Source organism: Microbacterium sp. GXF0217, assembly GCF_054798195.1.
On the sequence record NZ_JBSJZG010000002.1, the window covers coordinates 112031 to 222509 of the forward strand.

113 protein-coding genes (2 of these 113 cut by a window edge) are annotated in these 110479 nt (G+C 69.4%); 60 read left to right on the top strand and 53 right to left on the bottom strand.

Annotated elements, in window-relative coordinates; all coding sequences use genetic code 11:
* The 5 genes in view from dnaK to ACWAT3_RS03915 are tightly spaced (at most 58 nt apart) and all read left to right on the top strand, a layout consistent with a single transcriptional unit that may run on beyond the window.
* Positions 1-1434: the 3' portion of a molecular chaperone DnaK gene (dnaK, locus tag ACWAT3_RS03895; protein WP_460796035.1), read on the top strand. It extends 429 nt beyond the left edge of the window; 1434 of the gene's 1863 nt are visible here — the last part of the coding sequence; the start codon falls outside the window, past its left edge; it ends in the stop codon at positions 1432-1434.
* 2 nt (positions 1435-1436) lie between these two features.
* Positions 1437-2084: a nucleotide exchange factor GrpE gene (locus ACWAT3_RS03900; protein ID WP_460796037.1), complete on the top strand. Its 648-nt coding sequence runs from the start codon at positions 1437-1439 to the stop codon at positions 2082-2084.
* A 7-nt stretch (positions 2085-2091) separates the two neighbouring features.
* Positions 2092-3072, top strand: a complete 981-nt coding sequence (locus ACWAT3_RS03905) for a DnaJ C-terminal domain-containing protein (protein WP_460796039.1) — start codon at positions 2092-2094, stop codon at positions 3070-3072.
* A gap of 58 nt (positions 3073-3130) precedes the next feature.
* On the top strand, positions 3131-3565 hold the full coding sequence (locus ACWAT3_RS03910) for a heat shock protein transcriptional repressor HspR (protein WP_460796040.1): 435 nt from the start codon (positions 3131-3133) through the stop codon (positions 3563-3565).
* 55 nt (positions 3566-3620) lie between these two features.
* Positions 3621-4988, top strand: a complete 1368-nt coding sequence (locus tag ACWAT3_RS03915) for a flavin monoamine oxidase family protein (RefSeq protein ID WP_460796042.1) — start codon at positions 3621-3623, stop codon at positions 4986-4988.
* Here ACWAT3_RS03915 and ACWAT3_RS03920 read toward each other — a convergent pair.
* The 3 genes from ACWAT3_RS03920 to ACWAT3_RS03930 all read right to left on the bottom strand — a co-directional run bounded on the left by ACWAT3_RS03920 (position 4928) and on the right by ACWAT3_RS03930 (position 7433).
* On the bottom strand, positions 4928-5647 hold the full coding sequence (locus ACWAT3_RS03920) for a Pr6Pr family membrane protein (RefSeq protein WP_460796043.1): 720 nt from the start codon (positions 5645-5647) through the stop codon (positions 4928-4930). The two genes, ACWAT3_RS03915 and ACWAT3_RS03920, sit on opposite strands and share 61 nt — an antisense overlap.
* A 135-nt stretch (positions 5648-5782) precedes the next feature.
* The gene (locus tag ACWAT3_RS03925) at positions 5783-6811 is read right to left on the bottom strand and encodes a lactonase family protein (RefSeq protein WP_460796045.1); all 1029 of its coding nucleotides are present in this window, start codon (positions 6809-6811) and stop codon (positions 5783-5785) included.
* Between the two features lie 46 nt (positions 6812-6857).
* A complete protein-coding gene (locus ACWAT3_RS03930) occupies positions 6858-7433 on the bottom strand; it encodes a TetR/AcrR family transcriptional regulator (RefSeq protein ID WP_460796046.1) in 576 nt (191 codons plus the stop codon).
* 72 nt (positions 7434-7505) lie between these two features.
* On the opposite strand from ACWAT3_RS03930, the gene ACWAT3_RS03935 reads away from it, so the two are divergent.
* Positions 7506-8075 (top strand): dihydrofolate reductase family protein, encoded by a 570-nt coding sequence (locus ACWAT3_RS03935; protein ID WP_460796048.1) that lies wholly within the window; start codon positions 7506-7508, stop codon positions 8073-8075.
* Positions 8076-8132: 57 nt separating this feature from the next.
* On the opposite strand, the gene ACWAT3_RS03940 is transcribed toward ACWAT3_RS03935, so the two are convergent.
* The gene (locus tag ACWAT3_RS03940) at positions 8133-10457 is read right to left on the bottom strand and encodes an arylsulfatase (protein ID WP_460796050.1); all 2325 of its coding nucleotides are present in this window, start codon (positions 10455-10457) and stop codon (positions 8133-8135) included.
* A 144-nt stretch (positions 10458-10601) separates the two neighbouring features.
* On the opposite strand from ACWAT3_RS03940, the gene ACWAT3_RS03945 reads away from it, so the two are divergent.
* The gene (locus ACWAT3_RS03945) at positions 10602-11510 is read left to right on the top strand and encodes a formylglycine-generating enzyme family protein (RefSeq protein WP_460796051.1); all 909 of its coding nucleotides are present in this window, start codon (positions 10602-10604) and stop codon (positions 11508-11510) included.
* 9 nt (positions 11511-11519) lie between these two features.
* Here ACWAT3_RS03945 and ACWAT3_RS03950 read toward each other — a convergent pair whose 3' ends face one another.
* Positions 11520-12446, bottom strand: a complete 927-nt coding sequence (locus ACWAT3_RS03950; RefSeq protein WP_460796053.1) for an HAD family hydrolase — start codon at positions 12444-12446, stop codon at positions 11520-11522.
* Between the two features lie 121 nt (positions 12447-12567).
* On the opposite strand from ACWAT3_RS03950, the gene ACWAT3_RS03955 reads away from it, so the two are divergent.
* Entirely contained in the window at positions 12568-14913 is a 2346-nt protein-coding gene (locus tag ACWAT3_RS03955) for an arylsulfatase (RefSeq protein ID WP_460796054.1), read from the top strand.
* A gap of 46 nt (positions 14914-14959) precedes the next feature.
* Here ACWAT3_RS03955 and ACWAT3_RS03960 read toward each other — a convergent pair whose 3' ends face one another.
* Positions 14960-16603 carry a SulP family inorganic anion transporter gene (locus tag ACWAT3_RS03960; RefSeq protein WP_460796055.1) on the bottom strand — a complete coding sequence of 548 codons (1644 nt, stop codon included), beginning with the start codon at positions 16601-16603 and terminating at the stop codon, positions 14960-14962.
* Between the two features lie 28 nt (positions 16604-16631).
* Here ACWAT3_RS03960 and cls point away from each other — a divergent pair, with 28 nt between their 5' ends.
* Complete coding sequence (gene cls / locus ACWAT3_RS03965; protein ID WP_460796057.1) at positions 16632-18119, top strand: cardiolipin synthase; 1488 nt, start codon at positions 16632-16634, stop codon at positions 18117-18119.
* Positions 18120-18145: 26 nt separating this feature from the next.
* Here the strand turns inward: cls and ACWAT3_RS03970 are convergent, their stop codons facing one another.
* From ACWAT3_RS03970 to ACWAT3_RS03980, 3 genes are read right to left on the bottom strand one after another with little or no spacing between them, the layout of a single operon-like run.
* Positions 18146-18733: a hypothetical protein gene (locus ACWAT3_RS03970; protein ID WP_460796058.1), complete on the bottom strand. Its 588-nt coding sequence runs from the start codon at positions 18731-18733 to the stop codon at positions 18146-18148.
* 56 nt (positions 18734-18789) lie between these two features.
* Entirely contained in the window at positions 18790-19437 is a 648-nt protein-coding gene (locus ACWAT3_RS03975; protein ID WP_460796060.1) for a hypothetical protein, read from the bottom strand.
* A complete protein-coding gene (locus tag ACWAT3_RS03980; RefSeq protein ID WP_460796061.1) occupies positions 19434-19904 on the bottom strand; it encodes a MarR family winged helix-turn-helix transcriptional regulator in 471 nt (156 codons plus the stop codon). The genes ACWAT3_RS03975 and ACWAT3_RS03980 overlap by 4 nt, the downstream gene beginning before the upstream one ends.
* 138 nt (positions 19905-20042) lie before the next feature.
* Between ACWAT3_RS03980 and ACWAT3_RS03985 the strand changes: the two genes are divergently transcribed.
* Genes ACWAT3_RS03985 through ACWAT3_RS03995 form a run of 3 tightly spaced genes read left to right on the top strand, consistent with a single transcriptional unit; the run spans position 20043 to position 23643 of the window.
* Positions 20043-21263: a glycosyltransferase gene (locus ACWAT3_RS03985; protein WP_460796787.1), complete on the top strand. Its 1221-nt coding sequence runs from the start codon at positions 20043-20045 to the stop codon at positions 21261-21263.
* Positions 21264-21267: 4 nt separating this feature from the next.
* Entirely contained in the window at positions 21268-22485 is a 1218-nt protein-coding gene (locus ACWAT3_RS03990; RefSeq protein WP_460796063.1) for a glycosyltransferase family 4 protein, read from the top strand.
* 27 nt (positions 22486-22512) lie between these two features.
* The gene (locus ACWAT3_RS03995) at positions 22513-23643 is read left to right on the top strand and encodes an AI-2E family transporter (RefSeq protein WP_460796064.1); all 1131 of its coding nucleotides are present in this window, start codon (positions 22513-22515) and stop codon (positions 23641-23643) included.
* 9 nt (positions 23644-23652) lie between these two features.
* On the opposite strand, the gene ACWAT3_RS04000 is transcribed toward ACWAT3_RS03995, so the two are convergent.
* Both ACWAT3_RS04000 and ACWAT3_RS04005 read right to left on the bottom strand, forming a co-directional pair.
* A complete protein-coding gene (locus tag ACWAT3_RS04000) occupies positions 23653-24165 on the bottom strand; it encodes a hypothetical protein (protein ID WP_460796066.1) in 513 nt (170 codons plus the stop codon).
* A gap of 29 nt (positions 24166-24194) precedes the next feature.
* A complete protein-coding gene (locus tag ACWAT3_RS04005; RefSeq protein WP_460796067.1) occupies positions 24195-24362 on the bottom strand; it encodes a hypothetical protein in 168 nt (55 codons plus the stop codon).
* A 99-nt stretch (positions 24363-24461) separates the two neighbouring features.
* Between ACWAT3_RS04005 and ACWAT3_RS04010 the strand changes: the two genes are divergently transcribed.
* Entirely contained in the window at positions 24462-25430 is a 969-nt protein-coding gene (locus tag ACWAT3_RS04010; RefSeq protein WP_460796069.1) for a GlxA family transcriptional regulator, read from the top strand.
* A 7-nt stretch (positions 25431-25437) separates the two neighbouring features.
* On the opposite strand, the gene ACWAT3_RS04015 is transcribed toward ACWAT3_RS04010, so the two are convergent.
* Positions 25438-26112 carry an NRDE family protein gene (locus ACWAT3_RS04015; RefSeq protein WP_460796071.1) on the bottom strand — a complete coding sequence of 225 codons (675 nt, stop codon included), beginning with the start codon at positions 26110-26112 and terminating at the stop codon, positions 25438-25440.
* Between the two features lie 78 nt (positions 26113-26190).
* Here ACWAT3_RS04015 and coaBC point away from each other — a divergent pair, with 78 nt between their 5' ends.
* The 3 genes from coaBC to ACWAT3_RS04030 all read left to right on the top strand — a co-directional run bounded on the left by coaBC (position 26191) and on the right by ACWAT3_RS04030 (position 30271).
* Complete coding sequence (gene coaBC / locus ACWAT3_RS04020) at positions 26191-27381, top strand: bifunctional phosphopantothenoylcysteine decarboxylase/phosphopantothenate--cysteine ligase CoaBC (protein WP_460796073.1); 1191 nt, start codon at positions 26191-26193, stop codon at positions 27379-27381.
* Between the two features lie 42 nt (positions 27382-27423).
* Entirely contained in the window at positions 27424-28041 is a 618-nt protein-coding gene (locus ACWAT3_RS04025) for a hypothetical protein (protein ID WP_460796074.1), read from the top strand.
* An 85-nt stretch (positions 28042-28126) separates the two neighbouring features.
* Positions 28127-30271, top strand: a complete 2145-nt coding sequence (locus tag ACWAT3_RS04030) for an ATP-dependent Clp protease ATP-binding subunit (protein WP_460796076.1) — start codon at positions 28127-28129, stop codon at positions 30269-30271.
* Positions 30272-30281: 10 nt separating this feature from the next.
* Here the strand turns inward: ACWAT3_RS04030 and ACWAT3_RS04035 are convergent, their stop codons facing one another.
* The 7 genes from ACWAT3_RS04035 to ACWAT3_RS04065 form a co-directional block, all read right to left on the bottom strand.
* Positions 30282-31052: an enoyl-CoA hydratase/isomerase family protein gene (locus tag ACWAT3_RS04035; RefSeq protein ID WP_460796077.1), complete on the bottom strand. Its 771-nt coding sequence runs from the start codon at positions 31050-31052 to the stop codon at positions 30282-30284.
* 10 nt (positions 31053-31062) lie between these two features.
* Positions 31063-32193, bottom strand: a complete 1131-nt coding sequence (gene paaE, locus ACWAT3_RS04040) for a 1,2-phenylacetyl-CoA epoxidase subunit PaaE (protein ID WP_460796078.1) — start codon at positions 32191-32193, stop codon at positions 31063-31065.
* The gene (paaD, locus tag ACWAT3_RS04045) at positions 32190-32696 is read right to left on the bottom strand and encodes a 1,2-phenylacetyl-CoA epoxidase subunit PaaD (protein WP_460796080.1); all 507 of its coding nucleotides are present in this window, start codon (positions 32694-32696) and stop codon (positions 32190-32192) included. Before paaD ends, paaE begins: the two co-directional genes overlap by 4 nt.
* Positions 32690-33607 (bottom strand): 1,2-phenylacetyl-CoA epoxidase subunit PaaC, encoded by a 918-nt coding sequence (paaC, locus tag ACWAT3_RS04050; protein WP_460796082.1) that lies wholly within the window; start codon positions 33605-33607, stop codon positions 32690-32692. The genes paaD and paaC overlap by 7 nt, the downstream gene beginning before the upstream one ends.
* Positions 33604-33891, bottom strand: coding sequence for a 1,2-phenylacetyl-CoA epoxidase subunit PaaB (gene paaB / locus ACWAT3_RS04055; protein WP_460796084.1), 288 nt, complete (start codon positions 33889-33891; stop codon positions 33604-33606). Before paaB ends, paaC begins: the two co-directional genes overlap by 4 nt.
* Positions 33888-34868: a 1,2-phenylacetyl-CoA epoxidase subunit PaaA gene (gene paaA, locus ACWAT3_RS04060; protein WP_460796086.1), complete on the bottom strand. Its 981-nt coding sequence runs from the start codon at positions 34866-34868 to the stop codon at positions 33888-33890. Before paaA ends, paaB begins: the two co-directional genes overlap by 4 nt.
* A 102-nt stretch (positions 34869-34970) precedes the next feature.
* Positions 34971-35390, bottom strand: coding sequence for a pilus assembly protein CpaE (locus tag ACWAT3_RS04065; RefSeq protein WP_460796087.1), 420 nt, complete (start codon positions 35388-35390; stop codon positions 34971-34973).
* 64 nt (positions 35391-35454) lie between these two features.
* Between ACWAT3_RS04065 and ACWAT3_RS04070 the strand changes: the two genes are divergently transcribed.
* Entirely contained in the window at positions 35455-37581 is a 2127-nt protein-coding gene (locus tag ACWAT3_RS04070) for a DEAD/DEAH box helicase (RefSeq protein ID WP_460796089.1), read from the top strand.
* A gap of 10 nt (positions 37582-37591) precedes the next feature.
* Here the strand turns inward: ACWAT3_RS04070 and paaZ are convergent, their stop codons facing one another.
* From paaZ to ACWAT3_RS04090, 4 genes are read right to left on the bottom strand one after another with little or no spacing between them, the layout of a single operon-like run.
* Entirely contained in the window at positions 37592-39652 is a 2061-nt protein-coding gene (gene paaZ, locus ACWAT3_RS04075; protein WP_460796788.1) for a phenylacetic acid degradation bifunctional protein PaaZ, read from the bottom strand.
* Positions 39649-40485 carry a 3-hydroxyacyl-CoA dehydrogenase family protein gene (locus ACWAT3_RS04080; RefSeq protein WP_460796091.1) on the bottom strand — a complete coding sequence of 279 codons (837 nt, stop codon included), beginning with the start codon at positions 40483-40485 and terminating at the stop codon, positions 39649-39651. Before ACWAT3_RS04080 ends, paaZ begins: the two co-directional genes overlap by 4 nt.
* Positions 40482-41222, bottom strand: a complete 741-nt coding sequence (locus tag ACWAT3_RS04085; protein ID WP_460796092.1) for an enoyl-CoA hydratase/isomerase family protein — start codon at positions 41220-41222, stop codon at positions 40482-40484. The genes ACWAT3_RS04080 and ACWAT3_RS04085 overlap by 4 nt, the downstream gene beginning before the upstream one ends.
* Entirely contained in the window at positions 41222-42406 is a 1185-nt protein-coding gene (locus ACWAT3_RS04090) for a thiolase family protein (RefSeq protein ID WP_460796093.1), read from the bottom strand. The genes ACWAT3_RS04085 and ACWAT3_RS04090 overlap by 1 nt, the downstream gene beginning before the upstream one ends.
* A gap of 60 nt (positions 42407-42466) precedes the next feature.
* Between ACWAT3_RS04090 and ACWAT3_RS04095 the strand changes: the two genes are divergently transcribed.
* Positions 42467-43099, top strand: a complete 633-nt coding sequence (locus ACWAT3_RS04095; protein ID WP_460796095.1) for a TetR/AcrR family transcriptional regulator — start codon at positions 42467-42469, stop codon at positions 43097-43099.
* On the opposite strand, the gene ACWAT3_RS04100 is transcribed toward ACWAT3_RS04095, so the two are convergent.
* From ACWAT3_RS04100 to ACWAT3_RS04140, 9 genes are all read right to left on the bottom strand, one after another.
* Positions 43089-43676: a nitroreductase family protein gene (locus tag ACWAT3_RS04100; protein WP_460796097.1), complete on the bottom strand. Its 588-nt coding sequence runs from the start codon at positions 43674-43676 to the stop codon at positions 43089-43091. The genes ACWAT3_RS04095 and ACWAT3_RS04100 overlap by 11 nt on opposite strands.
* A 117-nt stretch (positions 43677-43793) precedes the next feature.
* A complete protein-coding gene (locus ACWAT3_RS04105) occupies positions 43794-44201 on the bottom strand; it encodes a Pr6Pr family membrane protein (protein ID WP_460796099.1) in 408 nt (135 codons plus the stop codon).
* Between the two features lie 70 nt (positions 44202-44271).
* A complete protein-coding gene (locus ACWAT3_RS04110; RefSeq protein ID WP_460796100.1) occupies positions 44272-45369 on the bottom strand; it encodes an ABC transporter permease in 1098 nt (365 codons plus the stop codon).
* On the bottom strand, positions 45369-46298 hold the full coding sequence (locus tag ACWAT3_RS04115) for an ABC transporter ATP-binding protein (RefSeq protein ID WP_460796102.1): 930 nt from the start codon (positions 46296-46298) through the stop codon (positions 45369-45371). The genes ACWAT3_RS04110 and ACWAT3_RS04115 overlap by 1 nt, the downstream gene beginning before the upstream one ends.
* A gap of 75 nt (positions 46299-46373) precedes the next feature.
* Positions 46374-47546, bottom strand: a complete 1173-nt coding sequence (locus tag ACWAT3_RS04120; protein ID WP_460796103.1) for a benzoate/H(+) symporter BenE family transporter — start codon at positions 47544-47546, stop codon at positions 46374-46376.
* Between the two features lie 27 nt (positions 47547-47573).
* Positions 47574-47987, bottom strand: coding sequence for a PIN domain-containing protein (locus tag ACWAT3_RS04125; protein ID WP_460796104.1), 414 nt, complete (start codon positions 47985-47987; stop codon positions 47574-47576).
* Positions 47984-48262, bottom strand: coding sequence for an AbrB/MazE/SpoVT family DNA-binding domain-containing protein (locus ACWAT3_RS04130; RefSeq protein ID WP_460796105.1), 279 nt, complete (start codon positions 48260-48262; stop codon positions 47984-47986). The genes ACWAT3_RS04125 and ACWAT3_RS04130 overlap by 4 nt, the downstream gene beginning before the upstream one ends.
* A gap of 72 nt (positions 48263-48334) precedes the next feature.
* On the bottom strand, positions 48335-48988 hold the full coding sequence (locus tag ACWAT3_RS04135) for a response regulator (protein WP_460796106.1): 654 nt from the start codon (positions 48986-48988) through the stop codon (positions 48335-48337).
* On the bottom strand, positions 48985-50241 hold the full coding sequence (locus ACWAT3_RS04140; protein WP_460796108.1) for a sensor histidine kinase: 1257 nt from the start codon (positions 50239-50241) through the stop codon (positions 48985-48987). Before ACWAT3_RS04140 ends, ACWAT3_RS04135 begins: the two co-directional genes overlap by 4 nt.
* A 158-nt stretch (positions 50242-50399) precedes the next feature.
* Here ACWAT3_RS04140 and ACWAT3_RS04145 point away from each other — a divergent pair, with 158 nt between their 5' ends.
* Genes ACWAT3_RS04145 through ACWAT3_RS04155 form a run of 3 tightly spaced genes read left to right on the top strand, consistent with a single transcriptional unit; the run spans position 50400 to position 52167 of the window.
* Entirely contained in the window at positions 50400-50846 is a 447-nt protein-coding gene (locus ACWAT3_RS04145) for a VOC family protein (protein WP_460796109.1), read from the top strand.
* The gene (locus ACWAT3_RS04150; RefSeq protein ID WP_460796110.1) at positions 50846-51541 is read left to right on the top strand and encodes a winged helix-turn-helix transcriptional regulator; all 696 of its coding nucleotides are present in this window, start codon (positions 50846-50848) and stop codon (positions 51539-51541) included. Before ACWAT3_RS04145 ends, ACWAT3_RS04150 begins: the two co-directional genes overlap by 1 nt.
* Positions 51538-52167 (top strand): dihydrofolate reductase family protein, encoded by a 630-nt coding sequence (locus tag ACWAT3_RS04155; protein WP_460796112.1) that lies wholly within the window; start codon positions 51538-51540, stop codon positions 52165-52167. The genes ACWAT3_RS04150 and ACWAT3_RS04155 overlap by 4 nt, the downstream gene beginning before the upstream one ends.
* Positions 52168-52177: 10 nt before the next feature.
* Here ACWAT3_RS04155 and ACWAT3_RS04160 read toward each other — a convergent pair whose 3' ends face one another.
* From ACWAT3_RS04160 to ACWAT3_RS04170, 3 genes are all read right to left on the bottom strand, one after another.
* The gene (locus ACWAT3_RS04160; RefSeq protein ID WP_460796114.1) at positions 52178-52987 is read right to left on the bottom strand and encodes a Cof-type HAD-IIB family hydrolase; all 810 of its coding nucleotides are present in this window, start codon (positions 52985-52987) and stop codon (positions 52178-52180) included.
* Entirely contained in the window at positions 52984-53829 is an 846-nt protein-coding gene (locus tag ACWAT3_RS04165; protein WP_460796116.1) for an exodeoxyribonuclease III, read from the bottom strand. Before ACWAT3_RS04165 ends, ACWAT3_RS04160 begins: the two co-directional genes overlap by 4 nt.
* Before the next feature lie 307 nt (positions 53830-54136).
* On the bottom strand, positions 54137-54769 hold the full coding sequence (locus ACWAT3_RS04170) for an amino acid deaminase (RefSeq protein WP_460796117.1): 633 nt from the start codon (positions 54767-54769) through the stop codon (positions 54137-54139).
* Between the two features lie 130 nt (positions 54770-54899).
* On the opposite strand from ACWAT3_RS04170, the gene ACWAT3_RS04175 reads away from it, so the two are divergent.
* The 6 genes from ACWAT3_RS04175 to ACWAT3_RS04200 are packed head-to-tail and all read left to right on the top strand — an operon-like array spanning position 54900 to position 59966.
* On the top strand, positions 54900-55610 hold the full coding sequence (locus ACWAT3_RS04175) for an HAD family hydrolase (RefSeq protein ID WP_460796119.1): 711 nt from the start codon (positions 54900-54902) through the stop codon (positions 55608-55610).
* Positions 55603-56613, top strand: a complete 1011-nt coding sequence (gene phnD / locus ACWAT3_RS04180; protein ID WP_460796120.1) for a phosphate/phosphite/phosphonate ABC transporter substrate-binding protein — start codon at positions 55603-55605, stop codon at positions 56611-56613. Before ACWAT3_RS04175 ends, phnD begins: the two co-directional genes overlap by 8 nt.
* Positions 56614-56628: 15 nt before the next feature.
* Positions 56629-57453: a phosphonate ABC transporter ATP-binding protein gene (gene phnC / locus ACWAT3_RS04185; protein WP_460796121.1), complete on the top strand. Its 825-nt coding sequence runs from the start codon at positions 56629-56631 to the stop codon at positions 57451-57453.
* Positions 57450-58259, top strand: coding sequence for a phosphonate ABC transporter, permease protein PhnE (phnE, locus tag ACWAT3_RS04190; protein ID WP_460796123.1), 810 nt, complete (start codon positions 57450-57452; stop codon positions 58257-58259). The genes phnC and phnE (ACWAT3_RS04190) overlap by 4 nt, the downstream gene beginning before the upstream one ends.
* Positions 58256-59128, top strand: a complete 873-nt coding sequence (gene phnE / locus ACWAT3_RS04195; RefSeq protein ID WP_460796124.1) for a phosphonate ABC transporter, permease protein PhnE — start codon at positions 58256-58258, stop codon at positions 59126-59128. Before phnE (ACWAT3_RS04190) ends, phnE (ACWAT3_RS04195) begins: the two co-directional genes overlap by 4 nt.
* Positions 59109-59966, top strand: coding sequence for a MurR/RpiR family transcriptional regulator (locus ACWAT3_RS04200; protein ID WP_460796126.1), 858 nt, complete (start codon positions 59109-59111; stop codon positions 59964-59966). The genes phnE (ACWAT3_RS04195) and ACWAT3_RS04200 overlap by 20 nt, the downstream gene beginning before the upstream one ends.
* A 15-nt stretch (positions 59967-59981) precedes the next feature.
* Here ACWAT3_RS04200 and ACWAT3_RS04205 read toward each other — a convergent pair whose 3' ends face one another.
* Positions 59982-60551, bottom strand: coding sequence for a YbhB/YbcL family Raf kinase inhibitor-like protein (locus tag ACWAT3_RS04205; RefSeq protein ID WP_460796128.1), 570 nt, complete (start codon positions 60549-60551; stop codon positions 59982-59984).
* Between the two features lie 52 nt (positions 60552-60603).
* On the opposite strand from ACWAT3_RS04205, the gene pyrE reads away from it, so the two are divergent.
* Together pyrE and ACWAT3_RS04215 are read left to right on the top strand one after the other, a co-directional pair.
* Positions 60604-61161, top strand: coding sequence for an orotate phosphoribosyltransferase (pyrE, locus tag ACWAT3_RS04210; RefSeq protein WP_460796130.1), 558 nt, complete (start codon positions 60604-60606; stop codon positions 61159-61161).
* A 109-nt stretch (positions 61162-61270) separates the two neighbouring features.
* Entirely contained in the window at positions 61271-62173 is a 903-nt protein-coding gene (locus tag ACWAT3_RS04215) for an ROK family protein (protein ID WP_460796131.1), read from the top strand.
* A gap of 29 nt (positions 62174-62202) precedes the next feature.
* Here ACWAT3_RS04215 and ACWAT3_RS04220 read toward each other — a convergent pair whose 3' ends face one another.
* On the bottom strand, positions 62203-63348 hold the full coding sequence (locus ACWAT3_RS04220; protein WP_460796790.1) for a Gfo/Idh/MocA family protein: 1146 nt from the start codon (positions 63346-63348) through the stop codon (positions 62203-62205).
* A gap of 80 nt (positions 63349-63428) precedes the next feature.
* Here ACWAT3_RS04220 and ACWAT3_RS04225 point away from each other — a divergent pair, with 80 nt between their 5' ends.
* Positions 63429-64163: a ThuA domain-containing protein gene (locus ACWAT3_RS04225; protein WP_460796133.1), complete on the top strand. Its 735-nt coding sequence runs from the start codon at positions 63429-63431 to the stop codon at positions 64161-64163.
* Complete coding sequence (locus tag ACWAT3_RS04230; protein WP_460796135.1) at positions 64148-65239, top strand: Gfo/Idh/MocA family protein; 1092 nt, start codon at positions 64148-64150, stop codon at positions 65237-65239. The genes ACWAT3_RS04225 and ACWAT3_RS04230 overlap by 16 nt, the downstream gene beginning before the upstream one ends.
* Before the next feature lie 7 nt (positions 65240-65246).
* Here the strand turns inward: ACWAT3_RS04230 and ACWAT3_RS04235 are convergent, their stop codons facing one another.
* Complete coding sequence (locus tag ACWAT3_RS04235) at positions 65247-66263, bottom strand: LacI family DNA-binding transcriptional regulator (RefSeq protein WP_460796137.1); 1017 nt, start codon at positions 66261-66263, stop codon at positions 65247-65249.
* A 171-nt stretch (positions 66264-66434) separates the two neighbouring features.
* Here ACWAT3_RS04235 and ACWAT3_RS04240 point away from each other — a divergent pair, with 171 nt between their 5' ends.
* The 6 genes from ACWAT3_RS04240 to ACWAT3_RS04265 all read left to right on the top strand — a co-directional run bounded on the left by ACWAT3_RS04240 (position 66435) and on the right by ACWAT3_RS04265 (position 72724).
* Positions 66435-67652 carry a sugar ABC transporter substrate-binding protein gene (locus ACWAT3_RS04240; RefSeq protein WP_460796138.1) on the top strand — a complete coding sequence of 406 codons (1218 nt, stop codon included), beginning with the start codon at positions 66435-66437 and terminating at the stop codon, positions 67650-67652.
* A gap of 65 nt (positions 67653-67717) precedes the next feature.
* Complete coding sequence (locus tag ACWAT3_RS04245) at positions 67718-68665, top strand: carbohydrate ABC transporter permease (protein ID WP_460796139.1); 948 nt, start codon at positions 67718-67720, stop codon at positions 68663-68665.
* Between the two features lie 12 nt (positions 68666-68677).
* Positions 68678-69541, top strand: a complete 864-nt coding sequence (locus ACWAT3_RS04250) for a carbohydrate ABC transporter permease (RefSeq protein ID WP_460796141.1) — start codon at positions 68678-68680, stop codon at positions 69539-69541.
* 27 nt (positions 69542-69568) lie between these two features.
* Entirely contained in the window at positions 69569-70348 is a 780-nt protein-coding gene (locus ACWAT3_RS04255) for a ThuA domain-containing protein (protein WP_460796143.1), read from the top strand.
* On the top strand, positions 70345-71439 hold the full coding sequence (locus tag ACWAT3_RS04260; RefSeq protein ID WP_460796144.1) for a Gfo/Idh/MocA family protein: 1095 nt from the start codon (positions 70345-70347) through the stop codon (positions 71437-71439). Before ACWAT3_RS04255 ends, ACWAT3_RS04260 begins: the two co-directional genes overlap by 4 nt.
* A 127-nt stretch (positions 71440-71566) precedes the next feature.
* Positions 71567-72724, top strand: coding sequence for an anhydro-N-acetylmuramic acid kinase (locus tag ACWAT3_RS04265; RefSeq protein ID WP_460796146.1), 1158 nt, complete (start codon positions 71567-71569; stop codon positions 72722-72724).
* 52 nt (positions 72725-72776) lie between these two features.
* Here ACWAT3_RS04265 and ACWAT3_RS04270 read toward each other — a convergent pair whose 3' ends face one another.
* From ACWAT3_RS04270 to ACWAT3_RS04285, 4 genes are read right to left on the bottom strand one after another with little or no spacing between them, the layout of a single operon-like run.
* Positions 72777-72932, bottom strand: a complete 156-nt coding sequence (locus ACWAT3_RS04270) for a hypothetical protein (RefSeq protein ID WP_460796148.1) — start codon at positions 72930-72932, stop codon at positions 72777-72779.
* Positions 72929-73498, bottom strand: a complete 570-nt coding sequence (locus tag ACWAT3_RS04275) for a YdeI/OmpD-associated family protein (RefSeq protein WP_460796149.1) — start codon at positions 73496-73498, stop codon at positions 72929-72931. Before ACWAT3_RS04275 ends, ACWAT3_RS04270 begins: the two co-directional genes overlap by 4 nt.
* A gap of 1 nt (position 73499) precedes the next feature.
* Positions 73500-74279: an HAD-IIA family hydrolase gene (locus ACWAT3_RS04280; protein ID WP_460796151.1), complete on the bottom strand. Its 780-nt coding sequence runs from the start codon at positions 74277-74279 to the stop codon at positions 73500-73502.
* A 30-nt stretch (positions 74280-74309) separates the two neighbouring features.
* Positions 74310-74942 carry a metal-dependent transcriptional regulator gene (locus tag ACWAT3_RS04285; protein ID WP_460796153.1) on the bottom strand — a complete coding sequence of 211 codons (633 nt, stop codon included), beginning with the start codon at positions 74940-74942 and terminating at the stop codon, positions 74310-74312.
* Between the two features lie 22 nt (positions 74943-74964).
* Here ACWAT3_RS04285 and ACWAT3_RS04290 point away from each other — a divergent pair, with 22 nt between their 5' ends.
* On the top strand, positions 74965-75582 hold the full coding sequence (locus tag ACWAT3_RS04290; RefSeq protein ID WP_460796154.1) for a TrmH family RNA methyltransferase: 618 nt from the start codon (positions 74965-74967) through the stop codon (positions 75580-75582).
* A 31-nt stretch (positions 75583-75613) separates the two neighbouring features.
* Here the strand turns inward: ACWAT3_RS04290 and ACWAT3_RS04295 are convergent, their stop codons facing one another.
* Positions 75614-76939 carry an MATE family efflux transporter gene (locus ACWAT3_RS04295; protein WP_460796156.1) on the bottom strand — a complete coding sequence of 442 codons (1326 nt, stop codon included), beginning with the start codon at positions 76937-76939 and terminating at the stop codon, positions 75614-75616.
* 70 nt (positions 76940-77009) lie between these two features.
* On the opposite strand from ACWAT3_RS04295, the gene ACWAT3_RS04300 reads away from it, so the two are divergent.
* On the top strand, positions 77010-77573 hold the full coding sequence (locus ACWAT3_RS04300) for a DnaJ family domain-containing protein (RefSeq protein ID WP_460796157.1): 564 nt from the start codon (positions 77010-77012) through the stop codon (positions 77571-77573).
* A 10-nt stretch (positions 77574-77583) separates the two neighbouring features.
* On the opposite strand, the gene ACWAT3_RS04305 is transcribed toward ACWAT3_RS04300, so the two are convergent.
* Both ACWAT3_RS04305 and ACWAT3_RS04310 read right to left on the bottom strand, forming a co-directional pair.
* A complete protein-coding gene (locus ACWAT3_RS04305; protein WP_460796159.1) occupies positions 77584-79287 on the bottom strand; it encodes an amidase in 1704 nt (567 codons plus the stop codon).
* Positions 79284-80327 carry an agmatine deiminase family protein gene (locus tag ACWAT3_RS04310; RefSeq protein WP_460796160.1) on the bottom strand — a complete coding sequence of 348 codons (1044 nt, stop codon included), beginning with the start codon at positions 80325-80327 and terminating at the stop codon, positions 79284-79286. Before ACWAT3_RS04310 ends, ACWAT3_RS04305 begins: the two co-directional genes overlap by 4 nt.
* An 85-nt stretch (positions 80328-80412) precedes the next feature.
* Between ACWAT3_RS04310 and ACWAT3_RS04315 the strand changes: the two genes are divergently transcribed.
* From ACWAT3_RS04315 to ACWAT3_RS04325, 3 genes are all read left to right on the top strand, one after another.
* Positions 80413-81051: a TetR/AcrR family transcriptional regulator gene (locus tag ACWAT3_RS04315; RefSeq protein WP_460796162.1), complete on the top strand. Its 639-nt coding sequence runs from the start codon at positions 80413-80415 to the stop codon at positions 81049-81051.
* Positions 81052-81108: 57 nt separating this feature from the next.
* Positions 81109-83073 (top strand): M13 family metallopeptidase, encoded by a 1965-nt coding sequence (locus ACWAT3_RS04320; RefSeq protein ID WP_460796164.1) that lies wholly within the window; start codon positions 81109-81111, stop codon positions 83071-83073.
* Between the two features lie 85 nt (positions 83074-83158).
* Positions 83159-84097 carry a serine hydrolase gene (locus ACWAT3_RS04325; RefSeq protein ID WP_460796165.1) on the top strand — a complete coding sequence of 313 codons (939 nt, stop codon included), beginning with the start codon at positions 83159-83161 and terminating at the stop codon, positions 84095-84097.
* Here ACWAT3_RS04325 and ACWAT3_RS04330 read toward each other — a convergent pair.
* The 3 genes from ACWAT3_RS04330 to ACWAT3_RS04340 all read right to left on the bottom strand — a co-directional run bounded on the left by ACWAT3_RS04330 (position 84094) and on the right by ACWAT3_RS04340 (position 86550).
* Positions 84094-84894 (bottom strand): TspO/MBR family protein, encoded by an 801-nt coding sequence (locus tag ACWAT3_RS04330; protein WP_460796166.1) that lies wholly within the window; start codon positions 84892-84894, stop codon positions 84094-84096. The genes ACWAT3_RS04325 and ACWAT3_RS04330 overlap by 4 nt on opposite strands.
* A gap of 71 nt (positions 84895-84965) precedes the next feature.
* On the bottom strand, positions 84966-86162 hold the full coding sequence (locus tag ACWAT3_RS04335) for a cobalamin-independent methionine synthase II family protein (RefSeq protein ID WP_460796168.1): 1197 nt from the start codon (positions 86160-86162) through the stop codon (positions 84966-84968).
* 58 nt (positions 86163-86220) lie between these two features.
* Positions 86221-86550: a MarR family winged helix-turn-helix transcriptional regulator gene (locus ACWAT3_RS04340; protein WP_460796170.1), complete on the bottom strand. Its 330-nt coding sequence runs from the start codon at positions 86548-86550 to the stop codon at positions 86221-86223.
* Between ACWAT3_RS04340 and ACWAT3_RS04345 the strand changes: the two genes are divergently transcribed.
* Positions 86549-86944: a hypothetical protein gene (locus ACWAT3_RS04345; protein WP_460796172.1), complete on the top strand. Its 396-nt coding sequence runs from the start codon at positions 86549-86551 to the stop codon at positions 86942-86944. The genes ACWAT3_RS04340 and ACWAT3_RS04345 overlap by 2 nt on opposite strands.
* 13 nt (positions 86945-86957) lie before the next feature.
* Here the strand turns inward: ACWAT3_RS04345 and ACWAT3_RS04350 are convergent, their stop codons facing one another.
* A complete protein-coding gene (locus ACWAT3_RS04350; RefSeq protein WP_460796173.1) occupies positions 86958-88397 on the bottom strand; it encodes an MFS transporter in 1440 nt (479 codons plus the stop codon).
* 173 nt (positions 88398-88570) lie between these two features.
* On the opposite strand from ACWAT3_RS04350, the gene ACWAT3_RS04355 reads away from it, so the two are divergent.
* The 3 genes from ACWAT3_RS04355 to ACWAT3_RS04365 all read left to right on the top strand — a co-directional run bounded on the left by ACWAT3_RS04355 (position 88571) and on the right by ACWAT3_RS04365 (position 92764).
* Positions 88571-89956 carry a glycine--tRNA ligase gene (locus tag ACWAT3_RS04355; RefSeq protein WP_460796175.1) on the top strand — a complete coding sequence of 462 codons (1386 nt, stop codon included), beginning with the start codon at positions 88571-88573 and terminating at the stop codon, positions 89954-89956.
* A gap of 269 nt (positions 89957-90225) precedes the next feature.
* Positions 90226-91905, top strand: coding sequence for an ABC-F family ATP-binding cassette domain-containing protein (locus ACWAT3_RS04360; RefSeq protein WP_460796176.1), 1680 nt, complete (start codon positions 90226-90228; stop codon positions 91903-91905).
* Between the two features lie 40 nt (positions 91906-91945).
* Complete coding sequence (locus tag ACWAT3_RS04365) at positions 91946-92764, top strand: serine hydrolase domain-containing protein (RefSeq protein ID WP_460796177.1); 819 nt, start codon at positions 91946-91948, stop codon at positions 92762-92764.
* 3 nt (positions 92765-92767) lie between these two features.
* Here ACWAT3_RS04365 and ACWAT3_RS04370 read toward each other — a convergent pair whose 3' ends face one another.
* Genes ACWAT3_RS04370 through ACWAT3_RS04380 form a run of 3 tightly spaced genes read right to left on the bottom strand, consistent with a single transcriptional unit; the run spans position 92768 to position 95092 of the window.
* Positions 92768-93193 (bottom strand): DUF1801 domain-containing protein, encoded by a 426-nt coding sequence (locus ACWAT3_RS04370; RefSeq protein ID WP_460796179.1) that lies wholly within the window; start codon positions 93191-93193, stop codon positions 92768-92770.
* Complete coding sequence (locus ACWAT3_RS04375; RefSeq protein ID WP_460796181.1) at positions 93193-93765, bottom strand: HhH-GPD-type base excision DNA repair protein; 573 nt, start codon at positions 93763-93765, stop codon at positions 93193-93195. The genes ACWAT3_RS04370 and ACWAT3_RS04375 overlap by 1 nt, the downstream gene beginning before the upstream one ends.
* 31 nt (positions 93766-93796) lie before the next feature.
* A complete protein-coding gene (locus tag ACWAT3_RS04380; protein WP_460796183.1) occupies positions 93797-95092 on the bottom strand; it encodes a glutamyl-tRNA reductase in 1296 nt (431 codons plus the stop codon).
* Positions 95093-95167: 75 nt separating this feature from the next.
* Here ACWAT3_RS04380 and hemE point away from each other — a divergent pair, with 75 nt between their 5' ends.
* From hemE to ACWAT3_RS04435, 11 genes are all read left to right on the top strand, one after another.
* Positions 95168-96190: a uroporphyrinogen decarboxylase gene (hemE, locus tag ACWAT3_RS04385; RefSeq protein ID WP_460796184.1), complete on the top strand. Its 1023-nt coding sequence runs from the start codon at positions 95168-95170 to the stop codon at positions 96188-96190.
* Entirely contained in the window at positions 96187-97686 is a 1500-nt protein-coding gene (locus ACWAT3_RS04390; RefSeq protein WP_460796185.1) for a protoporphyrinogen/coproporphyrinogen oxidase, read from the top strand. Before hemE ends, ACWAT3_RS04390 begins: the two co-directional genes overlap by 4 nt.
* Positions 97687-97822: 136 nt before the next feature.
* On the top strand, positions 97823-98206 hold the full coding sequence (locus ACWAT3_RS04395) for a hypothetical protein (RefSeq protein ID WP_460796187.1): 384 nt from the start codon (positions 97823-97825) through the stop codon (positions 98204-98206).
* Between the two features lies 1 nt (position 98207).
* On the top strand, positions 98208-98615 hold the full coding sequence (locus ACWAT3_RS04400; protein WP_460796188.1) for a phage holin family protein: 408 nt from the start codon (positions 98208-98210) through the stop codon (positions 98613-98615).
* The gene (locus ACWAT3_RS04405) at positions 98602-98895 is read left to right on the top strand and encodes a hypothetical protein (RefSeq protein WP_460796189.1); all 294 of its coding nucleotides are present in this window, start codon (positions 98602-98604) and stop codon (positions 98893-98895) included. The genes ACWAT3_RS04400 and ACWAT3_RS04405 overlap by 14 nt, the downstream gene beginning before the upstream one ends.
* Positions 98896-98965: 70 nt before the next feature.
* Positions 98966-99643: a hydrogen peroxide-dependent heme synthase gene (gene hemQ / locus ACWAT3_RS04410; protein WP_460796190.1), complete on the top strand. Its 678-nt coding sequence runs from the start codon at positions 98966-98968 to the stop codon at positions 99641-99643.
* Between the two features lie 7 nt (positions 99644-99650).
* Positions 99651-100643 carry a hydroxymethylbilane synthase gene (gene hemC / locus ACWAT3_RS04415; RefSeq protein WP_460796192.1) on the top strand — a complete coding sequence of 331 codons (993 nt, stop codon included), beginning with the start codon at positions 99651-99653 and terminating at the stop codon, positions 100641-100643.
* A complete protein-coding gene (locus ACWAT3_RS04420; protein WP_460796194.1) occupies positions 100643-101440 on the top strand; it encodes a uroporphyrinogen-III synthase in 798 nt (265 codons plus the stop codon). The genes hemC and ACWAT3_RS04420 overlap by 1 nt, the downstream gene beginning before the upstream one ends.
* Positions 101437-102423 carry a porphobilinogen synthase gene (gene hemB, locus ACWAT3_RS04425; RefSeq protein ID WP_460796195.1) on the top strand — a complete coding sequence of 329 codons (987 nt, stop codon included), beginning with the start codon at positions 101437-101439 and terminating at the stop codon, positions 102421-102423. Before ACWAT3_RS04420 ends, hemB begins: the two co-directional genes overlap by 4 nt.
* A gap of 20 nt (positions 102424-102443) precedes the next feature.
* Entirely contained in the window at positions 102444-103760 is a 1317-nt protein-coding gene (gene hemL / locus ACWAT3_RS04430) for a glutamate-1-semialdehyde 2,1-aminomutase (protein WP_460796196.1), read from the top strand.
* 84 nt (positions 103761-103844) lie between these two features.
* On the top strand, positions 103845-104294 hold the full coding sequence (locus ACWAT3_RS04435) for a hypothetical protein (RefSeq protein WP_460796198.1): 450 nt from the start codon (positions 103845-103847) through the stop codon (positions 104292-104294).
* On the opposite strand, the gene ACWAT3_RS04440 is transcribed toward ACWAT3_RS04435, so the two are convergent.
* Entirely contained in the window at positions 104295-105971 is a 1677-nt protein-coding gene (locus ACWAT3_RS04440) for an ABC transporter ATP-binding protein (protein ID WP_460796199.1), read from the bottom strand.
* A gap of 100 nt (positions 105972-106071) precedes the next feature.
* On the opposite strand from ACWAT3_RS04440, the gene ACWAT3_RS04445 reads away from it, so the two are divergent.
* The 3 genes from ACWAT3_RS04445 to ACWAT3_RS04455 all read left to right on the top strand — a co-directional run.
* Positions 106072-107130 carry an enoyl-CoA hydratase/isomerase family protein gene (locus ACWAT3_RS04445; protein ID WP_460796200.1) on the top strand — a complete coding sequence of 353 codons (1059 nt, stop codon included), beginning with the start codon at positions 106072-106074 and terminating at the stop codon, positions 107128-107130.
* A gap of 154 nt (positions 107131-107284) precedes the next feature.
* Positions 107285-109012, top strand: a complete 1728-nt coding sequence (locus ACWAT3_RS04450) for an ABC transporter ATP-binding protein (protein ID WP_460796201.1) — start codon at positions 107285-107287, stop codon at positions 109010-109012.
* Positions 109009-110479 carry the 5' portion of an ABC transporter ATP-binding protein gene (locus ACWAT3_RS04455; RefSeq protein WP_460796203.1) on the top strand. 653 nt of this gene lie beyond the right edge of the window, so only the first 1471 of its 2124 coding nucleotides appear in the window; it begins with the start codon at positions 109009-109011; its stop codon lies beyond the right edge, outside the window. The genes ACWAT3_RS04450 and ACWAT3_RS04455 overlap by 4 nt, the downstream gene beginning before the upstream one ends.

Sequence of the window (110479 nt, forward strand, 5' to 3'; positions counted from 1 at the left end):
ATCATCAACGAGCCCACCGCTGCGGCTCTCGCCTACGGTCTCGACAAGGGCAAGGAGGACGAGCTCATCCTCGTCTTCGACCTCGGTGGCGGAACGTTCGACGTCTCCCTGCTCGAGGTGGGCAAGGATGACGACTTCTCCACGATCCAGGTGCGCTCGACCGCCGGCGACAACCGCCTCGGCGGCGACGACTGGGACCAGCGTCTCGTCGACCACCTGATCAAGCAGTTCAAGGAGACCTCCGGTGTCGACGTCTCGGGCGACAAGATCGCCCTCCAGCGTCTCAAGGAGGCCGCTGAGCAGGCGAAGAAGGAGCTCTCCAGCTCGTCGAGCACCAGCATCAACCTGCCCTACCTGTCGCTGACCGAATCCGGCCCGGTGTCGCTGTCCGAGACCATCACCCGCGCGAAGTTCGAAGACCTCACGAAGGACCTCCTGGACCGCACCAAGAAGCCGTTCGAAGACGTCATCCGCGAGGCAGGCATCAAGGTCGCCGACATCGACCACATCGTGCTGGTCGGTGGCTCCACCCGCATGCCCGCCGTCGCCGAGCTCGTCAAGCGCGAGACCGGCAAGGACGCCAACAAGGGCGTGAACCCGGATGAGGTCGTCGCCGTCGGCGCCGCCCTGCAGGCCGGCGTCCTGCGCGGTGAGCGCAAGGACGTGCTGCTCATCGACGTCACCCCGCTGTCGCTCGGCATCGAGACCAAGGGCGGCCGCATGACGAAGCTCATCGACCGCAACACGGCGATTCCGACCAAGCGCAGCGAGACCTTCACCACGGCAGACGACAACCAGCCGTCCGTCGCGATCCAGGTCTTCCAGGGCGAGCGCGAGTTCACCCGCGACAACAAGCCGCTCGGCACCTTCGAGCTCACCGGCATCGCCCCGGCTCCCCGTGGCATCCCGCAGATCGAGGTCACGTTCGACATCGACGCGAACGGCATCGTGCACGTGTCCGCGAAGGACAAGGGCACCGGCAAGGAGCAGTCGATGACCATCACGGGCGGCTCGTCGCTGTCGAAGGATGACATCGAGCGCATGGTCCGCGAAGCCGAGGAGAACGCGGCAGAGGACAAGAAGCGCGCCGAGGCCCTCGAGCAGCGCAACCAGGCCGAGACCCTCGCGTACTCGATCGAGAAGCTCATCAAGGAGAACGAGGACAAGCTCCCCTCCGACGTGAAGGACTCGGTCCAGGCCGACGTCGACGCTCTGAAGACGGCTCTGGCCGGCGAGGACGACGACGCCGTCAAGGCCGCGTTCGACAAGCTGAACGAGTCGCAGGGCAAGCTCGGCGAGGCGATCTACGCGCAGAGCCAGGCGGATGCCGCGGCTGGAGCCGCACCCGAGGGCGACGCCCCCGCCGGTGACGCCTCCGCCGAGGAGGATGTCATCGACGCCGAGGTCATCGACGAGGACGAAGAGAAGAAGTAACCATGACGGACAAGAACTTCGACAACGAGGTTCCCGGCGGCGAGGGGTCGGATGCTGCGGCATCCGGCCCCGCGCCGCAGGACCGCTTCGACAACGCTCCGCAACCGGATTCCTCCGAGGCCGCAGCTGCTGAGGGCTCGGATGAGTCCCCCGCGGACGACCTGACGGTCGACGACATCCTCGGAACCGCGCAGACCGGTGAGGCCGCGGCGGAGGACGCCGTACTGGCCGATCTCGAATCCGCGCTGCTGGACGACCTCAAGCGTCTGCAGGCCGAGTACGCCAACTACCGTCGGCGCACCGAGGAGCAGCGTCAGGTCGAGATCGATCGCGCCAAGGGCGAAGCCGTCAAGGGCCTCATCCCCGTGCTGGACGATCTCGATCGCGCCGCGCAGCACGGCGATCTCGTGGAGGGCACGCCCTTCGCCGTGATCGCCGAGAAGGTGCGGGCCGTCGTGGAGCGCCTCGGCGTCGTCTCGTACGGCGAGAAGGGCGAGGAGTTCGACCCGCAGCACCACGAGGCGATCTTCCAGCAGCCGACCCCTGGCGCCACGACCACCACGGTGCTCGAGGTCGTCGAGGTGGGTTACCGCCTGGGCGATGTCGAGCTGCGCCCGGCCAAGGTCGTCGTCGCCGTCCCGGCGGAGTAGGGGTCAGATGGCAAGCCAGGACTGGTTCGACAAGGACTTCTACAAGACGCTCGGCGTCTCGAAGGACGTCGGCGATGCGGATCTGAAGAAGACCTATCGCAAGCTCGCCCGCAAGTACCACCCCGATTCCAACCCGGGGGATGCCGCGGCCGAGGCGACGTTCAAAGAGATCAGCGAGGCGTACTCGGTGCTCTCCGACGCGGAGCAGCGCAAGGAGTACGACGAGATCCGTGCGATGGGCTCCGGTGCGCGCTTCACCGCGAGCGGTGCGGGTGCGGGCGGCTTCGAGGACGTCTTCAGCCGGTTCGGGCAGCGCGGTCAGTCGTCCGCCGACTTCGAGGACATCTTCGCGATGTTCAACCAGGGGCAGGGCGGATCGTTCGGCTCCGGTCGGTTCGGTCAGACATCCGGCGGCTACCGCGGCTTCGGCGGACCGCAGCGCGGTGCCGACGTCACCGCGCGGACGACGCTCGACTTCGTCACGGCGGCGCAGGGCGAGACCATCACGCTGCAGGGCGAGGACGGCAAGCCGTTCAAGGTGAAGATCCCGGCCGGGGTGGCGGACGGTCAGAAGATCCGTCTGCGCGGACGTGGCCGGCCGTCGCCGGACGGCGGGGAGAGCGGCGACATCGTGGTGAGCATCGCGGTGCGTCCGCATCCCGTGTTCACGCGGGACGGGCTGAATCTCCGCATCACGGTGCCGGTGACCTTCACCGAGGCTGCGCTGGGCGCGACGATCGAGGTGCCGACGCTCGGCGGCGACACCGTGAAGCTCCGGGTGGCGCCCGGCACGCCGTCGGGGCGCGTCCTGCGCGTCAAGGGACGGGGCATCACGAGCAGCAAGGGCACGGGCGACCTGCTCGCCGAGCTGCAGGTCGCTGTGCCGTCGCACCTCGACGACGACGCCCGCGCGGCACTCGAGGCCTTCGCGGCTGCCGAGCCGAAGGAGAACCCGCGCGGCGACCTGATGGCCAAGGCGCGCGGCTGATCCACCCCGTGCTCGTCGAGCGCGGCACGATTCGATAGAGCCTCAGGAGGCGACGGCGATGGGCCCCGAAGATGATGACGCTCCGGTGCTGACCATCGCCGTCGCCGCCGAACTCGCGGGCATGCACCCGCAGACGCTGCGCCAGTACGACCGCATCGGGCTCGTGATCCCCGGTCGCACGCGTGGCGGCTCGCGCCGGTACTCGGCGCGGAACGTGCAGCAGCTGCGCGAGGTCGCGCGCCTGTCCGGCGAGGGCATGAGTCTGCCGGCGATCTCACGCCTGCTGCATCTGGAGGACGAGGTGCGGATGCTGCGCCGTCGCGTCCTCGACCTCGAGGGCGCGCTGCGCGCGGAACGCGAGAACCGCCCTGGCGTGCGCGTCTTCGCCGCCGGAGCGAGCGGTGTCATCCCCATGGCATCCGGCCGCCGCATCCGCCGATCCACAGAGGTCGTGCTGTGGCGACCGGGTGATCGTCGCGACGATCAGGATTGACGATGCCGGCGGGCGCAGGCCCGCGGACAGGTCGCCGCGGTAAGGTGGCGGCACCATGAGGATGACGCGTCGCACACTGCTGATCGGCGCCGGAGTCGGCGCGATGAGTGTGCTTCTCGCGTCCTGCACGCCGGAGCCGACGCCGACGCCCACGCCGACTCGCACCCCGACGGATCCGCCGCCGACGTTCGCCGGCCCGGCGCCCACGCATTCGATGCGCAGCACGTGGTCGACGGATCCGTTCTCGCGCGGCGGCGTGAGCTTCACGCCGGTCGGTGCGCAGCCGAGCCTGCGTCAGGCGCTCGCCGACCCGATCGAGCAGCGGCTCTTCTTCGCCGGTGAGGCGACCGACGCCCATGCGCCCGGAACCATGCGCGGCGCGATCCGATCGGGCGAACGCGCCGCGATCGAGCTGCGCACCCGTGCGGCTGCGGGCGAACGCATCGCCGTTGTCGGCGCCGGTCTCGCCGGTGCCGTGGCGGCCGGGCGCCTGGCCGCGGACGGCGCCGCCGTGACGGTCTTCGAAGCGCGTGATCGGCTCGGCGGGCGCATCGACTCGCGCGTCGACGACGCCTGGCCGCTTCCGGTGCAGCTCGGCGGCTGGATGCTGAGCGGCGACGACACCGATCTGCGCGAGCGGTTCGCCACGATCGACACGCGGCTGCTCGATCTGGTCGACACCGATTGGCGCTCGTCCGACGGCCCCGTCGACCCGTTCGACGCCGCGGTCGTCTCCCGTGCACTCGAAGCCGCTCAGGCGCAGCCGGCCGACATCGCGGTCGCCAACGCGCTCACCGCAGCAGGCGTGGATACCGAGGACCCCGCATTGGCCGCGCTGCTCGCGACCGTCACGGCGGCATCCGGCGCCGATGCGGACGTGCAGTCGTCCTGGTTCCCTCCCGCGCTCCCGCCGGAGAGCTACGCGGCGCCGTCAGCCGACCTGACCGCGTTCGTCGAATCTCTGCTCGAGGGGCTCGAAGTGAGCCTGTCGTCGCCGGTCACACGCGTCGCGTATGACGACACCGGAGTCAGCCTCCGACTCGGAACCGGGGAATCGCTCTCGTTTGATCGTGTCGTGCTGACGGTTCCGCTCGGGGTGCTGCAGCACGGCGGAATCGAGTTCTCACCCGCGCTTCCGTTCACGCACCGCGGAGCGATCGCCGAGCTCGGCGTCGGTGCGATCGAGACGATCTGGCTGCGGTTCGACGAGGCCTTCTGGGACACCGAGGCGGCCCTGTGGCACGTGGTCGACGGGGATGCCCTGATCCGCACGTGGTTCAATCTCGCGCCCGGCACGGGCGAGCCGGTGCTCGTCGGCCTGGTCGGCGGTGAGGCGGCCGAGGAGTTCGCCGAGCTGGGCGATCAGGATGCCGTCGTCGCCGCCCTCGCGTCGCTCGCGCCCTTCATCCCCGCCGAGTCGTAGTTCCGCTTCGCCGCGCGTCGTCTGGCGAGGGGCGCCCAGGGGCTCGGCATCCGGCTCACGCCGACGACCGCGGTCGCGACCAGCGCGAACATCGCCAGCGCGAGGCCGCACGTGACGACGAACTCCGGTGGCCCTGACACCTGCCGCGGGTCGAGGAAGTAGTACGGGTACCAGCCGATCGACGGCCCGCGCCACAGCGTCACCAGACCCCACACGATCGGGAACGCGAGGGATGCCGGCACCACGCGCCACGTCACCCGGCGATGCCCGGGGGTTAGCCCCCAGGCGAGCGCCGTGCAGGCGGGCAGCCAGAAGTGCAGCAGCTGATCGGACCAGGGCACGTCGATGCGGATGCCGCGCAGGCCCGCCTGCCAGACGATCAGGGAGAAGGCGAGCCCGGCGGTGATCGTCCAGGTGAGGGCGAGCGCGAGGGCGATCGTGAACCATCGAGGGTCGTCGGGGCGTCGGAACGCGAGGAAACCGCCGATCGTGAGCAGGATCACGAGGGCGCAGTTCGACTGCACGGTCAGATACGCGAAGAAGTTGTCACCGGCGACCGTGTTCGAGCTGAGCCCCCAGAAGAGGCGGTGGGTCAGAGCGGCCAGGCACACGGCGGCGGTGAGCAGGCGCAGCACGCCGAAGATCGTCCGCCAACGCACGTTCGATCCGCCTCCTCTCCTGCGCGGCCTCATCCGGCGAGTCTACGGAGCGCGCGTGTGAGTCCGGTGGGGCGAGGGTGCTTCGGTGGGCGAGCCGGTTCCTGCGGTGTCCGCGTGTCCGCATCGTCCCCGACGTCAGACGAAGCGCACCCAGTTCGCACCGCGGCCGGTCTCGGCCTGCTGGAGCAGCTCGAGGTCGTCGTCGTGAATCGCGTACAGCGAGACGGTGGTCGACGCCTCTCCGGCGGCGACGAGGTACGCGCCGTCCGCACTGACCGCGAACCCTCTGGGCTGCGTCTCGGTGACCGTGAATCGCGTGGGAGGGGTGACGGATCCGTCGTCGTCGATCCGCACAGCGCCCAGGGTGCTCTCGGTGCGCTCCGAGCACCACAGGTGCTGCCCTGATGCGTCCAGATGCAGATCGGCGCCCCAGATGTAGTGGTGCTCGCGGGGGTCAGCGCCGAACCTGCTGTGGCCGAGCCCGCGCGACATGTCGTGAGCGGTGGTCGCGCCGTGCAGGGCGAGCGTGCCCGCCGTGGTGTCCCTGCGGTAGTGCAGGACCTCGCCGGAGAACTCGGTGAGGATGTACACGGCATCCTGTGCGGCGTTCATGACGAGGTGCCGCGGCCCGCTGCCCGCGGGGGCGGCCACGGTGCCCGGATCGAGCGCCACGAGACGACCGTCGTCGTCGATCGCGTACTGCGCGACGAGGTCCGCGCCCAGCGACACGAGGTACGCGAAGCGGCTGTCGTCGCTGGCGATCACGGAGTGAAGGTTGGGGTACTCGATCGTCGACACGGGCTCGCCGACGGCGCCGTCCTCGATCGGGCAGCTGATGCCGTAGCCGCCGGCGTACGCGGCGCCCAGCAGCAGGGTTCCCCCGCGAGCGAGCGCGAGGTAGTTCATGCCGCCCGCCGGCAGATCCCGCCGGGACAGCGGAGTGAGGCGACCGCTCGCGCGATCCAGCGACAGTGTCAGGATTCCGGCCGGCTCGCCTTTCACCGCGGCGAAAACGAGGTCGCGTTCGGTGTCGACGGCGAACGTCGAGCAACCGGTGATCCCCTCGGTTACGGACAGGCGCTCGAGGCGACCGTCCTGGAGTCGAAACGACGAGAGGGAGCCGTCGCCGGCATTGGCGACCAGGACGAGTGCGGAATCGGTCATGCTCCGATGCTAGGGGTCCCCGGAGAGCGGCGCCGTGGAGGTCCTGTCACTTCTCTCGCGGAAGCAGCCCCTCGACCAGGGCGTCGACGATGGCATCCGTCGAGGTTCCCGGATCGATCGAGGACGTGAGCCGGTCGAGCAGGAGGCCGTCGATCGCGTAGTGGAACAGGGCGATCTCCGCCGCGCCGCCGGGGAGGCCGACTGCCGCGTTGAATGCGACGTCGGCGGCGAAGCCGGTGCGCAGCCACGACGACACGGTGGCCGCGAGTTCGGGGCGTCGCGCGGATTCCAGCCGCAGCTCGAACAGCGCCAGGGTCACCTCGCGGTTCGTGGACAGGCGCCGCACGATGTCACGAAGGTACTCGGCGAACAGCTCCCGGCTGGGCTCCTGGGACGCTCGACGCTCGAGATCCTCCGGCGTCGGCGCGAGGCGGGCACCGATCCGTTCGAACAGACCGGCGATCAGCGCCTCGCGGGTGCGGAAGTAGTTCGATGCCGTGCCGGTGGGAACTCCGGCCTGCTCATCGATCGCGCGGTGCGTGAGCCCTCGGGATCCCTCCGCCGCCAGGACGGCGATGCCGGCATCCGCCAGCGCGTTGCGCCGCGCTTCGTTCTTCGCCATGACCTGAGACTAGCGCAACCACTGCACCTGTTGTAGTCTTTGACCACTTCACCTGTCGTGATTGGAGATCCTGTGCGCGAACTGACCTACTACGTCGCCGTCACCCTCGACGGCTTCATCGCTGGGCCTGCCGGGGAGTTCGATTTCTTCCTGGCGGAGGGCGATCACCGGGATGCGATCAACACCCGGTTCAACCAGACCATCCCGACGCAGATCAATGAAGCGCTCGGCATCCCCACCGATGGCGAGCTGTTCGACACCGTGCTGATGGGCTGGAACACCTACGCGGTCGGGCTGCCAGTGCTGCCGAGCCCGTATCGGCATCTTCGGCAAGTCGTCTTCACCAGCCGCGCTCCCGAACCGGTGGAGGGCGTCGAGTTCGTCTCCGGCGACCCGGTCGAGACCGTGCGCGCGCTCAAGGCGGAGGATGGCAAGGGCATCTGGCTGTGCGGCGGCGGCGCGCTCGCCGCAACTCTGGCGGATGAGATCGATCGGCTCGTGCTGAAGATCAATCCGGTGATGATCGGCGACGGCATCCCGCTGTTCGGACGCCGCGGCTACGCGCCGCAAGCGCTCTCTCGCACGGCGACGACCGCGTTCGAGTCCGGCGTCGTGCTCGCCGAGTACGAGCGCGCCGCCTGACGACACGAAGCGGGGCGGAGAGGTCGAAACCTCCCCGCCCCGCTTCGTGCGTACCGGCTATTCGCGGGCGAATGCCGCCTGCGCCTCGAGCTCGAGGTCGAGGTACTGCTCCTCGCTCACGTCGACTCCGACACCGAGCAGCGTGCCGCCGGTGAACGGGAACCCGCCGGAGTACTGTCCGCTGACCGCGTCTCCGCTGTCGTAGCCGATGCACAGACCGTCTCCGGCGAGCGTGAACTTGCCGACCTGCGCGCGCATCGGGCCCTCGGCGACGACCTGGTCGTCGATGTAGAGCTTCGCGGTGCCGACCGACTCGCCGTGCTCTCCTGCGCTCTCGCGGATGAACTCCACGCCCAGCGCGTGCGTGCCAGGGGTGAGCTGCCCTGAGACGAAGCTCTGCTCCGGCGGGATGCCGAGGAAGTTGTACACGTAGTGCAGCGTGTTGTCCTTGATGAACAGCGAGTGCCCGCCGAAGCGCGAACCGTGCGCGAACAGCACGCCCTCGGCGCCTTCCTCGAGCTCGACGTCCGCGATGATCTTGTACGACCGGCCGCGGACGTTCACGGCGACGCTCTCGGCGACGGCTGTGGTGTCAGGGTAGTAGATGTACCGGGTGCGCGGCGGTTCGGCCTGCGGTCGCTCGATCGTGATCAGGTCACGGGCGGAGCGGTCGTCCAGAGGGAGCGCATTGTTGCGCTCGGCCTCGGAGAACCACAGTTCGACGAGCTCCTTCAGTTTCTCGGGGTGTTCAGCCGCGAGGTCCTTCGACTCAGACCGGTCTGTCTCGACGTGGTAGAGCTCCCAGCGATCCTCGTCGAAGCTGCCGTGGCCGGTGAGCGGGGCGTGGATAGCCGAGGCCTTCCATCCGTCCTTCCAGATGCCGCGCGTGCCGAGCATCGTGTAGTACTGCACCTTCTTCTCGGTGGGCCCGTCCGGCGCCGCATCGAACGAGTACTTCATCGACACGCCGTCGAGCGGACGCTGCTCGATCCCGCGGAACACCGATGGCATCTCGATCCCTGCGACGTCGAGGATCGTCGCGACGATGTCGGTCGAGTGGTGGTACTGGTGGCGGATCTCGCCTTTGGCCGTGATGCCCGCCGGCCAGTGGATGATCATCGGGTCGCAGGTGCCGCCCGAGAACTGCGAGTACCGCTTGAACATCTGGAACGGAGTCGAGAACGCCGCCGCCCACCCGGTCGGGTAGTGGTTATAGGTCTCGGGGCCGCCCAGGACGCCGATCTTGTCGAGGTTCTCCTTCAGGTCGTCCGGGAACCCGTTGAAGAACTTGTTCTCGTTGACCGAGCCGTCGGGGGATCCCTCCCCAGAGGCGCCGTTGTCGGCGCAGTAGAAGATGAGGGTGTTGTCGAGTTGTCCCGAATCCTCGAGGTAGTCGATGATGCGGCCGATCTGGGCGTCGGTGTACTCGCTGAAGCCGGCGAACACCTCGGCCATGCGGGCGAACAGGCGCTTCTCGTCCGGGGAGAGGGTGTCCCACGGCTTGACATAGTCGGCGGGATTCGCCTGATCGTCCGGCATGGGGTTGAGCGGCGTCAGCGCAGTGCCCGCGGGAACGATGCCGCGTTCGATCATGCGCTCAAGCACCCAGGTGCGGTAGGCGTCGTAACCGTCGTCGAAGGCGCCCTTGTACTTGTCGATGTAGTCCTTGGGTGCGTGGTGCGGCGCGTGATTCGCGCCTGGGCAGAACCAGGTGTACCAGGGCTTCGACGGGTTCGAGGCGTTCTGGTCGCGGATCAGGCGGATGGTCTGATCGGCGAGGTCTTTGGAGAGGTGGTAGCCCTGCTCAGGGGCGTACGGGGGCTCGATGAAGTGGTTGTCCTCGACGAGGTCGGGGTACCAGTTGTTCGTCTCGCCGCCGAGGAATCCGTAGAAGCGGTCGAAGCCCTGCGCAAGCGGCCACTGCTCCTTGCTTCCGCCGGTGGAGACGTCTTCCTCTGGCACGTTGTGGTTCTTGCCGACCCAGAACGTGGAGTACCCGTTCTTCTGCAGGATCTGGCCGACCGTCGCGCAGTCTTCGGGGATGTGGCCGGAGTATCCAGGGAAACCGTTCGTGGCCTCCATGATCGAGCCCATGCCGACCGCGTTGTGGTTGCGCCCGGTGAGGAAGGTCGAGCGCGTCGGCGAGCACAGCGCCGTGGTGTGCCACTGCGTGTAGGTGAGGCCGTTCTCGGCGAGGCGATCAAGCGTGGGCATGTTGATGCGCCCGCCGTACGGCGACCACGAGGCCATCCCGGTGTCGTCATAGAGGATGACGAGGATATTGGGGACGTCCTGACTCGCCCTCGTCGGTTCGTATGGTCCCCAGTCCGCGACCGAGTCGCGGACGTCGAGTGCGATCTTGCCGGCGAATTCCTTGGCCATTGCTGCCCTCCGATCGAATGCGCGCAGACGGCGCGCGCAGGTGTCTCGACGTTATCCGGATGCGCGCGCGACGCGCCAGGCTGTCACCCGCTTCGGGCTAGGGGAAAACGCTGCCGTGCCGCGTCGGGCGAATATGGTGGGAGCGTGACGACACACGACCAGGTCCTCCTCGACGGCGGAACGTTCCTCATGGGATCCGACGAGTTCTACCCCGACGAGCGCCCGGTGCACGAGCGCGCGGTCGCGCCGTTCCGCATCGACCGGTACGAGGTGACCAACGCGCAGTACGCCGTGTTCGTCGACGACACCGGTTACGTCACGGTCGCCGAGCGTGAACTGGATCCCGCCAAGTTCGCGGGCGCGGACCCCGCTGATCTCGTTCCCGGCTCCATGGTGTTCACCCCCACGACCGGGCCCGTCGACCTGCGCGACTGGCGCAACTGGTGGCGCTGGCAGCCCGGTGCCTCCTGGCGCCGTCCGTTCGGTCCTGATTCGACCATCGACGATCGAGCGCAGCATCCGGTTGTGCACGTCGCCTTCGAAGACGCGACTGCCTACGCCGAATGGGCAGGGCTCCGCCTGCCCACCGAGGCCGAGCACGAGTACGCGGCGAGGGGCGGTCTGGAAGGCGCCCGCTTCGCGTGGGGCGACGAGCCGTATCCGGACGGCGTGCCGCAGGCGAACTCGTGGCTCGGGCGCTTCCCGTACGACAATCAGGGCGTCGGAGACGCGGCGCCGGTCGGGTCCTACCCGGCCAACGGCTACGGTCTCTTCGACCTGATCGGCAACGTGTGGGAGTGGACGAGCGACTTCTACACCCCGCGTCACTTGCGCCTGTCCGACAAGCCGGTGGATGCCGGCAAGCGCGCCAATCTACTTGCAGCCGCCAGCGCGCAGGAGGGATTCCCCGAGATCCCGCGCCGAGTCCTCAAGGGCGGCTCGCAGCTGTGCTCGCCGGACTACTGCCTGCGCTTCCGGCCGGCCGCTCGATCGCCGCAGGCCGAGGACACCGGGATGAGCCACATCGGCTTTCGCTGCGCGAGCGACGCCTGATCCGGTCGGTCAGGACGTCGTCGGGAACACCCGGGACCAGTCGTCCCGCACGCTGATGACCGTCAGGCCGTCCGCAGCGAGCGCCTCCTCTGCGCCCTTGTCGTAGGGGGCGTCGCCGCGGTCGGTGTCGTCATCGTGATGCACGAGCAGCGCGAGGCTCTGCGCGCTGCCCTGCGCGAACCGCAGCATCGGAAGGTCGCCGTTCGAGTTGCCCGCGGCGAGGATCGGTCGGCGCCCGGTGCGCATCCAGATCCGCACCGGCTTCTCTGGCCCGTCGTCGAAGTACGCGAGCTTCGGTGCGTAGCGCACCACGTTCGCCTCGGCGTCGTAGGTGAGTCCGAGCCCGGTCCCCACGACGCGCTCCGCCGGGATGCCGTAGTTCGCGACGGTCATCGGGCGCATGAAGTCGCGCTCGCCGCCGGACACGATATAGGTCGTGAAGCCGTTCGCCTCGAGGTGGCGGACCAGCTCGACCATGGGCTGGTAGACGGTCTGCGAGTACGGTGTACCGAGGGTGAGGTGCCGGGCATCGCGGTAGAACGCCTCGACCGCGGACGCGTAGTCCTCGACACTGAGTCCTGCTGAGCTTCCGGCCACGGCGGCGATGAGCACGCCGAGGTCCGAGTCGTCACCCGCGTAGTGCTTGTCGACCGCGCCGGCCAGCCAGGCCAGGTCGCCCGAGACGGCCGCGCGGTAGGGCTGCTTGTCGGCGAGCGAGGGGTCAGCCTCCGCCGCCTTCTTCCACTCCCCGAGCAGGAAGTGCAGCTGCGTCACCATCGGCTTCTCGGTCCACAGCGTCCCGTCGTTGTCGAACACGGCGACGCGCGCCTCCGGCGCGACATAGCGGGACCCTGACTCGTCGGTCACGGCGTCGACGAACTCGAGGATCGCGGCACGGGTGGCGGTGTCTCGCCACGAAGGCAGGATGTCGGTCATGGCGTCGACGATACCGGTCCGGCGATTTCGGCGGCGGCTCTTCCGTGCGGATCTCTGCACCAATATGTTCGTCCTCAGGGGAGTACAGCGCCGCCCGCGGCGCCGAACGAAGGAGAGCCGTATGCCACGCGAATTCCAGGGGAAGATCGAACTCGACGTCCGCGACTCCGTCGCCGACTGGGATGCCTTCCTGCCGACCCGCCCGCCGCAGGGCGCCCCGAACGTCCTGGTCGTGCTCTACGACGACACCGGCATGGCCGCGTGGTCGCCGTACGGCGGTCGCATCAACATGCCGACCATGGACCGCCTGGCGCAGAACGGTCTCACCTACTCGCAGTGGCACACCACCGCCCTCTGCTCCCCGACGCGCTCGACGTTCCTCACCGGACGCAACCATCACCTCAACGGGTTCGCGACGATCTCGGAGTCGTCCACGGGCTTTCCCGGGTACAACTCGCACATCCCGCCATCGAACGCGACGATGGCGAACGTGTTGCGCGACGCCGGATGGTCGACGTTCTGGGTCGGCAAGAATCACAACGTCCCGATCGACGAGTGGACGGCCGGCGCGAGCAAGAAGAACTGGCCCCTGGCGCAGGGCTACGACCGGTTCTACGGCTTCATCGGCGGTGAGACGAACAACTGGTATCCCTCGCTCGCCGAGGACAATCACTACATCGACCAGCCCTATCTGCCCGAGGACGGCTATCACCTGTCCAGGGACCTCGCCGACCAGGCGCTCAAGATGATCCGCGACGTCAAGCAGACCGAGCCCGACAAGCCCTGGTACCTGTGGTTCTGCCCCGGCGCCAACCACGCACCTCACCACGCCCCGCAGGAGTACATCGACAAGTACAAGGGCGCCTTCGACGACGGCTACGAGGCGTACCGCGACTGGGTGCTCGCGCGGATGAAGGAGCGCGGCATCGTCCCGGACGACACCGCCCTCACGCCGCTGAACCCGATGCCGGAGGGGACCTTCTCGCCGTCCGACGAGGTGCTGCCGTGGGACACGCTCTCGGACGAGCAGAAGGCCATGTTCAGTCGCATGGCCGAGGTGTTCGCCGGGTTCAGCGAGTACACCGACGCGCAGGTGGGCCGCATCGTCGACTACCTGGAGGAGTCCGGTCAGCTCGATAACACCCTGATCATCTACTGCGCCGACAACGGGGCGTCCGGTGAGGGCAGCCCGAACGGTTCCGTCAACGAGGGCAAGATCTTCGGCGGCTACCCGGACAGTCTCGAGGACAACCTCCGGCAGGTCGACCAGCTCGGCTCCCCTGACACCTACAACCACTACCCGACCGGCTGGGCCGCCGCGTTCTCGACGCCGTACAAGATGTTCAAGCGCTACACGTATCAGGGCGGTGTCGCCGACCCGCTCGTGATCCACTGGCCGGCCGGCATCCAGGCGAAGGGCGAGGTGCGCCACCAGTACCACCACTCCACCGACATCGTCCCGACGATCCTCGAGGCCTGCGGCGTCACGTTCCCCGAGACGTACAGCGGGATTCCGCAGACGCCGCTCTCGGGCGTCTCGATGGTGCCGTCCTTCGCCGCGGAGCCGGATGCGCCGACGAACAAGAAGACGCAGTACTACGAGATGTTCGGGCAGCGTGGCATCTGGCACGAGGGCTGGAAGGCTGTCACCGTGCACGGGCCGGTCAGCGGCAAGGGCGACTATGACAACGACGTGTGGGAGCTCTACCACACGGATGTCGACCGGGCCGAGGCCCATGACCTCGCGGCCGAGCATCCCGACAAACTCGAAGAGCTCAAAGCGCTCTGGCTATCGGAGGCGAAGCAGAACCTGGTGCTCCCGCTCAATGATCTGGCGATCCTGTCGAACCCGGCAGACTTCGATTTGTTCGTGAACAAGATGGAGTTCCACCAGCCGGCGCCCGCCTCCGGCCAGTTCGTCTATTACCCCGGCACCAGCGAGGTGCCGGAGCGCAGTGCGGCGAACGTGCACGGCGGCTCCTACAAGATCGCCGCCGAGGTCGAGTTCACGCCCGAGACGGAGGGCGTCATCTTCGCGCACGGTTCGCGCTTCGGCGGTCACGCACTCGTCGTCAAGGACGGTCAGGTGCACTACGTGTACAACTTCCTCGGCATCCCTCCGGAGGATCACGTGTCGGCCCCGGCGCCTACCTCCGGCCGCCACATCATCGGCGTCGAGTTCGTCAAGGAGGGGGTCGGAGATTATCGCGAGCCCAAGGGGCCGGTGAAGCTCTATGTCGACGAGCAGCAGGTCGGCGAGAAGCAGATCCGCACGGTGCTCGGGCACTTCTCGCTGTGCGGTGAGGGGCTCACGATCGGACGCGACAGCGCCGACCCGGTCTCGTCGCTGTACGGCTACGGGTTCGACTTCACCGGCGGCGAGATCGCCAAGGTCGTCTTCGACATCGCCGACGACGCCTACGTCGACCTCGAGGCGCACCTCGCAGCCGCGTTGGCCCGCGACTGATCACGCACGGGTGGCGGATGCTTCGGCATCCGCCACCCTTCGCGTGTCAGGCGGATGCCGCGGCCAGTCCCTCTTCGACCGAGGCATGCGCGCGCCCGGCCTTCTCGAGCCCGGCGTACCAGGGCAGGCGGCGGGCGATCTCGGCCGCACCGGCCGGAAGCTTCGCGAGGTGCAGGACGATGCCCAGCTGGTCGAACTCGCGGTCGAGATCCTCGAGGGCGTCGAGTACGGTGACGGAGATCTTGTCGAGCCGCTCGACGTCGAGCACGACGGCGGTGGTCGCCTCCGGCTGACCGGTCGCGAGGGCGATGATGGCCCGCTCGTTCTCGAGCGCATTCGCCGTGTACAGTCCACGGCCGAGGTGGATGCCCAGGGCGGTGCCGCGCCGCCCGACGACGTCGAGCTTCGGGATGTTGAGCTCCCGCAGCACGAGGATCAGCGTGATGACGACGCCGACCGCCACGGCGGGCAGGAGGCCGGCGGAGAGCCCGATCAGCGCCACCGAGAGCGCGATCCAGAAGTCACGGGGGCTGATGCGCGCCCACCGGACCAGTTCGGGGATGTTGATGAGCCCCGCGACCGCGACGAACACCATGGCCGCCAGGGTCGCCTGCGGAAGCAGGCTCAGCACCGGTCCGAGGAAGAGTGCGACGAGCACCGCGAGGCCGACCGTCACGACGCTGGACAGCTGCGACTTCGCGCCGGCGCTCTGATTCACGGCGCTCTGCGAGAATCCGCCTGCCGCCGGCATGGCCGTGAAGAACGAACCGACGATGTTCGCGGCTCCCGTGGCGAAGAGCTCCTGGTCGCTGTCGATCTGCGGATCCGTCGCCTTCCGGATGCCGCGGGCGACCGCCGCCGACTCGAGGAAGGCCATCACGGCGATCGCCAACGCGCCGGGGACGAGGTCCGCGATCTGGGAGAGATCGGGGAGGACGGGCACAGGGAACCCGGAGGGGACAGGGTCGATGAGGGTGACACCGGCCGCCGTGAGCCCGGTGAACGCCGCCAGGAGGATGCCGCCGATCACCACGATCAGTGTGCCTGGCACGCGCGGAGCGAACCGCTGCAGCACGACGAGCACGATGATGGATCCCGCCGAGAGCGCGATGGTCGGTCCGTTCGCGCTGTCGAGAGCGCCGCCGACCGCGAGCAGCGAGTGGATGAAGCCGTGACCGGACGCGTTCTCGGTCTCGCCGAGCAGCTTCGGCAGCTGCCCGACCGCGACCGTGGCGCCGACGCCGATCTTCAGCCCCAGAACGGTGGCGCCGCTGATGTTCTCGACGAGGGAGCCGAGCTTCAGCAGCCGGGCGATCACGAGGATGAGGCCGACGAGCAGCGTGAGCGTGACGAGCGAGCCCAGTGCAGCGTCGGGGTCGTCCGCGCTCGCCGCGACACCGGCGGTCACCAGTGTGGTCGCGGTCAGGGTCGCGATCGTCGACGTGGTCGACACGCTCATCGCTCGACTGCCGCCCAGCAGCGCGTACACGAGCATCGGGATGATGCAGGTGTACAGCCCCACCTGCACAGGCAGGTTCGCGATCGTCGCGTACGCCATCGCCTGCGGCACGACGACGGCTCCGGCAGAGAGCCCGCCGATGATGTCGGAGGCCAGCCACGAGCGCCGGTATCCGTTGAGGGTGGGCAGCAGCCAACGGGGACGGCTGGTGCCTGGCGCGGTCGTGGTCACAGCGCGAATCTACCGGCATCCGCACGGAATGCGGGAAGATGCACAGGTGAACTCCCTTCTCCTCGCGAATCTCGGCTGGGTCGCCAGCGCGATCATCGTGCTCGTCATCAACATCACGGCGCTGATCGTCATCCCGAAGGGACGCAAGCCCACCGCCGCCATGTCCTGGCTGCTGCTGATCTTCCTGGTGCCGATCGCCGGCCTCGTGATCTTCCTCCTGATCGGCAACGTCAAGCTTCCCAAGAAGCGCCGCGCCGAGCAGGCGCGGATCGACGGCATCATCCGCGACCGCGTCGCCGCCGGAGACCTTCGCGTGGACTCGTCGGACTGGCCGACGTGGTTCACACGCGTCACGACGCAGAACACGAACCTGACCAGCTTCCCGCCGGTCGGGGGCAACACCGCCGAGCTGTTCGGCGACTACGAGGCATCCATCATCGCGATGGCCGAGGCGATCGACACCGCCGAGACGTATGTGCACGTGGAGTTCTACATCGTGAGCTGGGACGAGACGACCAAGGTGTTCTTCACCGCCATGGAGAACGCTGTCGCTCGCGGCGTCACGGTGCGCCTGCTGGCCGACCACATCGCCTCGCGCAAGGTCGCCAAGGCCGATGAGACCTTCGCCGAGCTCGACCGAATCGGTGTGATCTGGAGCTGGATGCTGCCGGTGCAGCCGCTCAAGCGCAAGTACCAGCGACCCGACCTGCGCAACCACCGCAAGCTCGTCGTGGTCGACGGGCGCGTCGCCTTCGTCGGTTCGCAGAACCTCATCGACCGCACCTACAACTCCCCGAAGAACATCAGCCGTGGCCTGAAGTGGCAGGAGCTCGTGTCGCGCGTGACGGGTCCTGCCGTGACCGAGATCGACGCGGTGTTCCTCTCCGACTGGCTGATTGAGACCGGTGATCAGCTGGACGAGATCGTCCCGGCATCCGAGGTCGAGGCGTCCGCCTCGCCGGATGCGCTCGTCTGCCAGCTCGTCCCGAGCGGGCCGGGCTACGAGACCGAGAACAACCTCCGCCTGTTCCTCTCGCTCATCCACGGCGCGACCGAGCAGGTCATCATCACGAGCCCGTACTTCGTGCCGGACGAGGCGATGGTCTACGCCATCACGACGGCGCGCCAGCGCGGCCTCGAGGTGCAGCTGTTCGTCTCGGAGCTGGGAGACCAGGGCATGGTCTACCACGCGCAGCGCTCGTACTACGAGGCGCTGCTCGAGGCTGGCGTGCGGATCTTCCTGTACCCGGCCCCGTTCATCCTCCACTCCAAGCACTTCTCGATCGACGACGACATCGCCGTGATCGGGTCGAGCAACATGGACATCCGCTCGTTCACGCTGAACATGGAGATCTCCATGCTCGTGCGTGGGAAGTCCTTCGTCGCGCAGATGCGCGCGGTCGAACAGGCCTACCGGGATGCCGGTCGCGAGCTGACCCTCGAGGAGTGGCGTCAGGAGCCGGTCAAGTCCACGTTCCTCGACGGCGTCTTCCGGCTGACGTCCGCGCTGAACTGACCTGAGCTGCGGCGGCGGCCGCGTCGTCAGGCGGGCGGGAGGCGCAGGACGTCTCCCGACTCGCCGGTCGTCAGATCGTCGGTGATGCGGATGCTGCGGGCGAGGTCGTCCAGCGCGGGGAGCAGTGTGCCGAACCGTTCGCGGTCGCTGCAGATCACATTGAGCGTGACCAGGTGCGTCCCGGTGTCCCACGTGTAGGTGGCGAACGGCGGGGACTCGGGGGATGGCGGGATCGGCATCACGAGCTTCTCGCCGACGCCGAGCGGAGACGGGAACGACTCGGTGTCGTCGTACTCGATCGGCATCATCGCGCGGGCGGTGCGCACCTGCGCGGTCAGCTCCTGAGTCGTCGCGAGGGCGACGACCAGTTCGGGGTCGGCCTTCCACGTCCACGCCAGGACGCGTCCGTCCGCCTTGCGCATCGCGAGCGGCGCCGCCTGGCTCATCAGCCACGCGCCGAAGCGCGAACCGGGTCGCGCGGTCGCGCCGGCGAGCTGGTTCGCCTGCCCCAGCAGCATCCGAAGGGCGGCCTTGCGGTGGCGGCGGCCCTTCCACCCGAACGAGTCGGTGACGGGGATCCACAGTGCGGGGTCGGCGGATGCTGTCAGGCGCATGGCTCCACGCTAGGGGAACGTGCTGGGATCCGCGTGTGTGCGGACGCGGCCGAGCCTCAGCTCTCGAGCAGGAACGGCCGTGCCGCGGCGAGGAACGCCCGAGGGTCGTCCGCCCACAGCCGCACCCGCGTGACCTCGTGCGCACCGCCGCGCGGAGCGAGCCCCGGCAGCCGGATCGACGTCGGCCGCTCGAGCTCGATGAGGATGTCCGTCTCGTCCTGCATCCGCTCGGCGTACTCGCCGTCATCGGTGACGCGCGGACTCTTCGGCTCGTCGACCCGCTTCGAGATCTCGACGGATGCGACGGCGCCCCACGGGATCGCGACGTCGACCTCCAGGCCGTTTCGGACGCGGATGCCGGTGGGCCCGACCGCGTGCGGACGCTGAAGCATGGCGCACAGCAGTCCCAGCATCCAGGTCAGCCCCCAGATCCCGAGGATCAGCACGGCGATGCGCACGGCCGGCCACGGATGCACGATGAGGTCGAGGATCGGGATCTCCACCGCCGAGAGCACGATGAAGACGATGAGCACGGTGAGCACCGGCCGGTGATAGCCGATGCCGGTGCCGTCCCGCTCGATCGCCGGACGCCGTGCGATCGCGCGCCCGATGCTCGAGTACACCCGCAGCTCGGCGTGCAGGGCGCGCTTCGCGAGCGAGGCGAATCGTCGGGTGCGGGACGGGAGCGCTGCGACGTCGGTCATGATCGGCGCTCCGGCGACGCGGGCGCAGGTGCCTCGGATGCCTCGTCGACCAGCGCGGACAGCTTCGCGATCAGCGCGTTCAGCCCGCGTTCGACCGCGGCCAGGTCCGCGGGATCGATCGCCGCGATCAGCGTGTCGTTCAGCTCGACGTGCTCGCTCTGCATCCGCTTCATCAGGGCGGTCGCGGTCTCGGTGAGCTCGACGAGCACCGCGCGGCGGTCGGTCGGGTGCGCCGCGCGGCGCACATGGCCGGATGCCTCGAGCCCGTCGACGAGTCCGGTGATGTTGCGCGGACTGACGCCGCAGGCGACCGCGAGGGACTGCTGCGTCGACGGGCCGTTGTGCGAGAGCACCCACAGCAGGTGGACGCGCGCCTGCGTGAGGCCGGTGCCGTGGAAGGCGCGGGCCAGGTCGCGCTGGAACAGGTCGGCGATCTGCAGCAGGCGGTCGAGGAGGAGCGGGTCCATATCTTGATGATACTGCATAGTTACGTTACTTCACTATATTCCAGGGGTGCCGCTCCGCGGCCTGCGCAGGGCGCTCGGGTAGAGTTGCTGCGCCAGACCAGGCACCGAATCTCCGTGGCCGCCCGACCGTAAGGCAGCATCTCCGTGACTTCTTCTGACGATCCGATCGACCCGTCGAGCGCTCCCGTCTCCCGCCCGCTGAAGATCGTCATCGGATGCGACACGTTCGCGCCGGACATCAACGGAGCCGCGCGCTTCGCCGAGCGCCTCGCCGCCGGGCTCGTTCAGCGCGGCCACGAGGTCCACGTCGTGGCGCCCAACCAGGCCTATCGCCGCGCGCGGGCGCATACCGAGGTCATCGAGGGCGAGCGGATGACGCTGCACCGACTCCCGTCGGTGCGCTGGTACCCGCACGACTGGCTGCGCTTCGTCTGGCCGTGGCGCTCCAAGCACTACGCGCGCGAGGTGCTGGATGCCGTGAACCCCGACGTCGTGCACATCCAGTCGCACATCATCATCGGGCGCGGGCTGTCCCGCATCGCGAGCGAACGCGGCATCCCCGTGGTGGCGACGAACCACGTCATGGCCGAGAACATCCTCGATCATTCCGCCTTCCCCGATTTCGTCAACCGTCCGATCATCGATGCGGCCTGGAAGGATGCCGGGCGCACGCTCAACCTCGCCCGCGCCGTGACGACGCCGACGCGGCGGGCCGCGGACTTCCTCGAGCGCACGATCGACGTGCACGGCGTGATCCCGGTGAGTTGCGGCATCGACCGCACCCAGTACCTGCCGGTGATCGCTCCGCGCGACGAGAACCGCATCGTCTTCGTCGGACGCCTCACCGCCGAGAAGCAGATCGAGGTCATCCTGCAGGCGATGACCAAGCTCGACCCGGCGCTCGATGTGCACTTCGACATCGTGGGCGGCGGCGATCAGCGCAAGAACCTCGAGCACCTCGTGACCCAGCTCGGCCTGTCCGACCGGGTCGCCTTCCACGGTCGCACGAGCGATGACGAACTGCGCTCCCTGCTGTCGCGGGCGAGCCTGTTCGTGATCGCATCGATCGCCGAACTGCAGTCGATCGCCACGATGGAGGCCATGGCCTCTGCTCTGCCGATCGTCGCGGCGGATGCCGTGGCCCTCCCGCACCTCGTGCACGACGGGGAGAACGGCTACCTGTTCGCGCCGGGCGATGCCGACGATCTGGCCGCGCGTCTCACCGACGTGCTGACGGCGGAGCCGGCGGAGTACGAGCGGATGCAGCGGGCCTCGCTGGACGGCGTGCGCGTGCACGACATCAACCGCACGCTGGACACCTTCGAGGCGCTGTACCGCGGCGAAGCCCTGCCGGAGTAGCGGCATGCACATCGTCCTGTTCGGCGATCAGCACCTCGACTCGCTCGGCGGGGCTCAGGTGTCGATGCGGTTGCAGCGACGGTTCCTGGAGCGCGCCGGCCACACCGTCACGGTCGTGGCGCCGCAGATGCACATCTCCCGGCCCTCACCGTCCTGGTCGAGGGCCGAACCTGACCCGTCCTATCTCGACACCCCATCCATGCCCATCACGCTCGACCGCGAGTATTCGATGAGCTGGCCGGGGAAGCGGGTCGATCGCTTCCTCGATCGCGCGTTCGCCTCGCGGTCCCGCGTCGATCTCGTGCACGTGCAGGCCGACTTCTGGGGTGCGTTCATCGGCCACCGCTTCGCGCATCGCCACGGCATCCCCGTCGTGCACACTATGCACAACAGGGTGGATGTCGGGCTCGCAGCCGTGACGCCGCTGCATCGCCCGGTGCTCGCCGTGCTCAACGCCTGGCGTCGCGTGGCGATGCGGGGAATCGGGATCCCGATCTCCGGCAGCGACGGCTGGGCGTACCTGCGCGGCATCGCGCAGGAGTCCGGTGCGGTCACCGCGCCATCAGGTCACTTCGCGCGCCGACTCGAGCAGCACGCGGTGTTCGACGCCGTGGATGTGGTGTGGAACGGCATCGACGACGAGCTGCTCGATCGCGCCCTCGCGACGCGCGACGCGCGGGAACCGGGACGCCCGCGGTTCGTCTGGCTCGGACGCATGAGCCCGGAGAAGCGCCTGCTGCCGTTGCTGGAAGCGGTCGTCGCGTCCGGCGTCGACGCCGACATCGAGATCATCGGCGGCGGCGGACAGCTGCGCGCGGCTGAGCGGATCGCGCGCGGTCACGACGGCATCCGGTTCGCCGGACGGCTGCCGTATGCGCAGACGCTCGAGCGCATCGCCGCGGCGGATGCCGTGGTGCAGACCTCGATCGGCTTCGAGACGCAGGGTATGACCCCGTTCGAGGCGGCAGCGCTCGGCACGCCGACGATCGTGTGCGATCCGGACATCGGTGCGGAACTGCGCGGCGGACAGTGGCCGGTGCCGGCCTCCGACGCCGCGGAACCCGAGCGCATCGCAGCGTTGGCCGAGACGCTGCGGGGCGCGGCATCCGACATCGCCGGCGGTACGGCCCCGGTTCCGGATGCCGAGGTCGCCGAGGCGTTCCGGCAGTCGTCGCGCACCGCCGCGATGATCGCGGTCTACGAGCGGGTGCTCGGGTCCTGACGCGGACCGAGCGGATACGCTTGCCCCGTGACCAGCCCCGCACCGTCCACCGACCGACTGCTCTCGCCGAGCCTGCGCGTGCTGCTGTCGCTGGCCGCGGCCGTGGTCGTGATCGCCGGGCTCTCGTTCGCTCGGGAGATCGTCGGCCCGATCGCGCTCGCGATCGTCATCGTCGTCATCTGCGAGCCTCTCCGCAGCCCCCTCGAACGTCGGGGCTGGCCGAGCTGGGCCGGGTCGGCGGCTGTGATCGCGGTCGCCTATGTCGTCCTCGGCGTCATGGGGCTCCTGCTGTGGTTCGCCGGCAACCAGTTCGCGCGTCTCGTCGTCGACCTCGCAGCCGACGGCGGGCTGTCGCAGCGACTCGACGAGACGGTCGGCTGGCTCGAATCGATCGGCATCGCCGGCGAGGCGGCGGATGCCGCGGCATCCGCTCTGGATCCGGCGACGCTGCTGAGCGTGGTGTCGAGCATCGGCGGGACCGTGCTGGCGGTGGCGACCGCGCTGTTCTTCGTGTTCGCGTACATCATCTTCATGGCGATCGATGCGTCCAGGTACCGCCAGGCCGGCGTGGTCTTCCAGGCCACGCACGGCGCGGTGATCACCCGCATCACGCACCTGAACAGCGGCATCCGCCGGTACTACATCGTCAACGCATCCTTCGGCGCGATCGTCGCGGTGATCGACGGTCTGGCGCTGTGGGCGATGAACGTGCCGGGGGCGGTCGTCTGGGCGGTGCTGGCGTTCGTGACGAACTTCATCCCGAACATCGGCTTCGTCCTGGGGGTCATCCCGCCGGCGATCCTGGCGTTCTTCGTCGGCGACTGGCCGCTGCTGCTGGGCGTCCTGATCGTCTACAGCGTCGTCAACGTGGTGCTGCAGGTGCTGGTGCAGCCGAAGTTCGTCAGCGATGCCGTCGACCTCAGCCTCACGCTGAGCTTCGTCTCGGTGGTGTTCTGGACGTTCGTGATCGGCCCGCTCGGTGCGATCCTGTCGATCCCGCTGACGCTGCTCGTGCGGACGCTGGTGCTCGAGGGCAACCCGGACGCGCTGCTGATGCGCTGGGCGTCCGGCGACCGTTCCGCGGTGCCGCCGGAACCCGAACCGGAACCCGAACCCGAGCCGGTGCGCCGTCGACGGCCCTGGCCGTGGGCGCGGTGAGAGCGCGGCTCAGAAGAAGCCGATGAACGCCCGGCCGATCGCGTTGATGAGGATGCTGCCGAGCGCCCCGACGATGACGGCGATTCCGATGCCGACCGCGATGCCTGCCCGGCCGTGCGGGGCGGAGGGTCGACGAAGGCCGGCGATGCCGAAGCCGAGGGCGAGACCCGCGACGGCGAGCACGAGCAGCGTGCCGAGCCAGTTCGCGACCTCGATCATCGCGTAGCCGTTGCCGTAGTAGCTGTAGATCAGCACGGTGTTGGCCAGGGTCGAGATCAGTCCGAGGCCGACGGCGACGAGTCCGAAGATGAACCCGAGGCGCCCTGGCGGGTTGGCGTGGCCGGTTCCGGGCTGAGCGGGATACCCCGCCTGCACCGAACTCGCGTTGAGCTGGTAGCCCTGCGGCTGCGCGTGCTGGCCGGCCGGGTACGTGGGCTGCGCGGCGAACGGTCCTGATGCCGGCTGCTGCGGCTGCGCATACGGCGGGACCTGCGGCTGCTGCGGCTGGTGGGGGTCGCTCATGACGCCGAGCATAGTCGTCGGTCGGATTCTCAGCGATAGGTGGTCGATGACTCGGCACGGCGGAGCGCGTCGTTGTCGCGACCGGCGATGCGGTCCCAGTCGGTCGCGCGGCGGCGGTATCCGTCGCGGCGCACGTCGATGATCGTCCAGGCGATACCCCAGACGGAGAGGGCGATGAGGAGGAAGACGATGATCATGGCAGAAACGCTACGCTCGCGCGATTCGCGCCACGAGTGGCAGAATGGACATGACTCGCGTGAAAACTGCCATGATGGGCGGAGAAAGAAGGAGTGCGCATGAAGACCGTTGCCTGCATCGTCCAGGACGGATTCGCGCCGTTCGAGTTCGGCGTCGCGTGCGAGGCGTTCGGCCTCGATCGATCCGACGACGGCGTCCCGAACTTCGACTTCCGCGTCGTGGCGCCGCACCCCGGGGCGATCGGATCCAAGCTGGGCTTCTCGATCAATGTCGACGACGACCTCGCGTTCGCCCACGAAGCCGACCTCGTCGTGGTGTGCCCGCTGCCGCGCGAGCGCTGGGGCGACATCGACCCGCTGGTCCTCGACGCCGTGCGCGCAGCGCATGAGCGCGGCGCGTGGGTGCTGAGCGTGTGCAGCGGATCGTTCATCCTCGCGGCATCCGGGATCCTGGACGGGAAGCGGGCGACGACGCACTGGATGTACGCCGATGTCATGGCCGAGATGTATCCGCAGATCGACGTCGACCCCGACGTGCTGTTCGTGCAGGACGACAGGATCATCACCAGCGCTGGTACCGCCGCCGGACTGGACGCCTGTCTGCACCTGCTCCGCCAGGAGATCGGCGCAGAGCTCACGAACCGGGTCGCGCGGCGCATGGTCGTACCGCCGCAGCGCGACGGAGGTCAGGCGCAGTTCATCGACCGTCCGCTGCCGCTCGTGCAGAGCGACTCGCTCGCGCTCGTCACCGACTGGGCGATCGAGAACCTGCGCGAGGATCTCTCGGTCGAGCAGCTCGCGCACCGCGCGCACATGTCACCGCGGACCTTCGCGCGCCGGTTCAAGGCCGAGCACGGCGCGACGCCGGCGGCCTGGCTCGCCCGGCAGCGCATCATCCACGCGCAGCGGATGCTGGAGCGCACCGACCTCGGCCTCGACCGCATTGCGGCGGAATGCGGCTTCGGGTCCGCCGCCGTGCTGCGGCAGAACTTCGCCAGGGTGCTGGGAACCACGCCGACCGCCTACCGCGCCACGTTCTCGTGCACGCGGGACGAGTCCGCGGCCTGATCGGAGCTCAGGCGGCGGACCAGTGGCCGGGGGACGGGAGCGCCTCGTCGTGGACCTCGACCCCGGCATCCGACACGGTTGCCGTGCAGAACAGCAGGGACTGCGTCGGATAGCCGTGCGGGCGGTTGTCGCGGATGATCGCACGGTCGTCCTCCGCGGAGAGCTCGGCCGTCTCGGCGAGCAGCGCCACCCAGGCATCCGATTCCGTGGCGCGGAATCGCGGCAGCCAGGCGGCGATGCGCGCGGTCGCCGGGTCATCGAGGTCGTCGTGGGCGATCATGTGCACGCCGGGGGTGATCGGCGTCTCGCGCAGCGTGCGTCCGTCCCAGGAGATGACGCGCGCGGCATCCGGCGTCGCCTCGAGCAGATTGAAGCCGTGCATCCGCGGGATGCCGGCTGGTGAGCGCCCCATGACCGACTCGAGTGCGAGCGACCCCCGGGACGCGGCGTCCGGGAGGTCGAGGACATCGGCGCGATTGAGCAGCACGGCGAGTCGGTGCTCAGCGGGATTCGCCGCGAGCCAGGCCCCACCGGCACGGCGGTCGCGGATGCCGACGACGCCAGGGTAGTCGGACGGCCACCATGCGCCGATGTGATCCCACGCGCGCTCGGGGTCCTCGTCGCGCACGGCCAGCAGGCGTGAACTTCCGGCATCCGCCACGTCGATCACCACGGTGCACACGTTCGTCAGCCTAGCCGCGCGGACCGGCGCCGCGCCGACGCGCACCACGACCAGCCGTCCGTCGGGGAGAATCGACGCATGAACATCGTGGTCGGCGTGACGGGCGGCATCGCCGCGTACAAGGCGGTGCACCTGGTGCGCCTGCTCATCAAGGCGGGGCACGACGTGACGGTGATCCCTACCGAGGACGCGCTGCGGTTCGTCGGGCTGCCGACCTGGGAGGCCATCAGCCGCAACGAGGTCACGACCAGCGTCCACGACGACGTCGCACGGGTGCGACACGTCGCGCTCGGCCAGGCTGCTGACCTCGTGATCGTGGCGCCCGCCACCGCGAACACGATCGCGAAGATGGCCGCCGGTCTCGCCGACGACCTGCTCGGCACCACGCTTCTCGCCACCACGGCGCCGGTCGCCATCGCTCCGGCCATGCACACCGAGATGTGGCGGCATCCGGCCACGCGGGCCAATATCGCCACCCTCCGCGCGCGCGGCGTGCAGGTCGTGGGTCCCGGCGACGGCGAGCTCACCGGGGGAGACTCCGGCCCAGGTCGGATGCTGGAGCCGGAGGAGATCCTGGATGCCGTCCTCACGCCCACCCGCGATCTGACCGGGCTGCGCGTCGTGATCTCCGCCGGCGGGACGCGCGAGCCCATCGACCCGGTGCGCTTCCTCGGCAACCGCTCCAGCGGTCGACAGGGGGCAGCCCTCGCCGCCGAGGCCGTCGCGCGCGGCGCCGATGTCATCCTCGTCGCGGCCAACATTGCGTCCGACGTGCTCGCCGCAGCGCACGGCGCCACCATTCGCCGGGTCGGCACCGCCGGCGAGCTCGCGATCGCGATGAAGGATGCCGCGGCATCCGCCGATGTCGTGATCATGGCCGCCGCGGTCGCCGATTATCGGCCGGCGCAGGCGGCGGAGTACAAGCTCACCAAGGAGGATGCGATCCTCACCAGGATCGATCTCGTCGAGAACGAGGACGTCGTGGCGGCGCTCGCCGCCACGCGGCCGGTGGGGCAGAGCATCGTCGCGTTCGCCGCTGAGACGCTCACCGATCCGGAGCAGCGCCGCGCACGGGCGCGCCGCAAGCGCGAGCGCAAGGGCGTGGACATGCTCGTCGTGAACCTCGCCGATGCCGAGCACGGGTTCGAGACGGCCGAGAACAGCGTCGAGATCATCGGCGAGGGCGGTGCGGTGGTCGGCGAGGCATCCGGATCCAAGCGCGAGGTCGCCGCGGCGATCTGGGATCGGGTTCTCGCCGTTCGCGTCTGACGCCTGTTCTTGTCGGCCCCGCGGATCGGGCAGAATCACAGCATGACCCAGACCACTAGGAAGCGGAGGGACGTCTTCGACGTCATCGCCGTGTTCGTGCTGTCGATCACTGCCGTCCTGACCGCCTGGTGCGGCTTCGAGTCCTCCAAGTGGGGCGGCGACATGTCGATCGCCTTCAGTGAGGCATCCGGCGCGCGCATCAACTCCGGGGTGGCCGAGGGCGAGGCGCGGGACGCGCGCCAGTACGACCTCACCATCTGGACGGAGTGGGTGCTCGCGGATCGGGCTCAGGATGCCGAGCTCACCGCGTTCATCGAAGAGCGGTTCAGCCCGGAGTTCGCCGTCGCCTTCGATGCCTGGGAGGCGGGCGGCAGGGTCGAACGCGGCCCGTTCGTCATGAACGAATACGTGCCGCCGGGCAGCACAGAGGCGGCCGAGCTGACCGAACGCGCCGACGCCCGCTTCGCCGACGCTCTCGAGAGCAACCAGCGCGGCGACAACTACACCCTGCTGACCGTGCTGTTCGCTCTCGTGCTGTTCCTGACCGCCATGTCGCAGCGCGATCTGACGATGTGGGTGCGGTGGGTGCTTCTCGGGCTGGCCGTGGGCGTCGGCGTGACCGGCGCGGTCATCATGCTGACGTTCCCGATCCTGATCTGACGGACGCTGGCCGGTCCGGCACGATCCTGCTAAACTTGAGTCAACACCACTCAACTTTGATGAAGGAGTCTCCGCAGGAGGAAAGATGACCAACCCGGCACAGGAAGACCAGCAGTCCGCTCTCGAGCAGTTCGGGATCAACCTCACCGACCGCGCCCGTCAGGGCAAGCTCGACCCGGTGATTGGACGCGACAGCGAGATCCGCCGCGTCAGCCAGGTGCTCACCCGTCGCACCAAGAACAACCCGGTGCTCATCGGCGAACCAGGCGTCGGCAAGACGGCGGTCGTGGAAGGCCTCGCGCAGCGCATCGTCGCCGGGGACGTCGCCGAATCGCTGAAGGACAAGGAGCTGGTCACCCTCGACATCTCGGCGCTCGTGGCCGGCGCCATGTACCGCGGGCAGTTCGAGGAGCGGCTGAAGCAGGTCCTCAAGGAGATCACCGAATCCGACGGCAAGGTCATCACGTTCATCGACGAGCTGCACGTGCTCATGGGCGCCGGTGGTGGGGAGGGGTCGGTCGCGGCATCCAACATGCTCAAGCCCATGCTCGCCCGCGGCGAGCTGCGCATGATCGGCGCCACGACGTTGAACGAGTACCGCGAGTTCATCGAGAAGGATGCCGCGCTCGAACGCCGCTTCCAGCAGGTCTACGTCGGCGAGCCGACAGTCGAGGACACCATCGCGATCCTCCGCGGCCTCAAGGGCCGGTACGAGGCGCACCACGGGGTCACGATCTCGGACAGCGCGCTCGTCGCGGCATCCGCTCTCTCGAACCGGTACCTGCCCAGCCGGCAGCTGCCGGACAAGGCGATCGACCTCGTCGACGAGTCGATGTCGCGCCTCAAGATGGAGATCGACTCGTCGCCCGTCGAGATCGACCAGCTCAAGCGCCAGGTCGATCGCCTCAAGCTCGAAGAGCTCGCGCTGAAGAAGGAGAAGGATGCCGCGTCCAAGGAGCGCCTCGGCACCCTCCGCGAGCATCTGGTGGACCTCGAGCGGGAACTGGCCGTCCTTCAGGAGCGCTGGGCGCGCGAGCGGCAGAGCCTGAATCGCGTCGGCGACCTGAAGAAGAAGCTCGATGACGCGATCACGCAGCGCGACCAGGCCATGCGCAACGCCGACTACACCAAGGCGTCCAAGCTCGAGTACGAGACGATCAAGCGGCTGGAGCGCGACATCGCCGAGGCCGAGCAGGCCGAGGCCACGGCGTCGGCCGAGCCGCGCATGGTGAACGAGCAGGTCACCGAGGAGGACATCGCGGCCGTCATCGCGGCGTGGACCGGCATCCCCGTCGGCCGCCTTCTGCAGGGCGAGAGCGAGAAGCTGCTGCACCTCGAGTCCGAACTCGGCAAGCGGCTGATCGGGCAGAAGGATGCCGTGAAGGCGGTATCGGATGCCGTCCGCCGCTCGCGTGCCGGCATCAGCGACCCCGGCCGCCCGACCGGATCGTTCCTGTTCCTCGGCCCGACGGGCGTCGGCAAGACGGAGCTGGCCAAGGCGCTCGCCGAGTTCCTCTTCGACGACGAGCACGCCATGGTGCGCATCGACATGTCGGAGTACGGCGAGAAGCACTCGGTGTCGCGCCTCGTCGGCGCCCCTCCCGGCTACGTCGGCTACGAGCAAGGCGGTCAGCTCACCGAGGCCGTGCGCCGGCGCCCCTACAGCGTCGTGCTGCTGGACGAAGTCGAGAAAGCGCACCCCGAAGTGTTCGACGTGCTGCTGCAGGTGCTCGATGACGGTCGGCTCACCGACGGGCAGGGACGGACGGTCGACTTCTCGAACGTCATCCTGATCCTGACCAGCAACATCGGCTCGCCGATCCTCATCGACCCGACCATCTCGCCCGAGGTCAGACGCGAACAGGTGATGGCGCTGGTGCGGCAGGCGTTCCGGCCGGAGTTCCTCAACCGCCTCGACGACATCGTGATGTTCCAGGCGCTCACCGAGGACGACCTCGCGCAGATCGTCGAGCTCGCGGTCGACCAGCTGCAGGCGCGCCTGCACGAGCGTCGACTGAGCCTTGCGGTCACGCCTGGCGCGCGTTCCTGGTTGGCCGAGCGCGGTTATGACCCGCTGTTCGGCGCGCGGCCGCTGCGCCGTCTCATCCAGTCCGAGGTGCAGAACAAACTGGCGACGGCTCTGCTCTCCGGCGGGGTGCGCGACGGCGACACGGTGCGGGTGGATGTCGCGGCCGACGGATCGGGGCTCGTGCTGACCAGCGCGAGCTGAACGGCCGGACTCAGCGGCCGGTGAAGTCCGGCTTCCGCTTCTGCTGGAACGCCGCGAACCCCTCGCGGTAGTCGGCGGTGTCGCACAGTTCGGCCTGGGTCATGTTCTCGAGCGCGATGCTCTGCCAGAGCGACAGCCGTTCGTCCCTGATCCGGGCGATCAGGCGCTTCGACGCGAGGAAGGCCGCGGTCGCACCGGATGCGGTGCGCACCGCGGCCTCCTTCGTCGCCTGCTCCAGGTCGCCGGCGGGGAGAACCTGCGAGAACAGGCCGGACTCGACCGCCTCGGATCCCGTCATGAGGCGTCCGGTGTAGATGAGATCGAGGGTCTTGTGCGGCCCGAGCCGGTCGAGGAACAGGGCGTGCCCACCGGAATCGAGGGTGGCGCCCAGGGCGGCGAACGGCGAGCCGATCTTCGCGGTGTCGGCGACGTACACGACATCCGTCGCGATGAGCAGGCCGAGGCCGACCCCCAGGCACGCGCCGTGGGCGGCGGCGAACGTCGGCGCGGGGAAAGCAGCCATCCGCTGCAGCAGCGGGGTCACGAGGCCGCCGAGATAGCCGATCACGTCGTCGTCGCGCGGGTCGACGCCCGAGATGTCCCGGCCGGCGCAGAACCCCGGCCCCTCGCCGCGCAGCACCAGGGCGCGGACCCCGGCATCCTCGGCCCGATCGTACGCATCGTCCAGGGCGAGCAGCGCGTCGGGGTCGAGCGCGTTGCGCTTCTCCGGCGCATTCAGCACCACCTCGGCGACGCCGTCGTCGACGGTCAGTTCGATCATGGCTTGCTCCTCACACGTCGTAGTCGACGACCACGCGCGGCGTCGTCGGGTGGGACTGGCAGGTCAGCACGTAGCCGCGCTCGAGCTCGTCCGGCTCGAGGGCGAAGTTCTGCGTCATCCGGACATCGCCCTCGATCAGGCGCGCACGGCATGTTCCGCACACGCCTCCGGCGCACGCGAACGGCACGTCGCCGCGCACACGCAGCGCGGCGTCCAGCAGCGGCTCGTCGGCCGCGATCGGCGACTCGACGGTCGACGACAGTCCGTCGAGCGTGAACTCCAACCGGTACGTCTCATCGTCTGGACGGACCGCGACGGTCCGCCCGCGGTCCGCGCCCGGCTCGTCCGCGTCGGTCGTGAACAACTCGAAGCGGATCTGCTCGTCGCGGACGCCGCGGGCGGCGAGCCTCTCCCGGCACAGGGCCACGAGGTCGAACGGTCCGCACAGGAACCACTCCGTCACGTGGTCTGGCTCGACCAGTCCGTCGAGGATCGCGTCGAGCTTGGCGGCATCGATCCGGCCCGAGAGCAGCGGTGCGGCGCGCTGCTCGCGGGACAGCACGTGGTGCAGGGCGAGTCGGGCGGGATACCGGTCCTTCAGATCCGCGAGGTCCTCGAGGAACATCACATCGCGCGTCGCGCGGTTCGTGTAGATCAGCGAGAACCGGGCGGTCGTCGACGTCGCGAGCACGGAGGAGGCGAGAGCCATCATCGGGGTGATCCCGGATCCTGCGGCGATCCCGACCAGATGCGCATGGTCGAGATCCGGCAGGTGCGACGTGAAGCGGCCCTCCGGACTCATCACCGCGATCCGGATGCCGGGGCGCAGGTGCTCGTGCGCCCACACCGAGAAGAGTCCGCCGAGGTCGCGCTTGATGCCGACGCTGATGGTCCCTGTGCCCGCGGTCCCCGAGCGGGGCCCCACGGCATCCGGCGCACGGCAGATCGAATAGCTGCGCCGCACCTCACGGCCGTCCACCGTCGCGCGCAGTGCGACGTACTGGCCGGGCAGGTAGCGGTACTCCGCACGCAGGTGGGGCGGCACGGCGAATGTCACCTCGATGCTGTCGGCGGTGAGGTCTCGCACTTCGATCACGTCCAGCTCGTGGAACCGCCCGCGTCGGCGCGTCGCGATGGTCATAGCGACTTGAAGTGGTCGAAGGGCTCGAGGCACGCGCGGCACTCGTACAGCGCCTTGCACGCGGTCGATCCGAAACGCGTGAGCTCGCGGGTGTCCAAGGATCCGCACTGGGGGCAGCGCACGCTCAGGGGGACGGCGACGGGGCCGGCCGGACGATCACCGGTCGGCGGGGCGATGCCGTAGTCGAGGAGTTTCTGCCTGCCGGCGTCCGTCATCCAGTCCGTCGTCCAGGCGGGGGAGAGCACGGTACGGACGGCGGCGTCGGTGAATCCGGCATCCGCCAGGGCGCGCAGGACATCATCGCGGATGGCCTCGACGGCCGGGCATCCGCTGTAGGTCGGGGTGATCGTGACGACGACCCGTCGGTCGTCGACCGCGACGCCGCGCAGGATGCCGAGGTCCGCGATCGTCAGCACGGGGATCTCGGGGTCGGCGACGGAGGCCGCCACCGCCCGCGCGTCTCGGACCTCTCGCTCGCTCGGCGAGCGGACCGGCGTCACCATGTCGCCCCCGGATGCTGCCTGGCCAGCACCTGCATCTCGGCGAGGATCCGCCCGAGCTGCGGGAAGTGGATGCCGCGGCGACCGCCTCCGGCCGCGGCCGGTCCGGCCGGAATGTCGAGTGCGGCCTCACTGAGCGTGGCGCCGATCCGCGCGTCGAAGCGCGCGCGCAACGACGACGGCGGGACGGCGATTCCATCGAGGGCGTCGATGAGCGGTTCGTCGTGGAACAGCTCGTCGGCATACGGCCAGACGTCGGCGAGGCCGCGGATCATCCGGCGGCGGGATTCGTCCGTGCCGCCGGCGAGCCGACGCGTCCACTGCTCGGCATGATCACGGTGGTACTCGACCTCCTTCACCGCCTTCGCTGCGACGGCTGCGAGGGCGGCGTCCGAGGAGTGCTGCAGTGCCGAGTACAGCTCGAACAGGTAGACCGAGGCGATGAGCTGGCGGGCGATCGTCCGCGCGAAATCGCCGTTCGGCTGCTCGAACAGCCAGGCCGATCGGAAGTCCGGCTCGTCGCGGAAGTACGCCAGATCGTCCTCGCTCCGTCTGTCGGCGGTGCCCGCGTAGCGCAGCAGCGATCGCGCGTGGCCCAGCAGATCGAGCGCGATGTTGGCCAGCGCGACGTCCTCCTCGAGCTCTGGTGCGCGCGCGATCCACTCGCCGAGCTGCTGGGACAGGATCAGCGCGTCGTCGCCCAGCCACAGGGCGTATTCCGCCGTGGCCGGCGATGCGACGGCATCCGTTCCGGTCAGTTCGGCCGCGAGGGCGAGCTCGTCGACCGTGACGCGACCGTGCGGGAGCGGGCGTGAGGCGGAGGCCGCGCGCTCGGCCGTGTCGCGTTCGACCGCGTCGGGGTCGGGGAAGCGGCGATCTGCGTCCCCTCTGGCGGTCGGGCGCTCGGTGGTCACAGGTGCGGCACCCCCTCGGATGCCGTGTAGTACACGGCATGACGGAAGTTCTTGCCCGCGGGGCTCTCGAAGTACGCGCCCTTCGCGTCGGGATCGCTCGCGGTGATCGCCTCGGCCGGGACCACCCAGATCGAGACCCCCTCGCCGCGCCGGGTGTAGAGGTCGCGGGCGTTGCGAACGGCGAGGTCCGCATCCGGTGCGAGCAGTGAGCCGACGTGCACGTGGCTGAGCCCGCGGTTCGCGCGCACGAACACCTCCCACAGCGGCCAGGTCGAATCGGTCATGCGGCCCCCTCGACGGGCTCGGGGAGCGAGGAAGCGGGCTCGGGGAGCGAAGACGCATGCGTGCGGGCGTATTCGGATGCGGCCTCGCGCACCCAGGCGCCCTCCTCGTGGGCCTCGCGCCTGGCCCTGATCCGCTCGGCGTTCATCGGACCGTTGCCGGAGAGCACCGCGGAGAACTCGTCCCAGTCGATCTCGCCCATCTCGTATTCACCTGTCGCCTCGTCGTAGCGCAGATCCGGGTCGGGAAGCACGATGCCGAGGATCTCGGCCTGCGGCACCAGCATCCCCACGAACCGCCGGCGCAGCTCGTCGTTCGAGAAGCGCTTGATGTTCCACGCCATCGACCGTGCGGAATTGGGCGACTCGTCGTCCGGTGGGCCGAACATGGCCAGGCTCGGCCAGTACCAGCGGTCGACGGCATCCTGAGCCATCTCGCGCTGCGCGGCCGTACCCTGCATCAGGGTCAGCAGGATCTCGAATCCCTGTCGCTGATGGAACGACTCCTCCTTGCAGATGCGCACCATCGCGCGGGCGTACGGACCATAGGATGCCCGGCACAGCGGCACCTGGTTGCAGATCGCGGCTCCGTCGACGAGCCAGCCGATCGCCCCCATGTCCGCCCAGGTCGGCGTCGGGTAGTTGAAGATCGACGAGTACCGTGCGCGCCCGTCGATGAGCTGCTCGGTCATCTCGGTACGGCCGATGCCGAGCGTCTGCGCGGCCGAGTAGAGGTACAGCCCGTGACCGGCCTCGTCCTGCACCTTGGCCATGAGGATCGCCTTGCGCTTCAGGCTCGGCGCGCGCGTGATCCAGTTGCCCTCCGGCTGCATGCCGATGATCTCGGAGTGCGCGTGCTGACTGATCTGGCGGATCAGGGTCTTCCGGTAGTCGTCCGGCATCCAGTCGCGCGGCTCGACGCGGGAATCCGCCGCGATGATCTCATCGAATCGTCGCTGCCCCGCGGACTGGTCGTCCATGTCGACTCCTTCGTCGCGCTTTACTGACCGAGCGTTCATTTATTCTCGCACACGGGTGCGAGGTCGTAAAGCGAAGGGCGTCCGGCGCGGACGAGACGACCCTCAGCGGGAGCGGGAGATGAGTTCCAGCAGCGCGTTCGCGTACGCCTCCGACGGGTCGGGATGCTCGAACTGCAGCGCCTCCCCGGCGATCTCTACCTCCACGCGGAACGTGTCGTCGAGCCGGATGAGACGGCGGAACGTCCCGCGCAGAAGGTCGCGCAGCTGGTCCTCGCGGGGCAGCCACACGGCATCCTCGAGAGTGACCGCGTCGAGTGCCCACTCGGTGGTGCCGTTGAAGGCGAGATCCGTGCCGCTCGGCGTGCGCCGCGCTTCGATCGTCATCTCGCTGACCGTGAAGACGTCGGCCTCGGCCTCGAGTTCGACGTCGTTCGGAAGGTCGAGCTGGAACCGGTCGCCGCTGTCCGGCCGCCAGGTCAGGCCGGCATCCCGCAGAGCGATGGCGAGTTCACGGGAGATCATCCCTCCAGACTAGGACCGTCGCACGGGGCCGGCTCTGTCGGTCGTGTAAGGCAGAGTGGGGAGCATGACCAGCTCGTCTTCACCCGCCGACACGCGCGCTGCCGCGCTCGCTGCGCTGCGCGAGCTCGTCGGACGTCCGGATGCCGACTTCCACGACGGACAGTACGAGGCGATCGAGGCGCTGGTGGCCGGCCGCCGCCGCGCACTCGTCGTGCAGCGCACCGGGTGGGGCAAGTCGGCGGTCTACTTCGTCGCGACCCTGCTGCTGCGCCGTCAGGGTGCCGGGCCCACGGTTCTCGTGTCCCCGCTGCTGGCGCTCATGCGCGACCAGATCGCGGCGGCCGAGCGCGCCGGTGTGCGCGCCGTGGCCATCAACTCGACCAATGCGCACGAATGGTCGGACGTGCTCGCGCAGCTCGATCGCGATGAGGTCGACGTGCTGCTCGTCTCGCCGGAGCGGCTGAACAATCCGGCGTTCCGCGAGCAGCAGCTGCCCGCGCTGGTGCGTCGGATCGGCATGCTCGTGGTCGACGAGGCGCACTGCATCAGCGACTGGGGGCACGACTTCCGCCCCGACTACCGTCGGCTGCGCGACCTCATCGCGGAGATGCCCGCCGAGGTGCCTGTGCTCGCCACGACCGCGACGGCGAACAGTCGCGTCGTCGCGGACGTCGCCGAGCAGCTCGGGTCGGGCGGTGCGGATGCCGGAACTGCGGATGCCGGTGTGCTCACGATCCGCGGCCCGTTGGCCCGAGCATCCCTCCGTCTCGGCGTGCTGCGGCCGCCGGATTCGGCGAGCCGACTGGCCTGGCTGCTCAGCCATCTCGACGACCTGCCGGGGTCGGGCATCATCTACACGCTGACGGTGGCGGCTGCGGTCGACACCGCCCGCCTGCTGCGCGAGCACGGGCACGAGGTGCGCGCGTACACCGGCCAGACCGACACGGATGAGCGCACCGAGTCCGAGGGCATGCTCAAGCGCAACGAGGTCAAGGCCCTCGTGGCGACCAGCGCGCTGGGAATGGGCTTCGACAAGCCGGACCTCGGATTCGTGCTGCACCTCGGCGCCCCGTCGTCACCGGTCGCGTATTACCAGCAGGTCGGTCGCGCTGGGCGCGCGAGCGACAGCGCCGACGTGCTGCTGCTCCCCGGCATGGAGGATCGCGAGATCTGGCACTACTTCGCGACGGCATCGATGCCCGACCGGGAACGCGCGGAGCGCGTGATCGCCGCACTCGGCGAGGCGCCGATCTCCACGCCGGCGCTCGAGGCCATGGTCGACATCCGCCGGACTCCCCTCGAGCTGCTGCTGAAGGTGCTCGACGTCGACGGCGCGGTCCGCCGAGTCCAGGGCGGCTGGGTCGCCACGGGGCAGCCGTGGACCTACGACGCGGAGCGGTACGACCGCATCGCTGCCGAGCGCGTCGCGGAGCAGCAGCACATGATCGATTACGAGCGCACCGACGGATGCCGGATGGAGTTCCTGCAGCGTTCGCTCGACGATGAGACGGCTGCTCCGTGCGGCCGCTGCGACAACTGTGCGGGCGTCTGGTTCCCCAGCGAGATCCGGAAGACCGCGACCGAGGCGGCGGCTGGCTCGCTCGACCGCGTCGGCGTCCCGCTCGAACCGCGCAAGGCCTGGCCGACGGGAGCCGACCGGCTGGGCGTCCCCGCCAAGGGGCGCATCGCCCCCGCGGAGCAGGCCGTCGACGGACGCGCGCTCGCGCGTCTCACCGACCTCGGCTGGGGTGGCACGCTGCGGGAGCTCTTCGCGGCGGGCGCCGCGGATGCGCCGGTCTCCCCGCAGGTGCTCGCCGCCTGTGTCCGCGTGCTCGCCGATTGGGGCTGGGAGGAGCGACCGGTCGCGGTCGTCGCGATGCCGTCCCGGTCGCGTCCGCTCCTGGTGGATTCGCTCGCGCGCGGCCTCGCCGAGGTCGGGCGCCTGCCGTATGCCGGGGCGCTGTCGTTCGCGAACGGCGGGCCGACCGGGCAGCCGGGCGGCAACAGCGCGTTCCGGCTCGCCGGACTCTGGGACCGCTTCAGTGCCGAGGGACTCGAGATCCCTGCCGGCCCGGTGCTGCTCGTCGACGATCAGGCCGACAGCCGCTGGACGCTGACGGTCGCCGCCCGCATCCTCCGACAGGCCGGCGCGACGGGGGTGCTGCCGTTCGTGCTGGCTCTGCGCGGCTGATCGCCGAGGGTCACTGCTTCGACACGAGCGTGAGGACGTCGTAGGCGGCCACCGTCTCGTCGTTCTGGTTGCGGATCACCGCGTCCCAGCGGACCTCGCCGTAGTCGTCGGTCTCGCGGGGCGTGATCTGCTTCGCGGTCAGATCGACCCGGATGCTGTCGCCCGGCGAGACCGGGGTGACGAAGCGCAGATTCTCGAGGCCGTAGTTCGCGAGCACGGGGCCGGGGTCGGGGTCGACGAAGAGGCCCGCCGCCCACGACACCAGCAGGTACCCGTGCGCGACCCGCCCGGGGAAGAACGGGTTCGCCGCCGCTGCGCCCTCGTCCATGTGCGCGTAGAAGGTGTCGCCGGTGAAGTGCGCGAAGGTCTCGATGTCGTCGAGGGTCACTTCGCGGGAGGCGGAGGCGATCCGGTCTCCGATCCGCAGATCGCTCAGGGGCTTACGGAAGGGGTGGATGCCGGAGCTCGATGCCTCCGCGCCCGCGTGCCAGACGCCGGTGATCGCGGTGAGCATGTCCGGCGAGCCCTGGATGGCCGTTCGCTGCATGTGATGCAGCACGGCCCGGATGCCGCCGAGCTCCTCGCCGCCGCCCGCCCGGCCAGGCCCGCCGTGCACGAGGGCGGGGAGGGGCGAGCCGTGACCGGTCGATGACCGGGCGTCGTCGCGGTCGAGCACTAGCACGCGTCCGTTGTGTGCGCCGACCGCCCTCACCAGTTCAGCGGCGAACGTCGCATCGTGCGTCGCCACGCTGGTCACCAGGGACCCGCCGCCGCGGGCGACGATGGCGGATGCCTCGGCGATCGTGTCGTAGGTGATCAACGACGACACCGGGCCGAACGCCTCGACGGCGTGCGCGACGTCGGCTGCCGCATCGTCGAAGCGCAGCAGAACCGGGGCGAGGAAGGCGCCGTCCACGGCATCCTGCCCGTCCGCCGTGCGCGCGGTGGGCGCATCCGTGGATCCGATCACGATCCGTCCACCGCCGTCGACGAGCTTCCGCACCTGACGCTGCACCTCATCGCGCTGCGCGAGCGAGGCCAACGGACCCATCGTCACCCCGTCGATGCGCGGGTCGCCGAGCACGACCTTGTCCGCGAGCCGCGCACGGACGGCCTCGACGACCGCGTCGGCGGCGCTCATCGGCACGATAGCGCGACGGATCGCGGTGCACTTCTGGCCGGCCTTCGCGGTCATCTCCGTCACGAGCTGGCGCACATATGCGTCGAACTCCGGCGTGCCGTCGACCGCGTCAGGGCCGAGCACCGAGGCGTTGATCGAGTCGGTCTCCGCGGTGAAGCGCACGCCGCCCGTCTGCACGGCCGCGTGAGCGCGCAGGTGCTCGGCCGTCGAGGCGCTGCCCGTGAATGCGACGAGGTCGCCGAGGCGCAGGTGGTCGAAGAGGTCGGGCACGCTTCCGCTCACGAGCTGCAGCGAGCCCGCGGGCAGCCGCTCGGATTCGACGAGGATCCGCACCATCGCCTCGGTGAGATACCCCGTCGGTGTGGCGGGCTTGATGAGCGTCGGCATCCCGGCGAGGAACGCCGGGGCGAACTTCTCCAGCGGTCCCCAGACGGGGAAGTTGAAGGCGTTGATCTGCACAGCGACGCCGGGCAGGCGCGTCGCGATGTGCCGACCGAGGAACGAGCCGTCCTTCGAGAGTTGTTCGACGGGTCCGTCGACGTACACGTGACCATTGGGCAGTTCGCGACGCCCCTTGCCGGAGTAGGCGAACAGCACGCCGATCCCGCCGTCGACGTCGACCCAGGAGTCGGCGGCCGTCGCGCCCGTGCGCGCCGACAGGTCGTACAGCTCCTGCTTGCGTTCCGTCAGGGCGAGCGCGAACCGCTTCAGCAGCAGGGCGCGCTGGTGGAACGTCAGCTCACCCAGGCTCTGCTGGCCGACGGTGCGCGCGTGCTCGAGCGCGCTGGCGAGGTCGAGACCCGCCGTGCTGACCCTGGCGATCTCGTCGCCGGTCGACGCGTCGCGCACGACGGCCGCATCGGCCGTGTCGTCCGCTGCGGCGGGAGTCCACCAGGAATCCCTGAGATAGCTGGGCAGGATGCCGGTCATGATGCGTCCCATCTGTAGAAGCCTTCGCCGCTCTTGCGGCCGAGTCGGCCCTCCGCGACCATCCGGCGCAGGAGCGCAGGCGGAGCGAACCGCTCGCCGAGCGCGGCCTGCAGTTCCTCGGCGATCCCGAGCCGCACATCCAGCCCGACGAGGTCGGTCGTCCGCAGCGGTCCCATCGGATGCCGGTAGCCGAGCTCCATCGCCCGGTCGATGTCCTCAGCATCCGCGACGCCCTCGTCGAGCATCCGGATCGCCTCCAGGCCGAGCAGGACGCCGAGCCTGCTCGAGGCGAAGCCGGGGGAGTCGCGGACGACGATCGGCGTCTTCCCGATGGCATCGACGGCCGCGCGCGCCCGTGCGACGGCATCCGGGGATGACGTCGTGCCGACGACGATCTCCACGAGCTCCGACGTCGGCACCGGGTTGAAGAAGTGCAAGCCGAGGAACCGCTGCGGGTGGGTCAGCCCGCCGGCGAGAACGTCGATCGAGATCGACGACGTGTTCGACGCGAGCAGCGCCGTCCCGTCGACCACCGCTTCCACGCGCGAGAGGGCGTCGCTCTTGAGCGCGCGGTCTTCGGGGACGGCCTCGATCACGAGCTCACGATCCGAGAGGCCACGGACGTCGGTGGAGACGCGGAGTTCCGCGGGTCCCGGGGCGAGCTGCCCGCGTGCCGCCGACCGTGTCAGCAGGTCGCGGATACGTGCGCCAGCGGCATCCGCAGCGGGCGCATCGCGCTCGACGACCGTCACGTCGCAGCCGGCGAGCAGGAAGGCGTGCGCGATCCCCGCGCCCATCCGTCCGCCGCCCAGCACGCCGACTCTGGTGATCATGCGCGTCCCCGCTTCTCGAGGAACGCGGTCATCCGACGCACCTTCTCCGGACTCTCGAACAGCTCGGCCTGCAGTTCCGAGTCGATGCGCGGGTGGTCGGCGAGCGGGGCGCGCAGGGCCGTCTTGGTATGTCGGATCGCGAGCGGATCATTCGCGCCGATCCGGTCGGCGATCGCGTGCGCGGCATCGCCCAGGGTCTCGGCCGGATGGATCGCGGAGATCAGTCCCGCGGCCAACGCCTCGTCGGCGGTCAGGATGCGGCCGGTGAACAGCATCTCGGCGGCGAGGGCCTCGCCGACCAGCGCCGGCAGTCGCCACGTCGCGCCTGCGGCGGCGAGGATGCCGAGGCCGACCTCCGGGTTCCCGACCCGCAGCGACGGCGTCGCGATGCGGATGTCCGCGGCGTACGCGAGCTCGGCGCCGCCGCCGAGCGCGTATCCGTCCATCGCAGCGATGACCGGTATCGGCAGCTCGTGGATGCGGCCGAAGACCGCGGCGTTGATGTTCTTCCTGGCGTCTTCCGCGCGCCGATCCCGCAGCTGCGCGATGTCGGCGCCCGCGGCGAACGCGCCGCCGGTCCCGGTGAGGATCAGCGTGCGCGGCTCGGCTTCGAGCTCGGCGCACACCGCGTGCAGCGCCTCCACCATGGCGAGGTCGATCGCGTTGCGCTTCTCCGGACGGTTCAAGGTCGCGACGACGCGATCATCGCGCCGTTCGACGAGGAGAGATCCGGCCATCAGGCTCGCTCCAGGATCAGTGCGGTGCCCTGCCCGACGCCGACGCACATGGTAGCCAGGCCCCGGGTGGCGTTCTCCCGTTCCATGCGGCCGAGCAGCGTGACGACGATGCGGCATCCGCTCGCGCCGAGCGGATGACCCAGCGCGATCGCGCCGCCGTCGGCGTTCACGCGGTCGTCCTCGATGCCGAGGCGTCGCAGGACCGCGATCGCCTGCGCAGCGAAGGCCTCGTTGAGCTCGATCGCGTCGAGGTCGTCGACCGTGAGCCCGGTGCGGGCGAGCGCTTTCAGGGTCGCGGGGACCGGCCCCAGTCCCATGATCTCGGGGGCGATGCCCGCGGCGGATGCCGAGACGACCCGCGCCCGCGGCGTCAAGCCGTAGCGTGCGACGGCCTCGGCGCTGGCGACGACGAGCGCCGAGGCACCGTCGTTGAGCCCACTGGCGTTGCCCGCCGTGACGATCGATCCGCCGGCGACGACGGGCCGAAGTGCCGCGAGAGCTTCGAGCGTGGTGTCGCGGCGCGGAGCCTCGTCCGCCGTGACCGTCCCCGCCGGTGTCGGGACGGTCACGAGCTCGGAGTCGAATCGTCCCGCATCCATCGCGGCGACCGCGCGGCGGTGGCTGCGCAGGGCGAAGGCATCGGCATCCGCTCGGCTGATCCCGTCGAGGCGGGCGACCTCCTCGGCCGTCTCCGGCATCGTGAACGTCGCCTTGTCGCGGGCGGCGAGCCGCGGGTTCGTGAAGCGCCAGCCGATCGACGTGTCGAACGCCGCGCCCGGCTTCGCCCACGCGCGGTCGGGTTTGGTCTGCACCCAGGGTGCGCGGGTCATCGACTCGACGCCGCCCGCGACGACGAGATCGGCGTCGCCCGCGCGGATCGCCTGCGCCGCCATGGTGATGGCCGACATCCCCGACGCGCACAGTCGGTTCACGGTGACGGCGGGGACGGCATCCGGAAGCCCGGCCAGCAGCACGGCCATGCGCGCGACGTTTCGATTGTCCTCGCCGGCCTGGTTGGCGGCCCCCAGGATGACCTCGTCGATGTCGGATGCCGGGACACCCGCACGCTCGACCGCGGCCGAGACGACGAGCGCGGCCAGGTCGTCCGGGCGGATGCCGGAGAGTGCGCCCCCGTAGCGGCCGATCGGCGTGCGGACCCCGCCGACGAGGTAGGCCTCAGGCATCAGCGCTCCCTGACATCGTCCTCGATGCGTAATTACCAACCGATCGGTCAGGAATTCAGTATGTCAGGGAGAAGGGCTGGGAGCAATCGGTGCCAGACTGGATCCGTGTCCGACACTCCAGCGCGCCGCGGGCGCCCCGGTTATGACCAGGGGCAGGTCCTCGACGTCGCCGTGCAGGAGTTCATCGCGCACGGATACGACGCCACGTCCGTCGCGTCGCTCGCCGAGCGGCTAGGCCTGTCGAAGTCGGCGCTCTACCACCACTACGCATCCAAGGAGCAGCTGCTCGAAGTGGCTCTGGAGGAAGCGCTCGGCGGGCTCGAGGGCGTCCTCGCGTCGGCGCAGGGCGCGACCGCGCGGGCGAAGCTCGAGTACGTGCTGCGCGGCGCGGTCGGCGTGCTCGTCGAGAAGCTGCCCTACGTCACACTGCTGCTGCGCGTCCGAGGCAACAGTGACGTCGAGCGGCGCGCGCTCGAGCGGCGACGGGTGTTCGACCGCGAGGTGACCGCGCTGGTCAGGGCCGCGCAGGAGGAGGGCAGCGTCCGCGACGATGTCGACGCGTCACTCGCCACGCGCCTGCTGTTCGGCATGGTCAACTCGATCGTGGAGTGGTACCGGCCGACCGGTCCTGAGGGCGCCGCGGAGCTCGCAGATGACGTGCTGCGCGTCGCCCTCGACGGCCTCAGGCGCTGACGAGCACGGTCTCGTCGAGCGAGCGCCGAACGCGTGGAGCGACCTCGCGCTCCTGGAGCACCTCGGGAAGCGACTCGACGTCGCCGAACTCGCCGAGGGCGATCACGGTCGTCGGCTCGAAGCGCGCCTCGACGCCGGGGAGCTGCTGCAGCGCCTCGCGCTCGAAGCCGCTCATCTGGTGCACGACGAGACCGTCGGCGTGCGCCTGCACCGAGAGGTGTGCGACGGCCTGGCCCAGGTCGTACAGCGCGTGGCTCAGGGTGTTGCCCTCGGTGTTCGTCGTCTCGGCGAGGGCGACGATCAGGACCGCGGCGTTGCCCGCCCAGATCTGGTTGAAGCCCACGAGCCCCGCGTGGATCTGCGCGTGCAGCTCGGACCCGCGACGGGCCACGATGAAGCGCCACGGCTGTGTGTTGTTCGCGGACGGGGTCCAGCGCGCGGCCTCGAGCGCCGACGCGAGCTTGCCTTCGTCGATCGGCGTGGAGTCGTCGAAGGCACGCGGGCTCCAACGCTCGGCGAGCACGTCGAGGACGGGGGCGTTCGTGTCTGCGGTGCGGGTGAGGACAGGAGTGGACATGCGTGACCTTTCGGAGTCGGGTGGTGTGCCGACTCCGTCGTCCGCGCCTGTCTCAGGCTAAACGCATTCAGCTGAATGTGAATTCCCGCGGTCATGGAACGCAACACGCGCCCGTGGTCAGGGGCGGCGGCGCGTCATCCGGCTCAGAATCCGATCCAGCGCGCAATAGATGTACCCGACCGTCACGAGGGCGATCGTGAGACCCCCGATCCAGAGAGCGACTCCGCCCACGCCAAGCGCGTCCACGTCCACGAGATACGCATAGGGGATGAGCGTCCACAGCAGCGGATCGAACCAGCGGAACGCGCCCTTGCGCACGAAGAGCAGCCAGTCGGCCATCAGCAGGCACGGCGTGATGATGTGGATCAGGTTATCCGTGAGGGTGAACGGCTCGTAGGCGCCCGGCTGGGCGAACGTCGTGGGGACGAGCACGAAGAGGTACACCAGCATGGTGACGGTGATCGCCTCCATCACCGCCCCGCTGAAGCGGGCGGACGGCGTCGATGCGCCCCGCGTCCCGTCCACCCGGAGATCTCGGATCGTCCGGAAGATCAGCAGCGGTACGGCCCACAGTAGTGGGCCGTACCGCTGCGGTTCAGGCGCGCAACGCCTCGCTCAGCTTGACCCGCGCTCCCATCTTGAGCAGCGAGTTCTCGTAGATCTTTGCGGACAGCAGCACGACCAGCGCGCACGTCGCGACGAGCAGCGCGAGGGCGACGAGCGGCTCCCACCAGGCGGCCTCTCCGAAGAACAGTCGGATCGGCATCGCGACGGGTGCCGAGAACGGCACGTACGACAGGATCGTCATGACGGTCGGGTTCTCGCCGAGGAACAGCACGAGGTAGAACGGCGCCATCACGAGGATCATCATCGGCGTGTAGACCGATCCGACGTCCTCCTGTCGGGACACGAGCGACCCCGCCGCCGCGAACATCGTCGCGATCAGCACGAACCCGAACAGGAAGAACACCGCGAACCAGATCAGCGGCGCCCCGATGCCCTGGAGTATCTCGGTCTGTCCGGTCACGATCAGGCCGATGGCGGCGACGACGACGAGCAGCAGAATCTGAGTGATCGCGAGCAGCGTGTTGCCGATCACCTTCCCGGCCAGCAGCACGCGTGCCGGAATAGCCGACAGCAGGATCTCGATGATCCTCGTCTGCTTCTCCTCCACGACGCTCGTCGCGATGGGGGAGCCGAAGCTCAGCGCCGCCATCATGAACACGAGCCCGAAGACCATGCCGAGGATGTACCGCATGCCGAAGGTGGGCGCGTTCGGGTCGAGCAGCTCGACCGTCGGCGCGATCGAGAAGACGCTCACCAGGGAATCCGGCGGCGACTGGTTCGCGATGATGACGACGCCGGTCGCTGCGCTCGAGTCGGCGATGATCGCGGCATCCACGTCGCCGGATTCGACCAGCGCGGCCGCGGCATCCCGGTCGGCGACCTCGGTGACCTCGAACGCGTCGCCCTCGGGCAGCAGGGCGGCTGCCTCGCTCGTCGCGGCGATCGGGGTCGAGCTCGTCGTGTTCGATGCGATCCCCATCCAGATCACGCCGGCGAGGGCGACCAGCAGCAGGATGCCGGTGGAGATGAGGAACGCCTTGCTGCGCAGACGCGTCGACAGCTCGCGTTCGGCGACCAGCCAGATGCCCTGGGTGGGCGAGAGAGTGGGGTGTGGGGCGAGAGACATCAGCGGACCTCCTCGAGTTCGTGAGCGGGCGCGGGCAGGATGACTTCCTTGAAGATCTGCGCGAGCGTGGGCTGCTGGGGGGCGAAGCGGCCGACGTCGCCGCCGTCGAGAGCGCGGCGCAGAACGCGCTGCGCGGTCTCGGGTGCGTCGACGTCGAACACGGCGCTGCCGCCGTCGAAGTCGATGACCGTGACTCCCGGTTCGTTGCGCAGCCATCCGGCATCCCCGGTGGTCTCGAGCTCCCAACGGGGCGACGAGTACCGGCGGCGCAGTTCGTCGCGCGGCCCGGATGCCCGGATGGTGCCGCCCGCGATGATCACGAGATCGTCGCAGAGCCGCTCGACGACGTCGAGCTGATGCGAGGAGAACAGCACCGAGACGCCGCGCGCCGCGCGTTCCTGCAGCACTCCGGCGACCGTGTCCACCGCGAGCGGGTCGAGACCCGAGAACGGCTCGTCGAGGATCAGCACATCGGGGTCGTGCACCAGCGATGCGGCGATCTGCGCGCGCTGCTGGTTGCCGAGAGACAGCGCCTCGATGTTGTCGTTCAGTCGTTCGCCGAGCCCGAGCTCCTCGAGCAGCGCGGTCGATCGAGCCACGGCATCCGACTTGGAGAAGCCGTGCAGCCGGGCGAAGTACGCGACCTGCTCGAGCACCTTCATCTTGGGGTAGAGACCGCGCTCCTCGGGCATGTACCCGAAGTTGCGACGCATCTCCGGGGTCAGGCGGGCACCGCCGAGCGTGACGGACCCGCCGTCGGAGGCGAGCAGACCCAGTACGATCCGCATCGTGGTCGTCTTGCCTGCGCCGTTCCCGCCGACGAAGCCCGTCAGGTGGCCGCTGGCCACCGGAAAGGTGATGTCGTCGAGCACGCGGCGCTCGCCGTAGCTCTTGGTGATTCCTGTCAGCTGCAGGGTTCCTGTGCTCATGCTTCCACGCTAGGAACAAGCGGATGCCGCGGCATCCCCCCTGCGGCGGATAACGCCTCCCCTGTCGGGCGGAGCTCAGCGGCGCACGGTCAGTACCGCGCGCACGATCAGCCCGGCGATCAGTGCCCAGAACGCCGCGCTGATCCCGCCGAGCGACAGACCGGAGGCGGCGATGAGGAAGGTGACAACGGCAGGCATGCGCTCGGCCGGTTCGGCGACCGCCTGCTGCACGGCCGAGCCGAACGCGGCGAACAGAGCGAGTCCGGCGACCGCGGGGATCACGGCGGCCGGCGCCAGCAGCACGAGGGCGACGAACGCCGATGCGAAACCGCCGAGCACGAGATACGACACCCCGGTCGAGACCCCGGCGATCCAGCGCCGAGCGGGGTTCGGATCGGCCTCGGGCGCAGCGGCCAGTGCCGCACTGATCGCGGCGAGGTTGATGGCGTGGCCGCCTGCTGTCGCCCCGACGGCGGTGCCGACACCCGTGACGAACATCGCCGGACGCCACGGGACGTCGTATCCGTAGCTGCGCATGATCGCGACGCCCGGCACATTCTGCGACGCCATCGTCACGACGAACAGCGGCAGCGCGATGCCGACCAGCGCCCCGATCGTGAACGTCGGAGCGGTGAACTCGAGGCGCGGGATGAGCAGGGCGGCGTCCACACCCGCGCCGGTGCGGAACAGGTCGATCGCGACGACGACGGCGGCCGCGACGAACGCGAGCGGCACGGCCCAGCGCGGTGCGAGCCGGGCGAACACGAGCCAGGTGAGCACGACCGGCAGCACGCCCCACGGATTCTCGGCGATCCCGGTGATGGGGGCGAGACACAGCGGCAGCAGGACGCCGGCGAGCATGGCCTGCGCGATGGATGCCGGGATCCGCGCGATCAGCCGCCCGAACCCGGGCCAGAGTCCGGCGACGATGATGAGCGCCGCGACGACGAGGAATGCGCCGACCGCGGCCGGCCATCCGCCCTCGACCGCACCCGTGGCGGCGAGCAGCGCGGCGCCGGGGGTCGACCAGGCGGAGGTGATCGGCATCCGATATCGCCAGGCGAGCACGACGCAGGCGATCCCCATCGTCAGGCTGAGGGCGAGCAGACCGCTGGCGGCCTGTGCGGAGGATGCCCCGACAGCGCTGAGCCCGGTGAGGACGACGGCGAACGAGCTCGTGAACCCGACGAGTGCCGTGACGATGCCCGCCGTGATCGGGCGCGAGATCGATACGGCGGTTCCGGTCATGCATGCGAGGCTATCGCGGGCGACGACCTACTCGAGAAGGCGCCAGCCCAGTCGGTCCGCCGCCCGGCGGTCGAACGTCACGGTCTCGGTGACACCGAACTGCTGTCCGGCTCCGCTGATCAGCGCGTCGGCGAAGTCCGCGCCGTCCTCTGCCAGGTTCAGAGCGCGCACCACGCCCTCGGCGTCATCGAACTCCAGGACTTCGGCCTCGATCAGCCGACGTACGACGCCGAGTGCGGCCGTGCGCGAGAAGTCGGGGCGTCGAGACAGAACCCATACGATCTCGGCCATCGTGATCGTGGTGATGAAGCCCCGCCGCCGCGGCGACAGACTCGCGAGCAGATTCTGTGCAGCCGGGCTCTGTGTTGCGTCGTCCGCCAGAACTGCGCGCAGGATGACGTTCGTGTCGAGCGCGACGAGCTCAGGTGCGCCGGGGATCACGCATCGTCCTCGGGGTGGAGACCGCGCAGACCGCTCGCGGCGCCGCCCTCCGCAATCGCCTCGTTGATCTCGTCGATGCTCATGGTCGGGATGCCGGGATAGTGCAGCATCCCGAACAGCGCTTCGATCGTTCCCGTTCTGGGAACCATGGCTGCCTGGCCCTTCGGCAGCGTGACGAACATCACCCGTGATCCCGTGGTGAGCCCGAGGCTCTCGCGGATCTCCTTGGGAATCGTGATCTGACCCTTGCTGGTCATCGTCGCCGTGGCGGACATGGCGCACCTCCTCCTTTCATTGTCTTCCTCCGCCGGCAGAACGGTCAAGGGTAAGGAGATTCGCAGCGCTCCTTACGCGAGTCCGCCCCGCAGGGCGAGCACGACCGCCTGCACACGGTCCCGGGCCCCGAGCTTCTGCAGGATGCGCGAGACGTGCGTCTTCACGGTCGCCTCGCCGATGAACAGCTGCGCACCGATCTCGGCGTTGCTCATGGCCTCCGCCATCAGGGCGAGGACCTCGGCTTCCCGGTCGGTGAAGGGCTCCGCGGGGACGAGGGCGGGGGCTGCTGAGTCCTCGCGCCCGAACCGCTGCAGCACCCGCCTGGTCACCTCCGGCGCCAGCATCCCGTCGCCCGCGGCCAAGGCGCGCACCGCGGCGACGAGATCCTCGGGCCCGGCGTTCTTCAGCAGGAACCCGCTCGCCCCGGCATCCAGAGCCGAGAAGAGATAGTCGTCGCGATCGAACGTCGTGACGATCGCGATCGCGGCGTGCGAGTCCGGCGCGGCCACGATGCGCCTGGTCGCCTCGATGCCGTCCATGTCCGGCATCTGCACGTCCATGCAGATGACGTCCGGATCCAGAGCGGATGCCGCGGTCACCGCCTCCGCGCCCGTCGACGCCTCGCCCACCACGGTGATGTCGGGCTGGGTGTCGAGGATCGTGCGGAAGCCGGCGCGCAGCATGGCGTGGTCGTCCACGAGGAGGACGCGGATCGCGCCGCTCATGCGGCTGCTCCGGCGAGTGAGGCCGCCAGCGGCACGGCGACGCGCACGCGCCAGCCGCCGCGTTCCCTCGGGCCGGATTCGATCGTCCCGCCGGATGCGGCGGCGCGTTCGCGCATGCCGAGCTGGCCGAGACCGGCCCTGGCGGTGAGCACGCGGCGGCCGGTGTTGACGACCTCGAGCTCGACCGCGGTATCCAGGTAGCGCAGCCGGACGTCGGCGGTGACGCCCGAGCCGGCATGACGGCGCGCGTTCGTGAGCGACTCCTGGGCGATCCGGTACAGGTTCACGGCGATCATCGGCGGCACGGGCCGCGGGTCGCCGACGACCTCGTAGGTGGTCGGGATGCCGGCCTCGGTCGTGGCTGCGACCAGCTCGGGGATGTCGTCCAGGCCGAGCGTCGAGGCGGTGTCCGCGGCATCCTCGTCCGAGGAGCGCAGCGTCTCGAGCAGATTCCGCAGTTCGCCGATCGCGTCGCGCGCCGAGCCCTCGATCCCCGACAGCAGGCGCTTCGCCTCGGCAGGATCGGCGTCGATCACCACGCGTGCGGCTCCGGCCTGCACGCCCATCACCGAGACGTGATGAGCGACGACATCGTGCAGCTCGCGGGCGATGCGCACGCGATCGAGCGCCACCGCCTGTGCCGCGGTCACCTCGCGCTCCCGCTCGAGGTCAGCGGTGCGCTGCTCGAGCGCCGCCCGCTGCTGCGCCGAGTGCCACGCCCGCTCGCCGAAGTAGTAGGCGCCGGCGAAGTACAGCACGTTCAGGAGCAGCTGCAGCAGCATGAAGGCGATGTATGGCGACATCGCGCCGGCGATGATCTCCTCCTCCCGCGCGGTGTCGATCGCGTCGCGGTACATCGTGATGATGAGCCAGATGAACATGCCGGCGATGATCGCCGAGCGCACGATGAGCGCGGCCCGCCGGTTGGTCATCCATGCGCCGACCGTGTAGAGCGCGATGAACATCGCGATGTTGCCCGCGTACAGCTCGGGAATCCGGAACGTCACGGCGACGAAGTAGGCGATCGAGACGATGATCGCGACCTGTGCGGGCCAGACGCGCCGCACTGCGAGCGGGGCGGCGATCACGACGAGGTACGCGATCGCGGAGCCGAGGGGTGCCTGCTCGTCGCCGTAGATCTCCGAGATCGACGAGAGCGCGGCGCTGATGACGCCGGAGACGAAGACGACGGCCGTCAGGATGAGATCCGCTCTGCGCTGCTGCGGCGTGAGCGGACGAGTCGGTGCGAGCATGGGCACCACGCTACGGAAAAGCGGATGCCGCGGCATCCGCCCTGCGACGGATTCGTTCCTCACTTGCTATTGACGAGCGCGGTTGTTTTTTGCAAGCTCGGTTCGACAGGCTCGCCAACCTGGTTCGAGCCGGTACGGGAACCGACAAAGGAGTCCGCATGTCCACGAAGATCTTCGTCAACCTGCCCACCGCCGACCTCGAGCGCAGCAAGGCGTTCTACACGGCCCTCGGCTGCGACATCAATCCGCTCTTCACCGACGAGAACGCCGCCTGCATCGTGTGGAGCGACGATGTGTTCTTCATGGTGCTCACGCGCGAGTACTTCGGCACGTTCACCGAGAAGCAGGTCGTCGATGCGACGAGTTCGGCGCAGGTGCTCGTCGCCCTCAGCCGCGACTCTCGCGAGGACGTTGACGGGATCGTCGCCGCCGGGCTGGCTGCCGGCGGGACAGAGCCGGTCGAGGCGAAGGACTACGGCTTCATGTACTCGCGCGACCTCGAGGACCCGGACGGCAATGTGCTCGAGTTCCTCTACATGGATCCGGCTGCCGCGGAGCAGGGGCCCGAGACGTTCCTCGCGGAGCAGGGCGCCGAGACGGCCTGATGGCCGCCCGGAGCTACGGGCAGTACTGCGGCATCACGACGGCGGTCGAGCTGATCGGGGAGCGCTGGGCCCTGCTCATCGTCCGCGATCTGCTCGTGGGCCCTCGCCGGTACACCGATCTCAAGCAGGGCCTGCCCCGGATCCCGACCAACATCCTCTCCACGCGGCTCAAGGATCTGCAGGAGGGCGGCGTCGTGCGCCGTGTTCCGCTGATGAACTGCGGGTTGGTCTACGAGCTGACGCCGTACGGGCGCTCGCTCGAGCCGATCCTCCTCGCACTCGGGCGCTGGGGGTTCCAGGCGATGCACGACCCGGAGCCCGGCGACGTCGTCACCCCTGACTCGCTCACGATGGCACTGCGGACCTCGTTCCAGCCCGAGCGCGCGACGGATGTCGACATCGAGCTGCACCTCGGCGACATCGTGCTGAGGGTGGTCGTGACCGGCGGCGAGCTGGTCGTCACGCAGCTCGCCCCGCCGGCGCCGCCCGTCGGCGGCCGGCTTCCCGACGGAGAACCGGATGCCGTGATCGTCGCCGGCCCCGGCATCCGACGCCTGATCGCCGGACAGGTGACTCCGGCAGAGGCGATCGCGCAGGATCTCGTCGCGGTGGTGCGCGGCGACGAGAGCGCACTGGACGCCTTCGCGTCGACCTTCCGCATCGCACCGCTGATCACGCAAGGGAGCATGACATGAGCACGGATGGACGCATCATCATCGACCTCTTCACCACCCTGGACGGCGTCGCACAGGCGCCAGGAGGTCCGGACGAGGACGAATCCGGCGCCTTCCCGTTCGGCGGATGGCAGGCGCCGTTGCCGAGCGAAGCCGTCGGCCGCAGCGTCACCGAGGGCATGGAGACGCTCGACGCCCTGCTGCTCGGCCGCCGGACCTACGACATCTTCGCCGGGTACTGGCCGCAGCACACCACCGGCGAGGAGGGGTGGATCGGGCAGCTGTTCGATCGGGTGCCGAAGTACGTCGCCTCGCGGGATGCCGATATCCGCCTGGACTGGCAGGGAAGTTCCCGCGTGGGGGCGGACCTGGCCACCGAGATCGCCGAATTGCGCGCACGGCACCGCGATGTGCACGTGATCGGCAGCATCGACCTCGCTCAGACGCTCCTCGCCGAGAAGCTGTACGACGAGCTGCAACTGTGGGTGTACCCGATCGTGCTCGGACGGGGCAAGAAGGTGTTCCCCGAGGGGGCCGTGCCGGCGAACATGACGCTGCTCAGCGCGACGAGCGGCGACGGCGGCACGCTGCTGCTGCGCTACGCGCCGGCGCCAGGCGAGGTCGAGACCGGCACGATGGGGGACTGACGCAAGGGGTTCAGCCCAGCAGGCGCTCGATGACGAGGGCGACGCCGTCCTCGTCGTTCGACGCCGGCGCGATCTCATCCGCGGCGGCCTGCACCGCGGCATCCGCTCCGGGCATCGCGATGCCGCGTCCGGCCCAGTGCAGCATCTCGAGGTCGTTGAGCGCATCACCGAAGGCGATGACCTCGGTACGGTCGATGCCCAGATGCGTGCACAACTGGGCGAGGCCCGTCGCCTTCGTCACGCCCTCGGCCATCACCTCGACGAACGGGGCGCCGGACAGGGTTGCCTCGAAGCCCGTGAGGCCGAGCGCCTGGAGGGCGGCGAAGATCTCCGGGATCGGCACGGACGGATGCCGGATCACGAGCTTGAGGCTCGGCGCAGCCAGCACCTCGGCCTGAGGCACGCCGCCCATCGTCGCCGGGTCGCGCTTGTGATCGCTGAACGCGGCGAGCTCGGCGTAGCCGTGCTGTGCGACGAAGGTCGCGCCGACGTCGCGCACACTCGCGAAGAAGAGATCGGGGATCACCCGGCCCAGCGCCTCGGCGAGCTCTCGCTGCACGGCGGCAGGGATCTCCTCGGCGAACAGGTGCTCGCCGGTGGACAGGTGCACGCCGTAGGCGCCATTGCCGCACAGCGCCCAGTCGTCGAAGCCCGCACCGGCCGCCACCTGCTGCAGCCCGATCGGCTGGCGCGCGGTCACCGGCACCACGCGGATGCCGGCCGAGCGCGCCGCATCCAGAGCCTTGCGAGTGCGGGGCGACACAGTGCTGTCGTCGTTCAGCAGCGTGCCGTCGAGATCGGTCGCGATGAGGCGGATCACGCGAAGATCATCGGGAGGTCGTCGTCCTCCTCGACAGCGCCGAACGCGAGATCGACGACCACGGGAACGTGGTCGCTGGGCTGCTCGCCCTTGCGTTCTTCGCGATGGATGGATGCGCCGGTCACGGCATCCGCCAGTGCACGGGAACCGAGGATGAAGTCGATGCGGATGCCCTCGTTGCGCGGGAACTTCAGGCGCTGGTAGTCCCAGTAGGTGTAGCCCTCGGGGACGAGCGGGCGGACGACGTCGGTGACGCCGGCATCCGCGAGCGCGAAGAAGGCATCGCGTTCGGGCGGCGACACATGGGTCGAGACGCCCTCGACGATGGCCGGATCGCCGTTGTCGGCATCGAACGGGATGATGTTGAAGTCGCCGACCAGTGCCAGCGGAAGATCCGGATTCGCGGCGAGCTCGGCCGCCGTCGCGTTCTTCAGCTGCTCGAGCCAGTGCAGCTTGTACGCGTAGTGCGGGTCGTCCAGGCTGCGGCCGTTGGGGACGTACAGGCTCCACACCCGCACGCCGTCGACCATTACACCCAGTGCCCTGGCCTCCAGCGGCGCATCCGGACCCTCGTGGCCCTTGGCGAAGCCCGGCATCCCGTCGAACGAGGTCCGCACGTCGGTGATCGGCAGACGGCTGGCGATGGCCACGCCGTTCCACTGATTGAATCCGTGGACCTCGACGTGATACCCGGCCTCTTCGAACGGCGCGTAGGGGAACTGCTCCGGCTTGCACTTGATCTCCTGGAAGGCCAGGACGTCGATGTCCTCGCGGACCGCGAACTCGACGGCGCGGGTCACGCGCGTGCGGATGGAGTTGATGTTCCAGGTGGCCAAGCGCATGGGTCCAGCCTACGGGGCGGGGCGGACAGTCGTGCGGGGGCTCGGGGGGCTCGCCTTCGGCATCGCGGGGGCTCGGGGGCTCGCCTTCGGCATCGCGGGGTGGAGGGCGGGCTGCGGGATGCTCCGTGCGCTCGCCGAGGGTCCCTCCCGCTTCGCGGGTCCCTCCCGATGCTCGCGCACGGAGCATCCCTCCGCCCTGTCCGGGACGAGGACGCGGACGCGGACCGGGGGTGGGGGACGGGGACGCGGTGCGCCAGGGGCGGGGATGGACGGGAGGGGGGAATGAGTGGGGAGGGGGGAGCGGCGGTCAGACGACGGCGTTCCAGCGGAGGCGCGGGGGCGCGGAGTCGAGCTCGGCGAGAAGCGGGGCGGGGTCGGAAACGGGAAACATCGTGATCAGAAGGCGATCGTGCTCGCGGAGATCGAGGGCGTAGGCGAGGGCAGATGGTGCGGGGTGGCGGTCGGCGATCGCGACGACGGCATCCGTGGGGACGAGGGGCTGGCGGCGAATCGTGGTGGTGTCGATCACTGTCTCGGCGGCTTCGGTGACGCGGTCGAGCAGGGTGCGCTCGCCGACCCACGGCACGAACGCGTCCGAGGAGAGTCCGCACGCGACGGCGAGCTCGCCGTCGAGCCAGCGAGCGCGCTTCAGACCGTAGGGCGTGGGGGTCCTCGAGAGCAGGTAGCCGTAGACGTGCAGCAGGCCGGCATTGCCGACCGGCCACGACGAGTCCAGCCCGGCGCGAGCGTGCAGGGCGTCGAACATCGATCGGGGCAGGACCGGGGCGCCGACGTTCTCGTCGACGATCGTGGACCGGCCCCAGCGCGCGAAGCGGTCCGCCTCGGCATCCGCGTCGATGGCCGCACCGAGCCAGTCGAACATCGCAAGCACATCCGCGGGCTCGAGCGCGGCGACCGCGGCATCCATTCGATCGATCACGACGACGAGCGTAACGGGCTCCGGTGACCCTGCCGGACGCGGAATTCACGTGCTGTTCACGCAGAATGGTCGAAATGTCCAAACGCGAATGCAACTATGGACGCATCGTCCCCATCCGATCAGGAGAACTGTGACTGCCACCCTCGTCCTCGATTTCGACGGCACCATCGCGCTGGGCGCAGGTCCCCTCGAGGCCTTCGCCCGCGCCGTCGCGACAGCGGTCGATGACGCCGCCTTCACCGACCGCGCGCTGACCGACCTCGTCGCTTTCGAGCGCGGAGAGGCAGACGCGCGCGACGGCTACGACGTCATCAGCACGCTCGCGGCGGCCCAGGGCGTGAGCGCTGAGGTGCTGGAGGCCGCCTACCAGTCCTCGCGCGCGCTGCTCGGATCGGAGCACGCCGCGGTGGCGCCGCCGGAAGGGCTCGCCGAGTTCCTGAACCGCATCCACGGGAGCGTCCGCGTCGTCCTCGCGACCAACGCGCCAGGCGCCGGCATCCGTCCCGTCCTCGACGGATGGGGCGTCACCGACCTGTTCGACGACCTGCACTTCACCGTCGGCAAGCCGGCAGGGCTCGTGCCGATCATCCGCGCGGCGGTCGCCGAAGGGCCCGTCCTCTCCGTCGGCGACATCTTCGAGTTCGATCTCGCGCCGGCATCCGAACTGGGTGCCTCCACGGCGCTCGTGGGAGCGACGGCCGAGCGCTCGTCGGCGGCCGTGACCATGCGCGCGCGCACCATCGCCGACCTCTACGGCGACATCGAAGCCTGGGCCGCAGCCGCGGCATCCAGTACCACTCGCAGCACCACCCTCACCGAAAGGCACGATTCGAATGCGTAAGTCCCTGCTCACCACGGGCATCGCCGCAGTCGCCGTTCTGACCCTCGCCGGCTGCAGCAGCAGCTCCGCCGACGGGTCGGCGGACGAAACGACCGAGTGGCCGTCCTCCATCACTCTGTCGCTGGTCCCTTCGGTCGAGGGCGAGGACCTCGCTCAGGCACTCGACCCGCTCACCACCTACCTCTCGGACAACCTCGACATCGAGGTGAAGGGCGTCGTCGCCTCCGACTACGCCGCGACCGTCGAAGCGCTCGGCACCGACCAGGCGCAGGTCATCATCACCGACGCCGGCTCCCTGTACAACGCCACAGAGCGCTACGACGCCGAGCTGATCCTGCGCGACGTGCGCTTCGGCGCGACCTCCTACGCGTCCGTGGCCTACACGAACAACCCCGAAAAGTACTGCGAGGACGAGCCCGTCCTGTCGACGTACGCGGCCAGCGGAGTCGAGCTGTCGTACTGCAACGGCATCGAAGAGGCAGCAGCCGATGCCACCGGGTCCGGCCCCGCCGGCATCGAGGCACTGGGGGAGATCACGGACGGCACGAAGGTCGCACTGCAGGCCGCGACCTCGCCCGCCGGCTACCAGTACCCCGTCGTCGCGATGCGCGAGCAGGGCGTCGACACGGATGCCGGCATCACGCAGGTGCCCGTCGAAGGCAACAACAACGCCGTCCTCGCCGTGTACAACGGCGACGCCGAGGTCGCCTTCGCCTACTGGGACGCCCGCACGACCGTGACCGAGGAGGCGCCGGACATCGCCGAGAAGGTCGTCGCCTTCGCCTACACCGAGATGATCCCCAACGGGGGAGTCGCGGTGACGTCGACCCTCCCGGACGACCTCGTCGCCGAGCTGACCGAGCTGCTCGACGGCTATGCGGACTCCTCCGAGGAGGCGGCATCCGTGATGTTCGACCTCGTCGGCCTGTCCGACTGGACGAGCGAGACCGCCGAGGACGAGATCACCCGCTACGGCGAGATCCTCGCCGAATTCTCCAACTGATCCTGAACAGAGAACATGCACACTGATCCACAGCGCGCGGAGGCCGGGGCCCTGATCCCGGCCTCCGCGTCGTGGTCGATCCGTCTCGACGACGTCTCGGTCACCTACCCCAATGGCACCAGGGCCCTCAACGGGGTTTCGCTCGATATCGCCGCCGGTGAGATGGTCTCGGTCGTCGGCCTCTCCGGCTCGGGGAAGTCGACGCTCATCCGCACGATCAACGGCCTCGTGCCCGCGACCAGCGGGACCGTGAGAGTCGGCCCGCACACGGTGACCGGCATGCGCGGGCACCGCCTGCGCGAGATGCGCGGCCATATCGGCATGATCTTCCAGGGGTTCAACCTCGCGGATCGGGCGAACGTGTACCGCAACGTGCTCGTCGGCCGGTTCGCGCAGACGCCCACCTGGCGGACCCTGCTCGGGCTGACCACGGCGCAGGATCGCGAACTCGCGCTGCGCGCCCTGGACTCCGTCGGGATGCTGGAGAAGGTGTGGAGCCGCGCCGGACAGCTCTCCGGCGGTCAGAAGCAGCGCGTCGCGATCGCCAGGGCGCTCACCCAGCAGCCGAGCGTGATGCTGGCGGACGAGCCGGTCGCGAGCCTCGATCCGCCGACCGCCCACGCCGTCATGCACGACCTGCGACGGGTCAACGTCGAGGAGCACCTGACGGTGCTCGTCAACATCCACTTGATGGATCTCGCCCGCCAGTACACGACCCGGATGATCGGGCTGCGGGCCGGCGAGGTCGTCTACGACGGCCCGGCTGCGGCGGCGACCGATCACGACTTCGAGCAGATCTACGGACGGCCGATCCAGCCGAGGGATGTGCTCGGCGCATGATGAGCGAACCCCGGCCACTCGCCATCCCGCCCAAGCCGACCTCGCGGGTGCGCACCACGCTCGTCGCGCTGGCGTTCGCCGCCTTCACGGTCGCCACCTGCATCCCGGCGATCGGCGGCATCGACCTGGACTTCGGCGCGCTCATCCGCAACTGGAGCAACGGCAAGGATCTGCTAGCGCAGTTCCTGCAGCCGGACTTCTCGTTCGTGCCCCGGACCATCGGGCCGATGCTCGAGACGCTGCAGATGGCCGTCGTGGGAGCGGCGCTCGCCGCCGTGATCTCCGTCCCGCTCACCCTGTGGGCAGCGACGCCGACCAACCCGAACACGCCGACGCGCATCGCGGTGCGGACGGTCATCAACGTCATCCGTTCGGTCCCCGACCTCGTCTACGCGACGGTTCTCGTGGCGATGGTCGGCGTCGGAGCCCTCCCCGGCCTCATCACGCTGTTCCTCTTCGACATCGGGATCATCGTCAAGCTCGTCTCCGAGGCGATCGACTCCACGGATCTGCCCGTCATCGAGGCCGGCCGCGCTGCGGGCGGCTCGCAGGCGCAGATCAACCGGCGCGGCGTTCTGCCGCAGACCTGGCCGCTGTTCGCGAATCAGTGGCTCTACACGCTCGAGCTCAATGTGCGCATCTCCGCGATCCTCGGAATCGTCGGCGCCGGCGGCATCGGGCGACTGCTCGACGAGCGCCGGGCCTTCTACGCCTATGACGATGTCGCGGTGATCGTGCTCGAGATCCTCGTCGTCGTCGTGCTCATCGAGATCTTCTCGAACTTCCTGAGGAGGCGACTGGTATGAGCCTCGCCACCACTGCGCGCGGTATCGGGCTCGACCTGCCGGGGCATCCGTCCCGCCTGGTCCCGACGATCATCGCCGTCGCCGTCGGCGGCGTCGTGCTGGCCGCCGCAGCCGGCCTGCCGATCCCGTGGAACGACCTGGGTGCGCTGCCTGCACAGATCTGGCAATATCTCGTGCTCATGTTCGCCGACCCGAACGGGGAGATGCTCCCGCAGGCGCTGTTCGAGACCTGGCGCTCGATCTCGATGGCCTGGATCGGTGCGATCGGATGCGTCATCGTGTCGATCCCGCTCGGCATGCTCGCCGCGCGCAACGTCGGGCCGGTCTGGCTGCGCCTGCCGCTGCGCGGCGTGTTCGCGGTGATCCGCGCCGTTCCCGAGGTGATCATCGCCCTGCTGCTGCTCACCGTCACCGGACTCACTCCGTTCACCGGTGCGCTGGCGCTGGCGATCGCCGGCATCGGCACGCAGGCCAAGTGGGTGTACGAGACGGTCGAGTCCGTGCAGGAGGGAGCCTCCGAAGCCGTCCGTGCCGCGGGAGGCAGTACGGCCGAGGTCACGCGCTGGGCGCTGTGGCCGGCCGCGGCACCCACGCTGCTGTCGTTCGCGCTCTACCGCTTCGAGATCAACATCCGCACCTCGGCGGTCCTCGGGCTCGTCGGCGCCGGCGGCATCGGCAGCATGCTCGCGAACTACACGAACTTCCGCGAGTGGGATACGGTCGGGATGCTGCTCATCGTGGTCGTCCTCGCGACCATGCTCATGGATGCCGTCTCCGGCGCGATCCGCAGGCGCATCATGCGGGGTCCACGTGTCAGCGCCTCCGCCCCGACGAAGAAGGAGCGCACCGATGTGGCAAGGACCCGCTGACGCACCGCCCACGGCGCGCATCGCGATGCTCGCCCCGTCGATGCAGCCCAGCGAGCGCCGCGTCGCCGAGGCGATCGCCGCGGACGTGGACGTCTCGATCGAGCGCACGGCCCAGGAGATCGCGGATTCCGTCGGGGTGGGCAGGGCGACCGTGATCCGCACGGCACAGACGCTCGGCTACGACGGGTATCCGCAGCTGAGGGTCGCGCTCGCACGCGAGCGGGCCACGACCGCTCCGTCGCAGGAGAGCACGGATGCCACGATGCTGGGGGCCCTGCGCGGCGCCGTCGACCGGTTCGCGTCGCGTCTCGCCCACACGGTCTCGGCGGTGACGGAGGACGGCCTGTCGGCGTTCGTCGCCGAACTCGACACCGCGACGCGACTGCTCGTCGCCGCCAACGGACTGTCGGCGCCGATCGGTGCGGATCTGTCGATGCGGCTGACCTCGGCCGGGCGGCCGGCGGAGTACGTCGCCGACACGCTCGGTCAGCAGATCACGGCCTCGCAGCTCGGTGCGGGGTCGGCCTGCCTGGTCGTCTCGGGCTCGGGCGTGAACAAGGCGTCGATCGACGTCATGACCGCCGCGAGGGCGAGCGGCGCCCGGGTGCTGGCGATCACGTCGTTCCCCCGCTCGCCCGTCGCCGAGCTCGCCGACGTCGCGCTCGTCGTCGCGCCGATCAACGACTCCTTCCGCGACGAGCTGCTGCACACCTCGCGCGCCGCCCTGATGCTCGTCACCGAGTCCGTCGTCGGGCTGCTCGTGCGCACCCGCGGAGACAGCGCCACCGCGGCTCAGGCAGCGACGCTCTCGGTGCTCGGCCACTCGCTGTCCGAGTAGGTCGCTCGCGTCGGGTCAGCGCTCGGCGGGGTCCGCCGTGCCGACGAGCACGCCGCGGGCGAGCGTGTGGAAGTGCCGGTTGAAGCCGAGGATCGCCGGCGTCGACCCCGGCTCGATGTCCAGCGCATCGACGTCCAGGGCGTCGACGACGAAGAAGTAGCGGTGCGCTCCCGTCCCGATCGGCGGGGCTGCGCCGATGAAGCGCTCCGTGCGCTGCTCGTTCGGCAGCACGCGCGCGTCTCCGGGCAGTGAGGCGGCTGTGCCATCCCCGCCGGGGAGCGACATCGTGCCGGCCGGGAGGTCGAACGCGGCCCAGTGCCAGAAGCCGGAGCCGGTCGGAGCATCCGGGTCGAAGCAGCTGATCGCGAAGCTGCGCGTCCCTGCCGGCGGCTGCGACCACTCCAGTGCCGGCGCGCGATCCTCGCCGCCGCGGTCGGCCGACCAGGCGAACAATGGCAGCGGAGCGCCCGCGGCGAAATCCGGACTGCTCAGCGTCAGCGGCGCCACCGGACGCAGTTCGGCGAGCTCGGCATACGGGTCGAACGAGAACATGGAACCTCCGGCATCCTGTGCGTGCACGGCCACGATAGGCGACGCGCGCCGTCACGGCCAGAGCCCGCGCCCTACACTGGATGCCGTGACCCTCGACGCAGACCGCCAGTCCCTGCTCGCCCTCATCTCGGATGAGGCGGTGTTCCACGGTGACTTCACCCTCTCCAGCGGCAAGAAGGCGACGTACTACGTCGACATGCGCAAGCTGACCCTCGACCATCGCGCCGCCCCCGCCATCGGCCGCATCATGCTCGACCTGATCGGCGACCTGGATGTCGTGGCCGTCGGCGGCCTGACGCTCGGCGCCGACCCGATCGCGAACTCGGTCCTGCACGCCTCCGTCGCTGCCGACCGTCCGCTGGACGCCTTCGTCGTCCGCAAGGAGCCCAAGGACCACGGTCGCGGACGCCAGATCGAGGGCGCGGACGTCAAGGGCAAGCGCGTCGTCGTCCTCGAGGACACCTCGACCACCGGGCAGTCCGCGCTCAAGGCCGTCGAGGCCCTGCGCCGCGAGGGCGCGGAGGTCGTCGCCGTCGCCGTGATCGTCGACCGCAAGACGGGCGCTCAGGCGGCGATCGAGGACGCCGGTCTCGAGTGGCGCGCCGCCTTCGATCTCGACGACCTCGGGCTCGCCCCGCAGTGACCCACGGTCGGAGATCGGCGCTTCGTCGGATCGATTCCGCGGATCTGCTCCGACCGAACGGAATTCTCCGACGCACGAACGCGCAGACACCGCGCGGAAAGGGAGACCAGTGACCCGCTACGCGCTGGCCGTCGATGTCGGCGGCACGAAGATGGAAGCCGCGCTCGTCACGGATGCCGGACTGCTCGTCGACGGCAGCCGCAGTCGCCAGGCCACCGGTCGTGCGGCGACTCCCGCGAGTCTGGATGCCGCGGTCGAAGCGATCGTCCGGCACGCGCTGTCGGCGCTTCCGGCGGATGCCGAGCTCGTCGGCGCGGGGATCGGCAGTGCAGGTCCGGTCGACCGCGGCAGCGGACAGATCCTTCCGGTGAACATGCCGCAGTCGCGCGGCTACGGACTCGAGGAGGCCGTCGGCGCCTCGGCCTCTTCGGCGCTCGGACGCGAGGTCGCCACTGTCTTCGGCCATGACGGCGGTGCGCTCGCGCTCGCCGAATCCTGGCTCGGGGCCACACGGGACGCGCGCGCGTCACTGTCGATCGTGGTCTCGACCGGTGTCGGCGGGGGCTTCGTCGTGAACGGCGCCTACATCGCCGGTGCTACCGGCAACGCCGGTCATCTCGGGCAGGTCCGCCGCGAAGGCGGACTGACGCTCGAGGAGATCGCCTCGGGGCCGGCGAGTGCCGCATGGGCGCAGCAGCAGGGCTGGACCGGCGCGACCGGCGAGGATCTCGCTCGGGATGCGGCAGCCGGCGACGCCACGGCTCGGGCCGCGATCGAACGCTCGGCGGCGGCGGTCGGCGAAGCACTGGCGGATGCCGCGACGCTCGTCGACCTCGATGTCGTGGCGATCGGCGGCGGATTCTCGCGCGTCTCCGACGACTACATCGACCTCGTGCAGGCGGCGCTCACCGCGAGCGCGGCGCATGAGTACTCGCGCCGCACGCGCGTCGTGCGCTCGGGATTGGGAGACGAGGGCCCGCTGATTGGCGCGGCGGCGTTCGTCCTGCGGTAGTCAGCGCGTCGGTCGGCCCCCAGGCCGAGTCAGTCGCCGATCGCCGTCCAGGCGCTCCCGGCCGCAGAACTGCGTTCCACGGCATCTAGCACCCGCTGCACGTGCAGCGCATCCGCGAACGACGGGCGCGGCTGCTCGCCGTCGGCGACCGCCTGCACGAAGTCGACGACCTGGTGCGAGAAGCCGTGCTCGTACCCGAGCATGTGGCCGGTCGGCCACCACGATCCGGTGTACGGGTGACCGGCTTCGGTGACGAGGATGCGGCGGAATCCCTGCTCCAGGTCGGGGTTCGTCGCGTCGTAGAACTCGAGCTCGTTCAGGCGCTCCATGTCGAACGACAGTGCCCCGAGTGATCCGGAGATCTCGAAACGGAACGCGTTCTTGCGTCCGGTGCGGAAGCGCGTGGCCTCGAAGGAACCGAGCGCCCCGTTCGCGAACCGGCCGTGGAACAGCGCCACGTCGTCGACCGTGACCGGCCCGCGTTCCGTCGACGCCGTGCCGGAGAGCCCGACGCCCTCGCCGAGCAGCGGGCGCTCGTCGACGATCGTCTCGAGGATGCCTGAGACGCTGGACAGCGGGATCCCGGTCACGTATTCGACCATGTCGATTGCGTGGGCGCCGATGTCGCCGAGCGATCCGGACCCCGCCCTGTCCTTCTGCAGCCGCCAGGTCAGCGGCGCCTCGGCATCCGTCAGCCAGTCCTGCAGGTACTCGGCGCGGATCTGGCGGATCTCGCCGAGCCGCCCGTCCGCGACGAGCCGGCGAGCGAACACGGCCGCCGGGACGCGGCGGTAGGTGAATCCCACCATGGAGCGGATGCCGCGACTCGCCGCCTCCTCGGCGGCGCGCGTCATCCCCTCGGCCTCGGCCACGCTGTTCGCGAGCGGCTTCTCGCAGATGACGTGCTTGCCGGCGCGCAGGGCGGCCAGAGCGATCTCGGCATGCGTGTCGCCGGGGGTGACGATGTCGACGACGTCGACGTCATCGCGCTCGACGGCGGCCCGCCAGTCGGTCGACGTCTCCGTCCACCCCCACTGCTCGGCTGCGGCGGCGGTCTTCTCGGCATCCCGTCCGACCAGCAGGTGCATCTCCGGACGCACCGGCAGATCGAAGAACCGCGGGGCGGTCCGCCAGCCCTGAGAATGGGCAGCGCCCATGAATCCGTGGCCGATCATCGCAACACGCATCGACGTCTGTCTCCTTCGACGGTTTCCTTCAAAAGTTGTTTCTGGCAACATATATCGAGGACGACGCGATGTCCAGATCGGCGTCGATCGGAAAAGGAGACCTGGTGAGCACTACGCGTTCAGCCCTGATCGTGCGCGGTGGATGGGACGGGCATCATCCCGTCGAGGCGACGGATCTGTTCGTGCCGTTCCTGCGCGAACAGGGATACGACGTCAGGATCGAGGAGGGGCCGGCGGTCTACGCGGATGCGGAGACGATGGCCGGCGTCGACCTGATCGTGCAGAGCAACACGATGAACTCGATCGAGCGGGACGAGCTGAACGGCCTGCGTGCGGCGATCGAAGCCGGCACCGGCATGGCGGGCTGGCACGGCGGCATCGCCGATTCGTACCGCAACAACTCGGACTACCTGCAGCTCATCGGCGGGCAGTTCGCCACCCACCCTGGGCGCCACCCCGAGGAGCGGCCGGGCAATGAGCAGGACAACTACCTGCGCTACACGGTCGAGCTGACCGACCTCGGTCGCGGGCACGAGATCATGGCCGGCCTCGACGACTTCGAGCTCGAGACCGAGCAGTACTGGGTGCTGCACGACGACCTCAACGATGTACTCGCGACGACGACGCATCCGGTGCAGCCGTACCACCCGTGGCATCGACCGATCGTCTCGCCGGCGGTGTGGACGCGACTGTGGGGCAAGGGGCGGATCTTCGTCGCGACGCCAGGGCACTCGGTCGACATCCTCGAGGATCCGAACGTGCGCACGATCATCGAGCGGGGGATGCTGTGGGCGAGCCGTTGAGCACTCTGAAGGTCGGGATCATCGGCTGCGGCAACATCGCCGCGCAGTACCTGGCCACCTTCTCGCGTCTGAGCAGCGTCGAGCTCGTCGCCGTCGCCGACCTGGTGCCGGAGCGCGCCGCCGAGGTCGCCGCGCGGATGCCTGGCGTGCGGGCGCTGAGCATCGATGAGCTCCTCGCCGAGCCGTCGATCCGCCTCGTGGTGAACCTCACGATCCCGGCCGCGCACGCCGAGGTCGCGCTGCGGATCATCGCCGCCGGCAAGGAGGTCTACACCGAGAAGCCCCTGACATCGGATGCCGAATCCGCCGCCGCGGTCCTCGACGCCGCCGCTGCGGCGGGCGTCTGGGTCGGCTGCGCTCCGGACACCGTGCTCGGCACCGGCATCCAGACCGCGCGCAAGGCCGTCGACGACGGTCTGATCGGACGGCCGATCTCCGCGACGGCGACGATGATGACCGCAGGGCATGAGCGGTGGCATCCGAACCCGGACTTCTACTACCTCCCCGGCGGCGGGCCGCTGCTGGACATGGGGCCGTACTACGTGTCGGCGCTGATTCAGCTGCTGGGTCCGGTGGCCAGCGTCATCGGGGCGGGCAGCCGCACCCGCAGCGAGCGCGTCATCGGATCCGGCGATCGCGCCGGCGAGCGCATTCCGGTCGAGGTGCACAGCCACATCACCGCGGTTCTCACGCATGAGTCCGGGGCGCTGTCGACGGTCGTGATGTCGTTCGACACGGTCGCCACGAAGGCGTCGAACATCGAGGTGCACGGCGAGACGGGTTCGCTGGTCGTCCCCGACCCGAACAACTTCGACGGCGATGTGCAGCTGCGCGCGCTCGGCGGAGATGGCTGGGAGACGCTGCCGGTGGCGGCGGGATACATCGGAGCGGGACGCGGCGTCGGCATCCACGACCGTGCGGTCGCGGGTGCGGAAGCCGCGCGCGCGTCTGGGACGATCGGGTACCACGCGCTGGACGTCATGCTCTCGGTGCTGCGCGCAGCGGACGAGGGCGGTTCGGTGATCGTCGAGAGCACCTGCGAGCGGCCGGAGCCGGTGCCCGCGTCGGAGCTCTGAGCCTCGCTCAGCGAGTCGCTCGTGCCGGCGCGAGCGACTCTCCGGGCTGCATCTCGCACGCGAGGAGCACCGCGGGCGGTTCGGCGTCGGCGTTGGCGATCCGCTCGATGATCGCATCCACTCCGAGCCGCCCGAGCTCCTCGCCGGGCGTGCGCATGTAGTTCAGCGGGGGGTCGGCCATGCCGGCCATGTTGGCGGACGAGCCGATCGAGATGATCGAGATGTCATCCGGGACGCTGCGGCCGGCATCCCGCAGCCCCATCACGATGCCGGGTGCGGCGTGCTCGTTCATCACCACGAGGGCCGTGAGGTCCGGATGCTCGGCGGCCAGCGTCCGTCCCAGTCGACGTCCGTCCAGTGAGTTCTCGGCGCACGGGACGATCAGCGGTTCTGGCTCGCCGCGCTGGGACATCTCGCGGCGGAAGCACGCGCGCGACCGCTCAGCGGCGCCGTGGCCCTCGAGATGCAGGTCGCCCCAGTTGCCGGTGACGAACGCGATGCGGCGATGTCCGAGCTCATCGAGTGCCGCCACCGCCTCGGACATCGAGGTCTCGAAGTCGACGTCCACGAAGGTGAGGCCGGCGGGGTCGCGAGTACGGCCGATGAGGACGAAGGGAGTGCTGCCCGGCAGCAGCGCCTGAACGCGCGCATCCTCCATCTGCACCTCCATCAGGAGCACGCCGTCGACGAGACCGGTGTTCGCGAGTGCGGCCGCCTCGTTCGCGTCGTTGCTGATCGGCCACATCACGAGGTTCAGTCCGCGCTCCTGTGCTCGCGCGGCAGCGCTCGTGAAGAACCCCATCACCGAGCCGGTGGCCGGTCGCTGCAGCGCCGGATAGAGCAGGGCGATGATGTTCGTGCGCCCTCGGGCCAGCGCGGCGCCGACCGGGTTGCGCCGGTACCCCAGTTCCCGCATCGCCGTCTCGACCCGCTCGCGTGTGGCCGCCGAGATCGGCTTCGCCCCGCTGAGCACGAACGAGACCGTCGCGATCGACACATTCGCGCGCTTGGCGACGTCACTCATGGTGACCATTGGCGCCCCCGTCCGATTCTCCTTGTTGACAACCACAACTTATCGATCCATACTCGATCCCACTGAGAGTTTAAACGCTTTAACGATCGCCGAGGCGAGGACCCACCGCACCCGTCCTGCACCGTTCGCTGTATCCCCGCATCTCACACAAAGGAGTCAACGATGCGCACTCGACGCACCCTGTTCACGGCCGCCGCGGCCCTCACGATCGTTCCGCTCGCCCTCGCCGGCTGCAGTGGTGGCGGCGGTGATTCCGGCGGCGACCCGTCGACGATCACGATTCTCGACTACTACAACAACGAGCCGGACAAGGGGCTGGTCCAGGACCTTCTCGACCAGTGCGCGGCCGAACTCGATCTGACGATCGAGCGGGAGTCCGTGCCAGGCAAGGACCTCATCCAGAAGGTTCTCCAGCGCGCGTCCTCGAAGACGCTCCCCGATGTGCTCATGCTCGACAACCCGGACGTGCAGGAGATCGCGGCGAGCGGCGCACTGGCCCCGCTCAGCGACTTCGACGTCGACACCTCGGGCTACATCGACGGCATCATCGAGGCCGCCACCTACGAGGGCGAGGTCTACGGACTCGCTCCGGCCGTGAACACACTCGGCCTGTTCTACAACGTCGACACGCTCGAGGCTGCCGGCATCGCTCCGCCCACGACCTGGGCGGAGCTGAAGGATGCCGCCGCCGCGCTGACGGTCGGCGACCAGTACGGCATGGCGTTCTCCGCCATCGCGACATACGAGGGGTCCTGGCAGTTCCTGCCCTTCATGTGGACCAACGGCGGAGACGAGACCGACCTCCAGACGCCGGAGAACGCCGAGGCGCTGCAGCTCTGGGTCGACCTGGTCGATTCCGGCTCGGCATCACAGAGCGTCATCAACTGGAGCCAGGGCGACGTGAAGGACCAGTTCGCCGCCGGCAAGGCGGCCATGATGGTCAACGGTCCCTGGAACATCCCGGCGCTGAACGAGACGGACGTCAACTGGGCGAGCGTGCAGCTGCCCGTGAATGAGGCCGGCCAGACGCCGGTCGCCCCGCTCGGCGGCGAGGTGTGGACGGTTCCGCAGACCGGTGATGCCGAGAAGCAGGCCAACGCCGCGAAGTTCGTCGAATGCATGGGCAGCGATGACATCGCTCTGCAAGCCGCCGAGACCCGCTTCACGGTTCCCACGCGCACCGACGTCATCCCCGAGTTCATCGAGAAGGTCCCGACGATGGCCGCGTTCGCCGACCAGGTGGTCAACGCCCGTTCGCGCACCGGCAAGCTCGGTGCGGAATGGCCGACGCAGGCGACCGTGATCTACAACGCCATCCAGCTCGCCCTCACGGGCAAGGCGACGCCTGACGTCGCGTTCGAGCAGGCCGCTCAGGGCTGAGCCCGCATCCGACGCCCCGCGGTCGCGCCCAGACGCGCCGCGGGGCATCCGGAAGGGAGATCGAGATGACATCGACTGCGACCACATCCGCGCCGACTGCCACGGCATCGCCGCCCGCGCCGAGGCGGCCGAGACGACTGCGACGCGACACCATCGTCAAGGCGCTGTTCGTCGCACCGGCCGCGCTGTACATCGTGCTGTTCTTCGGCTACCCGGTGGTCAAGAACCTCACGATGAGCTTCCAGGACTACACGACCAAGACCTTCTTCACCGGGGAAGCGCCGTGGGTCGGCCTGCAGAACTACATCACGGTGGTCAGCAGCAACCTGTTCTGGCCGGCCATGACGAACACCGCGCTCTTCACGATCGGGTCGATCGCCGGTCAATTCGTGATCGGCCTCGCGCTGGCGGTGTTCTTCCACCACCGCTTCCCGCTCAGCGGGTTCCTCAGGGCAATGCTGCTGCTGCCGTGGCTGCTGCCGCTGATCGTGGCCAGCGCCACGTGGCGCTCCATCATGGACCAGGACAGCGGCATCCTGAACGCGTTCCTCGGCAGCATCGGCATCGGCGCGGTCCCGTGGCTGACCAGCCCCGATATCGCGCTGCTCAGTGTGATCCTCGTGAACATCTGGATCGGCATCCCGTTCAACGTCACGATCCTGTACGGCGGCCTCCAGGACATCCCTGAGGAGCTCTACGAAGCCGCGTCGCTCGACGGCGCGACTGGCTGGAAGGCGTTCTGGCACATCACCCTGCCGAACCTGCGACCGGTCATCAACGTCGTGCTCGTTCTCGGCGTGGTCTACACGCTGAAGGTCATCGACATCATTCTCGGGCTCACCAACGGGGGACCGGCGAACGCGACGCAGACGATCGCGATCCGTTCGTATCAGACCTCGTTCATCGACTTCGAGTTCGGCGTCGGTGCCGCTTTCAGCAACATCCTGATCCTCATCTCGTTGGTCTTCGCGTTCGTCTATCTGCGCGGAAACCGCAAGGCCGTCGACGAGTAGAACGGAACGAACATGACAACCATGGCCATCGTCACCGGCGACTCGGCGGCCGCACGCCGCGCGCAGCGCCGGTCGGGGCGCAGCATCGCGTACACCGTTCTCGGGATCGTCTTCCTCGTCATCATGCTGTTCCCGGTGTACTGGATGATCAACGCCTCGCTGCAGCCGTCCGGCAACACCCTGACCGCGACGCTCTTCCCGGTGAACCCGAGCTTCGCCGGATACGAGAAGGCGATCGCCGACCAGGGGGCGAATCTCGTCACCAGCCTCATCATCTCGGTCGGCACCGTGATCCTCAGCCTCGCCATCGCCGCCCCGGCGGCGTATGCGCTCGCGCAGTTCCGGTACCGCTGGATCAACGTGGCGCTGCTCGCGGTGCTGATCGCGCAGATGATCCCCGGCATCGTGATCGCGAACGCGCTGTACGCCGCATACAACGACATCAGACTCCTGAATACGATTCCCGGTCTCGTCCTCGCGGACGCGACCGCCGCGATCCCGTTCTCGATCATGATCCTGCGCGCCTTCATGATGAGCGTGCCGCCGTCGATCATCGAGGCGGCGCGCGTCGACGGGGCCGGGCACTTCCGCGCGTTCTGGTCGATCGTGCTGCCCGTGGCGAAGAACTCGCTCATCACAGCGGGCCTGTTCGCCTTCCTGTTCTCGTGGAGCGACTTCCTGTTCGCGCTGACGCTCACGACCACCGAGGACATCACCCCCGTCACGCTCGGGATCTACCAGTACCTGGGGACGCAGGTCGCGAACTGGAGCGCCGTGATGGCGACGGCCGTGCTGTCGTCGATCCCGGCGATCCTGCTGCTCGTGCTCGCCCAGCGCTACATCGCAGCCGGTGCCACCGGCGGCGCCGTCAAATAGACCATCGAAGAATCTGAGGAGCAGAGAATGACCACCCCCGAGAACCCCATCCGCGTCGTCGTCTGGGGCGAGAACCGCCATGAGCAGGTGGAGCAGAAGGTGCGCGACATCTACCCGCACGGGATGCACACCACGATCAAGGAGGGCATCGAGGAGAACCTCGCCGAGCGTGCCGTCGTGACCACCGTCACACTCGACGACCCGGAGCACGGGCTGACCGAGGAGCTGCTGGCCAACACCGACGTCCTCGTCTGGTGGGGGCATGCCGCGCACGGCGACGTCGCGGACGAGATCGTCGAGCGCGTGCACCGGCACGTCCTGGCCGGCATGGGGCTGCTCGTGCTGCACTCCGGCCACTGGTCGAAGATCTTCGGCAAGCTGATGGGCACGAGCTGCACGCTGCGCTGGCGTTCGAAGGACGACCGCGAGATCGTGTGGACCGTCGACCCGACGCATCCGATCGCGCAGGGCATCCCGCATCCGTTCATCATCCCCGCGCAGGAGATGTACGGCGAGTTCTTCGACGTGCCTGCACCCGATGAGCTGGTGTTCCTGTCGACGTTCTCGGGCGGCGAGGTGTTCCGCAGCGGCATGACCTACCGCCGGGGCTTCGGGAAGATCTTCTACTTCAGTCCCGGCGACCAGGACTACCCGGTCTATCACCAGGCCGAGGTGCGCAAGGTCATCTCGAACGCCGTCGAGTGGGCGAAGACCCTGCGCCCTGAGCGCACGAGCCCCGTGCTGCTGCGCTACGAGCCTGAGGACTTCTACAACGGTCAGGGCTACCAGGGGGCGATGGAGCGATGACGCAGTTCCGTACGGTCGATGCCGACCGACCGCTGCGGCTCGTGCAGGTCGGCGCCGGCGGCATGGGGCGCGCATGGCTGCGCACGATCACCGCGAACCAGGATGTCGAACTGGTCGGTCTCGTCGATCTCGACCTCGACACGGCGCGAGCGGCCCTCGCGGATGCCGGGCTCGAGGGCGTTGAGATCGGCCGCAGCACGGCCGAGGTCGCCAGGATCACCTCAGCGGATGCCGTTGTCAACGTCACGGTGCCCGAGGCGCACCTCGTCGTGAACCGCGAGGCGCTGGATGCCGGACTCCCCGTGCTGTGCGAGAAGCCGGCTGCGCCGACGGTGGCCACGGCATCCGTGCAGGTGGCGCTCGCCGAGGCGGCGGGCGAGCTGCTCATGATCAGCCAGTCGCGGCGCTTCTTCCCCGAGCTGCGGGCGTTCCGGCGCGAAGTCGCGGCCCTCGGGACGATCGGCACCGTGCGCACCGACTTCTTCAAGGCCCCGCACTTCGGAGGGTTCCGCGAGGAGATGCCGCACGTGCTGCTCGTCGACATGGCGATCCATGCCTTCGACGCGGCCAGGTATCTCTTCGACGCCGAACCGGTGTCGGTGTACTGCGAGGAGTACAACCCGGAGTGGAGCTGGTACGACGGCGCGGCGAACGCCGTCGCGGTGTTCGAGTTCGAGGGAGGATCCCGGTACGTCTACGACGGCAGCTGGTGCGCGCCGGGGCTCGAGACATCGTGGAACGGGGCGTGGCGGGTCAGCGCTGCCGAGGGTTCGGCCGAGTGGGACGGCGACGCCGCACCTGTGGTGCACCGGCCGGATGCCGGGGAGCCCGTTGTCGCGGCCGTCGATGCCTCGGCGCCGGAGCTCGCCGGTTCCCTCGAGGCATTCGTCACGGCGCTGCGCACCGGGCGCGCGCCGGAGAACGCCGCCCGCGACAATCTGCGCAGCCTCGCGATGGTCGAGGCCGCCGTCCAGTCCGCGGAGACCGGGCAGCGGGTGCGCATCGACGACGTCCTCGAGCAGGCGCGTCAGGACGCCCTCTCGGTCACGGATCGCGAGGACGTCCGCGAGCGCCTCTCCGTGTTCGCCTGAGCCCGCGGGCCGGGGCGGACGGCCGTGTCGGCCCCCGGTTCGGGCCACGAACAAGACCTCCCGCCCACGTTCGGTAGGAGCCCTGACAAATTCGTCGTACGCTCGGAGGACGACGAAAGGACCACCGATGCGCGTACTCGGACTGCTCTCCGGCACCTCGCACGACGGGATCGATGTCGCGGTCGTCGACTTCGTCGAATCCGACGGGCGGCTGCACGGACGCGGGCGGTACGAGGACAGCATCCCGTACGCCCCCGAGCTGCGCGCGCGGCTCGTCGCCGCCTTGCCGCCGGCCTCCACAACGCTGGCCGAGGTCTGCGAGCTCGACACGCTCATCGGCCAGGCCTTCGCGGACGCCGCAGCGGATGCCGCGGCATCCGTCGGGAGAGTCGATGCGGTCTGCACCCACGGCCAGACCGTTTTCCACTGGGTCGAGGGCGATCGCGCCCGCGGCACGCTGCAGATCGGACAGCCCGCCTGGATCGCCGAACGCCTCGGGGTGCCGGTGGTATCGGACGTCCGCATCCGCGACATCACGGCGGGCGGGCACGGCGCACCGCTCGTGTCCTTCCTGGACGAACTGCTGCTGCGCGATCGGTCAGGGGTGTCGGCGGCGCTGAACCTCGGCGGCATCGCGAACATGACGGTCGTCGGCGACGGCACCGTCTCGGCCTATGACATCGGTCCGGCGAATGCCCTGGTCGATGCGGTCGTCGCGGCCGAAGGCCTGAACGAGCTCGGCTACGACGAGGATGCCGCGATCGCCCGCTCCGGCGATGTCGACGGCCCGTTGCTGGATGCGCTGCTGGCCGACGCCTATTACACGCTCCCGGCCCCCAAGAGCACGGGCAAGGAGCACTTCCACCTCGACTACGTCCGGGCTCTCATCGCCGAGCAGGCGCGCGCCCTCCCGGTCGCAGACCTGGTGCGGACCCTCACCGAGCTGACCGTGCGCACGGTGGCCGCCGATGTCCGGCGCGCGGGCATCGGATTCCTGGCGGTCTCGGGCGGGGGATGCCGCAATCCGCTGATCATGCAGGGGCTGCGCGACGCTCTCCCCGAGGTCGAGCTCGTCCTGGCGGACGAGCTCGGGGCATCGGCCGATGCGAAGGAGGCGATTCTGTTCGCCCTGATCGGATGGTGCACGATGCACGGCGTCCCCGCCGTCATCCCTGGTGGCACGGGCGCGCGCGAATCGCGCATTCTGGGAACGATCACCCCCGGCGCCGGGCCGCTGCGGATGCCGCAGCCTGTCGACGCGCTGCGGAGCCTGACACTCGACTGAGTCTCCGTGGCGCGGCGCTTCCGACCCGGGGTCGCTCGGTTCTCGACGGGCGTCAGCGTCTCGGACGGTCGTCGTCGTCCCACGGGCCCTTGTACCAGTCGCCGCGGTCATCCCGTTTGGGTCGCTTGAGCAGCTGCGCGGCGACGAGGGTCAGCGACGAGATCCCGATCAGGATCAGCACGATGAACAGCATGTCGCTCTGGTTCACGGTCGTCTTCCTTCCGCGGCATCCGCCACGAGCTTCGCGATGCGGGCGGCCCTGGTCTCCGGCCGCTTCGCGGTCGCGATGAGCGTGAGGCCGAGCTTCTTGACGGACTTCGGGAAGGCGTCCCAGTTCTTCCTGGCGGAGGGCGCGGCATCGAGCGCGGCGGCGAACTCGTCGGGTTCGACCCCGGCCTCGGGCCCGTCGAGCATCGTCCACGAACCGTTCGCCTTGGCGATCTCGATCACTCGGAGGCCGGCCGGGGCGATGAGATCGGCCGCCTCGAGCTCGGCGAGACGCGCCTTGTTGGTGGCGGCCCATCCGCTGGACGGCCGCCGAGGCGAGAACCACTGCCCGACCGTCGTGTCGTCGAACGTGCGCACCGGTCCGTCGATCCAGCCGAAGCACAGGGCCTGCCGGACGGCATCCTCGTAGCCGACGCCTTCGGCGCCGCCTCCGCGCACGCTGAGCAGCCAGACACCCGCGGCGCGGGTGTGGTTGTCCTCGAGCCAGGAGCGCCAGGTCACGGCATCCGCCGCGCGCAGGCGCTCGCCATCGTCGAGGGCGCCCATGTCAGGCCTCGGGGAGCAGGTCGGCGACCGAGTTCACGACCTCGTCCGGACGGAACGGGTACTTCTCGATCTCGGCACGGTCACTGATGCCGGTGAGCACGAGGACGGTGTGCAGCCCCGCCTCGATGCCGGCGACGACGTCGGTGTCCATGCGGTCGCCGATCATGCCCGTGCGCTTGGAGTGCGCACCGATCTTGTTCAGCGCGGAGCGGAACATCATCGGGTTCGGCTTGCCGACGACGTACGGCTCCTTGCCGGTCGCCTTGGTGATGAGGGCGGCGATCGCGCCGGTCGCCGGCAGCGGGCCGTCCGCGCTCGGACCGGTCGCGTCCGGGTTGGTCACGATGAAGCGCGCGCCCGCGTTGATGAGGCGGATGGCCTTGGTGATCGCTTCGAACGAGTAGTTGCGGGTCTCGCCGACGACGACGAAGTCCGGTGCGGTCTCGGTCATGACGAAGCCGGCCTCGTGCAGGGCGGTGAGGATGCCCGCTTCGCCGATGACGAAGGCCGAGCCGCCGGGCAGCTGCTGCTGGAGGAAGGACGCCGTGGCGAGCGCCGAGGTCCAGATGCGGTCCTCGGGGACGCTCAGTCCACTCGCACGCAGGCGTGCCGAGAGGTCGCGGGCCGTGAAGATCGAGTTGTTGGTCAGCACCAGGTACGGGGTGCCTGAGGCCTCCCAGCCGGCGAGCAGTTCGGATGCCCCGGGAATGGCGTCGTTCTCATGGACGAGCACGCCGTCCATGTCGGTGAGCCAGCATTCGATCTCGGTGCGTTCTCCCATGTGCTCAGCCTAGGGGGAAGGGCGCAGGCGTTACGCGCTGATCCAGACCGCGCCGGCGGCGGCGTCCGGCAGAGCAGCGGATGCCCCGTCGATCGTGATCCCGTCTGCGGTGACGGCGACCGGGTGGCCGACGCCCAACCCCGACGCCTCGAGGGCGCGCAGCAGCTCGGGATCGCGGTCGTCGACGCGCAGGACGTTGCCGGTGTGACCGACCGGGGCGTCCGCGAGCAGGACGAACGGGACGCGCTCGACCGTGCCCGCGGCATCCGGAATCGCGTCGCCGTGCGGATCGAACCGCGGCCGCCCGAGACGCTCGTCGATCCCCTCGAGCAGCCGGTCGCTGATCGTGTGCTCGAGCACCTCGGCCTCGTCGTGCACCTCATCCCAGGCATAGCCGAACTCCCGCACCAGCCAGGTCTCGATGAGCCGGTGACGGCGCACCATCGACAGGGCGCGGGCGAGCCCGGCATCCGTCAGGCGCACCGCGCCGTACGGCACGTGCGAGACGAGCCCGGCCGCGGCGAGCTTCTTGACCATCTCGGTGACGCTGGACGGAGCGATGCCCAGCTTCGCCGCGAGCTGCGACGGTGTGATCGGGGCGTCCTGCCACTCGGTGTGCGCGTACACCGTCTTGAGGTAGTCGTCTGCTGCGGGGGATGCCACGCGTCCAGACTACGCTGGCGAGGTGAGCGAGACCCCCGAGCGCAGCACCCACGGCGTCGGCCCCTGGGAAGGGGCGCCGCCGGAAGGCGAGCAGTACGACCCAGAGCTGCTCGCGCACGGCGACACCCGCAACGTCATCGACCGCTACCGCTACTGGCGGATGGAGGCGATCGTCGCGGACCTCGACACGAAGCGGCACCCCTTCCACGTCGCGATCGAGAACTGGCAGCACGACATGAACATCGGCTCGATCGTGCGCAGCGCCAACGCGTTCCTCGCGGACACGGTGCACATCATCGGCCGCCGCCGCTGGAACAAGCGCGGCGCGATGGTCACCAACCGCTATCAGCACGTCGTCCACCACGAGGACGTCGCCTCCTTCGCCGCCTGGGCGCAGGATGCCGGATTGCCCATCATCGCGGTGGACAACGTCGGCGAGGCGGTGCCCGTCGACCGCGCCGAGCTCCCTGAACGCTGCGTGCTGCTGTTCGGTCAGGAGGGTCCAGGTCTCACCGAGGAGGCGCTCGCCGCGGCCTCCGGTCACATCGAGATCACGCAGTACGGGTCGACGCGATCGATCAACGCCTCGGCCGCCGGCGCGGTGGTCATGTACGAATGGTGCCGACGCCACGCCGGATGAGCGCGGGAAGGTGCGCCGGAGGGGCGAACCGTCACACGTTCACGGTCAGCCATCGGCCTGTCCGCACCCGCCACCCCAGGGTCGCGAGACGTGCGCACAGGTACATCCCGAAGAACGCGACGGACAGCCATGTCACCCCGGCGATGCCGTCGACGCCCGTCGCGGCGATGAGCCACAGTGCCGGCAGGAACGGCACGAGGTTGAGGCCGCCGGCGATCGCGAGGTAGCGGGCGTCGCCCGCACCCATCAGCACCCCGTCGAGCACGAAGACGACGCCGGCGATCGGCTGCGCGATCGCCAGCACGATGAGCGCCGGTTGGATGAGCGCTGCGAGCGCGGCATCCCCGGTGAAGGCCAGCCCGATGACCCCCGACAGCGCGCCGATCGCCACCCCGACGATCACCCCGAACCACACGCCCCACGCGACCGTCCGGGCGAGCACGCGTTTCACGGTGCGTTCATCGCCGGCGCCGAGCCCCTTGCCGATGAGCGCCTGGGCGGCGATGGCCAGAGCATCCAGAGCGAAGGCTGCGGCCGTGAAGATCGTGAAGACGACCTGCCAGCCGGCGAGTTCCTCCGTGCCGATGCCGGTGGCGACGCCGACGGTCAGCAGCAGCGCGACGCGCAGGCTCACGGTGCGCAGGAACAGCCAGCCGCCCGAGCGAGCCGAGCCGCGGACGCCGTCGCGCTGCGGACGAACCGAGGCGGAGTGGCGCCGGGCCAGACGGCCGACCACGACTGCGTAGGCGGCGACCATGCCCCACTGCGCTGTCACGGTCCCGGCGGCCGAGCCCGCGATGCCCCAACCCCATCCGTAGATGAACAGCCAGTTCAGCAGTGCGTTCGCGGCGAACCCGAGACCCGCGATCCACAGCGGCGTCATGGTGTCCTGCATGCCGCGCAGCAGCCCGGTGGCGGCGAACACGATGAGCATCGCCGGCAGCCCCCACATGGAGATCGACAGGTAGGTGTCGGCCTGTTCGGCCACCGCATCCGATGCGCCGAACAGCGAGACCAGCCAGGGCGAGGCCATCGCACCGGCGACGGCCAGCACGGCACCGAGACCGAGTGCGAGCCACATGCCGTCGATGCCGACGGACACGGCGTTCTTCGGGTCGCCCGCTCCGAACCTCCGCGCGACGGCCGGCGTCGTGGAGTAGGCAAGGAAGACCATCAGACCGACGATGGTCTGCAGCACGGCGCTCGCGATGCCGAGCCCGGCGAGCGGCGTCGTGCCGAGGTGACCGACGAGCGCGGCATCCACGATGAGGAACGCAGGTTCCGCGATCAGTGCCCCCAGCGCGGGAACGGCGAGGCGCAGGATCTCTCTGTTCAAGGATGCTGAGCCGGCTGCCACCCTCCGAGCCTACGGCCTGGCCGGAGGAGGCCGTGGCTAGGCTGGAGGGACCGGAATCCGGAGGTGCACGATGAGCGATCCCCGAGGAAACGCCGCCCGCTACTGGGCGAGGCAGACCGACAGGCCCGATGGCGAAGCAGCGGCGCCGGCGCCGGTGCAGCTCACGGCGGAGAACAAGCACGAGTTCGTCGAGAGCGCGATCCAGGTCGCGATCCGCCGTGGTGAGTTCGATGATCTGCCCGGTGCGGGAAAGCCGCTGGAGAACCTGGGAACGCCGAATGACCCCGATTGGTGGATCCGCCGCAAGATCGAGACGGAGAACCTCACCGGCCTCGGTCCGCCCGCGCTGCTGCTGCGCACCGAGGACAGAGGGCTGGACGACCAGCTCGATGTCCTCGGCCGCGAGAGCGACGTCCGCGAGGTGCTCGAGGACTTCAACAAGCGCGTGATCGATGCCCGGCGTCAGCTCATGGGCGGACCTCCGGTCGTGACCCGCACGCGGGACGTGGATGCCGAGGTCGCCGCGTGGCGCGAGCGCCGTGCACCCTCGACCTCCGTTCCCGAGGGGCCGGCGCCCGTCGAGGAGACGGCGCCAGCCGAGGAGCCGCGCCGCGGCTGGTTCCGGCGCGGCTGACCGCCCCGCGTCAGCTCTGAACCCCGAGTCGGGGCGTGCGCGGCGGTTCGGTCCGCCGACTCCCCGTCGCCTCGAACGCGAGTCCGAGGGCGAGCAGGGCCGCATCGTCGTACGCACGCCCGGCGATCGTCAGGCCGACCGGCATCCCGATGTCCGCCATCGTCCCCATCGGGATCGTCACGGTCGGGATGCCGAGGTGGCGCGGCACGAGATTGCCGTTGGCGACCCAGACCCCGTTGCGCCACCCGGCGTCCGCAGACACCGGGTTCACGTCCATGTCCGCCCGTCCGATGTCGGCCATCGCCGGGAAGACGACGGCGTCGAGACGGTTCTCATCCATCCACTGCTCGAGATCGATGCGGCGGGTCTCCTCGAGCCCGCGGAGACCGTTCTCGAGGTGCGGGATGCCGATGAGATCGGAGTGCGCTCGCGCGGCGACGACGCCCGGATACTCGGCGATGTCGTCGTCGAACCCGTCGTATCGGTCCGGCAGGGCTCCGGGCGGCGCCGGGAAGATCTGCGCCCCGTCGACGCTCGCGAGGGTCGAGAGCCCAGGGTCGCCGTTGGCCTGCAGGAAGTCCTCCCATGCCCACGCCGACAGATCGACGATCTCGCTGCGCAGGTACTCCGGCGACACCAGGCCCCTGGTCGCGATGGTCGGCGCGCCAGCGCGATCGCCCTCGTAGTTCGTGACGACGGGGAAGTCCACCTCGATGACCTCGGCCCCTGCGTCCTCGAGGTCGCGACGCGCTCGCTCCCACAGCGCGAGCACGGATGGGCGGGTCTCGATCCGCTGTCCGGTCGATCCGCCGATCGTCGTCCCGGTCCCGGCACCCGGATCGGCATCGATGTACATGCGGGGGATGCCGAGCCGTGCGCCGCGCAGGTCGGCGGCCGTGAGCCCGACGTAGGAATCGGGCCGCACATCGGATGCCGCGGGAATCGCCACCCAGGGCTGCACGCGCCAGAAGTCCCCGCGCACGTGAGCGTCGTCCGCGACGATCACGTCCAGGACCTCCAGGAGATCCGCCATCGTGCGGGTGTGCGGCACGACGACATCCATGGTGGGCACGAGCGGCCAATTGCCGCGCACCGAGATGACGCCGCGGCTGGGCGTGTAGGCGCACAGCGCGTTGCACGAGGCCGGAGCGCGTCCGCTCGACCAGGTCTCCTCGCCGAGGCCGAAAGCGGCGAAGCTCGCAGCCGTGGCGGTGCCCGACCCGTTCGAGGAACCAGAGCCGAACGCGCTGGTCAGCCAGTCGGCGCTGTAGGGACTCTCGGCGCGGCCGTACACGCCCCGCTGCATGCCGCCGTTCGCCATCGGCGGCATGTTGGTGAGGCCGAGGCAGATCGCCCCTCCCGTCCTGAGCCGCTCGATCGTGAACGCGTCGCGCTGGGCGACGAGGGCCGCGAACGCGGGGGACCCTGCCGCCGCAGTCAGACCTTCGACGAGATAGCTGTCCTTCGCGGTGTACGGGATGCCGTCGAGCGGTCCGGCGCTCCGGCCGGCGGCTCTGCGGGCATCGGATGCCGCGGCTTCCGCCAGTGCGTCCGGATTGCGCACGACCACCGCGTTGAGCGCCGTCTCGGTGTCCGGAGCGTCGTAGGCGTCGATGCGGGCGAGATATGCCTGGACGAGCTCGACGCTCGTCGCGGCACCGGTGTCGAGCGCGCGGCGGAGATCCGCGATGGAGGCTTCGACCACGTCGATCATGCGGAAGTTCCCTTCACCGTCGGCTGCTGCTGAGTGATGCAGTGGATGCCGCCGCCGCGCGCGAAGATCGGTCGCGCGTCGACCGTCACGGCCCGTCGACCGGGGTAGGCGGCTTCGAGGATCTCCCGTGCGCGGGCGTCGGCGTCGTCTTCACCGAACCCGCATGCGATCACGGCGTCGTTCACGACGAGGTGGTTGATGTAGCTCCAGTCGACGAAGCCCTCGTCGTCGCGCAGGGTCGCGGGTGCCGGGACGTCGATGATCTCGAGCGGGCGGCCTGCGGCATCCGTCTGCTCCTGGAGGAAGGCCTTCAGTTCGCGCGTGACGACGTGATCGGGGTGTGCGGGGTCGTCCTGGCGGTGCAGCAGCACGCGCCCAGGGTCGGCGAACGAGGCGACGATGTCGACGTGCCCGTTGGTGCCGAATTCGTCGTAGTCCCGAGTGAGTCCTCGGGGCAGCCAGATGGCCTTGGTCGTGCCGATCGTGCGGGCGAGCTCTGCCTCGACGCGCGTCCTGTCGGCGTACGGGTTGCGGTTCGGGTCGAGCTGCACGGTCTCGGTCAGCAGCACGGTGCCTTCGCCGTCGACATGGATGCCGCCGCCCTCGTTCACGAGGACGGAGCTGATGTGCTCGGCGCCGATGCGCTCCGCGACGGTGCGCGCGACTCCTGCCGACACCTGCCACTGCGCCCACGATGGCGCACCCCAGCCGTTGAAGATCCAGTCGACAGCGCCCAGCAGGCCCGGCCGCTCGTCGTCGAGCACGAAGGTGGGACCGAAGTCGCGCATCCAGAACTCGTCCAGCGGCGTCTCGACGATCTCGACCGCCGAGCCGAGCATGTCCGCGGCGCGGGCCGTCTCGGTCGGGTCGACGAGCATGGTGACGGGCTCGAACTCCGCGATCGCCAGCGCGGTGTCGGTCCAGGCGCGGTAGGCCGTCTCCTGCCAGTCCGCGCCATCGCCCAGGGTGATCCCCGCGCGCGGGAACGCCATCCAGGTCCGCTCGTGCTCGTCGCCCTCGTGCGGCATCCGCCAGCCCATGTCGTCTCCTTCGACCGATTGCGACCCTCGTCGACTTTATATTGATCGTGCGATCAATACTAGATGTTCCTACACTGGAGGCACCATGTCAACGCCCGATGTCCGTCCTCGAACGCGCAAGAGTCCGCAGCAGCGCTCCGGTGAGATCCACGACGCGGCGATCGCGCTCGCGAAGGAGGAAGGGCTGTCCGCCCTGACGCTGCGCGCCGTCGCGGCCCGCGCCGGCGTCGCCCCCGGCCTCGTCGCGCACTACGCGTCGAGCATGGACGAACTCGTCGCGCGGACGTTCCAGGAGCTCACGGCATCCGAACTGGACGATCTCCGCGCGCGGACGGCGGTCGAGACCGAGCCGGTCGCGCGCATGGCGCGGATGATCTCGACCGTGCTCAGCAGCGGCCATGCCGACATCACGCTGGTCTGGGTGGATGCCTGGTCGCTCGGCCGCGGCAGCGCGACGCTGTCGGCGGCGATCGACGAGCAGATGAACGCGTGGCAGTCGCTCATCGCGGAGATCATCGAGGTCGGCCGGCTCACCGGCGCGTTCCGCACGGATGACACGGAAGCCGTCGCCTGGCAGATCCTCGCCATGATGGACGGGATCGCGTCTCATGCGCTGACCCGCCGCACCGATGCCGCGCTGTTCGCGGTGCGACTGGCGCAGGCGTGCGAGACGCTGGTCGGTGCAGCGCCGGGGGCGATCGGCGAGCATCTGCCTGGGCGCTGAAGGTCGTGGTGAGTCGCGGCATCCGCGCTGTCCGATCTCGGACGTAGGCTGGTGTGCATGACTGATGCTCTTCCCGCAGGCCTGGAGATCTCCGAGTTCAGCGCCGACATCCGACCGCAGGACGATCTGTACCGGCACGTCAACGGCGCCTGGCTCGACCGCACCGAGATCCCCGGCGACAAGGCGCGCTGGGGCTCGTTCCATCTCCTCGCCGAGCAGGCCGAGAAGGACGTCCGCACCATCATCGAGGAATCGCAGACAGCCGAAGAGGGCACGCTGGCCCGCCGGATCGGCGACCTGTTCGCGAGCTTCATGGACACGGAGCGCATCGCGCAGGCCGGAGTGACGCCGCTGGCCGAGACCCTCGCCGAGATCGACGCGATCGATTCGATCCCCGCGCTGTTGCGGCTCGTCGGCGTCTACGAGCGCGACGGACGCGCGCACCTCATCAGCTTCTACGTCGACCAGGACTCGGGCAACCCCGAGCGCTACCTCCCCGTGCTCGTGCAGTCGGGTCTGTCCCTTCCGGACGAAAGCTACTACCGCCTGGACAGCTTCGAGGGCACTCGCGCCACGTACCGCGCGCACCTCGAGCGCCTGCTCGCGCTCGCCGGGATCGCGGATGCCGCGGTCGATGCCGATCGTTCGATCGCCCTCGAGACCGAGTTGGCCGGGCACCACTGGGACAACGTGCGCAGCCGTGAGGCCGTCGAGACGTACAACCTCAAGACGTGGGACGAGATCCAGGCACTCGCCGCGGTCGACCTGACGCCGTGGCGTGAGGCGGTCGCGCCGTCGAACGCCTCGGCGTTCGACGAGGCCGTCGTCTCGCAGCCGAGTTTCTTCGAAGGCCTCGGCGCGCTGCTCGTCGCCGACCGTCTCGGAGACTGGAAGGCCTGGCTGCGTGCACACGTCGTGCACGCCGCAGCCCCTTACCTGACCGACGACATCGTGCTCGAGAACTTCTCGTTCTACGGCACGGAGCTCTCCGGCATCCCGAGCATCCGCGAGCGCTGGAAGCGCGGCGTCTCGGTGACCGAGGGCGCGCTCGGCGAAGCGATCGGCAAGGTCTACGTCGAGCGGCACTACCCGCCGACGGCGAAGGCGGCGATGGACGAACTCGTCGCGAACCTCATCGAGGCGTACCGGCAGAGCATCGCCGAGCTGGAGTGGATGAGCCCGGAGACGCGCGAGAAGGCGCTCGCCAAGCTCGACGCCTTCACGCCGAAGATCGGCCACCCAGAGCAGTGGCGCGACTACTCGGCGCTCGAGATCGATGCCGCCGACCTGTTCGGCAACGTGCGCCGGGCCAACATCTTCGAGCACGACCGCAACGTCGACAAGGTGGGCGGGCCCATCGACCGCCTCGAGTGGCACATGCCGCCGCAGATGGTCAACGCGTACTACAACCCCTCCATGAACGAGATCGTGTTTCCGGCGGCGATCCTGCAGTACCCGTTCTTCGACGCCGGTCGAGACGCGGCCGCCAACTACGGCGGCATCGGTGCGGTGATCGGCCACGAGATCGGGCACGGCTTCGATGACCAAGGCAGCCGGTACGACGGCTCCGGCAAGCTCGAGGACTGGTGGACGGACGCCGACCGGGAAGCGTTCGAGGAGCGCACCAAGGCGCTGATCGCGCAGTACGACGTGCTGGTCCCCGTCGGTCTCGCCGACGAGAATCACGTCAACGGCGCGCTCACGATCGGTGAGAACATCGGCGACCTCGGCGGACTCGGCATCGCGCTGAAGGCGTACGAGCTGTCGCTGGGCGGAGCCGAGGCGCCCGTGATCGACGGGTACACCGGCGTGCAGCGGCTGCTGCTTTCCTGGGCGCAGGTCTGGCAGCAGAAGAGTCGGGATGCCGAGACGATCCGCCTGCTGACGATCGACCCGCACTCGCCGAACGAGTTCCGCTGCAACCAGATCGTGCGCAACATCGACGCCTTCTACGAGGCCTTCGGCGTCACCGAGGCGGACGCGCTGCACCTGCCTGCTGACGCGCGTGTGACGATCTGGTGACTATCGCCGCCTAGGTGATCGCGGCGAGCAGGCGGGGGTTACGATAGCCCTCGCCCCCTCCGCCCCTTGTCGTGAAGGACCACGCATGGGATCCTCCCTCCCCCCTGCCCCCGAGCCTGTCGACGGTGCGCCGTCCACTGCCGTGCGCCGTTCGCATCGCAGCGCGCGCCGGCTGCCGCGCCGGGCGGCGGTCGGACGGCGCTCCTTCGTCGCCACGCTGAAGGCGCTCGAGGAGTTGACGGAGGCCGGCGCGCGGGTCTCCGTGCACGTCGTGGATCTCGACACGCACACGCATGTGCTGTCGGGCGACGATCACGTCACGATGCCGATCGCGGGTCTCGGCGTCGTTCCCCTACTGATCGAAGTCGCCGCCGCGTTCGAGGACGGCTCGCTCGACCCGCTTGAGATCGTCGAGCGCTCCTCGGTCGATCCCGTCACGTCGGCAGGGGTCTGGCGGCATCTGCGCGCCCCGGCGCTTCCGCTCACCGACCTCGCGGTGCTGGCCGCCACGGCTGGTGACCCGATCGCGGTCAACGCCCTGCTGCAGCGGGTCGGCCACGAGCGCGTGAGCGCACGGATCGAACAGCTCGGACTCACCCGCACCGCGATCCTGGATCGCTTCCGCGACGACCGCGGCCCTGACGACGCCCCGCAGGTTGCGGTGGGGTCCAGCCGCGAGCTGGCTGGTCTGTTCTCGGCGCTGGTGAACTCCGAAGTCGTGGATGCCGCGGTGAGCGCCCAGGTCTCGGAGTGGCTCAGCCTGAATCAGGACCTCAGCCTCGTCGCCGCCTCCACCGGACTCGACCCGTTCGCGCACGATCACGACCAGCACGGGCTGCTGTTCATCAACAAGACCGGTCGGGACCGGGGTGTGCGGGCTGAGGCCGGCGTGCTCGCCGGCCCGCGGTCCGGCGTCGCCTACGCGATGATCGTGTGCTTCGACGACCTGTCGATCGCACACCGGCTGCGCGCGCACGACGCGTTCCGCGTGCTCGGGGTGGAGCTCATGGAGTACACCCACTAGCGACGTCTGGTCCTGGCGACGCCGGAGACGCCGGCCGCGAGGATCAGGACGGCCGCGGCGATCGCGGTCGCGCCGATCGCCGTGCTCGCGGGCTCCGCAGTCAGGCGCCCGACCGCCAGCCAGACGAGGCCCCATGCGGTGGCGATCGCTGGGGCGATGCGCTGGGTCGCCAGAGCGCAGGCGACGCCGATCGCGGTGACGACGATGAGGACGACGATGCCCCACACGTCCGCCTGCTCGGCGAACGATGCGGGCACCAGCTGCGTGAGCCACGCCGCCGTGTTCGCCACGGTCGCGATCGTCACCCAGCCGAAGTGCAGGCCCATCGTCGCGTCCACGAGCACACGGTCGACGGTGTTCCCGGCGCGTGCGGTGCCGAGCAGGACGATGATCCGCGCGAGCACCGCCAGCAGTGCGGCGATGACGATCACCGTGAGGATGAGCGTGCCGTACCGTGCGACCACGAGCCAGAGTCCGTTGAGCACCATCGACCCGGCGATCCACCAGCCGGCGCGGCGCTGGCGGGCATCCGCCCGCTGCGCAGGCAGCGCCTGCCAGATCGTGTAGCCGGCCAGGCCGATGTAGATCACGGTCCAGATCGCGAACGCGGGCCCGGCGGGCGCCAGGTACGAGCCCTCCGCTGACAGGGCCCCGTTCTGCAGCTCGTTCACGGGGGCGCCGCCGAAGGCGCCGCCTCCGACGGTGGCGCCGATCAGCATGAACACCGCGGCGGCGATGACGACTGATTGGCGGACGATGTCGTTGCGGGTGCTGCCTGGTCCGGTTGCCTCGCTCATGCCCCCGACACTAACGAGCCCGTGCGGGATCGGCTCGGCCTTGACAGAAGACTTCGGATCGGCAACGGCGCTCAGGCGCTGGCGCGTCGCGCCCCTTCGCCGAGAGCCTCGAGCTTGGCCCACGCGATGTCGGCGTGCACGCGGCCACCCAGACCGCAGTCCGTCGACGCGATCACACGGTCAGCACCCACGATGTTCGTGAACCGCTCGATGCGCTGAGCGACGAGGTCGGGGTGCTCGACGACATTGGTCGCGTGACTGACGACGCCGGGGACGAGCACGAGGTCGTCCGGGACCGCGGCATCCGCCCAGGCGCCGAACTCGTGCTCGTGACGGACGTTGCCGGCCTCGAAGGAGATCGAGCCGACGTTCGCCTTCAGCACCTCGGGGAGGATCTTCGCGATCTCGATGTCGGTGACGTGCGGTCCGTGCCAGGAGCCCCAGCACAGGTGCAGGCGCACGAGCTCCTTGGGCAGGCCCTGGATCGCGTAGTTCAGTGCCTCGACGCTCTTCGCTGTGAAGGCCAGGTAGTCCTCGACACTCGGCTCGGGGCTGATCTGGTCCCAGTTCTCGGCGAGCGACGGGTCGTCCAGCTGGACGATGAGCCCGGCATCCGTGATGGCCTTGTACTCCTCGCGCAGGGTCTCGGCCCAGGCCCACAGGTGCTCGTCGTACGTCGCGTAGTGCTCGTTCCAGACGCGTGCGGCCGATCCGGGGGCGATCGCGGTGATGAAGCCCTGCTCGCCCTCGCCCAGCGCGGCCGCGAGGTGGCGGATGTCGGCGGCGACGGCATCCTGACCCTTGTACGACAGTGGTCCGGTCGTGGTGGGGAACTCGGTCGCCGGCTTGCCCTCGAAGGCTCCGGAGTGCGCGTCGCCGTAGACCCCGGGGAACAGCTGCCGATCGCGACGGTCGACGAAGCTGGTGAGCTCGATGCTGCCCGGAGTCGAGACCGCGGTGGGCTGGGTGAAAAGGTTGTTGTCCGTGAGGGCCAGGCCGTTCACGCGCTGGAACGAATAGCTCCACCACGCGCCGTAGTCGAGTGGATTCGACATCGCCTTGCCGAACTCGCCATCGCCGACGAGGGTGATGCCCGCGTCGCGCTGGCGCTGCACGACATCGGCCACGGCATCCGCGACGAGAGCCTCGAACTCGGGGGTCGTCTCGAGAGTGAAGCCGTCGTCGCCGAACGCGCGAGCGGCGTTGGCTGCGATGAGGGCCTCGGTGCGAGGCAGGCTTCCGGAGGTCGTGGTGGCGATCGTGCTCATACCCCGACGCTATCGGGACGCCGCAGTGCGACGGAGTCGCGTGACGAACGGTGACGGCTCAGTCCCGTTGCGGGCCGAACCTGTGCTGGGGATCCAGGCCGGCGATGATCGGGGCCAGCGCGTCGCTGAGTGCGTCCAGCTGCGCGGAGGACAGATGATCGAGCACGAGGCGGTGCACGGTGTCGAAGTGCCCGGGGGTCGCGAGCACCGTCTGGCGCCGCCCTTCCGAGGTGAGGCGGACCTCGACACTGCGTCGATCGGCCGCGCTGCCCTCCCGCTCGACGTATCCGCGCTCACGCAGGCGGCTGACCACCTTGGAGGCACGGGGGAGGGTGGCGTTCGTGGCCGCAGCGAGGTCGCCCGGCGCGTCGGCGTAGGGTCGAGGCATGACCGACCCGGACTGGACCCCGCACCGCCGCGACGACGGAGAACTGCTCGGCTGGATCCGCCCTGAGGGGGCCGAGTGGACGGCCGTCGACGTCCTCGGACGCCCGGTCGCCGAGGGGATCGAGTGGCTGGACGCCGAGGCGGCGCTGGAGGCGCACGGCCTCGCCTGGCTCGCCGACCCCTGGATGCTGGAGGGCGAGTCCGACCGCCCGCTGCGCGTGCGGATCGTCGAGGTCACGCCGACGGATGCCGGTCGTCCAGGCCGCATCGTGGTGAAGGTCGATGACTTCGGCGACATGAGTCGTCCGGCATCCGAGCCTTTCGTGCTGCCGTGGCCGCTGCCGGCCCGGCTGCGCCCGCCGCACGCGGGCGACCCCGACCCCCGGGTGTTCTGACGGTACTGTCCGCTCAGGGGAGCGACGGATGCTGTTCGCTCGTGCGCCCGCGCGGGATGAACAGCGAGAGCACCACGGCCACGAGCCCTGCTGCGATCGCGAGCCAGAAGCAGACCTCGAACGCCTGGCGGGTCGGCAGCGCCACGCCGTCGACCTCCACGCTCATCGCGGCCAGCACGCCGCCCATCACGGCGGAGGCGCTGGAGGTCCCGACGGAGCGGAACAGGGCGTTCAGACCGTTCGACGCGCCGGTCTCGTTGGCCGGCACCGCGCGCATGATGATCATCGGCATGGCGGCGAAGGTGAAGCCGATCCCGACGCCTATGAAGAGGTTCGCCACGAGGATGTGCCAGACCTCGGTCGACCACAGCAGCACGAACACGTAGGCCAGGACGATGGCCGCGGCGCCGCCGGTGAACAGCGGGCGTGGACCGATGGTCCGCTCGAGCCACCCGGACAGCGGCGAGATGACCATCATCACGAGGCCCGCCGGCATCACGACGAGGGCCGCGTGCACCATGTCGAGTCCGAATCCGCTGCCGGTCTCGACGGGCAGCTCGAGCAGCTGCGGGAACGTCACGTTCGAGGCGAACAGGGCGAATCCCATCCCGATCGCCGCGACGTTCGTGAACAGCACGGCGGGGCGGGCGGCGACGCGCAGGTCGAGCAGCGGATCCCTGGTGCGCAGCTGGTACCAGCCCCACGCGAGCAGAACCGCGAGGCCGCCGATGATGCAGGTGAGCGTCAGCGGTGCAGCCCAGCCCCACTCGGCTCCGCGCGAGACGAACAGCAGGATGCCGGTCAGTCCGATCGCCAGTCCGATCGCGCCGAGGATGTCGAGGCGCCCGGGTGAGCGCAGCACGTCCTCCGGGACGAACAGGAACACGAGGACGAGACCGATGACGCCGAGGGCGGCGGCGAGCCAGAAGAGCGTGTGCCAGTCGGCGTGCACGGCGAGCAGCGCCGCCACCGGCATCCCGACTGCTCCGCCGACGCCCATTGTGGCGCTCATCAGCGCCACGGCCGTGCCGAGCCGCTGCGGGGGCAGGATGTCGCGCATGATGGCGATGCCGAGGGGGATGACGCCGGTCACGCCGCCCTGAAGTCCGCGGCCGATGATCACGCCGATGATCGAGCCGGACAGCGCGGCGATCAGCGAGCCGACGATCAGCAGGGCGAGGAGCACGACGACGACGCGGCGCTTGCCGTACATGTCGCCCAGTCGCCCGGAGATCGGCGTCGCAACGGCGGCGACGAGCAGCGTGATCGTCACCACCCACGTGGTGTCCTCACGAGACGAGTTCAGAAGTGCGGGCAGCTCGGCCTGCAGCGGCACGACGAGCGTGAACATGAACGATGAGCAGAGACCGGCGAAGGCCAGCACCGCGACCGTGGCCCACTGGGGAGGGGTCCGGGAGAGCCGCCGTCGTGCCCGCTCGTCATCCGTACCCACGCTCTCAGGCTATCGGCGCGTGAGGCGACGGGCTCCGCGGTCGAGCGATTCGCCGAACGGGACGTGAGCAGCCCGGTCCGACGACGGGCATCGTTCGCCCGACGAACCGCCGGTAGGATTGGGATGCCCGTGATCACGGGTTCTTCCCGCAGCATGCGACCATTGGAGCCACCGTGGCCGAACAGTCCCGTCTTGACAAGGTCATCAGCCTCGCCCGCCACCGCGGGTTCGTGTTCCAAGCGGGTGAGATCTACGGCGGTTCCCGTTCGGCTTGGGACTACGGGCCCCTCGGCACCGAGCTCAAGGAGAACATCCGGCGCGAGTGGTGGCAGACGTTCGTCCGCGGCCGTGGCGACATGGTCGGCCTCGACTCCTCGATCATCCTTCCCAAGCGCGTGTGGGAGGCGTCGGGCCACGTCGCGACCTTCACCGACCCGCTCGTGGAGTGCCTGCAGTGCCACAAGCGCTTCCGTGCAGACAACCTCATCGAGGACTTCGAGGCGCGCAAGGGACGCAAGGCCGAGAACGGTCTGACCGACATCCCGTGCCCGAACTGCGGCACGAAGGGCCAGTACACCGAGCCCAAGGCGTTCTCGGGTCTCATCAAGACCTACCTCGGCGTCGTGGACGACGAGTCCGGCCTGTACTTCCTGCGTCCGGAGACCGCGCAGGGCATCTTCGTGAACTTCACGAACGTGCTCACGGCCAGCCGCAAGAAGCCGCCGTTCGGCATCGGCCAGGTCGGCAAGGCCTTCCGCAACGAGATCACGCCAGGCAACTTCATCTTCCGCACGCGCGAGTTCGAGCAGATGGAGATCGAGTTCTTCACGCCGCCCGCTGAGGCGCAGCAGTGGTTCGAGCACTGGGTCGAAGCGTGCTGGAACTGGTTCATCGATCTCGGCATCGAGCCCGCGAACATCCGCCAGTTCGACGTCCCGGAAGAGGACCGAGCGCACTACTCCGCCGGCACGATCGACGTCGAGTACCGCTTCGGCTTCGCTGGCAAGGAGTGGGGCGAGCTCATGGGCGTCGCCAACCGCACCGACTACGACCTCTCCAGCCACACCGAGGCATCCGGTCAGAGCCTGACCTACTTCGACCAGGCATCCGGAGAGCGTTACACCCCCTACGTGATCGAGCCGTCGTTCGGACTCACGCGCGCCATGATGGCGTTCCTCGTCGACGCCTACGTCGAGGAGGAGGTGCCGAACGCGAAGGGCGGCACCGACGTCCGCACCGTGCTCAAGCTCGACCCGCGCCTCGCACCCGTCAAGGTGGCGGTGCTGCCGCTGTCGCGCAACGAGCGGCTGTCGCCGCTCGCGCGCGAGGTCGCGGATGGCCTCCGCGGACGTTGGGCGATCGACTTCGACGACGCCGGCGCGATCGGGCGTCGCTACCGCCGTCAGGACGAGATCGGCACCCCGTTCTGCGTCACGGTCGACTTCGACTCGCTCGATGACAACGCAGTGACGGTCCGCGACCGCGACTCCATGGCACAGGAGCGCGTCTCGATCGAGAACCTGCACGAGTACCTCGCGGAGCGCCTGAAGGGCGCCTGACGACTATTCGCAGAAGCCCCGGTCCGGATCGACGGATCGGGGCTTCTGCGTGTCCGGGACGGGATCACAAGGGCGAGAGGGCTCTGCTAGTGTGTCGAACCGTGGGTACTCTGATCTCCTAGATCGGGACGCTGCGTCGAGTCATCTCCGCAGTGGGTCCTGAGCGATCGCGCCGTCAGGCCGGCGGGATCGAGGTCCCTGTTCTGATCCCGCATCCGCGGATGCGTATCGCCGCGCGGTCATCGGCCGTCGCGGAGAGGAGCCCATTCATGTTCCCGTCTTCTTCCGTGCTGCCCCTGCGCACCCACCGTGTGTGCGAGTTGAGAGCGGCCACAGTCCGCTTCGATGAGCGGCTCGTGCTCGACCGCGTCGATCTGGTGATCGGGCGATCACATCGCCTCGCCGTGATCGGCGACAACGGGGCGGGTAAGTCGACGCTGCTCGACGTACTCGCCGGTGCTGTCGTGCCCACCTCGGGCTCAGCCCGCATCGTCATCCCTGGCGGAGTCGCGCATGCGGCGCAGGCGCCCCGTTTCCCCGCTGGATCTTCCGTGCAGGATGCGGTCGATCTGCTGCTGGGCGACCTGCGCGTGCTGGAGCACCGCATCCTGGGTACCTCGGAGCGTCTTTCACGGGCGGGAGCCGCCGAGCAACCGGCTCTGCTCGAGGAGCTCGGCGACCTCATCGACCGGTTCGAGGCCCGCGACGGCTACGGGGTCGATCAGCGGATCGCCGCCGCGCTCGAACAACTCGGACTGGGCGGTTTCGACCGCGCGCGGCCGGTAGAGGAGCTCTCCGGTGGTGAGCGCGCTCGTCTCGCCCTCGCCGTCGCGCTGTCCTCCCACGCAGAGCTGCTGCTGCTCGACGAGCCCACCAACGACCTCGACGAGGCCGGACTCGCCTGGGTCGACGAACGCCTGGCCGCTCATCGGGGCGCGGCGGTCGTGGTCACCCATGATCGGGCCTTCCTTCGGGCGTTCGCCGACGACATCGTGCAGGTGGGTGGCGGAGGCCTGCGTCGGTACGGCGACGGCTACCGCGGCTTCCTGGTCACGCGTGAGACCGAACGGCGCCGTCAGGTCGAGCGACATGAGCAGTGGAAGACCGAACTCGCGCGCAACGAGGCTCTCGTGGAGGCGAACGCCTTCCGCCTGTCGACGATCCCGAGAAAACTCGAGCTCGACGGCTTCGGACACGGTGCTTTTCGGGCGCGCGGGCGGGATCACGGCGCGAAAGGTCGTATCCGCATGGCCAAGGAACGCATCGCCCGGCTCAGAGACGAGCCGGTCTTTCCGCCGCCGGAACCGTTGCGGTTCGTCGTCCCGGCGACGACCGGAGGCGAGGTCGAGGGTCCGTTGGTTGCGATCGACGGTCTGCGACGAGATAACGGGTCCTTCCTGCTGATGTCGGAATGGACGGTGATGCCCGGCGAGAGATGGCTCGTCACCGGCCCGAACGGAGCCGGGAAGACGACGTTGCTCCGATTGCTGGCAGGAGACCTGGCTCCGGACTCGGGCGTCGTCCAGTGCGCCCCGGGGCTGCGGGTGTCGTGGCTGCCACAGGATGTCACGGATGCCCCGGCCGGGTCGGCCGTCGAGGTGTTCGCCCGGCGAGTCGGCCTGCATCGAGATGACGCTGCCGAGCGGTTGTTCCAGGTGGGGCTCCTCGGCCAGGAGGATCTGGAGCGTCCGGTGCGCGCGCTGTCGGTTGGGCAGCGCCGGCGCCTCGACCTGGCGACGGCGCTCGCCGCGCCGGGCGAGCTGCTGCTGCTCGATGAGCCGACCAACCATCTCGATCCCGAACTGGTCGAGCAGCTCGAGGACGCGGTGGCCGGCTACTCCGGCGCCGTCGTCACCGTCACGCACGACCGGCACTGGATCCGCACGGTCGGGGGCTCGCACCGCGTGCAGGTGCGAGCGGGAGTTGCGGAAGCGGTTGAGCGCGACTGAGACATCGAGTGCGGATGGTCTTGCATGGCACGATGGTCGGGTGGAGACGACGACCTTCGCCGCAGCAGACGGCTTCCCGAACACCGCGCTCGTCGGGGTCACCGGCCCGGATGAGACGCTCGCCGTGCAGGGCGACCAGCGGGCGGTGCTGCCGCTCGCGTCCGTCACGAAGCCCCTCACCGCGTGGGGCGTCTTCGTCGCGATCGAACGCGCCCTCATCGACCTGGATGAGCCGGCCGAGCCCGGCGGGGCGACCGTGCTCGACCTGCTCGACCACACCAGCGGGCTGCCGATGGAGGGCGTAGAACCGCGTCGACCGGCCGGCGAGCGGCGGGTCTATTCGAATGCCGGGTTCGACGCGCTGGCCGCGCACGTCTCGGATGCCGTCGGCATGGAGTTCTCCGACTGGATGCTGCGCGAAGTGACCGTCCCGCTCGGGATGGCCGATACCGACGTGACCGGCCGCCCGTCGGCCGGCGCGCACGCGTCGATCCACGACCTGCTGATCTTCGGCCGGGAGGTGCTGCGACCGACGCTGATCTCGACCGCGCTGCGCGACCTCGCACTCACCGTCTCGCGTCCCGGTCTGCGCGGTATCGTGCCGGGCTACGGCGCGTTCGCCGACAACCAGTGGGGGCTCGGATTCGAGCTCAAGGGCGTGAAGAGCCCGCACTGGCTGAGCGATTCGTTTCCACCGGAGACCGCCGGTCACTTCGGGGCACAGGGCAGCTTCCTGTTCGTCGACCGCTCGCGCGACCTCGCCGCAGCCTTCCTCTCCGGCGTCCCGTTCGGCGAGGACCACAAGCGCATCTGGCCGCCGCTGACCGACGAGATCGTCACGCGCTACGGCCGTAGCTGACGCTCAGCCCGTGACGGTCAGCTGCACCTCATTCGTGCCGCCGGCCTCGACCCAGGCCTGCGAGCGCTCCAGGATGCCGCGGAGCACGTGGAGATCGACCTGATCGAGATCTTTGAGATACAGGCATCCCTTGCCGACCGTGTGGGAGCCGAGTCTGCTCAGCGCCTCGGCGTGCGCGTCCACGCCGTCGAAGAGATAGATCGTCGAAGCCGCTTTGCGCGGGGCGAATCCGAGCACACCGGAGTCGCCCTCCGTGCCGGTGGGGTAGCGGTAATGGCATGAGCCGAATCCGATGATCGTCCCCCAGAGCACCGGCTCGCGACCGGAGACCTCCTGCATGAGGGCCGTCAGCGTCTCGGCATCCCGCCGCCGGCGCTCCGGCGTGACAGCGGCGATGAACGCACCGACGCTGCCTCCCGTGGGCTCCATCACTTCCCTCCCTTCGCCGCGGACTTCATGGCCTTCTTGTGCTCGCGCACCTTGGTCAGCGATTCCGGCGAGACGATGTCGGCGACGCTGCGGTACGAGCCGTCTTCGCCATAGGGGGCCGATGCGTCGCGCCAGCCGTCACCGGTGAAGCCGTACTGCTTGCCGAGCAGCGCCAGGAAGATCTTCGCCTTCTGCTCGCCGAATCCGGGGAGCGCCTTCAGACGCGTGAGCACCTCGGCCCCTGACGGATCGCCCGCCGTCCACAGCGCCGATGCGTCTCCGCCCCAGTCGTGCACGAGCGTCTCGCAGAGCGTCTGCACGCGGGTGGCCATCGAGCCGGGGAAGCGATGCACACTCGGCGTCTGCTTGAAGGCCTCCAGGAAGGCATCCGGGTCCATGCGCGCGATGGTCGCCGCATCCGCCGCCCCGGTGCGCTGCTGGATCTTCAGCGGACCGGCGAACGCGGTCTCCATGGGCACCTGCTGGTCCAGCAGCATCCCGACCAGCAGAGCCAGCGGGTTGTCGGTCAGCAGTGCGTCTGCGGCGGTGTCTCCGGTGATGTGAAGGGCCATGCAGACAGTGTCGCACCCCCAGCGCGGGTCGTCACGCGCTCGCCGACTCCTCGGATGCCGGCGCGACCGGAGCGATGCCGTACAGCGTGCCGAGGGCCGCGATGAAGTCGTCCGCTCGCCCTTCAGCAGCCAGCTCGTGTGCACGTACTGTCGGGGTGTGCAGCAGGACGCCGGCGAGGTGGCGCAGCGACTGCTCGACGCGCCCGTCCTCGTCGCCGCGCGCCCTGGCGCGGTCGATCTCGGCCTCCAGCAGCGAGAAGATGTGCGAGCGCATCGCGACGACGGCCGGCGTCACGCTCTGCTGCCGCCCGACGACGTGGAACGTGTCCGCCGCCTCGAGGACGACGCTGCGCGCGGCATCCGCCGCCTGCAGCTCCTCGAGCGGCGCGTGCAGGCGGATGGTCTCCAGATCCAGCAGCGCGACGCCCTCGAGCTCGGCGATCGCGGGGTCGACGTTGCGGGGCATCCCGAGGTCGATCACGAGCTGCGAGTGCGGGCCGACGGGGCATCCGAGGGCGACAGGTCCGGTCGGCGCCTGCAGGTGGTCGGGCCCGAGGACCGGTTCGGTCGCGGTCGTGCACGTGATGAGCAGCGACGAGCGGGACGCGACGCGCGCGTAGTCCTCTTCGGAGACCGGCGCGATGTCGTGCTTCTTCGCGAACAGTTCGGCGCGTCCGGACGGCGAGTACACCGAGATGTGCCGTGCGCCGCGCTCGCGCAGCGTTGCGAGCGTGACGGCGGCGTAGGCGCCGGTGCCGACGAGCAGCACCCGCTCTGCCGACCAGTCGGCGATGCGGCTGTCGGCCAGCTCCAGCGAGAGTCGGACGAGCGAGCGGCCCGCGCGGCCGAGCGCGGTGACGTTCTTGACCTTGCGCTGAGCCTGGCTGGCGCGCTGGAACAGGCGCTCGAGTTCGGGGGAGGTCGTTCCGCCCTTGCGTGCGGACGTGAGCGCGCGGCGCACCTGGCCGGCGATCTCGCCCTCGCCAGGCACGACCGACTCGAGTCCGGATGCCACGGCGAACAGGTGCTCTGCGACGCGGCGGCCGGAGTGCACCGCATACGATCCGTCGAGATCGGATGCCGGGATGCCGGAGGACTGCTCGATCGCCTCGAGGACCGCTTCGACGCCGACGGCGCCTGCGGCCGTGACCGGCTCGTCGATCTCGACGTACGCCTCGAAACGGTTGCACGTCGAAAGCACCACGGCCCCTTGAACGCACGGCGCGATGTCCAGAAGATTCGGCGCGACGTCGTCAGGGGTGCGGCTCAGTCGTTCGAGCATGTCGAAGGAGGCGGTCTTGTGACTCGCCGTTACACACAGCAGCACAGAGAGATTCTACGCCGTGTCGAAAGGGTCGCGCTCCCAGGCGGATGCAAAGGACTTCGATGGGAGGATGGAGCCATGCCTGCACCCACTGCCCCGCTGCTGCGCGCGCTCGCCGGAGACCGCCCGGAGACCGCCCCCGTCTGGTTCATGCGCCAGGCCGGACGCTCTCTGCCCGAGTACCGCGAACTGCGCGTCGGAACCCGGATGCTGGATGCCTGCCTCACCCCCGACCTCGCCGCCGAGATCACGCTGCAGCCGGTGCGCCGCCACGGGGTCGACGCCGCGGTGTTCTTCAGCGACATCGTCATCCCGCTGCGCCTGGCCGGGGTGGACGTCGTCATCGAACCCGGCCGTGGTCCGGTCTTCGCCGACCCCGTGCGCACGGCCGCGGACGTCGATCGCATCACGGCGATCGATCCGCAGGATCTCGACACCACGGCGATCGCCGAAGCCGTGCGCCTCACGACGGCCGAGCTCGGCGAGACCCCGTTGATCGGCTTCGCCGGTGCTCCGTTCACGGTCGCCGCGTACCTCGTCGAGGGCGGACCGTCCAAGGAGCACCTGCGCGCTCGCGCCATGATGCACACCGACCCCGACTCGTGGCACCGCCTGGCCGGCTGGCTGTCGAGGGTCTCGCGCCGATTCCTCGAGGCGCAGCGCGACGCGGGAGCGTCGACCGTGCAGCTGTTCGATTCGTGGGCGGGTTCCCTCAGCCCCGCCGACTACCGGACGTTCGTGTCGCCGCATTCGCGCGCCGCCGTCGAGGGCCTCGGCATCCCGGTGATCCACTTCGGCGTGGGAACGGGGCCGTTCCTCGCCGACATGCGACTGGACGGTGTGGCGGATGCCGTCGGCGTCGACTGGCGCCAGCCGCTCGACGAAGCTGCCGGCATCCTCGGACCGGACGTCACGGTGCAGGGCAACATCGATCCGGCGCTGCTGTCCGCGCCGTGGCCGGTGCTTGAAGCGCACGTGAGCGACGTCCTCCAGCGCGGCCGTGCCGCGCGCGCACACATCCTCAATCTCGGCCACGGCGTCCCGCCGGAGACCGACCCCGACCAGCTCACCCGCATCGTCGAATTGGTTCACGGCTCATGACCGATCATCCCGAACCCGAACTCGCCGAGCGGGCCGCCGAGCGGCACGTCGTCGTGATCGGCGGCGGCATCGGGGGTCTGGTCGCCGCGCGCGAGTGCGCGAAGGTCGGCATGCGCGTGACGCTGCTGGAGGCCTCGGCCGATCTCGGCGGCGCGGTCCGTCGCGCTGAGATCGACGGCGTACGGCTGGATGCCGGAGCCGAGAGCTACGCGACCCGCGGCGGTCATGTGCGCAAGCTCATCAGTGAACTCGGCCTGTCGGATCGCGTGCAGACCCCGGCCGCCGGCGGCGCGTGGCTGGCCGGCATCCCCGGCCAGGACCCGTCGCCGCTGCCCAAGGGCGGCATCCTCGGCATTCCGGCCAACCCGTTCGTCGACGACGTGCGGCAGATCATCGGCTGGCGCGGCGCCTGGCGCGCCTACGTCGATCGTCTGCGCCCGCCGCTGACGATCGGACACCAGCGGAGCCTTGGTCGGCTGGTCCGCTCGCGCATGGGGGCCCGCGTCCTTGACCGGCTCGTCGCGCCGATCGTCTCCGGCGTCTACTCGGCGCATTCGGATGACGTCGACGTCGATGTCGCGGCCCCTGGGCTCAATGCTGCGCTCACGCGCGTCGGTTCGTTGAGCGGCGCCGTCGATGCGCTCACCGGTCAGCAGCAGTCGGCCCGCAAGGGCAAGGCCCCGGGGTCTGCGGTCGAGGGCCTGGTCGGCGGGATGAGCACGCTCGTCGACGCACTGCGCGCCGACATCGAGAAGCTCGGCGGCGTCGTGCGCACCGGGACGACGGTGGAAGCGCTGACGCGCACGGGAGACGCCTGGACGGTCGTCTTCGCGGTGGCCGCGGATGCAGACGACACGGATGCCGAGGCATCCGCTGCGGAACCGGACCAGGAGAGCCTGGCGGCGGATGCCGTGATCGTGGCGACGGCCGAGGGCGCCGCGCGAACGCTGCTCGACGGCCATGTCCCCGGGCTCCGCGATGCCGGAGCATCCCCCGAGATCGAGATCGTGACCCTGCTGCTCGACGCTCCAGCGCTGGATGCCGCTCCCCGCGGGACCGGCGTGCTGACGGTGCCGGGAAGCTTCACCGCCAAGGCCCTCACCCACGCGACCGCCAAGTGGGCATGGCTGCGCGACGCCGCAGGATCGCGTCATGTGGTCCGCGTCTCGTTCGGCTCGCAGGGCGAGCCGGCGGCCACCGCCGCGCTCGACGACGACGCCGCAGCGCGTCTCGCACTGGAGCAGGCGTCAGGGATGCTTGGCGTCGCCCTGGGCGACGCACAGATGATCGGCGCCCACCGCGCTCGTTTCACGCAGTCGCAGCCCGCGTCGCTCATTGGCGCGGCCGAGCGCAGGGCGGCCGCTCGCACGGCGGTGCAGGCGCTGCCCGGCCTCGCCGTCGTCGGAGCCTGGCTGGCCGGGACGGGTCTCGCCCAGGTCGTACCCGATGCCGCCGCGGAGGCCGATCGGGTGCGGCGCCACCTGCTCTGGGACTGATTCCGAAGCGGATCCGCCACCCGGTGTCAACCCCTCCGACAAGTAGATGCCGAAAACGGAATATGGGGTTACGCTGGAACTCCTGGCCCGCGGAAGGTACGCGTGCGGCCCGACCGGAACAACGTGAGGAGACCCCATGAAGGGGAAGATCGGACTCGTCGTCGGACTCGGCGTCGGTTACGTTCTCGGCACACGCGCCGGGCGCGAGCGCTATGAGCAGATCAAGACGCAGTGGCTGAAGGTCTGGAACCTCGATCCCGTCCAGGACCAGGTCACGAAGGTCAAGGGCTTCGTCGGCGACAAGGCCGCCGCGATCCCCGGCGCCGTCTGGAACGGGGTCGTCAAGCTCAGCAAGACCGCCACCGGACCCGGCACCCCCGGCGAGAAGCTCGACGCGACGATCGCGACGGGCAAGGACGTCGTGGACGCGGTCAGCGACGCAGCGGAGGACGCCGTGGACGAGGCGAAGAAGACCTCGACCGCCAAGCCGGCCGCCAAGAAGACCCAGAACGGCAAGTGACATGGTGCGCGGATACCGCGACCGGGCGGACGACAGCCTGCTGACGCTGCTCGGCGACCTTCCTGATCTCGTCAGCAACCTCGTCAAGGCCGAGATCGACGCGGCCAAGGTGTGGATCTCGCGCACCGCGAAGGATGCCGGAATCGGCAGCGTCTGGTTCCTCGTCGCGCTGTTCTTCCTGTTCTGGCTGGTCCCGATGATCCTGGTCTTCGCTGTCGCCGGACTCTCGTCGTGGTGGCCGGTCTGGCTGTCCGCTCTGGCGGTCATCGGCATCCTGATCCTCGCCGTGGCGGTGTTCGCGCTGCTCGGCATCCTGAAGTTCCGCAAGGTCATGGCCAGGGAGAACCCCGGCCAAGCCGTCGCGACGGACATCCGACTCGTGAAGGACGCCGGTGATGACGAATTCTGAGCAGTCGACGAGCATCGAATCGAAGCTTCCCCGCACCGCGGTGCCCGTGGGCATCGTCGATCCCGTGCAGTCGGCACGCGCCGAGCTGAAGGCTGCCCTGGCGGCCATCGAGATCAAGGGCAACGTGCCGCGTCGCGTCGAGAAGGCGTCGAAGCGCGCGGCGGTGAAGGCTCGCGCCTTCGCGGACCGCAACCCGGTCGGTGCGATCGCCGCAGCCGTCGGGATCGCCGCGGTCGCCGGTTCCCTCGTGTGGGCGATAGCCAGAGCCGTATCGCGCTGAGCACGTGGTCGCAGATGCGTGAGAAGGTCACGCATTAGCGATGCCCCGGGGAAAGGGGCAGACTGGAACCATGTCCGACCTGAGCGAAGAATCCCCATCCGGCTTCACCCTCTGGGCGGTGTGGCGCCGCAACCCGAATGCTCCGGTCCTCGAGACCGATGCGACCGAGCTCGAGACCATCGCTGAGCACATCGAGGACTCCGGCGTCACGATCCGAGGCTTCTACGACGTCTCCGGCCTCAAGGCCGACGCCGACCTGCTGGTCTGGCTGCACGGTGCGACGGCCGAGGAGCTGCAGAAGGCGTTGCGGCGCCTGCGGCGCACTGAGCTGCTGCGCACTCTGATCCCGGTCTGGAACGTGATGGGGGTCCACCGCGACGCCGAGTTCAACCGCGCGCACGTGCCCGGTTTCCTCCGCGGCGTCGAGCCCAAGGACTGGCTGTGCCTCTACCCGTTCGTCCGCACGCCGGAGTGGTACCTCGCCCCGGAGGAGGAGCGTCGGAAGATGCTCGCAGAGCACGGACGCAAGGGCGCGGCGTTCACCGGCGTCATCGCCAACACGGTCGCCTCTTTCGCCCTCGGCGACTACGAGTGGATCCTCCCGCTCGAAGCGGATGACGTGACCGAGCTCGTCGACCTCATGCGCGACCTGCGCTACACGGATGCCCGTCGGTACGTGAAGGAGGAGGTCCCGTTCTACACGGGCCGGCGATTGCGCTTCGACGAGATCGCGGACGTGCTGCAGTAGGTCTGCCATGACGACTCCGATCCGCCTCGGCACCCGTCGAAGCGCCCTCGCCAGGGCGCAGTCCGGGCACGTCGCCGCAGCCCTCGAGAAGATCTCCGGCCGTCCGGTCGAACTCGTTCCGATCGTCTCCGAGGGTGATACGAACCGCGCCTCGCTCTCCGAGATCGGCGGCATGGGAATCTTCGCCACCCGGCTGCGCGAGGCGCTGCTCGCGGGGGAGTGCGACTTTCTCGTGCACTCGCTCAAGGACCTGCCCACCGCGATCCCTGCGGGACTCGTGATCGTCGCGACCCCGTTGCGCGAAGACGCCCGCGACGTCGCGATCACGCGAGCCGCGACGCCGTTGCAGGACCTGCGGCCCGGCGCCACGATCGGCACCGGATCGCCCCGGCGCATCGCCCAGGTGCGCCGCCGGGCGCCGCGCGCCGAGGTCGTCGACATCCGCGGCAACGTCGACTCCCGGCTCGCCAAGGTCGAATCCGGTGAACTGGATGCCGTGATCCTCGCGGCCGCCGGGCTGTCGCGCCTCGGCAGCGAGACGCGTCTGCATCGCGAAGAACTGGGGCTTGCCGAGTGGCCGACCGCTCCGGGCCAGGGAGCACTGGCCATCGAGACCAGGGCGGATGCCCCAGCCGAGCTGCTGTCCGCCCTCGCCGAGTTGGACGATCCGGACACGCGTTGCGCGGTCGAGGTGGAGCGCGGCATCCTGGAGGGTCTGGATGCCGGATGCCAGGCGCCGATGGCCGCGCACGCGGTCGTGGACGGCGGTTCCGTCCGGATCCGCACGGTCGTCTACGCGGTCGACGGCAGTCGGCGGATCGGGCTCGACGTCACCGAGCCGCTGAACCAGGGGTATATTCATCTGAACGGCAGTGGCAATGGTGCGGATGCTGCCGATGGTGCGGACCCGATGCACACAGCACGTGCTGTCGGGCTGTCTGTCGCCCGTCGGCTGCTCGAACAAGGGGCGGCCGACCTCGTTCCCCGAGAGCAATCCTGATGACCGAATCCGAATCGAAGCATGAGAAGCCGTTGGCCGGCTGGCGCGTCCTCGTCCCGCGAGGAGGCCCGTGGGGCGACGGCGTCGCCGCCAGTCTCCGCTCGCAGGGCGCCGTTCCCGTCGTCGCACCGCTGATCAACTTCGGCCCGACCACTGACCAGGCCGCGCTCGACGCCGCGCTCGAGCAGCTCGCCGCCGGTGAGTTCGACTGGCTCACCATCACGAGCGCCACGACCGTCGACGTGCTGTTCGCGCACCGCGCGCTCATCCCGAAGAAGACCAAGATCGCCGCGGTCGGCGAGACGACGGCGGCGGCTCTGCAGGCCGCCGGCTACGAGGTGACGCTCGTTCCAGAGCAGGACAACTCCGCCGAGGGCATGGCAGCACAACTCATCGCGCTCGAGCCGAAGCCGCGGCGCATCCTGACGCTGCGCAGTGAGATCGCGAAGCCGGTGCTGTCGAAGTCGCTCGTCAAGGCGGGCCACGACGTCTCGAGCGTCGTCGCCTACCGCACGGTCGGCGTTCCGGTGACCGATCGCATCCGCCGCGACGTCGACAGCGGGCGCATCAATGCGATCCTCATCACCAGCGGCTCGGTGGCGCAGCAGGTTCGCGAGCAGTTCCCCGAGATCCCGGACGAGACGCTCCTCGCCGCGATCGGACCGCGGACCGCGAAGGACGCCCGCAAGGCCGGGCTCTCGATCCAGGTGGTCGCCGACAAGCAGACCGTGGATGCCCTGATCGAGGCCGTCTCGCACTTCACCCTCCCGCATGCGGCGGACGAGTTCGCGCCGTGAGCTTCCCCGACATCCGTCCGCGTCGACTCCGGCAGTCGCCGGCCGTGCGCGACCTCGCGCGTGAGACCGACGTCCTGCCCCGGCAGCTCGTGCTGCCGATGTTCGTGCGCGAAGGCGTGAGCGATGCCGTTCCGATCGGGTCGATGCCCGGTGTCGTGCAGCATTCGCTGGATTCGCTGCGGCGCGCAGCGGTCGAGGCGGTCGAGGCCGGTGTCGGCGGCGTGATGCTGTTTGGCGTGCCGACGGTGCGCGACGCGATCGGTTCCGGTGCGGACGACCCTGACGGCATCCTGAACGTCGCAACGGCCGCGCTGGCCGCCGAGGTGGGCGATGCGCTCGTCGTGCAGACGGACCTGTGCCTCGATGAGTTCACCGACCACGGGCACTGCGGCGTGCTGGATGCATCCGGAGCCGTCGACAACGACGCGACCCTGGACCGCTACACCGCGATGGCGCTCGCGCAGGCGCGGGCCGGCTCGCAGCTGCTGGGGCTCAGCGGCATGATGGACGGCCAGGTCGGTGCGATCCGCCACGCGCTGGATGCCGAAGGCTTCGCAGACACCCTGATCCTCGCGTACGCCGCGAAGTACGCCAGCGCGTTCTACGGCCCGTTCCGAGAGGCGGTCGATTCCCAGCTGACGGGCGATCGCCGCACGTACCAGCTCGACCCGGCGAACCGCCGCGAGGGCGTCCGCGAGGCCCTGATCGACGAGGCCGAGGGCGCCGACATCGTCATGGTGAAACCGGCGATGTCGTTCCTCGACGTGCTGCGAGAGGTGCGCGACAGCGTGCATATTCCGGTCTGGGCATACCAGATCTCCGGCGAGTACGCGATGATCGAGGCCGCGTCGGCGAACGGGTGGATCGACCGCAGGGCGGCCGTTCTCGAGTCGCTGCTGTCGATCCGCCGTGCGGGCGCCGACGCCGTGCTCACGTACTGGGCGACCGAGGCCGCCGGCTGGCTGTCCGGCCGAGCGCGCTGATCTGATCCGAAGGACTCCGCATGACCGACCGCAATGACGACCTGTTCGCCGCCGCCCGCGCGGTGACCCCTGGAGGGGTGAACTCCCCGGTGCGCGCGTACGGGTCCGTCGGCGGGACCCCGCGCTTCCTCGCATCAGCGCGGGGCGCGACCGTGACGGATGCCGCCGGTGACACGTACATCGACCTCGTGGCGTCCTGGGGTCCCGCACTGCTCGGCCACGCGCACCCCGAGGTCGTCGCAGCGGTGCAGGATGCCGCGACCCGTGGTCTCTCGTTCGGCGCGCCGACCGAGGGCGAGGTCGAGCTCGCCCGCCTGATCGTCGACCGCGTGCGCGTCGGCGAGCACGCCCCGATCGAGCGCGTCCGGCTGGTATCCACCGGCACCGAGGCGACCATGACCGCGATCCGTCTCGCCCGCGGCGCGACCGGCCGCGACCTGCTGGTGAAGTTCGCCGGTCACTACCACGGACACTCGGACGGCCTGCTGGCGGCGGCCGGTTCCGGTGTCGCGACGCTCGCTCTGCCCGGCTCCGCCGGCGTCCCGGCGCCGATCGCCGCGCAGACCCTCGTGGTGCCGTACAACGACCGCGCCGCGATCGAGCAGGTCTTCGCCGAACGAGGCGATCGCATCGCCGCGATCATCGTCGAGGCGGCAGCCGCGAACATGGGCGTGGTGGCGCCCGAGCCCGGTTTCAACGCGTTCCTCGCCGACACCGCGCATGCGCACGGCGCGCTTCTGATCCTCGACGAGGTGCTCACCGGATTCCGCGTGCACCCTGCCGGCTTCTGGGGCCTGCAGGCCTCGTCCGGCGACGTCTACCTGCCGGACATCATCACGTTCGGCAAGGTCGTCGGCGGAGGGATGCCACTGGCAGCCCTCGGCGGACGAGCCGAGATCATGGATCTGCTGGCGCCGCTCGGCCCGGTCTATCAGGCCGGCACGCTGTCGGGAAACCCGCTGTCCGTGGCGGCAGGGCTCGCGACGCTCCGGCTCGCGACTCCGGAGGTCTACGCCCGAGTGGATGCCGCGGCATCCCGCCTCGCCGATGCCCTGGATGCCGCACTCACCGCGGCTGGCGTCGCGCACGCGGTTCCTCGAGCGGGAAACCTGTTCGGCGTCGTCTTCGCTCCGAGCGCTCCGCGGGACTACGCCGAGGCGCAGGCCCAGGAGGCCTTTCGGTATGCGCCGTTCTTCCACAGCATGCGCGAGCAGGGCATCGCCCTCCCGCCGAGCGTGTTCGAGGCGTGGTTCCTCACCGTGGCCCACGACGACGCCGCGCTGGAGCGCATCGAGGCGGCGCTGCCGGCGGCTGCATCCGCCGCGGCCGCTGTCTGATCGTGGCATCCCACAACAGGATCGTTGCCGTCCTGTGAGCAAGTCGCAGACATCTCGCAGGAGGACGCTGGCAGACTGAGTGGCATGGTGACGTTGCTGCTGGATCAGACGCAGCTCGAGGTCGTGCTCTCGCCCATCGAGCGTGCTGCGACATTCCACCGTGAGAACATCCGGGTCGCACGCGACACCATCACCAAGGTGCAGCTGACCGACGACGCCTGGACCTGGTTGCGCGGCGTTCCGAGTCCGGGGAGCCATATCCCGGGCATTCTGGCCGCCGGCACATGGAAGGGCGCGGGGACGACCGACTTCGTGCTGATCCGCCGACGCCGTCCGAGCGTGGTCATCGACCTCGAAGGCGACGAGCTCTACCAGCGTCTGATCTTCACGACGCGTCACGGCCTCACACTGACGCAGGCCCTCCGCCTCGACGCCTCGGAGGAGCTCGCCGACGTCGTCGAGATCGTCGCGACCGCGCCCGTCCCGATCGTCAAGGGCAGGAGCCGCCCGGTGATCAGGCCGCGTCCGGTCTGATCAGTACCGCGGCTGCTCCGGCTGCTCGCCCTCGGCTTCCGGCGCGCCCTCGTCGCGGGGGACGGTGGCGATGATCTCGGAGGACGCTTCCTCGGGCGACGGCGTCTCTTCGGATCCGGCTTCGTCGTGCGCCGATTCGGAGGACTCGTCGGTCGGCGCGGCGTCGGTCTCGACGTCGGGAGCGGCGGACTCTTCGTTCGCGGAATCGCCGGTCGCTGCGTCCGCGTCCGTCTCGACCGTGGTCTCGGCGTCGTGCTGCGGGTCCTGCGTCGGCGTCTGCTGATCCGTCGTCGACGCGGCATCCTCAACAGATGCCTGCTGGTCGTCGGACGAGGCGTCCGGGGTGCGCCCGGCGATGAGCGCGGCCCAGGCGTCCGACACCGCGGGGTTCGGCGAGGTGTCGGTGCTGCCACCGGTCTGCGAGAGTCCGGCGGCGGCCGCCGCGAGACCCGAGACGCCGGGCAGTGGTCGGTCCTCGGCCGCCGACACCGGGGCGAACGACGGGACCTCGTCGGCGGTGATGTCGTCCTCGTCACCGTCCAGGACGGAGTCTCCGGCGGTGATGATCGGGATGGCGACGGTCGCGTCGGGGTCCGCCTCTGTCGACGCGTCAGCCTCGGTCGACGCATCAGCCTCCGCGACAGGCTCAGCCGCCGGCTCGTTCTCCGCCGGAGCTTCGGCCTCGGCGGGCACGGCATCCGGAACCGACGCCTCGATCGCGGCATCCGCAGCGGCGGGCGCTGCCGCGAGCGCGGCCGGCACCTCGGGCTTTCGCAGTTGGACGGGCCGGTCGTTGACGAGGTCGAGGAAGACGTCTTCGAGGGTCGGGCCGCGCTGCTGGAGCGTGCTGAGGGCGACGCCCGCCTCGGCGGCCACAGCTCCGATGGTCCTGGCATCGCTGCCGCGCACCGTGAGGCCGGAGCGCAGCACCTCGAACTCGAAACCAGCAGCGGTCAGCGCGGCGGTGAGGCCGGAGCGATCGGCGGCGTCGACCACCACCGGCCCGGAGGTCGGGTCGGCGAGCGACGCGAGGGAACCGGCGAACTTGCGCTGTCCGTGCGCGATCACGAGGATCTCGTCGGCGACCTGTTCGACCTCACTGAGCACGTGGGAGGAGACCAGGACGGTGCGGCCCTCGTCGGCGAGTCCGCGGATGAGCATGCGCATCCAGCGGATCCCCTCGGGGTCCAGCCCGTTGGCCGGCTCGTCCAGCACCAGCGCGCCAGGATCGCCGAGCAGGGCGGTCGCCGCGCTCAGGCGCTGACGCATTCCGAGGGACAGTGCGCCGATGCGCGTACCCGCCTCGCCGTCGAGTCCGACGAACGAGATCACTTCGGAGACGCGCGATGCGGCGATGCCGTTCGCCTTCGCCGCCAGGACGAGGTGGCGCTCGACCGAACGACGAGGGCGGAATCCGGGATCCTCGTGCATCGCGCCGATGACCCGTGCGGGGTGCTTGAGGTCCGCGTACTGCGCGCCGCCGATGGTCGCGGTGCCGGACGTCGGGCGGATCTGGCCGAGCAGCATGCGCAGCGTCGTCGTCTTCCCGGCACCGTTCGGGCCGAGGAAGCCCGTGACGACGCCTGGCTCGACCCGTCCCGAGAAGTCGGAAACAGCGGTCACGTCGCTGAAGCGCTTCGTGACACGATCGAACTCGAGCACCTGTCCGTCGGGCATCGGGACCTCTCTTTGATGGGCAGTCCCCTCTATCTTGTCGGAAATCGCGGAAAATCGTGCATTATCTGGGCGGAAAGCACCAGCGGGTAACGTGGCATCCGTGACCGATCAGCCCGCAGCATCCCGCGTCCTCGTCCGCACCGAGGGTGCTCTCGGACGGATCACTCTCAACCGACCGGAGGCCATCAACGCCCTCGACCTCGGGATGATCCAGGACATCAGCAGAGTGCTCGAAGCCTGGAAGACCGACACCGATGTCCAGATCGTCCTGCTCGACGGCGAGGGCCGCGGGCTCTGCGCCGGTGGCGACGTGCGCGCGCTCTACGACCAGATCATTGCGGGACGTGCAGACGAGACCGCGGAGTTCTTCCGCGCGGAGTACGCGATGAACGCCCTGATCGCGGAGTACCCGAAGCCGCTGGTCGCCTTCGCGGACGGCATAACGATGGGCGGCGGCATCGGCCTGGCAGGCCACGCGGCCATCCGGATCGTGACCGAGCGCTCGAAGCTCGCCATGCCCGAGACGCGCATCGGCTTCACCCCCGACGTCGGCGGCACCTACCTGCTGGGCCGCGCGCCCGGTCGCCTGGGCGAATACCTCGCGCTCACCGGGCGCACCCTCGACGGAGCGGATGCCGTGTACACCGGCCTCGCGGATCACTGCGTGCCGTCCGAGAACCTGGACGCGCTGCGCGAGGCGCTCGCCTACCGGGCGGACCCGACGGGACCTGCCGAACTCGTGCTGCTGTTCGACGAGACGCCTGAGCCGTCGTCGTTGCCGGCGGAGCGGGCCTGGATCGATGAGGTCTTCTCGGCGGATTCCGTCGGCGAGATCATGCGTCGACTGGCGGAGCGCGCGGAGCCGGCGGCATCCGAAACGGCGGCCGTGCTCGCCGAGCTCGCGCCGACCGGACTCGCCGTGACGCTGGATGCCGTGCGCGAAGCGCGGGATGGCGACCTCCGCGCGGCACTGACGGGGGAGTACCGCCGGGTGCTGTGGTTCGTGAACCACCACCCCGACCTCGTCGAGGGCATCCGTGCGCAGCTCGTCGACAAGGACCGCACCCCGCACTGGCAGCCGGCGACGATTGCGGAACTCGGCCCGGACGCCGGCGCACCGGCGCGGGCGTTCATTCCCTCACCCGCGCTGTTCGACTGAGCGCAGACGTATCTGCATCCGGTGCAGTTATGCGGTCCCACCAGCGTGTTCGTTCGCCCTGAGCGGATAAACGCCGATCGGTATGGGCAATGTCCGCGGGTCGTGGCACTCTATCTGATGGCCTGATCCGGCCTTTGCCCAAAAGGAATCCTCCATGCTCGGAAAACTCCTGTTCCGCTATCTCTCCAAATACTGGCCACTTCTCGTCGGGGTTCTGCTGTTCCAGTTCGCCAGCGCACTGGCGACTCTCTATCTGCCCCGCCTGAACGCCGACATCATCGACAAGGGTGTCGCGCAGGCCGACACCGGCTACATCTGGAGCACCGGAGCATTCATGCTCATGGTCTCCCTCGGTCAGATCACCGCATCGATCATCGCCACCTATTTCGCCGCCCGCGCGGCCATGAGCGTCGGCCGCGACATCCGCGCCGACGTGTTCTCCCGCGTGAGCGGCTTCTCCGAACGCGAGGTGTCCCAGTTCGGCGCCGGCTCCCTGATCACCCGCAACACCAACGATGTGCAGCAGGTGCAGATGCTGGCGATGATGGGCGCCACCATGTTCGTCATGGCCCCCATGCTCGCGATCGGCGGCATCATCATGGCCGTCCAGCAGGACGTCGGACTTAGCTGGCTGATCGCCGTCTCCGTGCCGGTGCTGCTCATCCTCGCCGGGCTCATCATCGGTCGCATGGTGCCGCTCTTCCGGCGCAACCAGCGCAAGCTCGACAACGTGAACCGCATCATGCGCGAGCAGCTCACCGGCGTCCGCGTCGTGCGCGCGTTCGTCCGCGAAGACATCGAGGAAGAGCGATTCCGCGGTGCCAACACCGACATCATGATCCTCGGTCGCAAGATCGGCTCGCTGTTCGTCCTCCTGTTCCCGCTGTTCATGCTGATCCTGAACGTCACGGTCGTCGCCGTGATCTGGTTCGGCGGCATCGAGATCAACGCGGGCAACGTCGAGGTCGGCACGCTGTTCGCGTTCATGCAGTACATCGGCCAGATCATGGGCGGCGTCATCATGGCCAGCTTCATGGCGATCATGATCCCGCGCGCAGCCGTCTCGGCAGAGCGCGTCGGCGAGGTGCTGGACGTCCCGTCGAGCCTGGAGCGCCCCGAGAACGGCGTCACGGAGTTCCCGGAGCCCGGAGCGGTGGCTTTCGAGGATGCGGAGTTCACCTACCCCGGCGCCGATTCGCCGGTGCTCAGCGGCATCGACTTCCGTGCGGAGCCGGGTGAGACCGTCGCCATTGTCGGCTCGACAGGTGCCGGCAAGACGACGCTCATCTCGCTGATCCCTCGACTGTTCGATGTCACCGGCGGCGCCGTGCGCGTGGGTGGAACGGATGTCCGCGAAGCGGATGTCGAGCAGCTCTGGGACAGCATCGGGCTCGTGCCGCAGCGACCGTTCCTCTTCACGGGCACCGTCGCGTCGAATCTCCGCTACGGCCGGGAGGAAGCCACGGATGAAGAGCTCTGGAAGGCGCTCGAGATCGCTCAGGGGCGGGATTTCGTCGAGGAGATGCCCGACGGGCTGAACTCGCGGATCGCCCAGGGCGGCACGAACGTGTCCGGTGGTCAGCGTCAGCGCCTCGCGATCGCACGTGCGATCGTGCACCAGCCGAAGATCCTCGTGTTCGACGATTCGTTCTCGGCGCTGGACCTCACGACCGACGCGCGCTTGAGACAGGCGCTGTGGCGAGAGTTGCCGGAGGTGACGAAGATCGTGGTCGCGCAGCGCGTGTCGACCATCACGGATGCGGACCGCATCGTCGTCCTCGAAGGCGGCACGATGGTCGGCGTCGGGACGCACCAGGAGCTCCTGGCGTCCAACGACACGTACCGTGAGATCGTCGAATCGCAGCTGGGGGTGGACGCATGAGCCCCTCGACCAGATCCGGGAACGAGCCGGAACAGCTGACCCCGGAGGAGCAGTACGAGGCCGAGCTCGCAGAGCAGGCGCGTCAGAACTCGGGCGATTGGGACGCAGTCGCTCCCGGCAAGGCCGACAACTTCGGCAAGAGCTTCGGTCGCATGATCGGTCTGCTCAAGCCGTCGGCTCTGTGGTTCGTCTTCGTCTCGATCCTCGGTGCGATCGGCGTCGTCCTCACCGTCGCGGCACCCAAGGTGCTCGGCGAAGCGACCAACATCATCTACGAGGGCTTCATCTCGAAGAGCCTCGGGGACTCCGGGGTGCCGGCCGGGACCTCGCAGGAGCAGATCGTCGAGATGCTCCGCGCCCAGGGGCAGGACGACTTCGCGAACATGGTCGCGGCGTTCAGCGACTTCCAGGTCGGTGCGGGCATCGACTTCGATCGCCTGCGCTGGATCATCATCGCGGTCCTCGCGATCTACGTCGGCGCTGCCCTGCTCACCTGGATCCAGGGCTACGTGATCAACGTCATCATGGTGCGCACGATGTGGCGCCTGCGTGAGGACGTCGAGGCGAAGATCAACCGTCTGCCGTTGTCCTACTTCGACAAGGTGCAGCGCGGTGAGCTGATCTCGCGCGTCACGAACGACATCGACAACATCACGCAGACGATGCAGCAGTCGCTGTCCGGGGCGCTGACCTCGATCCTCACCGTGATCGGCGTGCTCTGGATGATGTTCACGATCTCGTGGCAGCTCGCGCTCGTCGCGCTCGTGGCTCTACCGCTCATGGGCGTGATCTTCGGTGTCATCGGTCCGCACTCGCAGAAGGCCTTCGGCACGCAGTGGCGCAAGGTCGGTCGACTGAACGCCCGCGTCGAAGAGGCGTTCTCCGGCCACGCGCTGGTGAAGGTCTTCGGCCGTGAGCAGGACGCGCTCGACAAGTTCCAGGTCGAGAACGAAGAACTCTTCCAGGCGAGCTTCAAGGCGCAGTTCCTGTCGGGCATCATCATGCCGGCCATGACCTTCGTCGGAAGCCTCACCTACGTCGGCATCGCGGTGCTCGGCGGTCTGATGGTCGCCAGCGGTCAGCTCCGCCTCGGCGACGTCCAGGCGTTCATCCAGTACTCGCAGCAGTTCACGCAGCCGCTGAGCGAGCTGGGCGGAATGGCGGCGGTCGTGCAGTCCGGTACCGCGTCCGCGGAGCGGGTGTTCGACTTCCTGGATGCCGATGAGCAGGAGGCGGACGACGAGAACGCCCCCGAGATCATGGACGGCAAGGGCGTCATCGAGTTCGAGAACGTCTCGTTCGCGTACACGCCGGAGCGTCCGCTCATCAAGGACCTGTCGTTCCGTGTCGAACCGGGTCAGACCGTCGCGATCGTCGGACCGACCGGTGCGGGCAAGACGACGTTGGTCAACCTGATCATGCGCTTCTACGAGCTCAGCGGCGGGCGGATCCTGCTCGACGGGCAGG

Excerpts from the sequence above, each read along its gene's own strand:
- ACWAT3_RS03900 (WP_460796037.1), top strand. The coding sequence starts at position 1,437 with ATGACGGACAAGAACTTCGACAACGAGGTTCCCGGCGGCGAGGGGTCG.
- ACWAT3_RS03905 (WP_460796039.1), top strand. The coding sequence starts at position 2,092 with ATGGCAAGCCAGGACTGGTTCGACAAGGACTTCTACAAGACGCTCGGC.
- ACWAT3_RS03910 (WP_460796040.1), top strand. The coding sequence starts at position 3,131 with ATGGGCCCCGAAGATGATGACGCTCCGGTGCTGACCATCGCCGTCGCC.
- ACWAT3_RS03915 (WP_460796042.1), top strand. The coding sequence starts at position 3,621 with ATGAGGATGACGCGTCGCACACTGCTGATCGGCGCCGGAGTCGGCGCG.
- ACWAT3_RS03925 (WP_460796045.1), bottom strand. The coding sequence starts at position 6,811 with ATGACCGATTCCGCACTCGTCCTGGTCGCCAATGCCGGCGACGGCTCC.
- ACWAT3_RS03930 (WP_460796046.1), bottom strand. The coding sequence starts at position 7,433 with ATGGCGAAGAACGAAGCGCGGCGCAACGCGCTGGCGGATGCCGGCATC.
- ACWAT3_RS03940 (WP_460796050.1), bottom strand. The coding sequence starts at position 10,457 with ATGGCCAAGGAATTCGCCGGCAAGATCGCACTCGACGTCCGCGACTCG.
- ACWAT3_RS03950 (WP_460796053.1), bottom strand. The coding sequence starts at position 12,446 with ATGACCGACATCCTGCCTTCGTGGCGAGACACCGCCACCCGTGCCGCG.
- ACWAT3_RS03955 (WP_460796054.1), top strand. The coding sequence starts at position 12,568 with ATGCCACGCGAATTCCAGGGGAAGATCGAACTCGACGTCCGCGACTCC.
- cls (WP_460796057.1), top strand. The coding sequence starts at position 16,632 with ATGCGGGAAGATGCACAGGTGAACTCCCTTCTCCTCGCGAATCTCGGC.
- ACWAT3_RS03970 (WP_460796058.1), bottom strand. The coding sequence starts at position 18,733 with ATGCGCCTGACAGCATCCGCCGACCCCGCACTGTGGATCCCCGTCACC.
- ACWAT3_RS03975 (WP_460796060.1), bottom strand. The coding sequence starts at position 19,437 with ATGACCGACGTCGCAGCGCTCCCGTCCCGCACCCGACGATTCGCCTCG.
- ACWAT3_RS03980 (WP_460796061.1), bottom strand. The coding sequence starts at position 19,904 with ATGGACCCGCTCCTCCTCGACCGCCTGCTGCAGATCGCCGACCTGTTC.
- ACWAT3_RS03990 (WP_460796063.1), top strand. The coding sequence starts at position 21,268 with ATGCACATCGTCCTGTTCGGCGATCAGCACCTCGACTCGCTCGGCGGG.
- ACWAT3_RS04000 (WP_460796066.1), bottom strand. The coding sequence starts at position 24,165 with ATGAGCGACCCCCACCAGCCGCAGCAGCCGCAGGTCCCGCCGTATGCG.
- ACWAT3_RS04005 (WP_460796067.1), bottom strand. The coding sequence starts at position 24,362 with ATGATCATCGTCTTCCTCCTCATCGCCCTCTCCGTCTGGGGTATCGCC.
- ACWAT3_RS04010 (WP_460796069.1), top strand. The coding sequence starts at position 24,462 with ATGAAGACCGTTGCCTGCATCGTCCAGGACGGATTCGCGCCGTTCGAG.
- coaBC (WP_460796073.1), top strand. The coding sequence starts at position 26,191 with ATGAACATCGTGGTCGGCGTGACGGGCGGCATCGCCGCGTACAAGGCG.
- ACWAT3_RS04025 (WP_460796074.1), top strand. The coding sequence starts at position 27,424 with ATGACCCAGACCACTAGGAAGCGGAGGGACGTCTTCGACGTCATCGCC.
- ACWAT3_RS04030 (WP_460796076.1), top strand. The coding sequence starts at position 28,127 with ATGACCAACCCGGCACAGGAAGACCAGCAGTCCGCTCTCGAGCAGTTC.
- ACWAT3_RS04035 (WP_460796077.1), bottom strand. The coding sequence starts at position 31,052 with ATGATCGAACTGACCGTCGACGACGGCGTCGCCGAGGTGGTGCTGAAT.
- paaE (WP_460796078.1), bottom strand. The coding sequence starts at position 32,193 with ATGACCATCGCGACGCGCCGACGCGGGCGGTTCCACGAGCTGGACGTG.
- paaD (WP_460796080.1), bottom strand. The coding sequence starts at position 32,696 with ATGGTGACGCCGGTCCGCTCGCCGAGCGAGCGAGAGGTCCGAGACGCG.
- paaB (WP_460796084.1), bottom strand. The coding sequence starts at position 33,891 with ATGACCGATTCGACCTGGCCGCTGTGGGAGGTGTTCGTGCGCGCGAAC.
- paaA (WP_460796086.1), bottom strand. The coding sequence starts at position 34,868 with ATGGACGACCAGTCCGCGGGGCAGCGACGATTCGATGAGATCATCGCG.
- ACWAT3_RS04065 (WP_460796087.1), bottom strand. The coding sequence starts at position 35,390 with ATGATCTCCCGTGAACTCGCCATCGCTCTGCGGGATGCCGGCCTGACC.
- ACWAT3_RS04070 (WP_460796089.1), top strand. The coding sequence starts at position 35,455 with ATGACCAGCTCGTCTTCACCCGCCGACACGCGCGCTGCCGCGCTCGCT.
- paaZ (WP_460796788.1), bottom strand. The coding sequence starts at position 39,652 with ATGACCGGCATCCTGCCCAGCTATCTCAGGGATTCCTGGTGGACTCCC.
- ACWAT3_RS04080 (WP_460796091.1), bottom strand. The coding sequence starts at position 40,485 with ATGATCACCAGAGTCGGCGTGCTGGGCGGCGGACGGATGGGCGCGGGG.
- ACWAT3_RS04085 (WP_460796092.1), bottom strand. The coding sequence starts at position 41,222 with ATGGCCGGATCTCTCCTCGTCGAACGGCGCGATGATCGCGTCGTCGCG.
- ACWAT3_RS04090 (WP_460796093.1), bottom strand. The coding sequence starts at position 42,406 with ATGCCTGAGGCCTACCTCGTCGGCGGGGTCCGCACGCCGATCGGCCGC.
- ACWAT3_RS04095 (WP_460796095.1), top strand. The coding sequence starts at position 42,467 with ATGTCAGGGAGAAGGGCTGGGAGCAATCGGTGCCAGACTGGATCCGTG.
- ACWAT3_RS04100 (WP_460796097.1), bottom strand. The coding sequence starts at position 43,676 with ATGTCCACTCCTGTCCTCACCCGCACCGCAGACACGAACGCCCCCGTC.
- ACWAT3_RS04110 (WP_460796100.1), bottom strand. The coding sequence starts at position 45,369 with ATGTCTCTCGCCCCACACCCCACTCTCTCGCCCACCCAGGGCATCTGG.
- ACWAT3_RS04115 (WP_460796102.1), bottom strand. The coding sequence starts at position 46,298 with ATGAGCACAGGAACCCTGCAGCTGACAGGAATCACCAAGAGCTACGGC.
- ACWAT3_RS04120 (WP_460796103.1), bottom strand. The coding sequence starts at position 47,546 with ATGACCGGAACCGCCGTATCGATCTCGCGCCCGATCACGGCGGGCATC.
- ACWAT3_RS04130 (WP_460796105.1), bottom strand. The coding sequence starts at position 48,262 with ATGTCCGCCACGGCGACGATGACCAGCAAGGGTCAGATCACGATTCCC.
- ACWAT3_RS04135 (WP_460796106.1), bottom strand. The coding sequence starts at position 48,988 with ATGAGCGGCGCGATCCGCGTCCTCCTCGTGGACGACCACGCCATGCTG.
- ACWAT3_RS04140 (WP_460796108.1), bottom strand. The coding sequence starts at position 50,241 with ATGCTCGCACCGACTCGTCCGCTCACGCCGCAGCAGCGCAGAGCGGAT.
- ACWAT3_RS04145 (WP_460796109.1), top strand. The coding sequence starts at position 50,400 with ATGTCCACGAAGATCTTCGTCAACCTGCCCACCGCCGACCTCGAGCGC.
- ACWAT3_RS04150 (WP_460796110.1), top strand. The coding sequence starts at position 50,846 with ATGGCCGCCCGGAGCTACGGGCAGTACTGCGGCATCACGACGGCGGTC.
- ACWAT3_RS04155 (WP_460796112.1), top strand. The coding sequence starts at position 51,538 with ATGAGCACGGATGGACGCATCATCATCGACCTCTTCACCACCCTGGAC.
- ACWAT3_RS04165 (WP_460796116.1), bottom strand. The coding sequence starts at position 53,829 with ATGCGCTTGGCCACCTGGAACATCAACTCCATCCGCACGCGCGTGACC.
- phnD (WP_460796120.1), top strand. The coding sequence starts at position 55,603 with ATGCGTAAGTCCCTGCTCACCACGGGCATCGCCGCAGTCGCCGTTCTG.
- phnC (WP_460796121.1), top strand. The coding sequence starts at position 56,629 with ATGCACACTGATCCACAGCGCGCGGAGGCCGGGGCCCTGATCCCGGCC.
- phnE (WP_460796123.1), top strand. The coding sequence starts at position 57,450 with ATGATGAGCGAACCCCGGCCACTCGCCATCCCGCCCAAGCCGACCTCG.
- phnE (WP_460796124.1), top strand. The coding sequence starts at position 58,256 with ATGAGCCTCGCCACCACTGCGCGCGGTATCGGGCTCGACCTGCCGGGG.
- ACWAT3_RS04200 (WP_460796126.1), top strand. The coding sequence starts at position 59,109 with ATGTGGCAAGGACCCGCTGACGCACCGCCCACGGCGCGCATCGCGATG.
- ACWAT3_RS04220 (WP_460796790.1), bottom strand. The coding sequence starts at position 63,348 with ATGATCGGCCACGGATTCATGGGCGCTGCCCATTCTCAGGGCTGGCGG.
- ACWAT3_RS04225 (WP_460796133.1), top strand. The coding sequence starts at position 63,429 with ATGTCCAGATCGGCGTCGATCGGAAAAGGAGACCTGGTGAGCACTACG.
- ACWAT3_RS04235 (WP_460796137.1), bottom strand. The coding sequence starts at position 66,263 with ATGAGTGACGTCGCCAAGCGCGCGAATGTGTCGATCGCGACGGTCTCG.
- ACWAT3_RS04240 (WP_460796138.1), top strand. The coding sequence starts at position 66,435 with ATGCGCACTCGACGCACCCTGTTCACGGCCGCCGCGGCCCTCACGATC.
- ACWAT3_RS04245 (WP_460796139.1), top strand. The coding sequence starts at position 67,718 with ATGACATCGACTGCGACCACATCCGCGCCGACTGCCACGGCATCGCCG.
- ACWAT3_RS04250 (WP_460796141.1), top strand. The coding sequence starts at position 68,678 with ATGACAACCATGGCCATCGTCACCGGCGACTCGGCGGCCGCACGCCGC.
- ACWAT3_RS04255 (WP_460796143.1), top strand. The coding sequence starts at position 69,569 with ATGACCACCCCCGAGAACCCCATCCGCGTCGTCGTCTGGGGCGAGAAC.
- ACWAT3_RS04260 (WP_460796144.1), top strand. The coding sequence starts at position 70,345 with ATGACGCAGTTCCGTACGGTCGATGCCGACCGACCGCTGCGGCTCGTG.
- ACWAT3_RS04265 (WP_460796146.1), top strand. The coding sequence starts at position 71,567 with ATGCGCGTACTCGGACTGCTCTCCGGCACCTCGCACGACGGGATCGAT.
- ACWAT3_RS04275 (WP_460796149.1), bottom strand. The coding sequence starts at position 73,498 with ATGGGCGCCCTCGACGATGGCGAGCGCCTGCGCGCGGCGGATGCCGTG.
- ACWAT3_RS04280 (WP_460796151.1), bottom strand. The coding sequence starts at position 74,279 with ATGGGAGAACGCACCGAGATCGAATGCTGGCTCACCGACATGGACGGC.
- ACWAT3_RS04300 (WP_460796157.1), top strand. The coding sequence starts at position 77,010 with ATGAGCGATCCCCGAGGAAACGCCGCCCGCTACTGGGCGAGGCAGACC.
- ACWAT3_RS04305 (WP_460796159.1), bottom strand. The coding sequence starts at position 79,287 with ATGATCGACGTGGTCGAAGCCTCCATCGCGGATCTCCGCCGCGCGCTC.
- ACWAT3_RS04310 (WP_460796160.1), bottom strand. The coding sequence starts at position 80,327 with ATGGGCTGGCGGATGCCGCACGAGGGCGACGAGCACGAGCGGACCTGG.
- ACWAT3_RS04315 (WP_460796162.1), top strand. The coding sequence starts at position 80,413 with ATGTCAACGCCCGATGTCCGTCCTCGAACGCGCAAGAGTCCGCAGCAG.
- ACWAT3_RS04320 (WP_460796164.1), top strand. The coding sequence starts at position 81,109 with ATGACTGATGCTCTTCCCGCAGGCCTGGAGATCTCCGAGTTCAGCGCC.
- ACWAT3_RS04325 (WP_460796165.1), top strand. The coding sequence starts at position 83,159 with ATGGGATCCTCCCTCCCCCCTGCCCCCGAGCCTGTCGACGGTGCGCCG.
- ACWAT3_RS04330 (WP_460796166.1), bottom strand. The coding sequence starts at position 84,894 with ATGAGCGAGGCAACCGGACCAGGCAGCACCCGCAACGACATCGTCCGC.
- ACWAT3_RS04335 (WP_460796168.1), bottom strand. The coding sequence starts at position 86,162 with ATGAGCACGATCGCCACCACGACCTCCGGAAGCCTGCCTCGCACCGAG.
- ACWAT3_RS04345 (WP_460796172.1), top strand. The coding sequence starts at position 86,549 with ATGACCGACCCGGACTGGACCCCGCACCGCCGCGACGACGGAGAACTG.
- ACWAT3_RS04340 (WP_460796170.1), bottom strand. The coding sequence starts at position 86,550 with ATGCCTCGACCCTACGCCGACGCGCCGGGCGACCTCGCTGCGGCCACG.
- ACWAT3_RS04360 (WP_460796176.1), top strand. The coding sequence starts at position 90,226 with ATGTTCCCGTCTTCTTCCGTGCTGCCCCTGCGCACCCACCGTGTGTGC.
- ACWAT3_RS04370 (WP_460796179.1), bottom strand. The coding sequence starts at position 93,193 with ATGGAGCCCACGGGAGGCAGCGTCGGTGCGTTCATCGCCGCTGTCACG.
- ACWAT3_RS04375 (WP_460796181.1), bottom strand. The coding sequence starts at position 93,765 with ATGGCCCTTCACATCACCGGAGACACCGCCGCAGACGCACTGCTGACC.
- hemE (WP_460796184.1), top strand. The coding sequence starts at position 95,168 with ATGCCTGCACCCACTGCCCCGCTGCTGCGCGCGCTCGCCGGAGACCGC.
- ACWAT3_RS04390 (WP_460796185.1), top strand. The coding sequence starts at position 96,187 with ATGACCGATCATCCCGAACCCGAACTCGCCGAGCGGGCCGCCGAGCGG.
- ACWAT3_RS04395 (WP_460796187.1), top strand. The coding sequence starts at position 97,823 with ATGAAGGGGAAGATCGGACTCGTCGTCGGACTCGGCGTCGGTTACGTT.
- ACWAT3_RS04400 (WP_460796188.1), top strand. The coding sequence starts at position 98,208 with ATGGTGCGCGGATACCGCGACCGGGCGGACGACAGCCTGCTGACGCTG.
- ACWAT3_RS04405 (WP_460796189.1), top strand. The coding sequence starts at position 98,602 with ATGACGAATTCTGAGCAGTCGACGAGCATCGAATCGAAGCTTCCCCGC.
- hemQ (WP_460796190.1), top strand. The coding sequence starts at position 98,966 with ATGTCCGACCTGAGCGAAGAATCCCCATCCGGCTTCACCCTCTGGGCG.
- hemC (WP_460796192.1), top strand. The coding sequence starts at position 99,651 with ATGACGACTCCGATCCGCCTCGGCACCCGTCGAAGCGCCCTCGCCAGG.
- ACWAT3_RS04420 (WP_460796194.1), top strand. The coding sequence starts at position 100,643 with ATGACCGAATCCGAATCGAAGCATGAGAAGCCGTTGGCCGGCTGGCGC.
- hemL (WP_460796196.1), top strand. The coding sequence starts at position 102,444 with ATGACCGACCGCAATGACGACCTGTTCGCCGCCGCCCGCGCGGTGACC.
- ACWAT3_RS04435 (WP_460796198.1), top strand. The coding sequence starts at position 103,845 with ATGGTGACGTTGCTGCTGGATCAGACGCAGCTCGAGGTCGTGCTCTCG.
- ACWAT3_RS04440 (WP_460796199.1), bottom strand. The coding sequence starts at position 105,971 with ATGCCCGACGGACAGGTGCTCGAGTTCGATCGTGTCACGAAGCGCTTC.
- ACWAT3_RS04450 (WP_460796201.1), top strand. The coding sequence starts at position 107,285 with ATGCTCGGAAAACTCCTGTTCCGCTATCTCTCCAAATACTGGCCACTT.